The sequence below is a fragment of the Flavobacterium sp. 1 genome, from assembly GCF_002797935.1.
GTDB lineage: Bacteria > Bacteroidota > Bacteroidia > Flavobacteriales > Flavobacteriaceae > Flavobacterium.
On the sequence record NZ_PGER01000001.1, the window covers coordinates 2,652,881 to 2,768,223 of the forward strand.

At 34.5% G+C, this 115,343-nt stretch carries 87 protein-coding genes and 2 pseudogenes; 51 read left to right on the forward strand and 38 right to left on the reverse strand.

Going from position 1 to position 115,343, the window contains the following annotated elements:
* Window positions 1-2: 2 nt before the first annotated feature.
* The 10 genes from CLU83_RS10650 to guaA form a co-directional block, all read right to left on the reverse strand.
* Entirely contained in the window at window positions 3-1,616 is a 1,614-nt protein-coding gene (locus tag CLU83_RS10650; RefSeq protein ID WP_100433704.1) for a S8 family serine peptidase, read from the reverse strand.
* 25 nt (window positions 1,617-1,641) lie between these two features.
* On the reverse strand, window positions 1,642-2,829 hold the full coding sequence (gene mnmA / locus CLU83_RS10655; RefSeq protein ID WP_100431589.1) for a tRNA 2-thiouridine(34) synthase MnmA: 1,188 nt from the start codon (window positions 2,827-2,829) through the stop codon (window positions 1,642-1,644).
* 224 nt (window positions 2,830-3,053) lie between these two features.
* Window positions 3,054-3,770 (reverse strand): toxin-antitoxin system YwqK family antitoxin, encoded by a 717-nt coding sequence (locus CLU83_RS10660; protein WP_100431590.1) that lies wholly within the window; start codon window positions 3,768-3,770, stop codon window positions 3,054-3,056.
* 172 nt (window positions 3,771-3,942) lie between these two features.
* Complete coding sequence (gene yidC, locus CLU83_RS10665; protein ID WP_100431591.1) at window positions 3,943-5,838, reverse strand: membrane protein insertase YidC; 1,896 nt, start codon at window positions 5,836-5,838, stop codon at window positions 3,943-3,945.
* A 111-nt stretch (window positions 5,839-5,949) separates the two neighbouring features.
* Window positions 5,950-7,563: a CTP synthase gene (locus CLU83_RS10670; protein ID WP_100431592.1), complete on the reverse strand. Its 1,614-nt coding sequence runs from the start codon at window positions 7,561-7,563 to the stop codon at window positions 5,950-5,952.
* Between the two features lie 165 nt (window positions 7,564-7,728).
* The gene (locus CLU83_RS10675; RefSeq protein WP_077377026.1) at window positions 7,729-7,959 is read right to left on the reverse strand and encodes a DUF3820 family protein; all 231 of its coding nucleotides are present in this window, start codon (window positions 7,957-7,959) and stop codon (window positions 7,729-7,731) included.
* A gap of 67 nt (window positions 7,960-8,026) precedes the next feature.
* Window positions 8,027-8,428 (reverse strand): OsmC family protein, encoded by a 402-nt coding sequence (locus CLU83_RS10680; protein ID WP_100431593.1) that lies wholly within the window; start codon window positions 8,426-8,428, stop codon window positions 8,027-8,029.
* Window positions 8,429-8,525: 97 nt separating this feature from the next.
* Window positions 8,526-10,472, reverse strand: coding sequence for a LysM peptidoglycan-binding domain-containing protein (locus CLU83_RS10685; RefSeq protein WP_100431594.1), 1,947 nt, complete (start codon window positions 10,470-10,472; stop codon window positions 8,526-8,528).
* A 91-nt stretch (window positions 10,473-10,563) separates the two neighbouring features.
* A complete protein-coding gene (locus CLU83_RS10690; protein ID WP_100431595.1) occupies window positions 10,564-12,447 on the reverse strand; it encodes a LysM domain-containing protein in 1,884 nt (627 codons plus the stop codon).
* Window positions 12,448-12,509: 62 nt separating this feature from the next.
* Window positions 12,510-14,039, reverse strand: coding sequence for a glutamine-hydrolyzing GMP synthase (guaA, locus tag CLU83_RS10695; protein WP_100431596.1), 1,530 nt, complete (start codon window positions 14,037-14,039; stop codon window positions 12,510-12,512).
* A gap of 320 nt (window positions 14,040-14,359) precedes the next feature.
* On the opposite strand from guaA, the gene CLU83_RS10700 reads away from it, so the two are divergent.
* Window positions 14,360-14,893, forward strand: a complete 534-nt coding sequence (locus tag CLU83_RS10700) for a hypothetical protein (protein ID WP_100431597.1) — start codon at window positions 14,360-14,362, stop codon at window positions 14,891-14,893.
* Window positions 14,894-14,907: 14 nt separating this feature from the next.
* Here CLU83_RS10700 and CLU83_RS10705 read toward each other — a convergent pair whose 3' ends face one another.
* On the reverse strand, window positions 14,908-15,588 hold the full coding sequence (locus CLU83_RS10705) for a hypothetical protein (protein WP_100431598.1): 681 nt from the start codon (window positions 15,586-15,588) through the stop codon (window positions 14,908-14,910).
* A 563-nt stretch (window positions 15,589-16,151) separates the two neighbouring features.
* Between CLU83_RS10705 and CLU83_RS10715 the strand changes: the two genes are divergently transcribed.
* The 6 genes from CLU83_RS10715 to CLU83_RS10740 all read left to right on the forward strand — a co-directional run bounded on the left by CLU83_RS10715 (window position 16,152) and on the right by CLU83_RS10740 (window position 21,964).
* On the forward strand, window positions 16,152-16,538 hold the full coding sequence (locus tag CLU83_RS10715; protein ID WP_100431600.1) for a RidA family protein: 387 nt from the start codon (window positions 16,152-16,154) through the stop codon (window positions 16,536-16,538).
* Between the two features lie 55 nt (window positions 16,539-16,593).
* Window positions 16,594-17,850, forward strand: a complete 1,257-nt coding sequence (locus tag CLU83_RS10720; RefSeq protein WP_100431601.1) for a voltage-gated chloride channel family protein — start codon at window positions 16,594-16,596, stop codon at window positions 17,848-17,850.
* 66 nt (window positions 17,851-17,916) lie between these two features.
* Window positions 17,917-18,921, forward strand: a complete 1,005-nt coding sequence (locus CLU83_RS10725; RefSeq protein ID WP_100431602.1) for a bifunctional oligoribonuclease/PAP phosphatase NrnA — start codon at window positions 17,917-17,919, stop codon at window positions 18,919-18,921.
* A gap of 5 nt (window positions 18,922-18,926) precedes the next feature.
* The gene (gene gldI, locus CLU83_RS10730; protein WP_100431603.1) at window positions 18,927-19,568 is read left to right on the forward strand and encodes a gliding motility-associated peptidyl-prolyl isomerase GldI; all 642 of its coding nucleotides are present in this window, start codon (window positions 18,927-18,929) and stop codon (window positions 19,566-19,568) included.
* A 12-nt stretch (window positions 19,569-19,580) separates the two neighbouring features.
* On the forward strand, window positions 19,581-20,705 hold the full coding sequence (locus CLU83_RS10735; RefSeq protein ID WP_100431604.1) for a peptidylprolyl isomerase: 1,125 nt from the start codon (window positions 19,581-19,583) through the stop codon (window positions 20,703-20,705).
* Window positions 20,706-20,767: 62 nt separating this feature from the next.
* Window positions 20,768-21,964, forward strand: coding sequence for a peptidylprolyl isomerase (locus CLU83_RS10740; protein ID WP_100431605.1), 1,197 nt, complete (start codon window positions 20,768-20,770; stop codon window positions 21,962-21,964).
* 78 nt (window positions 21,965-22,042) lie between these two features.
* On the opposite strand, the pseudogene CLU83_RS10745 reads toward CLU83_RS10740, so the two are convergent.
* A pseudogene (locus tag CLU83_RS10745) lies at window positions 22,043-22,479 on the reverse strand (hypothetical protein).
* A 586-nt stretch (window positions 22,480-23,065) separates the two neighbouring features.
* Here CLU83_RS10745 and CLU83_RS10750 point away from each other — a divergent pair.
* Both CLU83_RS10750 and CLU83_RS10755 read left to right on the forward strand, forming a co-directional pair.
* Entirely contained in the window at window positions 23,066-24,280 is a 1,215-nt protein-coding gene (locus CLU83_RS10750; RefSeq protein ID WP_157802070.1) for a tetratricopeptide repeat protein, read from the forward strand.
* Window positions 24,281-24,288: 8 nt separating this feature from the next.
* On the forward strand, window positions 24,289-24,984 hold the full coding sequence (locus CLU83_RS10755) for a sensor histidine kinase KdpD (protein WP_255411040.1): 696 nt from the start codon (window positions 24,289-24,291) through the stop codon (window positions 24,982-24,984).
* A 31-nt stretch (window positions 24,985-25,015) separates the two neighbouring features.
* Here the strand turns inward: CLU83_RS10755 and CLU83_RS10760 are convergent, their stop codons facing one another.
* The 5 genes from CLU83_RS10760 to CLU83_RS10780 form a co-directional block, all read right to left on the reverse strand.
* Window positions 25,016-25,615 (reverse strand): GNAT family N-acetyltransferase, encoded by a 600-nt coding sequence (locus CLU83_RS10760; RefSeq protein ID WP_100431608.1) that lies wholly within the window; start codon window positions 25,613-25,615, stop codon window positions 25,016-25,018.
* 189 nt (window positions 25,616-25,804) lie between these two features.
* A complete protein-coding gene (locus tag CLU83_RS10765; protein ID WP_100431609.1) occupies window positions 25,805-26,161 on the reverse strand; it encodes a hypothetical protein in 357 nt (118 codons plus the stop codon).
* Window positions 26,162-26,247: 86 nt separating this feature from the next.
* Window positions 26,248-27,426, reverse strand: coding sequence for an AIR synthase related protein (locus tag CLU83_RS10770; protein WP_100431610.1), 1,179 nt, complete (start codon window positions 27,424-27,426; stop codon window positions 26,248-26,250).
* A 196-nt stretch (window positions 27,427-27,622) separates the two neighbouring features.
* Window positions 27,623-28,507, reverse strand: coding sequence for an OmpA family protein (locus CLU83_RS10775; protein WP_100431611.1), 885 nt, complete (start codon window positions 28,505-28,507; stop codon window positions 27,623-27,625).
* 80 nt (window positions 28,508-28,587) lie between these two features.
* Complete coding sequence (locus CLU83_RS10780; RefSeq protein WP_100431612.1) at window positions 28,588-29,712, reverse strand: SDR family oxidoreductase; 1,125 nt, start codon at window positions 29,710-29,712, stop codon at window positions 28,588-28,590.
* A 1,191-nt stretch (window positions 29,713-30,903) separates the two neighbouring features.
* Between CLU83_RS10780 and CLU83_RS10785 the strand changes: the two genes are divergently transcribed.
* Window positions 30,904-36,456 (forward strand): T9SS type A sorting domain-containing protein, encoded by a 5,553-nt coding sequence (locus tag CLU83_RS10785; protein WP_157802072.1) that lies wholly within the window; start codon window positions 30,904-30,906, stop codon window positions 36,454-36,456.
* Between the two features lie 172 nt (window positions 36,457-36,628).
* Here CLU83_RS10785 and CLU83_RS10790 read toward each other — a convergent pair whose 3' ends face one another.
* Entirely contained in the window at window positions 36,629-38,818 is a 2,190-nt protein-coding gene (locus CLU83_RS10790) for a glutamine synthetase III (protein WP_100431614.1), read from the reverse strand.
* Between the two features lie 386 nt (window positions 38,819-39,204).
* Here CLU83_RS10790 and CLU83_RS10795 point away from each other — a divergent pair, with 386 nt between their 5' ends.
* The 3 genes from CLU83_RS10795 (at window position 39,205) to CLU83_RS10805 (ending at window position 43,464) form a co-directional block, all read left to right on the forward strand.
* On the forward strand, window positions 39,205-40,218 hold the full coding sequence (locus tag CLU83_RS10795; RefSeq protein ID WP_100431615.1) for a glutamine synthetase beta-grasp domain-containing protein: 1,014 nt from the start codon (window positions 39,205-39,207) through the stop codon (window positions 40,216-40,218).
* 130 nt (window positions 40,219-40,348) lie between these two features.
* On the forward strand, window positions 40,349-41,296 hold the full coding sequence (locus tag CLU83_RS10800; RefSeq protein WP_100431616.1) for a TerC/Alx family metal homeostasis membrane protein: 948 nt from the start codon (window positions 40,349-40,351) through the stop codon (window positions 41,294-41,296).
* Between the two features lie 344 nt (window positions 41,297-41,640).
* Entirely contained in the window at window positions 41,641-43,464 is a 1,824-nt protein-coding gene (locus CLU83_RS10805; protein ID WP_100431617.1) for a T9SS type A sorting domain-containing protein, read from the forward strand.
* 61 nt (window positions 43,465-43,525) lie between these two features.
* On the opposite strand, the gene CLU83_RS10810 is transcribed toward CLU83_RS10805, so the two are convergent.
* The 3 genes from CLU83_RS10810 to CLU83_RS10820 all read right to left on the reverse strand — a co-directional run bounded on the left by CLU83_RS10810 (window position 43,526) and on the right by CLU83_RS10820 (window position 46,063).
* Window positions 43,526-44,047: a hypothetical protein gene (locus CLU83_RS10810; RefSeq protein ID WP_100431618.1), complete on the reverse strand. Its 522-nt coding sequence runs from the start codon at window positions 44,045-44,047 to the stop codon at window positions 43,526-43,528.
* A 163-nt stretch (window positions 44,048-44,210) separates the two neighbouring features.
* The gene (locus tag CLU83_RS10815) at window positions 44,211-45,077 is read right to left on the reverse strand and encodes an alpha/beta hydrolase family protein (RefSeq protein WP_100431619.1); all 867 of its coding nucleotides are present in this window, start codon (window positions 45,075-45,077) and stop codon (window positions 44,211-44,213) included.
* 113 nt (window positions 45,078-45,190) lie between these two features.
* Window positions 45,191-46,063, reverse strand: coding sequence for an AraC family transcriptional regulator (locus CLU83_RS10820; RefSeq protein ID WP_100431620.1), 873 nt, complete (start codon window positions 46,061-46,063; stop codon window positions 45,191-45,193).
* Window positions 46,064-46,253: 190 nt separating this feature from the next.
* On the opposite strand from CLU83_RS10820, the gene CLU83_RS10825 reads away from it, so the two are divergent.
* A complete protein-coding gene (locus CLU83_RS10825; protein ID WP_100431621.1) occupies window positions 46,254-46,625 on the forward strand; it encodes a DUF3244 domain-containing protein in 372 nt (123 codons plus the stop codon).
* Window positions 46,626-46,723: 98 nt separating this feature from the next.
* Here CLU83_RS10825 and CLU83_RS10830 read toward each other — a convergent pair.
* Window positions 46,724-50,190: pseudogene (locus CLU83_RS10830) on the reverse strand (methylmalonyl-CoA mutase family protein).
* 327 nt (window positions 50,191-50,517) lie between these two features.
* Here CLU83_RS10830 and purU point away from each other — a divergent pair.
* Together purU and CLU83_RS10840 are read left to right on the forward strand one after the other, a co-directional pair.
* Window positions 50,518-51,372 carry a formyltetrahydrofolate deformylase gene (purU, locus tag CLU83_RS10835; RefSeq protein ID WP_100431622.1) on the forward strand — a complete coding sequence of 285 codons (855 nt, stop codon included), beginning with the start codon at window positions 50,518-50,520 and terminating at the stop codon, window positions 51,370-51,372.
* A gap of 103 nt (window positions 51,373-51,475) precedes the next feature.
* Window positions 51,476-52,204, forward strand: coding sequence for a DUF4197 domain-containing protein (locus CLU83_RS10840; RefSeq protein ID WP_100431623.1), 729 nt, complete (start codon window positions 51,476-51,478; stop codon window positions 52,202-52,204).
* Between the two features lie 234 nt (window positions 52,205-52,438).
* Here the strand turns inward: CLU83_RS10840 and CLU83_RS10845 are convergent, their stop codons facing one another.
* The 3 genes from CLU83_RS10845 to pyrF form a co-directional block, all read right to left on the reverse strand.
* Window positions 52,439-53,224: an alpha/beta fold hydrolase gene (locus CLU83_RS10845; protein ID WP_100431624.1), complete on the reverse strand. Its 786-nt coding sequence runs from the start codon at window positions 53,222-53,224 to the stop codon at window positions 52,439-52,441.
* 108 nt (window positions 53,225-53,332) lie between these two features.
* Complete coding sequence (locus tag CLU83_RS10850; protein WP_100431625.1) at window positions 53,333-54,127, reverse strand: ABC transporter substrate-binding protein; 795 nt, start codon at window positions 54,125-54,127, stop codon at window positions 53,333-53,335.
* Between the two features lie 53 nt (window positions 54,128-54,180).
* Entirely contained in the window at window positions 54,181-55,038 is an 858-nt protein-coding gene (gene pyrF, locus CLU83_RS10855) for an orotidine-5'-phosphate decarboxylase (protein WP_100431626.1), read from the reverse strand.
* Between the two features lie 180 nt (window positions 55,039-55,218).
* Between pyrF and CLU83_RS10860 the strand changes: the two genes are divergently transcribed.
* From CLU83_RS10860 to CLU83_RS10900, 9 genes are all read left to right on the forward strand, one after another.
* On the forward strand, window positions 55,219-55,404 hold the full coding sequence (locus CLU83_RS10860) for a CsbD family protein (protein WP_100431627.1): 186 nt from the start codon (window positions 55,219-55,221) through the stop codon (window positions 55,402-55,404).
* Between the two features lie 116 nt (window positions 55,405-55,520).
* Complete coding sequence (locus CLU83_RS10865) at window positions 55,521-56,645, forward strand: AI-2E family transporter (protein WP_100431628.1); 1,125 nt, start codon at window positions 55,521-55,523, stop codon at window positions 56,643-56,645.
* A gap of 123 nt (window positions 56,646-56,768) precedes the next feature.
* Window positions 56,769-57,335, forward strand: coding sequence for an AraC family transcriptional regulator (locus tag CLU83_RS10870; protein ID WP_100431629.1), 567 nt, complete (start codon window positions 56,769-56,771; stop codon window positions 57,333-57,335).
* A gap of 5 nt (window positions 57,336-57,340) precedes the next feature.
* Window positions 57,341-57,787, forward strand: coding sequence for a response regulator (locus CLU83_RS10875; protein WP_100431630.1), 447 nt, complete (start codon window positions 57,341-57,343; stop codon window positions 57,785-57,787).
* Between the two features lie 146 nt (window positions 57,788-57,933).
* Window positions 57,934-60,003 (forward strand): PAS domain-containing protein, encoded by a 2,070-nt coding sequence (locus CLU83_RS10880; protein WP_198512283.1) that lies wholly within the window; start codon window positions 57,934-57,936, stop codon window positions 60,001-60,003.
* A gap of 94 nt (window positions 60,004-60,097) precedes the next feature.
* Window positions 60,098-60,649 carry a hypothetical protein gene (locus CLU83_RS10885; RefSeq protein WP_157802074.1) on the forward strand — a complete coding sequence of 184 codons (552 nt, stop codon included), beginning with the start codon at window positions 60,098-60,100 and terminating at the stop codon, window positions 60,647-60,649.
* Window positions 60,650-60,651: 2 nt separating this feature from the next.
* Window positions 60,652-61,629 (forward strand): YihY/virulence factor BrkB family protein, encoded by a 978-nt coding sequence (locus CLU83_RS10890; protein ID WP_100431633.1) that lies wholly within the window; start codon window positions 60,652-60,654, stop codon window positions 61,627-61,629.
* A gap of 175 nt (window positions 61,630-61,804) precedes the next feature.
* Entirely contained in the window at window positions 61,805-62,452 is a 648-nt protein-coding gene (locus CLU83_RS10895; protein ID WP_100431634.1) for a porin family protein, read from the forward strand.
* Between the two features lie 255 nt (window positions 62,453-62,707).
* Window positions 62,708-63,388, forward strand: coding sequence for a DUF6565 domain-containing protein (locus CLU83_RS10900; RefSeq protein WP_100431635.1), 681 nt, complete (start codon window positions 62,708-62,710; stop codon window positions 63,386-63,388).
* A gap of 117 nt (window positions 63,389-63,505) precedes the next feature.
* Here the strand turns inward: CLU83_RS10900 and CLU83_RS22470 are convergent, their stop codons facing one another.
* The 3 genes from CLU83_RS22470 to prfA form a co-directional block, all read right to left on the reverse strand.
* Window positions 63,506-65,389, reverse strand: coding sequence for a DUF5723 family protein (locus CLU83_RS22470; RefSeq protein WP_232727060.1), 1,884 nt, complete (start codon window positions 65,387-65,389; stop codon window positions 63,506-63,508).
* Window positions 65,390-65,403: 14 nt separating this feature from the next.
* Entirely contained in the window at window positions 65,404-65,703 is a 300-nt protein-coding gene (locus tag CLU83_RS22270) for a hypothetical protein (protein WP_198512284.1), read from the reverse strand.
* 118 nt (window positions 65,704-65,821) lie between these two features.
* Window positions 65,822-66,898: a peptide chain release factor 1 gene (gene prfA, locus CLU83_RS10910; protein WP_100431636.1), complete on the reverse strand. Its 1,077-nt coding sequence runs from the start codon at window positions 66,896-66,898 to the stop codon at window positions 65,822-65,824.
* 421 nt (window positions 66,899-67,319) lie between these two features.
* Between prfA and CLU83_RS10915 the strand changes: the two genes are divergently transcribed.
* The 3 genes from CLU83_RS10915 to CLU83_RS10925 all read left to right on the forward strand — a co-directional run bounded on the left by CLU83_RS10915 (window position 67,320) and on the right by CLU83_RS10925 (window position 70,597).
* Entirely contained in the window at window positions 67,320-68,498 is a 1,179-nt protein-coding gene (locus CLU83_RS10915) for an ATP-binding protein (RefSeq protein ID WP_100431637.1), read from the forward strand.
* Between the two features lie 93 nt (window positions 68,499-68,591).
* On the forward strand, window positions 68,592-68,984 hold the full coding sequence (locus CLU83_RS10920; RefSeq protein WP_100431638.1) for a hypothetical protein: 393 nt from the start codon (window positions 68,592-68,594) through the stop codon (window positions 68,982-68,984).
* Between the two features lie 476 nt (window positions 68,985-69,460).
* Window positions 69,461-70,597, forward strand: a complete 1,137-nt coding sequence (locus CLU83_RS10925) for a lipase (RefSeq protein WP_100431639.1) — start codon at window positions 69,461-69,463, stop codon at window positions 70,595-70,597.
* A 308-nt stretch (window positions 70,598-70,905) separates the two neighbouring features.
* On the opposite strand, the gene fabF is transcribed toward CLU83_RS10925, so the two are convergent.
* The 3 genes from fabF to CLU83_RS10940 all read right to left on the reverse strand — a co-directional run bounded on the left by fabF (window position 70,906) and on the right by CLU83_RS10940 (window position 73,259).
* Window positions 70,906-72,144, reverse strand: coding sequence for a beta-ketoacyl-ACP synthase II (gene fabF, locus CLU83_RS10930; protein ID WP_100431640.1), 1,239 nt, complete (start codon window positions 72,142-72,144; stop codon window positions 70,906-70,908).
* Window positions 72,141-72,365, reverse strand: a complete 225-nt coding sequence (locus CLU83_RS10935) for a DUF2798 domain-containing protein (protein WP_100431641.1) — start codon at window positions 72,363-72,365, stop codon at window positions 72,141-72,143. The genes fabF and CLU83_RS10935 overlap by 4 nt, the downstream gene beginning before the upstream one ends.
* Before the next feature lie 300 nt (window positions 72,366-72,665).
* Window positions 72,666-73,259: a TetR/AcrR family transcriptional regulator gene (locus CLU83_RS10940; protein WP_100431642.1), complete on the reverse strand. Its 594-nt coding sequence runs from the start codon at window positions 73,257-73,259 to the stop codon at window positions 72,666-72,668.
* A gap of 1,459 nt (window positions 73,260-74,718) precedes the next feature.
* On the opposite strand from CLU83_RS10940, the gene CLU83_RS10950 reads away from it, so the two are divergent.
* From CLU83_RS10950 to CLU83_RS10965, 4 genes are all read left to right on the forward strand, one after another.
* Entirely contained in the window at window positions 74,719-75,108 is a 390-nt protein-coding gene (locus tag CLU83_RS10950; protein WP_100431644.1) for a helix-turn-helix domain-containing protein, read from the forward strand.
* A gap of 225 nt (window positions 75,109-75,333) precedes the next feature.
* Window positions 75,334-75,657: a metalloregulator ArsR/SmtB family transcription factor gene (locus CLU83_RS10955; protein ID WP_100431645.1), complete on the forward strand. Its 324-nt coding sequence runs from the start codon at window positions 75,334-75,336 to the stop codon at window positions 75,655-75,657.
* Window positions 75,658-75,662: 5 nt separating this feature from the next.
* A complete protein-coding gene (locus CLU83_RS10960) occupies window positions 75,663-76,127 on the forward strand; it encodes an SRPBCC domain-containing protein (protein ID WP_100431646.1) in 465 nt (154 codons plus the stop codon).
* A 6-nt stretch (window positions 76,128-76,133) separates the two neighbouring features.
* Window positions 76,134-76,514, forward strand: coding sequence for a DoxX family protein (locus tag CLU83_RS10965; protein WP_100431647.1), 381 nt, complete (start codon window positions 76,134-76,136; stop codon window positions 76,512-76,514).
* Between the two features lie 103 nt (window positions 76,515-76,617).
* On the opposite strand, the gene CLU83_RS22670 is transcribed toward CLU83_RS10965, so the two are convergent.
* Window positions 76,618-76,794 (reverse strand): LuxR C-terminal-related transcriptional regulator, encoded by a 177-nt coding sequence (locus CLU83_RS22670; RefSeq protein WP_255410952.1) that lies wholly within the window; start codon window positions 76,792-76,794, stop codon window positions 76,618-76,620.
* 572 nt (window positions 76,795-77,366) lie between these two features.
* Between CLU83_RS22670 and CLU83_RS10975 the strand changes: the two genes are divergently transcribed.
* From CLU83_RS10975 to CLU83_RS11040, 13 genes are all read left to right on the forward strand, one after another.
* Entirely contained in the window at window positions 77,367-80,099 is a 2,733-nt protein-coding gene (locus CLU83_RS10975) for a T9SS type A sorting domain-containing protein (protein ID WP_232727064.1), read from the forward strand.
* A 327-nt stretch (window positions 80,100-80,426) separates the two neighbouring features.
* The gene (locus tag CLU83_RS10980) at window positions 80,427-82,721 is read left to right on the forward strand and encodes a type IA DNA topoisomerase (RefSeq protein WP_100431649.1); all 2,295 of its coding nucleotides are present in this window, start codon (window positions 80,427-80,429) and stop codon (window positions 82,719-82,721) included.
* 232 nt (window positions 82,722-82,953) lie between these two features.
* Window positions 82,954-83,751: an AraC family transcriptional regulator gene (locus CLU83_RS10990; protein WP_232727065.1), complete on the forward strand. Its 798-nt coding sequence runs from the start codon at window positions 82,954-82,956 to the stop codon at window positions 83,749-83,751.
* A gap of 28 nt (window positions 83,752-83,779) precedes the next feature.
* Window positions 83,780-84,940: an NAD(P)/FAD-dependent oxidoreductase gene (locus CLU83_RS10995; protein ID WP_100431652.1), complete on the forward strand. Its 1,161-nt coding sequence runs from the start codon at window positions 83,780-83,782 to the stop codon at window positions 84,938-84,940.
* Window positions 84,941-85,155: 215 nt separating this feature from the next.
* Window positions 85,156-85,644 (forward strand): DUF6265 family protein, encoded by a 489-nt coding sequence (locus tag CLU83_RS11000; protein ID WP_100431653.1) that lies wholly within the window; start codon window positions 85,156-85,158, stop codon window positions 85,642-85,644.
* 209 nt (window positions 85,645-85,853) lie between these two features.
* Window positions 85,854-88,223: a TonB-dependent receptor gene (locus CLU83_RS11005; RefSeq protein ID WP_100431654.1), complete on the forward strand. Its 2,370-nt coding sequence runs from the start codon at window positions 85,854-85,856 to the stop codon at window positions 88,221-88,223.
* Window positions 88,224-88,284: 61 nt separating this feature from the next.
* Complete coding sequence (locus CLU83_RS11010) at window positions 88,285-89,427, forward strand: PepSY domain-containing protein (protein WP_100431655.1); 1,143 nt, start codon at window positions 88,285-88,287, stop codon at window positions 89,425-89,427.
* Window positions 89,428-89,654: 227 nt separating this feature from the next.
* On the forward strand, window positions 89,655-91,172 hold the full coding sequence (locus tag CLU83_RS11015; RefSeq protein ID WP_100431656.1) for an ankyrin repeat domain-containing protein: 1,518 nt from the start codon (window positions 89,655-89,657) through the stop codon (window positions 91,170-91,172).
* A gap of 54 nt (window positions 91,173-91,226) precedes the next feature.
* On the forward strand, window positions 91,227-91,709 hold the full coding sequence (locus CLU83_RS11020) for a DUF2271 domain-containing protein (protein WP_100431657.1): 483 nt from the start codon (window positions 91,227-91,229) through the stop codon (window positions 91,707-91,709).
* Window positions 91,710-91,807: 98 nt separating this feature from the next.
* Window positions 91,808-94,003, forward strand: a complete 2,196-nt coding sequence (locus CLU83_RS11025; protein ID WP_100431658.1) for a PepSY domain-containing protein — start codon at window positions 91,808-91,810, stop codon at window positions 94,001-94,003.
* Between the two features lie 157 nt (window positions 94,004-94,160).
* Entirely contained in the window at window positions 94,161-95,156 is a 996-nt protein-coding gene (locus CLU83_RS11030) for an FAD:protein FMN transferase (RefSeq protein ID WP_100431659.1), read from the forward strand.
* 293 nt (window positions 95,157-95,449) lie between these two features.
* Complete coding sequence (locus CLU83_RS11035) at window positions 95,450-97,771, forward strand: TonB-dependent siderophore receptor (RefSeq protein ID WP_100431660.1); 2,322 nt, start codon at window positions 95,450-95,452, stop codon at window positions 97,769-97,771.
* Between the two features lie 157 nt (window positions 97,772-97,928).
* Complete coding sequence (locus CLU83_RS11040; RefSeq protein WP_100431661.1) at window positions 97,929-98,354, forward strand: HIT family protein; 426 nt, start codon at window positions 97,929-97,931, stop codon at window positions 98,352-98,354.
* Between the two features lie 69 nt (window positions 98,355-98,423).
* Here the strand turns inward: CLU83_RS11040 and CLU83_RS11045 are convergent, their stop codons facing one another.
* Entirely contained in the window at window positions 98,424-101,057 is a 2,634-nt protein-coding gene (locus tag CLU83_RS11045; protein WP_100431662.1) for a valine--tRNA ligase, read from the reverse strand.
* Window positions 101,058-101,218: 161 nt separating this feature from the next.
* On the opposite strand from CLU83_RS11045, the gene CLU83_RS11050 reads away from it, so the two are divergent.
* Window positions 101,219-101,608, forward strand: a complete 390-nt coding sequence (locus CLU83_RS11050) for a DUF1573 domain-containing protein (RefSeq protein ID WP_100431663.1) — start codon at window positions 101,219-101,221, stop codon at window positions 101,606-101,608.
* Between the two features lie 47 nt (window positions 101,609-101,655).
* On the opposite strand, the gene CLU83_RS11055 is transcribed toward CLU83_RS11050, so the two are convergent.
* On the reverse strand, window positions 101,656-102,987 hold the full coding sequence (locus CLU83_RS11055) for a PDZ domain-containing protein (protein ID WP_100431664.1): 1,332 nt from the start codon (window positions 102,985-102,987) through the stop codon (window positions 101,656-101,658).
* A 126-nt stretch (window positions 102,988-103,113) separates the two neighbouring features.
* On the opposite strand from CLU83_RS11055, the gene CLU83_RS11060 reads away from it, so the two are divergent.
* The 5 genes from CLU83_RS11060 (at window position 103,114) to lgt (ending at window position 108,096) form a co-directional block, all read left to right on the forward strand.
* Window positions 103,114-104,310, forward strand: coding sequence for a pyridoxal phosphate-dependent aminotransferase (locus tag CLU83_RS11060; RefSeq protein WP_100431665.1), 1,197 nt, complete (start codon window positions 103,114-103,116; stop codon window positions 104,308-104,310).
* 200 nt (window positions 104,311-104,510) lie between these two features.
* Complete coding sequence (folE, locus tag CLU83_RS11065) at window positions 104,511-105,182, forward strand: GTP cyclohydrolase I FolE (RefSeq protein WP_100431666.1); 672 nt, start codon at window positions 104,511-104,513, stop codon at window positions 105,180-105,182.
* A gap of 135 nt (window positions 105,183-105,317) precedes the next feature.
* Window positions 105,318-106,796 carry a cysteine--tRNA ligase gene (gene cysS / locus CLU83_RS11070; protein ID WP_100431667.1) on the forward strand — a complete coding sequence of 493 codons (1,479 nt, stop codon included), beginning with the start codon at window positions 105,318-105,320 and terminating at the stop codon, window positions 106,794-106,796.
* 46 nt (window positions 106,797-106,842) lie between these two features.
* On the forward strand, window positions 106,843-107,091 hold the full coding sequence (gene yidD, locus CLU83_RS11075; RefSeq protein WP_100431668.1) for a membrane protein insertion efficiency factor YidD: 249 nt from the start codon (window positions 106,843-106,845) through the stop codon (window positions 107,089-107,091).
* A gap of 75 nt (window positions 107,092-107,166) precedes the next feature.
* Window positions 107,167-108,096 (forward strand): prolipoprotein diacylglyceryl transferase, encoded by a 930-nt coding sequence (gene lgt / locus CLU83_RS11080; RefSeq protein ID WP_100431669.1) that lies wholly within the window; start codon window positions 107,167-107,169, stop codon window positions 108,094-108,096.
* A gap of 178 nt (window positions 108,097-108,274) precedes the next feature.
* Here the strand turns inward: lgt and CLU83_RS22845 are convergent, their stop codons facing one another.
* The 4 genes from CLU83_RS22845 to gyrB form a co-directional block, all read right to left on the reverse strand.
* On the reverse strand, window positions 108,275-108,406 hold the full coding sequence (locus tag CLU83_RS22845; RefSeq protein WP_369828762.1) for a hypothetical protein: 132 nt from the start codon (window positions 108,404-108,406) through the stop codon (window positions 108,275-108,277).
* Window positions 108,407-108,862: 456 nt separating this feature from the next.
* Complete coding sequence (gene secDF / locus CLU83_RS11090) at window positions 108,863-111,832, reverse strand: protein translocase subunit SecDF (RefSeq protein WP_100431670.1); 2,970 nt, start codon at window positions 111,830-111,832, stop codon at window positions 108,863-108,865.
* 223 nt (window positions 111,833-112,055) lie between these two features.
* Window positions 112,056-112,991, reverse strand: coding sequence for a malate dehydrogenase (locus CLU83_RS11095; protein ID WP_100431671.1), 936 nt, complete (start codon window positions 112,989-112,991; stop codon window positions 112,056-112,058).
* 59 nt (window positions 112,992-113,050) lie between these two features.
* Window positions 113,051-114,994, reverse strand: a complete 1,944-nt coding sequence (gene gyrB, locus CLU83_RS11100; protein WP_100431672.1) for a DNA topoisomerase (ATP-hydrolyzing) subunit B — start codon at window positions 114,992-114,994, stop codon at window positions 113,051-113,053.
* Window positions 114,995-115,343 lie beyond the last annotated feature (349 nt).

Genomic DNA, 115,343 nt, shown 5'->3' on the forward strand with positions numbered 1-115,343 from the left:
AATTATTGCTTGATTAGTTTACCAGAAAACACATTACCTTCCCAATTTATAGTATAAATATACATCCCTATGTTTAATGTTTTTAATGAAATAGTAGGAAGTGATTTGGTAATTGTCTGTTCGAGCATTTTTTGACCCAGTACAGAATAAAGCCGAAAGACACCAGTATCAAAATTATCAGGTAAAGAAACGGTGCTTAAATTGCTGGTTGGATTGGGATATAGAAAAACATTTTTTTGAGAAAAATCTTTCAAAGCTAAACTGTTAGACAAAGCTAAACTGAAATCAGGAATTCCATATCCATATTGAGCATTTGGCACGGTATATTGATCTGCCGATTTTACAATCATTTCTTTAATTTCGGCATTTGTTTTATTGGGAAATGCCTGCCATAAACAAGCCACCATTCCAGCCATTATAGGACTCGAAAAAGAAGTTCCGTTTGCCGTCCCAATATTCCCCGCCGAATCGGATAAAACAACCGATTGACCTTGTGCCATAACATCTGGTTTTATTCTGCCATCAAATGAGGGACCGATTGAACTAAAACTAGTCACTGTCTTCGCAGAAGTTACCGCTCCCACCGTGAGTACGGAAATTCCATCTGCAGGAGCACCAATATGAGGATTTACAGTATCCCCTTCATTCCCAGCAGAAACTGTAACTATCATTCCGCGGGAAAAAGCAATTTCAGCACCGCGGGTAATATAAGCCGTTTTGCCATCCATCTCAGCATAGGTATGATTATAGGAAGCATTATCAAACTCAAAGTATCCTAAAGAGGTATTTATAACATCAACTCCCAAGCTATCCGCTTTCTCAGCCGCTTCAACCCAATAGGACTCTTCAACAGGGTTTTCAGAAGAATCATCTTCTGTTCTGAATAAATAATAAGAAGCGTCTGGCGCAGTTCCAATAAGCTCATTTTCTTTATATCCTCCCATGCAGGAAAGAACCATCGTGCCATGGGAATCTCCTGTATAAAAATCAGTATTCCTGCTTACAAAATCATAACCACCCAATATTTGATTATTGTCGCGGAGTCTTTGAAATGGCTGAGCCGTATTAACGCCTGGAAATCCAGCATCTAGAATTGCAATTATTTTTCCAGAACCCGTATAATTTTGTTGGTGCAGTACATTGCCATGAAGCATTTGGATTTGGTTTGCCGAACTGCCGTAAGCAAAACTAACTTGAGTTTCCAAAACCTTACTAACAGATTTTATTTTAGCAGTAGCGGCTATCCTTGCTGTTGAATTGAGCGTTTTATCAGCAAAATCAACTTTCTCAACAAAAGCAAATGATTTTAAGGAATTAATCACCGTTTGCGTACCTCTAACATGCAAAGCATTCAGCCATTTGGACTTCGCCATAACAGTAATGCCAGAAACAGATTTTATTTGACTGATGAAACTTTTATCGATAGGAATATCTTTAGAATCCAAAGCTATACCTTGTTTGGTATGTCTATCTAATGCTCTTTGAGAAAGCATCAGCAACGGATTATCAAAATAAGATTGTGAATTATTTTTGGTGTTAAAATATACCCAAGCATCTTCCTGAGAAAACCCAGAAAAACATGAAAAAAACAAAATAAAAAGTACTATTTTCTTCATGCTTTGCTGCAATTTTAAACTAAAATTAAGAAATAACCCCAGAACCAATTAATTCATCATTGTGATACCACGCAGCAAATTGCCCTTCGGTAATCGCAGACTGCGGTTCTTCAAATGAAATATACATGCCGTTTTCAAATTGATGCAAAATGGCTTTTTGCAAAGGCTGTCTGTAGCGAATGCGTGCCATTACATCCATCGTTTCTCCATTGGCCAAAGCCAAATCTTCACGAATCCAATGCACTTCTGATTTTTCAATAAACAAAGCTTTTTTGAATAATCCCGGATGCATACTTGATAAGCCAGTATAAATTGTATTGGTTTCAACATCGGTAGCAATAACAAAAAGCGGATCGGTTGTTCCTCCTACATTCAAGCCTTTTCTTTGTCCAACCGTAAAATAATGCGCTCCTTGATGTTTCCCCATAATTTTGCCCATTTTTGGGGTATAAGGTCTTTTCTTAGATGCAAAAAGTAATTGTTCCTCTAATGACAATCCATCCTGCACTTCATCTGAATATACTAAGTCATTTTTATCGATTTGAATAATAATTCCTTCCTTCGGTTGCAGTTTTTGCTGTAAAAATTCAGGCAAACGTACTTTTCCAATAAAGCATAAACCTTGAGAATCTTTCTTTTCGGCGGTAACAAGCTCCATTTCTGCCGCAATTTCACGCACTTCCGGCTTGGTCAATTCCCCAATAGGAAACAGCGCTTTAGCCAATTGTTCCTGTGATAATTGGCATAAAAAATAAGATTGGTCTTTATTATTATCAACTCCAGCAAGAAGTTGGTATACTTTTTCTCCATTCACTTCGATTTCCCCTTTTCGGCAATAATGTCCCGTAGCCACATAATCGGCACCAAGGCTTAAAGCGATTTTCATGAAAACATCAAATTTTATTTCGCGATTACAAAGTACGTCAGGATTTGGAGTTCTTCCTTTTTCGTATTCGCTGAACATATAGTCAACGATTTTTTCCTGATACTGTTCGCTTAAATCAACAGTTTGGAAAGGAATGCCTAATTTTTCAGCAACCAATAAAGCATCATTACTGTCTTCCAGCCAAGGACATTCATTAGAAATGGTTACCGAATCATCGTGCCAATTCTTCATGAAAAGTCCTATTACTTCATATCCCTGCTGCTGCAATAAATAAGCTGCAACACTCGAATCCACACCCCCAGAAAGACCAACAACTACACGTTTCATATACTGAATTATATTATTTCAAAAAAAAATGGAACTAAACCACATCATCTAATTGGCAAAACAGCCAGCTAAAAATTATGATTCTTCATTTTATAAAAATTAAATACTTTAATTTTTTTCAAAAGTACAAATAATATGCCTAGAATAATTACATCAGGATTAATGAAAACAATACCGCTATAAGTCAAACCAATATCAAATCAATCCAGCAGCAATTCACAAAATTAATCTGTTTTCACTTTGTCCCTTTTTAGCTGCGGTTTTTTAGGCTTATCCATATTTTCTTCACTATCCAATTTTCCATTTATAAAAAACTGCCACTTACCTATCTTTTTGCCATTTTTGAACTTCCCTTTTGCAATAACAAAATCATTTGGGTCTTTATAAACTGCCCCGCCTTCGTATTCGTCGTTTTTAAAAAAGCTGTTTTCCAAAACAATTCCCTTCTCAGAATATTTTTTATAAACACCTTCTTTTAATCCGTTTTTATAAATAGTTTCATCAACAATTTTACCGCTAGGATAATACACTGTTCGCGTACCATCCAGTTTTCCGTTTTTATAATTTTCCAAAGTCATAATTGTTTTTGAAGCCTTATGATAGTATTTCCATTGGCCTTCACGCAATTTATTTACTTCTTTTCCCTCACTCACAATATTTTTATTCTGATCATAAAAAACAGTATAGCAGGAATTATCCTTTGCATTGAAAGTTCTTGTCGCTATAATTGACTTTGCTTTTGTATCATCAAAAAAATTAAAGACACCCTTTTCTTTACCGTGTTCAAAAGTTCCTTCGTAGCGCTGTCTCCCCGATTCCTCATAAAATCCTTTCCAAACGCCGTGTTTCTTTCCATTTTCATCTACCGGATTGGAATCAGTTTGTGAAAACACAGCTTGGCAGCATAAAAAAAAGACTAAAATTCTAAAAATAGCTAACATATATTTCTAATTAAATTATCTAAAAAACAATACTATAACTTTAAAAAACCACTAATAGTATGGTCTTCTGTTTATTTCATAAAAGTACAAAACCAGGCATTATAAAATTATACTCTTCATAAAAAACAAAAAGCTCCTATTTTACTAGGAGCTTCTTCAATATTTTTCAAAATTATTTCTTTTTTGCTTTCTGAGCTTCTGCCTGTTCCATAGCTTCCTGCAGACGCTGCTGGAATTTACCTGGCTTTTTCGGCTCTTTTGCTTTATTTTCCTGTATTTGAGCATGGATTTTATCTGAATCTACAATATAATTCTTGATTACAAACATGATTCCAATAGTAATCAAGTTCGAAATAAAGTTATACAAACTCAAACCTGCACCATAACTGTTAAAGAAAATCAACATCATAATTGGCGAAATATAAATCATGTATTTCATCATTTTGGCCATATCCGGCATTCCCTCTTGTTGAGGAGCAGCCATTTGCTGGTCACCAGAAGTCATTTTCATATAAAAGAAAATTGCAATTGCCGCCAAAATTGGGAACAAACTGATATGGTCGCCATATAAAGGAACATGGAAAGGCAATTTATAAACCGAGTCAAATGAAGACAAATCATCTGCCCAAAGGAAACTTTTTTGTCTCAATTCAAAAGCCGACGGGAAAAACTGAAACGAGGCATACATAAACGGAATCTGAATCAGAGCCGGAATACATCCCGCCATAGGATTTACGCCTGCTTTAGAATACAATTTCATTGTTTCCTGCTGTTTTTTCATTGGGTCTTTTTTGTATTTCTCTCCCAATTCTGTAATGTCCGGACGCAATACTTTCATCTTCGCCTGAGACAGGAACGACTTATATGTAATAGGCGACATCGCAATTTTGATAAGAATCGTAAAAATGATAATCGCTATACCATAAGAAATACCTCCAGTTAAAAATCCGAATAACGGAATAAAAATAAACTTATTAATCCAGCCAAAAATACCCCAGCCTAGCGGAATAATTTTCTCCAAATGTTTATCATATGATTTCAGCGTTTGATAATCTGAAGGTCCAAAATACCAATTCATTTTATAATCCACCTCTCCATTAGTAAAGGCTAATGGCATGTTGGCATTAAATTGTTTTACAAAAATAGTATCCACTTTTTCGTCAACTACCAATTTATTTGACTTTAAATCTGCCTTTGCAAAGGGAGTGTTAGTCAATAAGATCGAAGAGAAAAAATGCTGTTTAAAAGCTACATAACTTACTTTCTCTAGTGACTCTTCTTTATTGTTTCCATCATTAACATTACTGAATTTTTCATCACCATGCTCATAATTCAAAAGAGTATAGCGATTTTCGTATGAGATACTTTTCTCTGTTCTAAACGTTTTCATGTTCCACTGCAAATCCATTGGTTTTGCTGTATTCAAAACTTTATTCAAACCTTGGGAACGAACATCAAAACCAACCATATAATCGTTTGGTTTCAAAATGTATTTGTATTCCAAAAACTCATTAGCTCCAGCTTTCAATTTCATCGAAAGAATCTGATCAGCGCCAACTTTAGTCAGCGTAGGTTCAAAATACAGATCTTTTGTATTTAAGACTCTATTGTCATTTGTCTGCAGCTGAATGTTCAAATCGGCATTATTGTCTTTAATCAAAGAAACCAACTGCCCGGATTTTTTTTTGAATTTTTCAAAATTCTTCAAAGTAGCTTCAACTATGTAACCGCCTTTGTTTGCAATTTTTAATAATACATAATCATTTTCGATTGTTGTAATATCATTTTTTGCAGAAGGCAGAGTCGCTGAATAAGCAAAACCTCCCAGTGTTTTTTGCAATTGTGCCAATTGTGTAGAATCTCCAGCAACAACAGCTGCTGTAGGGGCAACAATTTGTTTAGCCGAAACAGCCTTCGCTTGAGCTTCTTTTGCAACCAATTCTTTTTTAGCCTTTTCTGCAGCAAGTTGCGCCTCCGAAGGTTTGTTTTGGTACATCATCCAAAAGAATATACCAACGATTAATAACATACCTATAATCGAGTTAAGGTCTAATTTTTTTTCTTCCATTTTTATTTATTGTTGTTTTTTGTCTTCCTAAATTTGATGAATTAGAAACTGATTCCGTTAGTCATCAAAACATCTTTAATGTTACATTTTGACAAAAATCATTCTTAACTCTTATTTCTTTTTTCCCTTAACAGCAGCAGCTACAAAACTCACAAAAACAGGATGTGGGTTTGCAACCGTACTTTTATATTCCGGATGGTACTGCACGCCGATAAAGAAAGGATGATCCGCTAATTCAACAATCTCTACAAGACCTGTATCTGGATTTACACCCGAAGAAATCAATCCCGCCTTTTGCAGCTGATCCACATATTGACTGTTGTATTCGTAACGGTGACGGTGACGCTCTGAAATAGACGTTTTACCGTAGATTTTGTATGCTAATGAATCTGGTGCGATATCACATTTCCAAGCTCCAAGACGCATTGTTCCTCCTTTGTCTGTAACGTTTTTTTGATCTTCCATCAAATTCACTACAGGGTTTTTGGTCTTATCGTTCATTTCGGTAGAATTCGCATCAGCCAATCCTAATATATTTCTGGAATATTCGATAATAGCCATCTGCATACCCAAACAGATTCCAAAAAACGGAACTTTATTTTCTCTTGCATAACGGATAGTTTCGATTTTTCCTTCGATTCCTCTTTCTCCAAAACCTGGAGCAACAAGGATTGCATCTAAACCTCCTAATTTCTCAGTAATGTTCTCTGAATCTATAAATTCTGAATGAATCGAAATAACATTTACTTTGGTTTCATTCGCAGCACCTGCATGAATGAAAGCCTCCAGAATTGATTTGTAACAATCCTGCATTTCGACATACTTTCCAATCAAACCAATATTTACGGTATGTTTTGGAAATTTCAGTCTGCGTAAAAAAGTATTCCAGTTTTTTAAATCCGGAGCTGCTTTTTTAGGCAGATCCAATTTTTTCAAAGCAACAACATCCAGTCCTTCTTCCAGCATTAAATTTGGCACTTCATAAATTGTAGAAGCATCAATAGACTGAATAACTGCTTCTCTTTTTACATTACAGAATAATGCTAATTTGTTGCGGATTTCATCCGAAATTTCATGTTCCGTTCTGCAAACTAAAATATCTGCTTTGATACCGCTTTCCATCAAAGTTTTAACAGAATGCTGTGTTGGCTTCGTTTTTAATTCTCCGGCTGCGGCCAAATAAGGAACCAAAGTTAAATGAATAACGATTGCATTATTTTCGCCTAAATCCCAAACCAACTGACGAACCGATTCGATGTAAGGCAAAGATTCTATATCCCCGACAGTCCCGCCGATTTCGGTAATAACAATATCAAAATCGCCTGATTTGCCAAGCAGCTGCATTCTTTCCTTAATCTCGTTAGTGATATGAGGCACAACCTGAACCGTTTTACCTAAGAATTCTCCTCGGCGTTCTTTTTCAATTACCGAAAGATAAATTCTTCCTGTAGTTACATTATTCGCTTGAGAAGTAGGCACATTCAGGAAACGCTCGTAATGACCTAAATCTAAATCTGTTTCTGCACCATCATCCGTTACATAGCATTCTCCGTGTTCATAAGGATTTAAGGTTCCCGGATCTACATTGATATATGGATCAAATTTTTGGATTGTTGTCCTATATCCTCTTGCCTGTAACAATTTTGCCAAAGATGCCGCTATAATTCCTTTTCCTAAAGAAGAAGTCACACCACCTGTAACAAAAATATATTTCGTTTGATTCATCTGTTGTTGTTTGTATTGTAGTTGTGTAAAAAACGTGGCAAAAGTACAAATTTAATTGGAATACTAGAGCGTTCCAATATTAGATTTTTAGACTTGCATGATTATTGGCTAATTAGCAAACAACTTTAATTTAACTATCAAAATTCCAATAAATTAACATTCTAATTAAGGTTTTGGGTACTTCTTTTTTATGTTCCGAATTAATTCTTCGAGTCCGTTGAGTTTTAACTCATAAATTAATTTAAGCTGTTCGCCCAGTTCTCCTTTTGGAAAACCTTTATTGCTGTACCAAACAATGTAATACTCCGGAATATCGATAAGAAACCAGCCTTCGTATTTGCCAAAGGGCATTTTTGTGTGGGCTAATTTTATGAGTTGTTTTTGGTTTTGATCCATATTAAAAGTAAAAGAAGCCCAAATAAAGAGCTCCTTTCAGTGAAATTATTAATTACTTCTAAGTTTTTTACTTCCAATTAAAACTAATCCTTTTCTCAATATCCTCATTCAAACTCAGAAAAACAGGACAAGTCATAGCAGCTCTTTCCAGAATCGTTTTATTCTTTTGTTCGGTAACACCGACCATTTCAAATACAATTTCGATAGCACCGATTCGCCTTGGTTCGGCATTCATGATTTTGGTAACTGCTGCAGTTGAACCTTTAAAATCAACATTCATATCTCTTGCTTTGATTCCCATAATCGTCATCATGCAGGTAGCCAAAGCATTGGCAACAGAATCGGTTGGAGAGAAAGCCTCACCTTTTCCGTTATTATCAACAGGAGCGTCGGACAAGATTTCACTGCCCGATTGTATGTGTATGGAAGAAGTTCTTAAATCTCCTAAATAAGTTACTTTTGAAGTCATTTTTTTAAATTATGAGTTATGAATTATAAGTTATGAGCTTTGGAATATCAGTAATTTTCTAAAATCAGAATCTGCTTTCTAATTTCTGCCTTCTGTTTTACTTCGCTTCTTTAACAGTCAAATCGGTGTCGTAATACAAGATGTAAACCCCTTTGTTGACATAACCTCCTTCTTCTTTTTTGTGATACTCAAACTTGCTTTCCACTTGTTCTGTTATCATTGTTTCGGCAGTTTCCTGATAGGTTTTGTCCTGTGACAAACGCATCATAGTATCAAAAGTGATGTCAAAACCACGAATAGCAAAGGTGCTTGGATTAACTTTATTCTTTTTTCTATAGCTCTGCATGAACATTTGAGCTTCGGGAGAATTGTTTTCGCGGGTTGCAGAAGGATACATCAAATGCAGCTTGGTTAAATCTTCGAAACTGATTTCATCGGTATCCAAAGTTTCATTTGGCTCCAGAATAACCAGCTGCACCTGATAAGAAGCCATAACACTGACCATAGCATTTATCGTATATTTTATCATGCCTGTATTACCAGTCTCTAGAATAACATAATTCATTCTGTCTTTGACCAGCTGGCTTTTAAAACCTTCAACATTTAAACCGCCAGTTTCCGACAACGGAGCTATTTTGACTTTTTTTTGATTTTCTAAAATGTATTTTCTGATAGTTTCTCTTTTCTTGTCAATCACAGCAATTATGTTTCCTTGCTTAGCATTCATAAAATCAAACATAACCGATTTCAAAACAGGAACAGGAACAATTGACTGGTATAAATTTGGAGTCGGATTACCCGCATCTTTTGACAATGGAGAAATAACCGGAACATTGCTTTGCTCGAGCAGATTAGCCATTTTTTCTACATTACTCTGATAAAATGGACCAACAACAGCATCGGCACTTGCAAGGTCATTAGCACTAAAAATAGCCGCTGCGTTTGAAGTTGTTTTTGCTTCATTCGAATCAAAAATCTTAACATCCATAGAAACACCAACTTGTTTAGCTGAATCAATCGCCATCAATGCACCTGAATAAAAATCCAAAGTCATATTCAGAAATTTATCATTGTTTAATCTGCTGACATTCGAACTGATTGTATCTCCACCGTTTTTGGCAATATTAAAAGGCAATAGCAATACTAAAGTCTTTTTGTCATTACTGTTTTTCTTAGTCAGAACAACATTCTGTTTCGCAGAATTGGATGCAATCTGGTTTGATTTTGACGGCACTTTTAAAACCATTCCTTCTTGAACACCGCTTGATAAAGCAGGATTCAATTCAATTAATTGCTGTTGTGTCAACCCATACTGTTTAGACAAACTATAGAAAGTTTCTTTGGCTTTTACAGTATAATCAATATAACTGACAGGCTCTGATTTGACAACTGGAATTGGTTTTACAGGCACTGCTTTGGTTTCAGCAACAGCGGTTTTTGAAACTATTTTTGGTCTAGTTCCTTTTATCAGCAGCTCATAGCCTACTGTTAAATTAGTTACAATCTCAGGATTTTTTTGTTCCAATTCTGCAACAGTTATATCATACTTCTTAGCTATTGAAAATTTGGTTTCTTTTGGCAATACGGTATGATAAATCACAGTACTCTTAACCGCCACATTTGTTTTAGGACTGTTTTTGGAAGGAATATTCAAGATTTGACCTACCTGCAAGCCTAATTTTTCAAGATCCGGATTTGCTTTTTTCAAATCTGCATCTGTTACATCGTATTTTTTTTCAATACCAAATAACGTTTCCTTTGCTAATACCTCATGAGTTTTTGGCTGTTGTTTAGCAGCAGATTTTACCGGCTGCTCAGCAATTTTTCCTTTACTTTTTGGAATCAGCAAAACACTATTGGGCTTCAATCCTTTTTGTGCATCGGGATTGAGCTTATAAATATCGTAAGGAGTAATATTAAATTTTTGAGCAATCTGATTTACTGTTTCCCCTTTACCGACGATGTACTTATCAATCTTTTCCTGAGCTGCAATTGAAGTCAGTGAAAAAAATACCGTGCAAATTGTTACAAAAAAATAGTTCATAATAGATAGGGCCATTTATTAATTTTAGTAAAAATACTGTCTTTATAACAGATACTTCCTCTAAAGATTGTTAATTTATTCTTTAATTGAATTACTCAGAAACTACATTTGCAATAAACATTTTTTCAAAAAGAGGTTTCCCTGCCTTTTGAATGCATTCGTATTGAGCCTCTTCTTTAGTAGCTGCTATTTTTGAATACACATAATAGGAAAGCAGATTTATATTATAAAAGAAATTACTTTCTAAAGAACCTGAATCTGACAGTTTCTTGATAAAAGCATCTCTTTGCTTCGCATCCTGAAAGTTTCCTAATACAACATAATAACCAGCTTTCAAATCCTTCACACCTTCTACTTTCTCTATTTTGACTGCCTTAACTTTAGCCGGCTGTTTAGCCAATTCCTTTTTCACCTGTTCCAATGTAAGCGTTTTTGAAACTGCTGCTGTTTTAGTTTTTGCTTGAGTTTCGGATGCTTTATTTTGATAGCTCTTATTTTTTAATTTGGCTAAATTATCATCAAAAGTTCTGGCTTGCTTACTGTAAAAATCAGCTTTACTGATATGCAGTCTCAATTCGGCTTTGCTTTCATTATTCAAAGAATCCAATTTTGTAATCAGCTTTATGTTGTTTAAATCACGAACACGCTGCTGCATTTCCATGGTTCTTAATTCGGCGGGAGTCAATTTCACAGCTTTTGCATTAGCTGGCTGTGTCTTACTGTTTTCCCTAATGCTTTTTTTGTACTCTTGGTTTTCTTCTACAGCAATGCGCTCCGCTTTGTCCATTAAACCTGAATATACTTTTCTGTTTTCAGCCAATTGTTTTTTTAGCTGCAGTGATAATTCATTTGTTTTTTGAATATTTTCGTTAGAAATCTTTTGCAGGCGAATAGATTCATCAAGATCAACTAATTCTGTTTTCTTCAAATCAGTTAAATCTTTACTCATCGTATTTACCAATGAATCTAATTTTACCAAAAGAATTTCCTGTATGTTTTTATTTGCTTCTAAAACCAATTTAAGTTTTTCGGCAGAACCTTCTTTGGTATTATCAATTTCTTTCAGATTAATCAAAAGCCCATTTACCTTGATTACCTTCTGATTGATTTCTTCCTGCAGCACAAGCTTCTGCTTCAAGCTGTTAATCTCTTTTGTATTTGCTTTTGATTTTTCAACTACCACTTGTTTTTCCGCCAAAGCAAGCATCAGCTCTTCATTTTCATTGGTTGGCTTTACTTCCTTTACATTGATAGCTAATTTATTTCCTTCGGTCAATCCGTTTACAATTTCTGGATTTTGGGATTCCAATTGTTCAACAGTAATTCCAAATTGTTTGGCTATAGAATACTTAGTTTCTTTTGGTTTTACCACATAAAAAACAGTTTCTGCATTGATAACTCTTACTCTTCCGTCAAGCGTTTTCTTTTTATTTGGAATCGTAATTTCCTGTCCGATCTGCAGTCCGTTTTTTAGAAGAACTGCATTGGCTTTATCCAAATCTTCAACAGATACATTATAAAGTCTGGCAATACTAAATAATGATTCTTTGGGCTGTACTAAATGAGTATTTTTCGATGATGCGGTTTCAGTTTTAGAATCCTGCGGAATAATCAATTGCTGACCAACCTGCAGTCCATTAACCAATAAATCCGGATTAGCATTTTGAATAACTTCTGCTTTAACATTATATTTTGCAGCCAATCCAAACAGTGTTTCTTTTGGAGCAACAGTATGCGTAATCGAATTTGGAGTTTGGGGGAGTAATTCAGGAACATTCAGTACTTGATTTTCTGAAATTCCGTTTTGTGCTTCTGGATTTAATCTATAAATTTCAGAAGGTGTAGTTTTGTAGTTTTGAGCGATTTGGGGGATTGTTTCGCCTTTCAAAACTGCATGCTTAGCTGTTGATTGCTGTCCAAAAGAGACATTTGATACAAAAGCAACAACCAATAAAAATCTTGAAAATTCTTTCATAAATAAGTAGGTTTAAACAATTAAGTCGTTACAAATGTAACGACTTAATGTTAAAAAAATTACTATTCCCACTCAATTGTTGCAGGTGGTTTTGAACTAATATCGTAAACGACACGATTCACGCCTTTAACTTTATTGATAATATCATTGGATACTTTCATTAAGAATTCATAAGGCAAATGTACCCAGTCAGCAGTCATTCCATCAGTAGATTCTACTGCGCGAAGTGCTACCACTTTTTCATAAGTACGTTCATCGCCCATTACTCCAACGCTGTTTACAGGAAGTAAAATAGCTCCTGCCTGCCAAACTTTATCATACAGTCCCCAAGATTTTAATCCGTCGATAAAAACTTTATCCACATCCTGCAAAATTTGTATTTTCTCTAAAGTAATATCACCTAAAATACGAATAGATAATCCAGGTCCTGGAAAAGGGTGTCTTCCTAATAATTCTGGATCGATTCCTAAAGTTGCTCCTACTCTGCGCACTTCGTCTTTGAAAAGCATACGCAAAGGTTCAACAATCTTCAATTTCATATAATCTGGCAAACCACCTACATTATGGTGTGATTTGATAGTTGCAGATGGTCCTTTTACCGAAACTGATTCAATAACATCAGGATATATAGTTCCTTGAGCTAGCCAAGTAACGTCTTCTATGCGATGTGATTCAACATCAAAGACTTCGATAAATGCGTTACCAATGGCTTTTCTTTTTAATTCTGGATCACTAACTCCGGCTAAGGCATCATAAAAACGCTGAGAAGCATCTACTCCTTTTACGTTCAGTCCCATTCCTTCGTATTGATCTAAAACGCTTTGGAATTCATTTTTGCGAAGCAATCCGTTATTTACGAAAATACAATACAAGTTTTTTCCAATCGCTTTATGCAATAAAACAGCAGCTACTGTTGAATCTACACCTCCTGAGAGACCCAAAACAACTTTGTCGTTTCCGATTTTTTCTTTCATTTCAGCCACGATTTCTTCAACGAAAGCATTTGGCGTGAAATTTTGAGGAACCTCAGCAATTTTTACTAAAAAGTTCTCCAACATTTTTGAACCATCAGTAGAGTGAAAAACTTCTGGATGGTATTGAATAGCATAAGTAGTTTCTCCTTCTATTTTGTAAGCAGCATATTCCACATCATGTGTGCTTGCCAATTTTACTCCGTTAGCAGGCAATGCTTTAATACTATCGCTATGGCTCATCCAAACCTGGCTGTTTTCAGAAACACCCTCAAAGAACGTTTCGTCTTCCTTAATATAGGACAAATTCGCTCTACCATATTCTCTGGTGTTTGAAGCCGCAACTTCACCACCACTAAAATGGGCTAGGTATTGCGCTCCGTAACAAACGGCAAGCATTGGTAGTTTACCTCTAATTTGTGATAAATCCGGATGTGGTGCATCATCTCCTCTAACAGAAAATGGGCTTCCTCCAAGAATTACGGCTTTATAACTTGATAAATCACTCGGAAAATGATTGTAAGGAAAAATTTCGCAGAATATATTTAATTCGCGAACTCTACGCGCAATAAGCTGTGTATATTGCGATCCGAAATCTAAAATAAGTACGTTGTGTTGCATGCGCAAAAATACTTTATATATTCGGAATTGAAAAATGGTATTTTGAAAAATTTCTATTTTATTTTTATCCAATAACTTTCATTCATTTTAGCCCAATGAATTAAATAAATTCAAAAAAATCAGTCAAAAAAACAATAATTATCAAGGTTAAAAGGGTCTTGAAACAAACAGATAATATTCTGTCTTATAATTCTAAAATAAATCGCCGTTTACATTCAGTCGCTTTTTATTTAATACTAATTCTAACATTAGCCCGTTAAAGTAAGTAACAGAACCTCTATGGATGCTGTTAAAAAAGCTCAAATCTTAATTTTTTAAAAATGAAAACAAAAAAAATCACAATTTTAACAATGGCAATTTTATGCCTATTTGCTGTTTCATGCAGTGAAGTGGATAAATTACTGACTTTCACAATTTCTAATGAAACCACATTCAAAATTAATAACGGACTATCAATAAACACACCGTTCGATGTAGCAACTCCAGATGTTACGACCAATTCGTCAGCCGAATTCAAGAATAATAATACTGATGCAGATTTGGTTAAAGATGTAACACTGAAAGAAATAAAACTGAGCATTACAAGCCCTGCAGATAAAACATTCAGTTTTCTAAAATCAGTTCACATGTATATTTCTACAACTGCAGATGACGAAATTGAATTAGCGTTTCTCGATAATATCAATTCATCCGCAAATACAATCAGCCTAACCTGCACATCTCAAAAACTAGATAAATACATTAAAGCTTCCAGTTATAAAATACGAACCAAAGTAATAACAAAAGAAACTGTTACCCAAGATATAGAGGTAAAAGCAAATATGAAATTCAAAGTAACAGCAGATCCTTTTTAAGTAAAAACAGCCAGTTATTCTTTAACAATAATAATAGTAGCTTTAAATCCGGTTCCTAAATTCCATTCACTAGCCGAAATTAAATTCTTTTTATCATCATAAACTTTGAATTCGGCTGTGTTGGGACCTGAATCCCCCTGATTTAATGCTTCAAAATCAATCTTGTTAAATCCTTTTTTCAGCGTGATTTCAAAACCTTTAAAATTACTGTCCAAATACACTTGAGATTGTATAATTACTCCGTTTAGATACACCCGAATCAAATCACCGTCGACATATTGGGCATCCCTGTACATAACTGTGGCTGCATTGGCAGTGGATTTAAAAGTTCCTAAATTTTGATTACGGCGATAAGCCAATCCTTCTTGCCGGTCAGTTCTTTTATTCAGTCTGTCTTTCACTTCATCTCCAGGATTGATAAACTCATTCTTGGGAATCATTGACATTTCACTTTTGGTTTTTACCTTATAATCGTCAACTGGATTCGGAGGCGATTGAATTATATTTGGGCTTTTATAAACATTTGGAGGAATAATTACAGGAACATTTGGATTCGTTGGCGGTATGTCCATCTTTTCTGGTTTGGGTTTGATATTTGCAGGGGGAATCCCTTTAAACTTACCCCCAAACTCTACTTGAGCCTGCGAACAAGTTATAAAACCTATTAGAAAAATAAATAAATATATCTGCCTCATAATATTAAAAAAGTAGGTTTTTTGCCTTAAAACATATTCCAAAAATAAAAAAACAATACTTATAGAATCACAAAACTAACATAATTTATTTTTGCAGAGCTGTTAAGAAATTCTAAATCCTTAAGTTCTGTCATTATTTTTTGAAGCAGAAACACTAGCCATTTTTGGTTATATGGTTCCTGCTCTTCGCTAAATCTTTTTATTTTTAAAGGAAAAATAAAAAGGATATCGCTTCGATCAGGGCTAAAGGGAAACATGATGCTTTTTTGCAATTAATTATACAATTTGATTTTTTTTTACCACTAAGGCATTAAGATTCATTAAGCATTATGTCTAAACAAACTTCATACAAGCTTAGGTTTTTATGTAAGTAATCCGAATAAATTAAAAATATCTCTACGATTTTGTGATAAAAAGCCCAATTCAATCACAATAATACAACTGTCCCAAAAGTGACTCTTTTTTTAATTCTAATTTTTATAAATTCGCGCTTTAATCGAAATTCATCTATAATTTAGAATAACGCATTAAACAGCAATTAACAAACTTAAAAAAACTAAATAATGAAAAGAGAAAACATCTTAACCGGATCGCCTTGGGAAGACAAAATGGGATATTGTCGCGCAGTACGCATCGGAAATATCATCGAAGTATCCGGAACTGTTGCCATAGTAGATGGTGAAAAAGTAAAAGCAGATGATGCTCACGCACAAACTTTAAACATTCTTGAAAGAGTCGAAAAAGTATTGGAAGATCTTAATGTGGGAATGAAAGATGTAATCCGCACTCGAATTTTTACAACAGATGTATCAACATTTGAAGCGGTTGCAACTGCACATGCTACTTTCTTTAAAGACATCAAGCCAACAACAGGATTTTACGGCATTAACCAATTGGTTGCTCCAGAATATTTAGTTGAAATTGAATTTACTGCAATTGCATCGGAATAATTCTAAAAAATACTATAAATTGCAACACTTATTAGCTTAAAAAGTATTGCAGTTAATGGATTTTCAAAAAATAAAACAAATAATGCTTATCACACTCAAATGGTTTTTCATTTGCTGTCTGATAGGCATTTTTTCTGGATCAGCATCAGCCTTGTTTTTAGTCTCATTAGAATTTGTAACCCAAATCAGAATTCAAAATACTTGGATTATTTGGCTCCTGCCCTTTGGAGGATTACTTATTGGATATCTTTACTTTATATCAGATTCCAAAATTACAAAAGGGAACAATCTCCTTTTAGAAGAATACAACAAACCCGAAAAAAGGATTCCTTTTATGATGGCTCCGTTGGTTCTTTTGGGTACATTAATCACTCATCTGTTTGGAGGATCGGCAGGAAGAGAAGGAACAGCAGTACAGATGGGAGGTGCAATCGCTGATGTCTGCTCCTCAATTTTCAAACTCAATCATTCAGAAAAGAGAATCCTAATCATTCTGGGAATCAGTGCTGGTTTTGCATCCGTTTTTGGAACTCCATTAGCTGGAGCAATTTTTGCCTTGGAAATTGTCTTTTTCAGCAGAATTAATTTCAAAAGTGCTGTATTGTCTTTTGCTGTAGCCTACATCGCATATTTTACGGTTGAATTCTGGAAAATAAAGCACACTCATTACAATATTCCTGCAGTTCCCGACATGAATTTTACTGCTTTCTTTTGGATAATTATCGTGAGCATTTTATTTGGATTTACTGCGTTGCTTTTTTCCCGAAGCACCCATTTTTGGGGAAAATTATTTTCGAAAAACATAAAATACCCTCCATTAAGACCTTTCATTGGTGGAACCATTTTGGCAGTTGCTATTTATTTTATTGGCACCACAAAATATATAGGACTGGGAGTTCCCATGATTGTTGAAGCTTTTACTGTTCCTAATGCACCGTTTGATTTTCTTTTAAAAATACTTTTTACAGGTTTTACACTTGGAGCCGGATTTAAAGGTGGTGAAGTTACCCCGCTTTTTTTTGTGGGCGCAACCTTGGGAAGTGCTCTATCCGTTTGTGTTCCTCTGCCAATAGCTTTATTGGCCGGAATGGGATTTGTGGCTGTTTTTTCGGGGGCAACCCACACTCCTATTGCCTGCACTATTATGGGGATGGAGCTTTTTGGAATTAATTGTGGCGTTTATATTGGAATTGCCTGCATCATCGCTTACTTTTTTTCGGGAAATGTCGGGATTTACAAATCGCAAATTGTGAAAGGTCCTAAATCTATTTTGTACCAAAACATTAGAAAAAAAGGATTGAAATACCTCTAACCTATATTTCTTTATAATTTCTTAAAAGTTTTCAACTATTACTTAAAAAATGTAATTTCGCAGACTATGAATATACAAGACATACAAGCGATACAGTTGTTATTATCAACGCCAAAAAAGATTGCCATAATTCCGCATAGAGGTCCAGACGGAGACGCCATGGGTTCAACATTAGCATTATATCATTTTTTGCTAAAAAATAGTCACTATCCAACAGTGATTTCTCCAAATGATTTTCCAGATTTTCTAGCTTGGATGCCAGGCTCTGAAACAGTTAAAATATATGAAAAAGACAAAGAAAACTGCACCAAAATCCTAGAGAATGCAGAACTTATTTTTACTTTAGATTTTAATGCGCTTCACAGAGTGGGCGAAATGGAGCAGGTTTTAGAAAAACTTTCTGCACCGTTTATCATGATCGATCATCATCAAAAACCGGATAATTATGCAGCTTATACCTATTCGGATGTTGCTTTTGGGTCAACCTGTGAAATGATTTATAACTTCATTTCTTTTTTGGATAAAAAACAAGATTTAGACAAAACGATTGCAACCTGCATCTACACTGGAATATTAACAGATTCCGGTTCGTTCCGCTTTCCAAAAACCACAGGAACAACACACAGAATCGTAGCAGAATTAATTGACCTTGGAGTCGAAAACACATTAATTCCTGCTTTATTGTTTGATAATAGTTCTTATAACCGCCTGCAGCTGTTAGGTCGCGCTTTGCAGAATATGAAAGTTATGATGAATCATAAAACGTCATACACTGCATTAACACAAGAGGAATTAAACAGTTTTGATTATATAAAAGGAGATACCGAAGGTATTGTTAATTATGGTTTAAGCATAAAAGGCATTGTATTCACAGCCATTTTTATCGAAAACAAAGAAGAAGGAATTATCAAAATTTCTTTCCGCTCTCAAGGGGATTTCGATGTAAATCAATTTGCCAGAGATCATTTTCAAGGAGGCGGACACAGTAACGCAGCTGGAGGAAAATCGGAAGTTTCTATGGAAGAAACCATCAATAAATTTGAAAGTTTAGTACAAAATTTAAAAATATAGCCCCTATGAATTATTTTAAAGTATTATTAATTGTGTTTTTCTCTGCATTTTTGGCATCAAGCTGCAAACAGCCTCAAGAAGCGAGAAAACCTATTTCGCATTCATCAGGAAGCTTCATGAAACAATCAATTGCTAGAAATAAAAAAATGATAGCAAATGAGGAAGACCAAATTGAAGCTGTGATTAAGAATGACCCGACCAAACAGTACATTGCGTCCAAAAAAGGATATTGGTATTATTATGAGACTAGAAATCTTAATGACACCCTTAATCCAAAGAAAGGAGATATTGCATTATTTGATTATGAAATAAAAGATTTGAATGGAAATATTATTTATTCACAAGAAGAGTTAGAGCCTCAAATCTACAAAGTCGACAAACAGGAAATCATGATGGGATTGAGAGACGGAATCAAATTAATGCGAAAAAAAGAAAAAGTACACTTTCTTTTCACTTCACACATGGGATATGGATATCATGGAGACAATAACAAAATAGGAACTAACCAGCCTTTATTCTGTACTGTAACCCTCAATGATTTCATGCCCGAAGCAGAATATAACAAACAAATACAGCCAATAACAGCAACTGTCCCAAAAGTAAATGCACCCGTAAAATCTAACATAAAAGATACCTTAACAAATTAAAAAGAATTCAGAATGAAAAGAAATGTTTTATTTGTGCTGTTGCTTATTACAGCTTTGATTTCCTGCAACAAAGAACACAACAATTTACCAGATGGTTTATATGCCGAAATTGAGACCAACAAAGGCAGCATCATACTAGAATTAGATTATAAAAAAGCGCCAGTAACTGTTGCTAATTTTATCACATTGGCAGAAGGTGAAAACGAGTTTGTTGTAAATGACACTCTAAAAGGAAAACCATTTTTTAATGGATTAAAATTTCACAGGGTAATTAAAGATTTTATGATACAAACCGGTGATCCTTTAAGAACAGGGTCTGGAGATACTGGCTATAAATTCAAAGATGAGTTTTCTGATTTGAGATTTGATAAAGGAGGAATTTTGGCAATGGCAAATAACGGTCCTGGAACAAACAGCAGTCAATTTTTTATCACCCATTTAGAGACTCCTTGGCTTGATGGAAAGCATACTATTTTTGGACATGTCGTAGATTATAACCTAGAAGTTGTCAATAAAATAGAGCAGGATGATTTTATAAAAAGCATAACCATTATCAGAAATGGTGAAGATGCCAAAAAATTTGATGCCAAAAAAACTTTCTACGATTATTTCAAAATAGAATCAGAAATTCAAAAACAAAAAGTAGCGGCTGAGGCGGCTGCAAAAAAAGAATACGAAATCAAATATAAAGCAGTTTGCGATCAAAAATCAGCTTCATTTACAGCATTAAAAAACAAGGCTGTGAAAACTGCCACAGGACTTCAATATACAATTACTAGAAAAGGCAATGGTAAAAAGCCTGCTGTAGGATCTACCGTTTATATCCATTATGCCGGATTTTTAGAAAACGGTACTTTATTTGATTCCAGTATTGAAAGTGTTTCTCAAACATTTGGTAAATTCGATCCGGCAAGAGCTGCGGCGAAACAATACATTCCAATTCCTTTTCAAATAGGAAAAAAAGACGGTTTAATTCCAGGTTTTATAGAAGGTATCGAAAAAATGGCAATTGGAGACAAAGCTGTAATCTTCATTCCTTCACATCTTGCTTATGGAGAAGCCGGAGCTGGGGATGTAATTCCGCCAAACACCAATATTATTTTCGAAATAGAATTAATGGATAAAATGCCTAATTAAAAAAGATATTGAACTACTAAGAATCTAAGCAACTATTTTTCAACCTATAAATATTCTAAAAAATGAAATCTAAAATCATATTATTACTCTTTTTAGGAGTATTCAATTTACATGCACAAAATACTAAGAATAAAGCTGTATCAAAAAAACCTGTAGCCACAGCAGCAAAACCAGCCGTAGCTGCTGAAGGTATTTTTGCTACAATTGCAACCAATAAAGGAAACATAACTGTTCAGTTATTTTATCAAAAAACACCTGTTACTGCAGCAAACTTTATAAGTCTGGCCGAAGGGAAAAACCCATTCGTAACTGTTGAAAGATTAAAAGGGAAACCTTTTTTTGATGGTTTAAAATTCCATAGGGTAATAAACGATTTCATGATACAGGGAGGAGATCCTGAAGGCAACGGTTCTGGCGGACCTGGTTATGATTTCAAAGATGAGTTTAATGATTCCAAATTTGACAAAGCAGGAATATTAGCTATGGCAAATTCTGGACCGGCAACTAATGGAAGCCAATTTTTCATTACGCATAAAGACACGCCTTGGCTTACAGGAAAACATACTATTTTTGGTCAGGTAACACAAGGAATGGGTATTGTTAACTCCATTGTTCAAGATGATGTTATCACAAAAATTACCATAACCAGAAAAGGAGATTTGGCTAAAAAATTTGATGCTGTAAAAGTATTCTCTGATTATTTTAACAATAAATCAGAAGATCAAAAAAAACAGGCAGCAATAGATGCCGAAAACAAGAAAAAACAAGCAGCTATTGATGCAGAAACCAAAAGAGTATATTTAGAAAAATATGCTCCTGTTATTAAAGCAAAAGTGGCTTATTTTGCAGCTGAAAAAGCCAAAGCTACCACTACTCCATCCGGATTAGCTTATACTGTAGTAACAAAAGGAAACGGCATTAAACCTGCTGACGGATCTACTTTCTACTTCCACTATGCCGGTTATTTTGAAGACGGAACACTTTTTGACAGCAGTTATGAAGAGGTAAGCAAAGCTTATGGAAAGTTTGATGAAAACAGAGCTGCTCAAAACGGCTACAAATCATTTCCATTTACAGCTGGAAAAAAAGAGGGCTTAATCCCGGGATTTTTAGAAGGAATTGCCACCATGTCTTATGGCGAAAAAACTATTCTGTTTATACCCTCCAATCTCGCTTATGGGGAGAGAGGTGCCGGAGGTGTGATTCCGCCAAATGCCTCTTTAATTTTCGAATTGGAAATGTTTGAAAAACAGCAATAAATTTTAACTTCAGCATAAAAAAGCCACGATAAATATCTAATATATCGTGGCTTTTATCTTTTTGAAAAAATCTGAAAATTATTTTTTAAACTTCCATTCAAATTCATCTTTGCTGTTGATTATTGCTCCTATTTCAAATTTGACAACCTCATCAAATTCGGTTTGAAAAATAATCCAATTCTCCTCATTAAAATAATTTTCGAAAGTATCAAACTCTTCTTGAGTAAATTTGGTAATTCCTTTTTGTGCCAGATCTTTTTGACATCACTTATTTTTTTGGCTATTATTTTGTTTCCGAATAATTCTAAATTAGGACTGGAAGCCACTAGATATCCTAATTTCAACTCTTCATCTTTGTAAAAAGTCATACGGATTTTAAGATTATTATAAACAAAAATCACATTATCGTCTTCGTCATTATAATTTTTATTTGGCTTACCATAAATGGCAATAACGTCATTTTGCTTCATTCCGAAAATGAGTTTATCAATACCGCTTTTAAGATTTATTTTCATGCTTTTCTTTTTTTCTTTTGACTGCAAAGGTATCCATTTTTGAGTCAATTCTATTTTTTGCATAAAACAAAATACATTCAAAAAATCATCCTCATTTTATAAAAAAAATCAAAATTGATCGATTTAAGCATAAACACTCGATTGATAGTTAAAAAATATTTTTATTCAAAAACGATAAACTTTACCAACACCGATTTTATTATAATTACTTAATAAAACACACTATAAGAACAAGTATTAATACTACAAATGATGTTGAAAACACACTTTTTACCAATTAAATTATATATTTAATCGATTATTAAGTAGCTTTGGCATAATTACATCTGGATATATATTTTAAAGAAACCTCATAAATAAGTTATTAAAAAATAAGATACTTGAAAACATTTTCCAGATCAAAGTAAAAAACAACAGAAGAAGAACTGACAGCAAGCCCAATTTTGGATTAGAATTTTTCTGTGTAAAGATTTTATAAAAAACATGAAGAAAATTTGGATTGTGAATAAAATGTATAAAGGTTTTTATTTCTCTTTTACACATGTTATTGTTTGAATTAACGTATTTTAAAAAAATTTCATTATTAATGTTTCGAAAGAGTATCTTTTATTTATTTCTTTTTTTAACTATTTGCATCTGTAAAATTCATGCACAAAATGATAGCAATAAAATTATTGATTCATTAAAAACAGTATTAAAACAAGTAAAAAGCAAATCTCAAAAAACGGCTGTATTAATAAAACTTTCCTCCTATTCAGAATATATCGGTCCTGATAAAGCAATCAAATATGCGAAGCAGGGATTAACTTATGCTCAAAAAATAAATGACACCGAAGAGATTGGTTTAGCCTACACCAATTTAGGCATCGCTTATGAAATAAAATCTGATTATCCCCATGCTTTAGAGAATCTTTATAAAGCTCTTGAAATCAGCGAAAAAACGAATGACCTCAAAACACTCACTGCTTTATATAATAATATCGGATTAATTTATATAGACCTTAAAAATTACAAACAAGGTCTTGTTTTTTACAACAAAGCATTAAAATTAAGCTATCAAACAAAAAAAGACAGAAATATTTCTCTTCTTTTAAATAATATAGGAGATGTTTATCTGCAACAAAAAGAATACAAAAAAGCACTGATTTATTTTTACAAAGCCCTTATAATCAACAAAAAAAATGACGAAACCGCAGGCATTGGCATAAATCTTACCAATATTGGCATTTGCTATATCAACATAAAAAATTATGAAAAAGGAATCGAAATGCTGTATAAGTCTATAAACGCTTATAACGACAATTCAAATCTGTATAATACATATAATAATTATGAACTTGGCCGTGCCTATTACTTAATGTCTCAAGATGAAAAGTATGCAAGCAATAAAAATAAATATCTTGAAAAATCCGTTAACCTCCTTGAGAATGTTTTAGAAAAATTCATAAAATACAACTCTTTAAAAGACATCCAAGACACCTATTTTTATCTGTCAAAAGGATATAAAATTAGAGGTAATATTAAATTGGCTTTAGACAGTTTTGAAAAATATTCAACAATAAAAGATTCAATATTTTCAAAAGACAGCGAAAAAAAATTGGCTAATCTTGAATTTCAAAGAGAAATTGATTTAAGAGACAAACAAATAGAGATACAGACTCTTAAAATAAATAGTGATACCCGAAAAGTCTATCTGTTAATTACAACATCTATTTCTGTTGCCATATTATTAGTACTGTTTTTGTATTTATACATTTCCAAAAGAAAAAACAACGAACTGCTTAAAGAAAAAACACAATAATTTCTAATATCAATTTACAAAAAGATAAATTTTATTCCATTATAGCACATGATCTAAGAGGTCCTTTCAGTGGCTTTCTCGGACTGACAGAATTAATGGCCGAGGATATTGATGACATGAGCAATGAAGAAATAAAATTTGCCGCATCTAATATGAGAAGCTCAGCAAAAAATCTTTTCAATCTTTTAGAAAATTTATTAGAGTGGACTCGTATGGAACAAAACTCAGTCCCATTTGAACCAAAGGAATATCCATTGAAATCTGCTGTTTTAGACAGTATCATCACATTCCACAGTATTACCGAGCAAAAAGAAATAACCATTCATACTGAAATCCCAAGCAATCTTGTAATATTTTCAGATAAAAATATGTTCCAGGCTGTAATTCGGAACATTGTTTTGAATGCAATAAAGTTTACGCCAAAGAAAGGAACAATCCACATACATGCATTAGAAAATCCTGAGAATATAACCATCACAATTAAAGATTCAGGAATTGGAATGCACCAGGATTTGATTGATGACTTGTTTAAAATAGACACAAAAAACAACCGAGTTGGAACCGAAAACGAACCAAGCACAGGTTTAGGCCTAATTTTATGCAAAGAGTTTGTTGAAAAACACAAAGGCCAAATTTGGGCCGAAAGCGAGGAAGGAAAAGGAAGTACATTCCATATTAGTTTCCCAAAAAAACAAGATGCATAAGAATATCTATAAAAAACAGCAGTTCAAAATTCTAAAGCTTTTTGATCAAATTTTCTTTAACCCCGCCAAACCATTCCTCTTTTAGAATACTCAATATAATACTGTCACGGCGTACGTCGCTTTGATACGTTGGCATGTTACTGCGCAAAACGCCTTCCACTTTGCATCCAATGCTTTTCATCGCTGCAATACTTCGTTCGTTATTATTATCGGCACGAAATTCCACGCGCTCCATTCCAAGCGTTTCAAAGGCAAAACACAGTAAAAGATATTTGCAGTGCTTATTAAGTCCTGTTCCTCTAAAATCTTTTCCATACCAAGTATAACCCAGCTGCAATGTTTTGAAAGCCAAATTGATATCATAAAAACGAGTGCTGCCGGCATATTTACCTGATTTTTTATCAAATACGATAAAAGGGAATTCCGTTTTATTTTCTCTGGCTTTTATAGCTATCTGAATATAGTTGATGAGGTTTTCTTTTCCATTCGCGGGAACTAAGGAATAGTACCAAGTTTCGGGTTCATTGAGGGAAATATCCAAAAGATTATCAACATCTGTCAAGTCTAAAGGGCGCAGTAAAACGAATTCGTCTTCGAGAATTGTATTTTGGGGAAATTGCGGAGCAGTCATTACTTTTTTAAGCTAATTTATAAAAATGATAAAAAATACAAAAACTTTTCTTTCAAAATATCATTGATGCATTAGCCCGTATTGCTACACCAATTCGCTATCGCTCAGATGAAATAAAAAACCCACAATACAAAATACTATTTTATATTGTGGGTTTGAAACATATAGTTGAATTAGTTTCTAAAAAAACTATTCGTTCATTTCATCATAACGCACTGGAACTTGAGGATCATACAGCGGACATTTGAATTCTTCCAAAGTATCAGCGAGAAGATTCATCGTTTTACCTTCGGTTCCGTAGCAATCAATTTGTATGCTTTGCGGAGTTGTTTTAACGTGAAAAGCACCTTTCCCTTTGGTGTTTTTCCAGCTGTTTTCATCTATTTTTTCCCAACTCGAAAACACACTGTTGATTCTGTTTAAAATAACATCAACAGGAAGTATTTCAAGACCTTCTACTTCTTGTTGCTCTGCCAAAGCTTCATAAACCAAATGATGATTAAGATAGATTCCGTCCTGATATTGCCAAAAGAGTAGTTCGTACATTTTGAAAAAGTTTAATTGTTTAAATCATTTAATCGTATAAATGATTAAACCTTTAAACGATTCAACCAAAAACGATTCAACAACCTTTAATATTCGAAAGTACCGTATTCGCTGGTGATTGTTAATTTCTTAGCATCAGAAGCTTCTACCCTGCCGACAATCTGTGCATTGACATTGAAAGATTTTGAAATATCAATAATATCTTGAGCAATAGCTTCCGGCACATATATTTCCATTCTGTGTCCGCAGTTGAATACTTGATACATTTCTTTCCAATCCGTTTTTGACTGCTCTTGAATCAATTGAAACAAAGGTGGCACTGGAAATAAATTATCTTTTATAATATGCAGATTTTGAACAAAATGCAAAATTTTTGTCTGAGCTCCTCCGCTGCAGTGCACCATTCCGTGCACCTCCTGTGAAGTATATTTATCTAAAATTTTCTTGATGATTGGTGCATACGTTCTTGTTGGAGAAAGCACTAATTGTCCGGCATCGATCGGTGAATTTTCAACAGCATCCGTCAATTGCACCTGCCCTGAATAGATAAGTTCACTTGGAACAGCTGCATCAAAGCTTTCCGGATACTTAGCTGCCAAATATTTTCCGAAAACGTCATGACGTGCCGATGTCAATCCGTTGCTTCCCATTCCGCCATTATAGCTTTTTTCGTAAGTCGCTTGGCCAAAAGAAGCCAACCCAACAATAACATCTCCCGCTTTTATATTGGCATTATCAATTACTTTGGAACGCTTCATCCTTGCCGTTACGGTAGAATCTACGATGATGGTTCTTACAAGATCACCAACATCGGCAGTTTCGCCTCCTGTTGAGTGAATCGTTACACCAAAAGAATCCAATTCTTTTATCAGTTCTTCGGTTCCATTTATAATAGCCGATAAAACTTCGCCTGGAATAACATTTTTGTTTCTGCCAATGGTTGAAGAAAGCAAAATATTATCGGTAGCGCCTACACACAATAAATCATCTATGTTCATGATTAAAGCATCTTGAGCAATACCTTTCCAAACCGAAATATCTCCAGTTTCTTTCCAATACATATAAGCCAACGAGGATTTTGTCCCTGCTCCATCAGCATGCATTATCAGGCAATAATCTTCGTCCTGTGTCAAATAATCAGGAACAATTTTACAAAATGCCTGTGGAAATAAACCTTTGTCAATATTTTTAATAGCGTTATGCACATCTTCTTTGGATGCCGAAACACCACGCTGTGCATATCTTTTTGAAGTATCTGAACTCATTTTCTAGTTGTGTGTATGTGGGCAAAGATAATTTTAATGTGACAATTATACAATTAAATTTCAATGGCAAAAATCAATAGCAATGGAAATATCAATGAAAAAATTAATGGCAATGTCAATTTTGTAAAATCTCAATTCTGAATCTCAATTCTGAATCTTAATTCTTAATTCTCAAATCTTAATTCTTTAATTACTCCTAATTTGCAATAATTTCAATTTCAACGCGGCGGTTTGCTTCTCTTTCGGCTTCGTTTTTTTCAGGCAAAGGATACAATGGTTTTGTACTGGCGAAACCAACAAAAGTCATTCGGCTTTTTTCAATTCCATTAAACTCTAAAAATTTATAAATGGCTTTAGCTCTTTGGGTACTCAAGTCCCGAAAATCTTTTTGCACACAGCAAATATGTCCTTGTATTTGTATTTTTAAATCTGGGACATTTTTCATCACCGTCAGCAATTCATACATTACTGATCTGGATTGGGGCATAATGGCAAAAGTATCAACAAAAAAATTCATATTTTCTAACTTGAGCTTTTCACCAACATTAGCCACACTCACTTTTTTCATAAAAACGGTATCCACTTTTATATTAACCGTTGAACCGTCCGGATTTTCATAAACATAAGTATCCGAGAATTTAATATTTGGTTTTTTCTTCTCTACGACAGCTTCTTTCTTCTCTGCTATTATTTTCTCTTCATTTACAAAATCTTTTGGCTGAATATAATACAAAGTAACTTTTCTGTTTTCAGCTTTAATGGGAGATAAAGAATGTAATTTCCCAAAACTTCTTGTTTTAAAATCCTCCCTGATTTTTACTTTATTTTTAATGATATTGAATACATAATCGATTCTTTTTTTTGCCAAAGTATCATTATACCCAACAGTTCCTTCTTCATCGCAAAAACCGTACGCTCCAACCACTTTAACTTCTGTGTTCGAAAACAGCCATTGGTTTAACTTCAATAATTCTGTCTTTTTCAATACAAATTTATTGCTGTCAAAAAAAAAGGAAACTTGTTCTTGAGCAATGGCAGAAGAAGCTACAAAATACAATAGCAGTGAGATATAAAATTTCATGGTTTGGGGAATTTATTTCCTCAAATTTACGATAAAACTTAATCTGTTTACGGCAACTGAAAATTAAAATAAGAACTAAATTAAACATTCACATCCTTAAAATTGTGCAATTTAGCATATCGAATCAATTGGGTAAAGATTTCATCATTAAATAATGGAATTTCAAGAATAGAATTCAACAGCTTAGTATTAAACTGTTTGGCACTAGACACAAGATAAGGTTTGAGATGTTTACCAATACTCTCGTAATACAATTTCTCAGTAGTGTTTTGATATTCAAACTCTGGAGAATCTGGAATTATTGTATAATTAGAATAACCAACTTCTTTCATAATCAATTTCAATCCCTTCACTAAATTTAAACTATTGTGGCTGACAATATTAAGCTGCTGAATATCATCTCTTCTAAAAACAGATACTATCACTTTGGCTACATAATCGACTGGAATGATATTTAAACCTGACATTTGACCAATTGTAAAACGTACATTTTCCTGCTCGGTTTTTCTTTGAGCCGCAAAATAAAAAAATTTAGCCAACAGATAGAAAACCATATATTTGGAAATAAAATATTTATTCTCGTCTCCCAGCATTTTTCCGCAAATAACACTTGGCCGCAGTATTTGATAAGGTAATCCTAAAGCTTCACATCTTTTGGCAACAAATTTCTCCGAATGAAACTTGGCATTTTCATACGCATTGCGGTGTTTTGGAACAAAATCAAGATTATGAAAATCATTATCCACAATTCCTGAACGCTCACCTGAAGAAAAAGCTGTCCCTATGTAAATGAATTTTTTTATGAAATGATGAAAATTTTCCAAAATGCTTTTGGTAATCTTGGTGTTTTCTTCAAATATTTTTTCTCGATGTTCCTCATCAGTCGATAAATTAACATATCCAGCCGAATGAATAAAATAAGTCCCTTCAAGATTATCTGAAAAAGTTTCCTGCACCAAATCTAAATCGGAATCGACAATCTCAATGTATTCATCTAACTTTTTAAGTCCAATGTCTCTTAAAAATTTAGGTGTATAACTGCTCGAAAGCAATTCATTTATCCTGTCCAAAGCTGTTCTTTTTTTCCTGCTTCTGGAAATCAAGATGAGCTTACCTTCAATTGACTCTTTTATGAACAGCTCAAGAATTTCATACATAATGTAAGACCCCAATACGCCAGTTGCGCCTGTAAGTATTATTTTCATCGTAAGTGTTATTTTTAAGTGATAACAAAAGCCGATTAATTGACTACGATAAAAAAGGGGCAATGGAAATAAAAATTACTGATGATCAATTAATAAAAACAATCTCACATCTAAAAGTTTAGTAAAGTTAAGTCTTTTTTTTCCTCTTAACTATCACTTTTGCCAAAATTTCAACCCAAACATCAATCCTTTATGATATAAAAACCTTTAAAATATTTTGTTTTTAATCAACGCTTTCTGAGATAATTTCAGTTGCATTTTTACCCTTTTAAAAAGTCGTTTTTAAGACAAATCGTTGCTTATTTTTAGCAGAAATATTATTTTCATTAATTATACCTAAAAATATTGATTTTTTTATACTTTTTATAAAAAAAATTAATACGTATTTAGTTGACAATTAGTAAGTTATGTTAATTTTTTAATTTAAAATGCATCTCATAATCGTGTACGCTTATTCGTATTTAGGATGTATTTTATCGATTTTTCTTTAACTTACATCGTTCTTTTTACTATTTATAAGGCATCGTTTTTAAAATTAATTAATTTTACACAGTCACTTTTAAGGTGATTTAGCTGTCCTGAGTAATGGCTAAAATTAAAATAAGCGAATTTGGTTTTACACTTCAGTATTTTATTTTGAAGTTTGTCATTGAGCTGAATATTGTATTTTCTCTAAAGGTACATTTTCAATTTTTTAATCTATTCTAAGCATTTCTTTTTTTATGTTTTTTTTGGAATTAAAAGTTCCCTTTTTTAAACTTATTTTTCTAGTAAAAGAATCTAATTATTGTTCCCCGCAATAAGATGTCTTTTGACTGCCCGACTGTACACTTCATATATGAAGCCGTATTTATTTCCCTAATTAAAAGTTACTGCCTGACAGGTCCGTTTCTTTTACATTTTCCTAACCAAAAATCTTCACTATGAAACAACATTCATTGGTTTCCCGCAAACCCTATTTCTACTGAGTCTTTTCTTATTGATACTATGGTCTAAAACCGTATTGATATGAAAAAAATTATTTTTTTTACGATAAAAAGCATGCAAAAATTTTGCATTTCTTTTTCCTGTTTCCTCAAAACAGGCATTTCAAAATTTAGCTTCACAATTCCTTTAAATCAGCCATTAAAACTATGGCCTATCCATTGGCGTCAAAGCCTTTCCCTGCCTATAGTTTTTTTAGTAATTCTCATGAACAGTTACACTGCTGTACATGCACAAAACATTAAAGGAATTATCCCAGTCGTATCACCTGCTGCAGGAGATGCAATTGATGGAGATTTTTGGGCTCATCAGCCCATAGGAACTAATTTTGAAAAAGTTGGTGATTTGTTTGACGATCGATATAATCCTGGCAGTCCAGCTTATGATCCCAATAATCCAACTAATATGCACAACATCAATCATGGATTGATTGATCCTGTTACAGGTAATGTCGTATACAAACCAAATCCTGTTACAGACCCTCCTACTCCTCAGAGTATTCCCGTGACCTATCAAATAAAAGATCGTTATACAGATGATCTTACGATATTCACGCTTTCCAATAAAATAAACGACAATCCTAACACCTATACATGGGGTCCTGGATCATCTCCAAACAAAAATGAAATCCAAAATTGCGGGGCTCATTTTAGTTATGGTGATCCAGCTATAAAAGGCGGTGTAACAAATGCAACTGGTAACTTTATCAGTCCTTCACCCCCTGGAGGAGTTTCGGGATCAGCAACTGATTTATGGTGTATGTTTGCAGGTGACCGTCAGGTAACCAATGGTAGCAGTTACATCGATTTTGAATTTCTGCAAGCTCCCTTAACTATGACAGGCGCTACTTATGGCCCTCCTGATCCCTTTACAGGTGTAGCTCCAATCACTGGAGGCAGCGGTGTATTTCATACCGCAGCGCCTGATGCAACTGGTGGCCGTACCCCTGGCGACATATTGATTACCATTGAGTTTACCCAAGGTGGTGGTGATGCAAATGTTGTAATTCGACAATGGAAACTAGTTGGTTCAGCTTACGAATATGTTGTTATTCCCAACACAGTTTTTCCTGGATTAATTTTTTGTACCAATAATAATGTAACCACTACAGTTCCATTTGATGCTTTTGGAGTTAATCCTGGTGTATATGCACCAAATCAATGGGCTGAAGGAGCCATAAATCTTACTCAGGTATTGACATACTTAAATAATCCGTGTACTTCAATCAGCACGCTGTTTATTCGAACCAGATCCTCTGGAAGCTCATCTCAATCTGAATTAAAAGATTTCCCTGGAGCACCTATTCAATTGAATTTGGATTTCAGACCAAGCCCACCAACTACAACTGGCGCAACAGTTTGCGGTCCAGGCCCAGTGCAAGTAAATCTTTCAGCCAGTGGCTGTCCTGGAGGAACACTAAAATGGTATGATGCAGCTACAGCTGGCACAAAAGTAAATGAGGGACTCACCTATAGCCCAACCATTTCTGCAACTACCAGTTATTGGGTAAGCTGTACCAGTGCTTCAGGTTGCGAAGGCCCGAGAACTCAAGTTACAGCAACTGTAAATACTGTAAATCCAGGCGTAATAGCTGGAAATCAAACACTCTGTACTCCATTTGACCCTGCAGCATTTACCAATACTACACCGGGAAGCGGTAGCGCAGGAGGCGAGATTACTTATCAATGGCAAATTAGCACAACAGGCTGTGATGGCACTTGGGCAAACATCCAAGGAGCCACATCTGCAACTTATGATGCGGGTGCAGTAGCTGTGATAACTAATTTCCGAAGAGTAGCAACTGCAACACTCAATGGCGTTACTTGTTCTGCAAACAGCAACTGTTTGATAGTAACTCCAAACCCTATAACTCCTGGAGCAATTGCTGGAGACCAAATCGGATGTTCACCATTTGATGCGGCTGCATTTACCAGCACTACACCGGGAAGCTCTACAGGAGCTGGAGTAATCTCTTACCAATGGCAAATTAGCACAACAGGCTGTGACGGCACTTGGGCAAATATCCAAGGAGCGACATCTGCAACTTATGATGCGCCATCGGTAACTGCCATAACTAATTTCCGAAGAGTCGCTACTTCAACGCTCAACGGTGTTGCCTGTTCTGCAAACAGTAATTGTTTGACAGTGACTCCAACCGGAATAGTTCCGGGTGAAATTGCCGGAAGCCAAACTCTTTGTTCTCCTTTTGATCCTGCAGCATTTACCAGTGTTACACCTGGTTCTGACCATGGTACAATTACTTACCAATGGCAAAGCAGTACTAATGGAACAACTTTCACTAACATACTTGGTGCGACATCACCAACTTATGATGCACCTGCCGTGGCCGTTAAAACTTGGTTCCGAAGAGTCGCTTCTTCTGATGTGGGCTGTTCTGGAAACAGTAATGTTTTGGCAGTAACGCCAAACGATATTGCTCCGGGAGCAATCGCTGGTGACCAAACTCTCTGTACTCCTTTTGACCCTGCAGCATTTACCAATACTACACCGGGAAGCACTGCAAACGGAGGCGTAATCTCTTATCAATGGCAATGGAGCACAACTGGATGTGACGGTACTTGGGCAAATATCCAAGGTGCAACATCTGCAACTTATGATGCGGGTGCAGTAGCTATGATTACCAATTTCCGAAGAGTAGCAACTTCAACGCTCAATGGCGTTGCCTGTTCTGCAAACAGCAACTGTTTGACAGTAACTCCAAATGCTATAAGTCCAGGAGCAATCGCTGGAGACCAAATCGGATGTTCCCCATTTGATGCGGCAGCATTTACCAGCACTACACCAGGAAGCTCTACAGGAGCAGGAGTAATCTCTTACCAATGGCAATGGAGTACCAATGGCTGTGACGGCACTTGGGCAAATATCCAAGGAGCAACATCTGCCACTTATGATGCGCCATCGGTATCTGTTACAACTAATTTCCGAAGAGTCGCTACTTCAACGCTCAACGGTGTTGCCTGTTCTGCAAACAGCAATTGTTTGACAGTGACTCCAACCGGAATAGTTCCGGGTGAAATTGCAGGAAGCCAAACTCTTTGTTCTCCTTTTGATCCTGCGGCATTTACCAGTGTTACACCTGGTTCTGACCATGGTACAATTACCTACCAATGGCAAAGCAGCATTGTAAGCGGAGCTACAGGTTTTGCAAACATTAATGGTGCAACATCAGAAACTTATGATGCGCCTGCAGTAGCAGTTAAAACTTGGTTCCGAAGAGTTGCTTCTTCTGATGTGAATTGTGCAGGAAACAGTAATGTTTTGGTAGTAACTCCAAATGACATTGCTCCGGGAGCAATCGCTGGTGACCAAACTCTCTGTACTCCTTTTGATCCTGCAGCATTTACCAATACTACACCGGGAAGCACTGTAAACGGAGGAGTAATCTCTTACCAATGGCAAATGAGCACAACAGGTTGTGACGGCACTTGGGCAAATATCCAAGGCGCGACATCTGCAACTTATGATGCGGGTGCAGTATCCGTGATTACCAATTTCCGAAGAGTAGCAACTTCAACGCTCAATGGCGTTGCCTGTTCTGCAAACAGCAATTGTTTGACAGTGACTCCAAATGCTATAAGTCCGGGAGCAATTGCTGGAGACCAAATCGGATGTTCACCATTTGATGCGGCGGCATTTACCAGCACTACACCGGGAAGCTCTACAGGAGCAGGAGTAATCTCTTACCAATGGCAAATTAGTACAACAGGCTGTGACGGCACTTGGGCAAATATCCAAGGAGCTACATCTGCAACTTATGATGCGCCATCGGTAACTGCCATAACTAATTTCCGCAGAGTCGCTACTTCAACACTCAACGGTGTTGCCTGTTCTGCAAACAGCAATTGTTTGACAGTGACTCCAACTGGAATAGTTCCGGGTGAAATTGCCGGAAGCCAAACTCTTTGTTCTCCTTTCAATCCTGCAGCATTTACCAGTGTTACACCTGGTTCTGACCATGGTACAATTACATACCAATGGCAAAGCAGCATTGTAAGCGGGGCAACAGGTTTTGCGAACATTAATGGTGCAACATCAGAAACTTATGATGCGCCTGCGGTAGCCGTTAAAACTTGGTTCCGAAGAGTCGCTTCTTCTGATGTGAATTGTGCAGGAAACAGTAATGTTTTGGTAGTAACTCCAAACGATATTGCTCCGGGAGCAATCGCTGGTGACCAAACTCTCTGTACTCCTTTTGATCCTGCAGCATTTACCAATACCACACCAGGAAGCACTGCAAATGGAGGAGTAATCTCTTATCAATGGCAATGGAGCACAACTGGCTGTGACGGCACTTGGGCAAATATCCAAGGCGCGACATCTGAAACTTATGATGCAGGTGCAGTAGCTGTGATTACCAATTTCCGAAGAGTAGCAACTTCAACTCTCAATGGCGTTGCCTGTTCTGCAAACAGCAACTGTTTGACAGTGACTCCAAATGCTATAAGTCCAGGAGCAATTGCTGGAGAACAAACTGGTTGTGCACCATTTGATGCTGCAGCCTTTACCAGCACTACACCGGGAAGCTCTACAGGAGCTGGAGTAATCTCTTATCAATGGCAATGGAGTACTAATGGCTGTGATGGAACTTGGGCAAATATCCAAGATGCGACATCTGCAACTTATGATGCGCCAGCAGTATCCGTACCTACTTATTACCGAAGAGTGGCTACTTCAACGCTCAACGGTGTTGCCTGTTCTGCTAACAGTAATTGTTTAACAGTAACTCCAACTGTTTGTTCTAAAGCCCTATGTACCTATACTCAAGGATATTACGGTAACCTTGGAGGTATGTCATGTGCAGGAGGACAACAATACACAACAATAGGACTAATTACAAAAGCCTTAGCTTCTTATGGCGGTACGATGACTATTGGTTTGCCTGGACATTCTGTTTACATTATGAATAATTCTACAGATATAAATGCTCTTATATCCGTAATGCCTGGAGGAGGTGGCAGTAAAGTATTGGCACCATTCAATTATGAAATAAATTCATTACCTCCTAGTTACTTGAAAAATGGAAGAATCAATAATTCATTATTGGCACAAACCATTGCTTTAGGTCTTAACATAGGCATCAACAGTCCACTTGGTGATTTAGAATTGAAAACAGGAACTTTTGCCGTTGCTGAAGCCCAAGGAGGATGTGGTTCTGACATTCCTAAAGCCAGATCATGCTCACCTGGAGGATTCACACCAGTAATCAACGAGTATAAATATTATTCAATTCCAACAAATGTCATAAATGCAATTTCACCTAAAACAGTGCAAGGATTGTTTGCTTTGGCAAATCAAGCTTTGGGTGGCGGAAGCACAAATGGCTTGACATTGAGTCAAATTGCAAGTGCTGTTGATTTAATCAACAATGCTTTTGATGGATGTAGAATATTTGTAGGTTACGGTATTGAACCGCTAGTTTGTGCGGCTCCAATTGATACCTTTATCAGTTCTAGCACAACACAAACTGCCAGAGTAAGTGACACTACTACTTTTACAGCATCTCCGGTTCCTTTCAGAGACCAGATCACAGTAAGCTATAATTTTGATTTTGTTACCGATGTAAAAATTGAGGTATTCAACATATCAGGCGTTGTGGTAGCACAAAACTACGACACTAATGGTTACTTGAGCACATCAGTTCTACTAAACATTCCGTATACAGGTCAAGAGGAAGTTTATATAGTCAAAGTAACTACCAACAGAGGAAGCAGTACTCAAAAAGTAATTTCTTCCAGATAATTTAACCAATTTTATTCTAAAAAGCATCCGCCAAAAACGGGTGCTTTTTTGTGCCTTAAATATTTTTTTTACTTTCAAATAAAAAAGCATCATTTAAAAAAATATTTCAAACACAACAAAAAACAAAAAAGGCTTTCCTAAAAAAGCCTTTTAATTTTATAAACAACAAAAACTACTTAGTTAAAAGTAATTCTCGGTATTTAGTCAAAGTCCATAATTCATTATCAACTAATAACTCCAGTTTATCACAGTGATTTCTAATAATTTCAAAATAAGGCTTTACATTGTTGCAATACATTTCAGCCATTGCTTGTGCATCTGTCAAAGTGTTTGCTTTCTTTCTTTCTTCGGTCATCTCTTCTACTTTAGAATTAATTCCTTCGATATGTCCAGAAATCTCTTTGATCAAAATAATTTGTTCCTTTGCGATTGACTCAAATTCAGAACCAAAAATATCTTTCAAGCCTTTCACATTTTCTATCAGAGTATTTTGATATCTAATGGCAGTAGGAATTACGTGATTTTTAGAAATATCTCCTAATACCCTGCCTTCAATCTGTATTTTTTTGGTGTATTCTTCCAATTCAATTTCATAACGGGCATGCAGTTCAACTTGATTCATAATCCCCATTTCTCCAAATAAATCAACAGCTTGTTTAGAAGCTCTTGCTTTCAAAGCATCGGGAGTAGTTTTAAAATTGCTCAATCCTCTTTTTGCTGCCTCTTTTTGCCAAGCTTCACTATAACCATCTCCTTCAAAAAGTATTTTTTTAGACTGTTTGATATATTCTCTCAATACATTAAAAATAGCATCATCTTTCTTCATGTCTTTAGATTCTATCAAAACATCTACTGCTATTTTAAAATCTTTAAGCTGTTTAGCAACAATAGTATTTAATGTTGTCATTGCATTGGAACAGTTTGCAGACGAACCTACAGCTCTAAATTCAAATTTATTACCTGTAAAAGCAAATGGAGAAGTTCTGTTTCTATCCGTATTATCCAAAAGAACATCTGGGATTTTGCCCACAACATTCAGCTTTAAATCTGTTTTTTCTTCTGGAGATAATTTCCCCGTAGACACGCCTTCTAATTCAGCTAAAACTTTGGTCAGCTGTTCTCCAATAAAGACTGAGATAATTGCCGGAGGCGCTTCATTGGCACCTAATCTATGATCATTGCTGGCAGTAGCGATAGACGCTCTCAATAAAGCTTCATAATCATTTACTGCTTTGATTGTATTGATAAAGAATGTCAAAAACTGCAGATTAGTCATAGGGGTTTTACTTGGACTCAACAAGTTTACTCCAGTATCAGTAGACAATGACCAGTTATTATGTTTTCCTGATCCATTGACACCTTTAAATGGTTTTTCATGAAGCAATACTTTCAAATCATGGCGTTCTGCTACTTTTTGCATAACATCCATCAATAAACAGTTGTGATCTACCGCCAGATTTGCTTCTTCAAAAATAGGAGCAAATTCAAATTGGTTGGGAGCCACTTCGTTATGACGTGTTTTTACAGGTATTCCAAGCAGCATGCATTCCTGTTCCAAATCCCTCATATACGTTAAAGCACGAGTAGGAATAGAACCAAAATAGTGATCATCCAACTGCTGTCCTTTGGCAGAAGTATGTCCTAATAAAGTCCTTCCAGTCATGATAAGATCGGGACGGGAATTAGCCAATGATTTGTCAATCAAAAAATATTCTTGTTCCCAGCCTAATGTTGCTGTTACTTTCTTTACATTTTTGTCAAAATATTTACAAATCTCAGTAGCCGCTTCATCCATAGCCGATAAAGCTCTTAATAATGGGATTTTATTATCTAAAGCTTCGCCTGTATACGAAATAAAAATAGTTGGAATACATAAAGTGGTACCAAATATAAAAGCAGGCGATGTAGGATCCCAGGCAGTATATCCTCGTGCCTCAAATGTATTTCGGATACCGCCATTTGGAAAACTGGATGCATCTGGCTCTTGCTGTACCAATTGGGCACCGCCAAATTTTTCTAATGGATCGCTTCCGTCATACGAAGTTTCAAAAAAAGCATCATGCTTCTCTGCGGTAGTTCCTGTAAGAGGCTGAAACCAGTGAGTATAATGTGTAACTCCTTTGGCCAAAGCCCATTCCTTCATCCCCATAGCAATATAATCAGCCAGCTTTCTATCTATTTTAGTTCCATATTGAACCGCACCTTGCACTGCTTTAAAAGCATCCGAAGTCAAATATTGCTTCATTGCTTTATCATTAAATACATTTGACCCAAAAAGTTCCGATTTTCTTCCAGATTCCTGAAAATCTATTAACTTTCTATTTGAAGCTTCTCTTAAAGCCTGAAAACGAATTGATGACATATCCTATATCTTAAAAATTAATATCCATTTGAATTAAAAACATATACAAATATAAATTATTCTGCTCAACAAATAATTACAGCATTAGCTAATAAATTGAAACCTAAATTTGATCAGATATAATACAAAAAAATTGTTACAACAGCTTAAATTTCAAATTAGAGTAATAAAATTCTTAATTAAAATTTAATGTCAAAAAAACAGACATTACGAATTTAATCATTATACCCCTCTAAAATTACAATTTTCCAATTATACCCCTCCTAAAATGCAGTAATATCAAAAATTAAAAACACCTATATAAAAACCACCCCCCAATTTTATGACATGAGCAATTTATTTTATATTTGCATCAGAAAAAACAAAAAAAAATAAATTATATTATTATGGCTAAAATTAAATTAGAATACCTTTGGTTAGACGGATACGAGCCAACACAAAATTTAAGAAGTAAAACTAAAGTTGAAGAACACGAAAACTTCCAAGGAACTTTAGCAGAAATCGGAAACTGGTCATTTGACGGTTCATCAACTAGACAAGCTGAAGGCGGTTCATCTGACTGTTTATTAGTACCTGTTGCTATCTACCCAGATCCAACTCGTATCAACGGTTACCTAGTAATGACTGAAGTTATGTTTGCTGATGGTACAGCTCACCCATCAAATGGTAGAGCAACTATTGATGATGATGGTGATTTCTGGTTTGGTTTCGAACAAGAATATTTCATCATGGATACTAAAACTTTATTGCCTTTAGGATTCCCTATTGGTGGTTACCCTGCTCCACAAGGAATGTACTACTGTTCTGTAGGTGGAAAAAACACACACGGAAGAAAATTAGTTGAAGAGCATGCCGATTTATGTATTGCTGCTGGACTTAATTTTGAAGGAATCAATCAAGAAGTTGCTTGTGGACAATGGGAATTCCAATTGTTTGCAAAAGGAGCTAAAAAAGCGGGTGACGAAATCTGGGTTGCTAGATACTTATTAGATCGTTTGACTGAAAAATACGGTTACTATATTGAATACCACCCTAAACCACTAGGAGATACTGACTGGAATGGTTCTGGAATGCATGCTAACTTCTCTAACGAAGTTTTAAGAACTTGTGGAGACAAAGCAATTTATGACAAAATATGTGAAGCTTTCCGTCCAGTAGTTGAAGAACATATCGCGGTTTACGGAGCTTATAACGAACAACGTTTGACAGGAAAACACGAAACTGCTTCTATCCATGATTTCTCTTATGGAGTATCCGACAGAGGAGCTTCAATTAGAATTCCATTATATACCGTTCAACATGGTTGGAAAGGATATTTAGAAGACAGAAGACCAGCTTCTAATGGTGATCCATACAAAATTGCTGCAAGAATTATCAAAACTGTTAAATCAGCTTTGTAGTCAAAACCAAAATAAACCAAAAAGTGCCTTTCTAACCGAAGGCACTTTTTTTATATCACTTTTATTCCTACTAATATTTAGCTTGTACAATCCAAAAAAGTATCTTTGCCTAAATATAAACTATCACCTTATGATTGTCTGGATTGTATTTTTATCCGCTATTGTACTATTTCTTGCGCTGGATTTAGGCATATTCAACAAAAAACCACACGTTATAGGTGCTAAAGAAGCCAGTAAATGGACTGCCGCATTTGTAACAATATCTTTCCTTTTTTCGGGAGTGATTTATTGGCTGTACAGCAATAGTTACATCGAAAACCCGGACGGATTAAAACCAATGACTGCTTCAATAAAATACCTTACAGGGTATTTAATTGAATTATCATTAAGCGTGGATAATATATTTATCATTGCCATCATTTTTTCCTCTTTCAAAATACCAAAAAAATACCAGCATCGAGTACTATTTTGGGGGATATTGGGTGCAATTGTTTTTAGAGGTTTAATGATTTATTTTGGTGTAATAATCATCAATAAATTCACTTGGACAACCTATTTATTTGGAGCATTCCTGATTTTCACTGCTGTAAAAATGTTATTTACCAAAGAAGATGAAGAATTCAAACCTAAAAACTCCTTAATTTACAAGTTATTAGGAAAAATAATTCCAATTACCAATCACACGGAAAAAGAAAATTTCTTTCTAAAAATAGACAGCAAAATATTTGCCACGCCTTTGTTTGTAGCACTAATAGTCATCGAAGTAATGGATGTTGTTTTTGCTATGGACAGTGTTCCAGCAATTTTAGCCATTACCTCAGATCCATTTTTAGTATTTAGTTCCAATATTTTTGCAATCCTGGGACTGCGTTCAATGTATTTCTTTTTAGCACACATGCTGGAAAAATTCAGCTATTTAGAATATAGCCTGATTGCTATTTTAACTTTTGTCGGACTAAAAATGCTGCTTAAAGATTTTATAGAAGTTCCAGAATGGGCTTCACTTGGGTTTATTGCTTTATCACTTATTATTGGAGTTATTGTTTCCTTACAAATCAGCAAAAAAGAGAAAGAATAAATTAGTCAATTGATATAATAAAAAATATGACTGTCCGTAACTAATACCAAACAGATAAAATTAGCCACAGATTAAAAAGATTTACACAGATTTTTTCAAAAAGTGTAATGAAATCTGTGAGAATCAGTGTAATCAGTGGCAAAAAAATATACATGCTACTCTTTTCGGACAGTCATAATAAAAAAGGGAAATCGAAATGATTTCCCTTTTTTATTATAATAGGCTTTGAATTTAACATAAAAATCTTATGTTAAATTAGATAATTTTTAGTACAAAACAAAAATATTGTAATATTTTTATTATTTTTACACTATTGATTAATTCATCAAAAAAAAGCAAACATTATGAAAAAAAATTATCTTTATTTAATTCTTTTATTACTTACCAATTTATTAGCAGTAGGACAAAAAGTTACACTAACGCCGACAACGGTAAATGGGGCAAATGTAAGTACCGGACCAATCAATTTGGGCTCTGTTAATAGCTCAACCGTTACATTATCCGTTAAAGTAGCATTAAAAACTGCACCAAGTGATAGCAATCCTGGCTCTATTGATATTTATTATCAAAAAAGCGCCTCATCTCCTGCTATTACACCCACGGGAGGCAACGGTGGAGGGCTACTTTTTTTAGGAAGCACAACAGCAGAAAGAAGTTTTAACATTTCATTAGAATTTTCAAATTTCGATCCTAGTGGTGGTATTATTTATGCAGAGTATAAAACTTATTCTGGTACAATATATAAAAGCGACCCCATTTCTGTTATAAGACAATCAAGCAGTACTGGAGGAGGTGGAATACCTGCCGATGCGCCAAACCCAGCAAACATAGCAAATACTTTATGCTGTAACCAAACAGTAAGACTTGGTGACAAACCAGCTCCAATAGTTGGTTCACAATATGCAAATCCATATGAAAATTATGGTTATGGTATAAACAGCTCATTCAGCATCAACAGTAGCCTACAATTTGATATAGATCATATTAATAAAACCTTAAATTTCGATTATACAACTGAACTTAAAAACATCACAATTACAAGAAGCTTAGGATACAACTCTAGTACTAACTTACCCAATAAAAGCAATACTGTAACAATTACTGTTGTACCGACACCAATACTAAATAACACAATTTACACCAATGAACCAGTAAATTCTAATGGCTTTATTGAATTATCAAATGTGAAAAAATTGAATATTTATGGGAGTAGATCAACAACGGTAAACTTAAAAATTTTAGAAAACCCTTTTTATACTCCCCAACCTAGAGACCCTGGTGCAAACGTAGAGAGCTACAAATGGGAATATACTAAAACAAATACAAATCTCTCTGGTTTTAGAACGTGGAATACTCTAATTAATGAAAATTCTTCAGAATTAAATTTTGAAAATCCTTCTGAAAAATCAAATTCAGAAGACACTTATTATTTAATAAGAAGAATTGCAATCTATAAAAATATAACTAATGCAAGTGAACCAATAAAAGTTTTGATAAGAGGATTACGTAATAACAATACTATTTGCTGTGACCAAACCTTAAAAATAACATCCCTTACTGAATTTGACAGTCCACAAACAATTATTGGCTCTACTCCAATCATTCAAGATTCTAATATTACAGGAACAAATCTCCAAATAACATCTATTTCCTATCAATGGCAAAGTCAGTCAATTGGTCGAAGCACAGCATCTTGGTTAGATATTTCTGGAGCCGTATCAAAAGATTACTTACCAAATTCTATAAAAGTAGTTGAGAATAGTGGGGGACGAAGAGGTCAGGCTAGCTTCTCTCTTGAATCAAATTATAATTATAGAAGAATTACTAAAATCAACTATACAGTTTTCGATAATAAATGGATTAATGGATCACTATCTAGTTACAGTAATGAAGTCTCTCTAACTGGAAGCTCAAATCCAGAAAGCACAAAAATCTATCCAAATCCAACAACTTCAATCCTCAATATTGAGGATAACACCTTAGATATTTCACAAGCTAAAATAAGTATTATTAATATTATGGGCATGGTGGTAAATTCAAATAATTTCTCCATTATAAATCCAAATTTAATAAGCATTAATGTTTCAAATTTAATAACAGGAACTTACATTATCAAAATTGAATATAATGGCATCAATATTGCTCAGAAAACATTTATAAAAAATTAATATTAAATTAGGTATAAAAAAAGGAAATCTCTCGATTTCCTTTTTTTTCATGCCTTCAAAATTATAATTTAATTTCTTGTATTTGACTTTCCTTAATATTCAACTTATTCACAACATCTAAATAATTAGTTTTATTAACAGAAGAAGCAAAATCAGCTGGTAACACAACAATTCTAAAAATTTGATTCAATCGATATTCATCAGGAACAGGATTACTTACATTATAACCCTCAAGAAAGATCTTAACGTAATTTCTTGTAAAATTATAGTTAAAAGTAAAATCTCTAATCCCTGCATCATCATCAAAATAATGTGTCTCTGGTAAAAATTCCCAAAGTGGCACACCATTTACAACAGCATTTAAACGATAGACCAAAACAACATCAGAATCTATTAATTGTTGAGGAAAATTAAAAGTAACACTATAATTAGGACCTATAAAATTATAATAATTATTGGATGTATTTTGATAGACAGTTCCAACACCATTATATCCATCTTGTCCCGGAGGTCCTTCTGGTCCAGTACATCCCTGAAATCCAAACATTCCTATAATCGCCAAAAGTGTAATTATTTTTTTCATCTTATTTATATTTAAAGTTCGTTAAAGGTATTTCAAAAATCAAGCCAAAAAAAACTATTTGTTGAAATTTCATTCAAAAAAATCAATTATACATGCATTAACAATAACTCAAAAAAAGCTTAGAAATTATGCATCGATCAATAAAGTTAGGTTGGGGACATATTTAATTAATCAACACACCATTACTTTTAAAAACTTTACTAAAAAACAATACCTGATACGGCAATGCATTTTCCCAATATTCCCAAGTATGAGCTCCCGGACGCTCCGTGTAATCATGAGGAACTTTACTGTACACTAACCTCCTATGCAGTTCTCTATTAGGCTCTATAAGAAAATCATCAACACCACAATCGATAGTCAGCGCCAGTTTATTGGCTTTAATTTTATCAACCATACCAAGCACTGCATTTTGTGTATATAAATCTTGATTCGTGCTTTGATCGCCAAAAACAGGCTGCATTAATTTTATAACCTGGTCATTTGGTTCCCGACCTAACATTATTCCCATGTCCACAGCGCCGCTCATGCTTCCTGCAGCGCAAAATAATTCGGGATGTTTTGCCGAAAGCGACAAAGCGCCATGACCTCCCATAGAAAGTCCTGCTATGACACGTCCTTTTTTGTCATTAACAGTTCGATAGGTCTTGTCAATCTTTTGGATTACTTCCTGGGTGATATAGGTTTCGAACTGACTCTCTTTATTCACAGGACTGTCAAGATAAAAACTGAATGTTTCCCCTTCCGGCATTACAATTATAATATTATACTGGTCGGCTAAATTTTTGACTGTAGTCTTATTGGGTGTGCTGGATAACCAATCCGAGAAATGTCCGTAAGCTCCATGCAAAAGATACAGTACAGGATAAACAGCTTTTCCTTTGGCATACGAATTTGGCAATACTACTGCAGCCTTATAGGTTTTATTCATTACCACACTAGGAATCTGCAAAGTATCGACTGTTGATGCAAAAGATAAAATGGTATTGCCAAATAAAAACGCAATACACACTATAAGTAACTTTTTCATATTATAATTTTATACTGGTGAATTGTAAATATACAATTTCCAAAAATAAAAACAGAATACTTAACAACATGATAATAAATATGAAACTTGCTCCCTTTGGGCAAAAAATAAAATCACTCCATAAAAGACTTTAATTCCTGCCTGTATTGAGAAGCACTTTTCCCAGTAAAAGCTTTGAAGGATTTATTAAAGTGGCTAAAATTATTAAATCCGCTTTCATAACTGATTTCTGTAATGCTCTTGGTGTTTTCAGATAGGAGTTTTGATGCATGAACCAAACGATAGTCATTTACAAAATTGGTAAATGTTTTATTGGTAATCTTTTTGAAATACCTGCAGAATGATGGAGTTGTCATGCTTACCATATTGGAAACCGTATCGAGCTGAATGGGCTCCTGAAAATGATCTTTCACATAGTTGAAAACAATATTAATTCGGTCATTGTCCTGAACCTGCATTTCCAATGCAAACCCTTCGGCATTCAAAATAGTATATTCATCACTTAGCCCTAGGTCATTCAAAATCCGAATCATTCTTAATAATCGATCAAAATAAGACCGATTTCCCATCTCATCAATAATAGGTGCAATCCTTTTTATGGTTTCTTTACCAAATGCAATTCCTGCCTTTGCTCTCTTAAAAAGCTGTTGAATGTTTTTTAGTTCCGGAACTTTCAAAAAATCGCTTCCTAGAAAATCAGCAGGCAATTGGATAACAATTTCATTTTTATTACCCGTTTGTTCGTTTGTAAATCCACAATGGGGCAAATTACTGCCTATTAGTACCAAATCACCATCTGAATAATATGAAATATGACTTCCTATCTGTCTCTTTCCGGAACCTCCGTTTACAAAAACAAGTTCCATTTCGGGATGATAGTGCCAGAGATCCGCTTTGCAATTCTCATTCTCAACATATTTTGCGAAAGTAAACGAACTGCCAAAAGTAGGGGTAATAATTTCTAATGCCGGGCTTATTTTTTTCATGAGCTGCAATTTTTAAAAAGTACTCAAATTTACCAAAAAACAGTTCTATATTGTCTAAAATTAACATACAACGTTTTCGTAAAGTTAAAATAACATACAAATCAGAAAATCCTGTTGTGTTGTGCAATCGATTATCCTGCTACATTTGTAATAGAAATTTAAACCAATAAATTTTAAAAACAATACAACTATGAAAACAATCTTAAAACTTAGTTTAGCAGTACTAGTTGCAATGACAACAATGAGTACTTATGCAATCAACGGTGATATTTTACTAAACGTAAAAAAAGGCAACGGAAAAGAAATCAGCTTTGCTATAAATCAGCTTCAAAGAGCGAATGTGACTATTACAGACAGATTTCATAACATTATCTATTCTGAAACAGTTACTGGAAAAAACGGTATTTTGAAAACATACAGCTTAGAAGAATTTCCAGAAGGAACATACTTTTTAGAAGTGATAACTAACTCTAAAAAAGTAACTCATGAAATTGTTGTTACAAAAGAAGTATCAACTTTATCAAGAAAATCAATTGAAGACCAAAATATCGTTGCTAACTAAGCAGTTCATTTTTAGTCTTACTGATTCAAAAAACAAAAACAGCTCCAAAATGGAGCTGTTTTTTTGGTTTTAATTTGTTGCAGAAGAATTAATAACATCTACATATTTCTTCTATACTGTCCTCCTACTTCAAACAAAGCTTCAGTTATTTGACCTAAAGAGCAAACTTTTGTAGCCTCCATCAAGTGTTCAAATAAATTATCTCCTTTAATTGCAGCCTCCTGAAGTGTGCCTAAATGTTCTTTTACCAAATCGGCATGACATTGATGCAGATTATCCAGCATTGTAATTTGGTATTGTTTTTCTTCTTCAGTTGCACGAATTACTTCTGCAGGAATTACTGTTGGAGAGCCTTTGGAACTCAAGAACGTATTTACGCCCACAATCGGGAATTCACCAGTATGTTTCAATGTTTCATAATACAGACTTTCCTCCTGGATTTTTGAACGCTGATACATGGTTTCCATTGCGCCAAGCACTCCTCCTCGTTCGGTAATTCGATCAAATTCCTGTAAAACGGCATCTTCAACTAAGTCGGTCAATTCTTCAATTATGAATGAACCCTGAATAGGATTTTCATTTTTGGCAAGACCTAACTCTTTATTGATAATCAACTGAATTGCCATTGCTCTACGCACCGATTCCTCTGTTGGTGTCGTAATCGCTTCGTCATAAGCATTGGTATGCAATGAATTACAGTTGTCATATATTGCATATAAAGCCTGCAGCGTTGTACGAATATCATTGAAATCTATTTCCTGAGCGTGCAATGAACGTCCCGAAGTTTGAATATGGTATTTCAGCATCTGGGCTCTTTCATTGGCGCCGTATTTATTTTTCATGGCTTTCGCCCAAATTTTTCTAGCTACACGGCCTATTACAGCATATTCCGGATCGACACCATTTGAGAAAAAGAATGATAAATTAGGTCCAAAATCGTTGATATCCATTCCACGGCTCAAATAATATTCTACATAAGTGAAACCGTTTGAAAGCGTGAAAGCTAATTGCGTGATTGGATTAGCTCCAGCCTCGGCAATATGATAACCAGAAATTGATACCGAATAAAAGTTTCTGACATTTTGAGCAATAAAATATTCCTGAACGTCTCCCATCAAGCGCAATGCAAATTCAGTTGAGAAAATACAAGTGTTTTGTGCTTGGTCTTCTTTTAGAATATCGGCTTGAACTGTTCCTCTGACTTTTTTGAGTGTTTTGGCTTTTATTTTATCATATACATCCAAAGGCAATACCTGATCTCCCGTAACTCCTAAAAGAAACAATCCTAAACCATTATTTCCTTCAGGCAGATCGCCCTGATAATGCGGGCGTTCTACTCCTTTTTCTTTGTAAATTTTGTTGATTATATCAGTAACCTCATCTTCAAGGTTATTTTCTTGAATATAATGTTCACACTGCTGATCGATAGCCGCATTCATAAAGAATCCAAGCAGCATAGGTGCAGGGCCATTAATGGTCATACTCACAGATGTCATTGCATGAACTAAATCGAATCCTGAATATAGTTTTTTAGCATCATCCAAACAGCAGATTGAAACCCCAGCATTTCCAATTTTACCATAAATATCGGGGCGAATGTGCGGATCATTTCCATACAAAGTTACACTGTCAAAAGCAGTAGAAAGTCTCTTGGCAGGCAATCCTGCACTTACATAATGAAAACGTTTGTTCGTTCTTTCGGGTCCGCCTTCGCCAGCAAACATACGGGACGGATCTTCTCCATCACGCTTAAAAGGATACAAACCAGAAGCAAAAGGAAATTCTCCAGGAACATTTTCCTGTAAACACCAGCGCAAAATATCTCCCCAAGCTTTGTACTTAGGCATCGATACTTTTGGAATTTGAGAATGCGACAGCGACTCTGTATGCGTTGCCATTTTTATTTCTTTGTCTCGAACTTTAAACGTATATACTGGATTTTTATATTGGCTTACTTTTTCATCCCAATTCAAAATCATTTCCCAATTGTAGGGATCCAAATCCATTTTTACTTTATCAAATTGATTTAGCAAAAGATTTAAAAAGATTTTATTATCAGCACCACTTGGTTTTTCAGATTCTAAAGCGCTTGGCAATACCGAAACTTCATCAATTCCAGCTTTGTTAATCACGGGAACTTTTCCGGAAACACTTTCCAATGTTTTAAAAATCCCGTATAATTTTTGAGCTACTTGTTCTTGGTTCAAAGCTGTGGTGTCGTATTTTCTGTTATTTTCTGCAATTTCAGATAAGTAACGCGTTCTATGAGGCGGAATCACATAGATTTTCTCGCTCATTTCACGGGTAATTTCAAAAGTTGATTTCAAATCAGAATCGGTTTTCTCCACTATTTTATCCATGATGGATTTATACAGCGTATTCATCCCCGGATCATTGAATTGGGAAGCAATAGTTCCATAAACCGGCATTTGGTCTGGATTTACATCCCAAAGATTATGATTGCGCTGGTATTGTTTTTTCACATCGCGAATGGCATCCAAAGCCCCACGTTTGTCGAATTTATTCAAGGCAACTAAATCGGCAAAATCGAGCATGTCTATTTTTTCCAATTGGGTTGCTGCACCAAATTCTGGTGTCATTACATATAAAGAAACATCGGAATGATCCATAATTTCCGTATCAGATTGCCCGATACCCGAAGTTTCTAGAATTATAATATCATATTTCGCCGCTTTCAAAACTTCTATAGCTTCGGCTACATATTTTGACAAGGCCAAATTAGATTGGCGTGTTGCCAATGAACGCATATACACTCTAGGATTATTTATCGCATTCATACGAATTCTGTCTCCTAGTAATGCACCTCCAGTTTTTCTTTTAGAAGGATCTACAGAAACTAACCCAATAGTTTTCTCTGGAAAATCGATTAAAAAACGACGCACCAATTCGTCTACCAATGATGATTTTCCTGCACCGCCAGTTCCTGTGATTCCAAGAACAGGAGCCCCCCCGCCCCCGAAGGGGGAGTTGCAGATAATGGCGTGAATACTTTATGAAAATCTTGTGGATTGTTTTCTGCCAATGAAATTAATCGCGCAATGGTGTTTACATCTTTACTTAGTAAATTATTTGCAATCTCAGAAACTCCCCCTTCGGGGGCTGGGGGGCTGAAATCAGAACGTTCAACTAAATCATTGATCATTCCCTGCAGTCCCATCGCACGGCCATCATCTGGAGCATAAATTCTGGTGATTCCGTAGGCTTGCAATTCGGCTATTTCCGATGGCAGGATTACGCCTCCTCCTCCTCCAAAAATCTTGATATGACCTGCTCCTTTTTCTTGAAGCAAATCATACATGTATTTAAAATATTCGTTGTGTCCTCCCTGATAGGAAGTCATGGCAATGGCATTAGCATCTTCCTGAATCGCGGTGTTTACCACTTCCTCAACACTTCTGTCATGACCCAGATGAATTACTTCAACTCCTGTGGACTGAATAATCCTTCTCATTATATTAATTGCTGCATCGTGACCATCAAAGAGAGATGCGGCAGTTACGATTCGGACTTTATTTACGGGTACGTACGGCTTAATTAATTCCATTTTATGAATATGATAATTTAATAGTGCAATTTACATAAATTTTAAAATAAAAATCATTAAAAACAATATAAAACATAAAATATGACAACAATGTTTTTTCCTAAGAAAACAAGGCTGTTTTGATAAAAAATTGGTATTTTCGAGGTCTAGCCCCGATAAAAATGATTTAAGATTTTTGATTAACAATATTTGATTTTTGAAGTTTTAAAACTCGTAAAACCAAAAATATTTAAGTTTAACAGCACAAAATCTAATATCAGAAATCGTTAATCATTATTCAAAAATCCATAGGAATTGCTCCTAATTATTTTAGAAAATTTAAAACAAATGCAAAGAATTACCATACTTATCCATTGTGAAGATAAAAAAGCGATTGTTGCCTCAGTAACAAATTATATAGCTTCGATTGATGGAAATATTATTTACTTAGACCAACATGTTGACGCCGATGAAAATGTGTTTTTTATGCGATTGGAATGTGAATTTAGTAAACTCAATTGGAATATTGAATCTATTAAAAGTCACTTTCAAGACAATCTTGCCACTCCTTTCAATATGACCTGGGCGATGTATCCTCAGGATCAAAAACCAAAAATGGCGCTGTTTATATCAAAATACGATCACTGTCTGTATGACATTTTAGGACGTTACTGCGCTGGTGAACTGCCTCTTGAAATTCCTTTAATCATAAGCAATCACGAAGATTTAAAACCAGTTGCCGAGCGTTTTGACATTCCTTTTTATCATGTCCCTTTTACAAAAGACAGCAAAGAGGAGGGTGAAAAAGCCCAGATTGAATTATTAAAAAAGTTTGATATTGATTTTATAGTTTTGGCCCGCTATATGCAGATTATCACTCCAAATTTAATATCCCTTTACAAAAACAGAATCATCAACATCCATCACTCTTTCCTGCCGGCATTCCCAGGAGCAAAACCGTATCACTCAGCTTTCAAGCGCGGCGTAAAAATTATAGGTGCCACAAGCCATTATGTTACCGAAGAGTTAGACGAAGGACCAATTATCGAGCAAGACATTTCGAGAGTTTCCCACAGCCATTCCATAGAAGATTTTATCATGAAAGGACGCGACTTGGAACGTATCGTACTCGCTAGAGCCATAAAATTACATGCCGAAAGAAAAACGATGGTGTACAATAATAAAACGGTCGTATTTTCTTAATCCTTTTTACAAATAATTTTCGGCAGGAAAACTGCACTCAATAATTAATATTTCAAAGCTAACAGCTGTCTCTATATCAACTGACAGCTAAATTAAAACAAAAATGAAAAAAGCCCTACTCCTACTCTTGATCCTACCAGCAATCAGCAACGCACAATTCAAAGACATTTTAAAAAAAGCGACAGATAAAGTAAATGCTGTTACAAACTCGAACAGCGGTTTAGATATTGCCGCTGGATTAAAAGAAGCGCTGAACAAAGGAGTTACTGAACAAGTTTCCAAACTAACTGCAATGGATGGTTTTTATAAAAATGAAGCGGTAAAAATTCTAATGCCGGAAGAATTAGCAAAACTGGACAAAACTTTGCGAAAAATGGGTATGTCAAAATTGGCCGATGAAGGAATTCTGTCCATGAACAGAGCTGCCGAAGATGCCGTAAAAGAAGCAACGCCAATATTTGTATCAGCTATCAAAAACATGACCATAACCGATGCTAAAGGTATTTTGCTTGGAAATGAAAATGCTGCAACTGTTTATCTGCAGTCGGCTACTACAACTTCATTATATTCCAAATTCAATCCTGTCGTTCAGCAGTCTATTGGTAAAGTTGGTGCTGATGTGATTTGGGCAAAAATTATAAAGCAATACAATACCATACCGTTTGTAACCAAAGTAAACCCTGACCTTACCGATTATGTAACTAAAAAAGCTCTCGATGGTGTTTTTAAAATGATCACTGTTGAAGAAAAAAACATTAGAACTGACATCAATGCCAGAACATCGAATATTTTAAAGAAAGTATTTTCGCTTCAGGATAAAAAGCAGCAATAGAAATCAAGCAGTTAAGAATCGATAAAAAAATAAGAAAATTAATATGTTAAAATTAAATTTGAAAACTTAACTTTTCAGCAATAACTAATAACAGTTCCTTAACAGCAACACATAAACATTATACTGATCTTTGCAATGTAATAAACTGGTTATTTATTATTTTGGTTTTGGTTAGTTATAAAATTGCCTGCATCTATATGGTGCAGGCATTTTTTATTTAGGTTATTTCTTAATTTACTTAGCTGTATGTATAAAAGACAAAACTGCTGTATTGAAAGCATTAGGCTGCTCTACGTTCACCACATGCCCGCAATTTTCGATTACAAATAATTGTGAAGATCTATAATGGCTTTCCACTACTTTGCGCACAGCTGGCAGGAACATATAATCTTCTTCACCCATAACATATAGCGTAGGGATATTTAATTCTACCTGTCGGAACCACTTTAGTACAGGATTTATCTCAGCCGTTAGCTTAAACCATTTTATAAATTCCTTTTGATACAGCTTCTTAGCTTCTGTAATAAAAAGAGACCGGGATTGCTTATGGCTTTTTTTAGGCATTATCACAAAAGCAAAAAACTTATATAAAACCAAATAAGGCAATACATACTTAAAAGCATTTCCCAAACGCATTAAAATTTGAGATCTAAAATTCATTTTTAAAATAGCTCCTCCAAGAATCATGCTCTGTACTCTATCGGGATACATTTCTGCTAATTGCCTAATCAAAATTGTTCCTAATGATATTCCGACAAAATGTGATTTTCCAATTTTCAGATGATCCAAAACTTCAAGTATATCATGGGCTAAAGCCGAAAAAGTATATTTTTGCTTGAATGCCGTTTTCAAAGTTGTTTTGGATTCTCCATGACCTCTCAAATCCAACAGCAAAATGTTATAGCTTTTTTTGAAATCCCTTATTTGTTTAAACCAAATAGACGAGCTTCCTCCGGCACCATGCACAAATGTCACCCATTGCTCGCTATTCTCGTTCTTATATACTGTGTAATTAATCACTTATGTTTTTTTTGTTGGGCAAATATAGTTCTTTTTTAGACTTTTGGATTGCTGTATTTTTAGATTATTAGATTGTTAGGCTATTGATTTGTTAGATTTTTAGACTTTTTAAATACTATTATGCAAATATTTAAAGTAATCCAAAGCCTTTATTAATCGGCTTCCATACCAAGAAAACATTTCTCCGTCAACCAAAATAACTTTAACATTAACGGTGTCTTTCATCATTTCAAATCCATCCTCAGCTTTAAACGGAAACGGTTCTGAAGAGAGCAAAACCAAATCTAAACTTCCATTAATATCCATCTTTTCGAGTTCTATTTCGGGATATCTTTCTTGAGAAGCATACTGATTCTGAAAATGATTCAGTTTTAATAACTCATCTATAAAAGTTCCTGAACCCGCAACCATATAGGGCTTTTTCCAAATAAAATAAGCAGCTTTTTTAACTGGAATATCTTTGATGAAAATTTTAAAATCGCTCAAGGCAAAAGCCAATTTGTCGTTCCATTTTCGGGCTTCGGTTCTTTTATCAAAAAGCTGACCAAAGTCGGTTATCATTTGAAAATTATCCTCTAAAGTTAAAATATCGGTTACCCAAACTGGACAAATCTTCCACAGCTCATCCACTATTTCCTTAGTATTCTCTTCTTTATTACAAATGATAATATCAGGATTCAGTGAACGGATTTTATCGCAATTCACTTTTTTAGTTCCGCCTACTATTTTCTTGGTAGATTTTAGATGATAAGGATGTACGCAAAATTTGGTAATCCCAACTAGACTTTTTTCCAAACCTAAATCATACAGCAATTCGGTTTGGGAAGGTACGAGAGAAACGATTCGCTTAGGAGAAGAATCAAAAGTGTGGATAGTTCCGAGTTGATCTGTAAATTGTTTCATTTTGTTTAAAAAATTAAATTGTTTAACACTCAAAGCGGAACAACTTTAAACTTTTAAACCTTAAACTTTAAACTAACTATTTCCTCCATTTCCTGCTGCATTTTCAAAGCCTCAGCTCTTGCAGCATCAGCAAAATCTGTTCCGTTGGAAGCATAAATAATAGCGCGGGAAGAATTAATCAGTAATCCAACATTGTCATTCATTCCGTATTTGCACACTTCAGAAAGACTTCCGCCTTGAGCGCCAACACCTGGCACCAGCAAGAAACTATCAGGAACAATTTTTCGAACTTCGGTAAAATATTCGGCTTTGGTAGCGCCAATCACATACATTAGATTTTCAGAATTCTTCCAAGTTTTGGATGTTTCCAATACCTGTTTGTACAACTCTTTAGCTCCGCTCCGTTCGGCTTCGCCTCGGGTGCCATTTACCTGCAAAGTCTGGAAATCAAAAGCACCTTCATTAGATGTCAAGGCCAGCATTATGGTATGCTTGTTTTCGAATGCAAGAAAAGGCTCTACTGAATCTTTTCCCATATAAGGAGCAACAGTAACACTGTCAAAATTTAAATCCTCAAAAAAAGCTTTAGCATACATTGATGAAGTATTCCCAATATCTCCTCTTTTGGCATCGGCGATAGTGAAAATTTCCGGATGCTTCTCATTGATGTAATTAATGGTCTTTTGCAATGAAATCCACCCTTTGATTCCGTAAGCTTCAAAGAATGCAATATTAGGCTTATAAGCAATCGCAAGATCATGAGTCGCATCAATGATTGCCTTATTAAACTCAAAAATTGGGTCTTCGGATTCTAATAAATGTTGTGGAATTTTATTCAAATCTACATCTAAACCTACGCATAGAAATGATTTTTTAATTTTAATCTGCTCGCAAAGCTGTTGTGTTGTCATGTCAAATTTAGTTCTGGGGCAAATTTACAAAGTTGAATCTAAAAAACTTGAAATTTTACAACATTCATAAGCAATTGTGTAAGAAGCTTAAAGTTAAACTGACATAAATTTGTAATCAACATCATGGGGATGATTCTATAAACTAATAAAAATAGATTATCAATTTTAAAAGAAAACATTATGAACACTACAGAAATCAAGGGAAATTGGAATGAAATAAAAGGAAAACTAAAGCAAAAGTATGCTGATCTAACCGATGACGATTTATTGTATGAAGAAGGAAAAGAAGATGAACTGTATGGTAAAATTCAAAAAAGAATTGGCAAATCAAAGGATGAAATTACAAAATGGATTGCAGATTTGTAATTAACCCATACTGCTAACAAAACTGAACTGTCTATATTTTTTTACTAATTTCTATTTTTTTAGGGGTTATTAATTTTCTATAGGCAGTTCTTTATGCTAAAAAAACACTTATTATTATGAGCGAAACAACTAAAAAAAATCATATTGCATTGGATTTATTGGCCTTCGTTTTACTTTCATTTATAGCTTATATACTACAGGATTTCTTAATACCCTTGCTTTTCGCCATCATTCTCAGTGTTTTAATTTATCCGATAGTACACTATTTTGAATCCAAATTATACTTTAACCGTATAGTTTCGATTACTATTGCCATAACCTTTTTTGTTATTATGGCATTTGCTGTTTTTACCTTGATGGGTTTTCAGTTTCAGGAAATAGTGGGTAAAAGTGATACCTATTACGAACAGATTGAAAAAAAAATAAATCCTATTCTGGTACAAACCGAAAAATCAACTGGGATTGACCGAAAAGACGTTTTAAATGATGAGCAGTTAGAAATTAAGGAAATAGCAAAACAAAATTCAACTGGAATTATGGATTTCATTGCTACATCGGGAAGCATTTTGGGTGATTTTATTTTAACGCCTTTGTATATGTTTCTGTTTTTGTTATATCGGAATTTTTTGGTCAGTTTTATATACAAAGCCACTGCAAAATCGTGCAGCAGAACAAAAATAAGAAACATTCTAAGTGACTTTTATAAAGTACAGCAAAATTATCTCTTAGGGTTATTGATTGTCATGAGTATCGTAGGAGTTCTTAACAGCTTGGGATTGCTTCTTTTAGGGATTGAACATGCTTTTTTCTTTGGATTCTTAGCTTCTTTACTGCTTCTTATACCTTATATTGGTATCTTAATTGGTTCACTTCTGCCAGCGCTAATCGCTTTGGCAACAAAAGATTCTTATTGGTATTCTATTGGAGTAATAGGTATATTTGGTTTTATACAATTTTTAGAAGGAAATTTTATAACTCCAAAAATTACAGGTTCTAAAGTTTCATTAAATGTTTTTGCTTCAATTTTGTCCCTTATTTTATTCTCGATGTTATGGGGAATTCCAGGAATGATTTTGGCTTTGCCTCTTACGGCTTCACTAAAAGTAATCTTTGACAACTCTGAAAAACTGAAACCAATAGGTTTTTTATTAGGTGGTGTTCAAGAAAAATATTTTAGTAACAAAGCAAAAAACAGGCTGAAAATCTGGAAAAAAATCAGAGCCAAAAACCTCAAAAAATAACTTTTTCAGTACCTTTTTATAATTTCAAAAACCAATTTGCGTTTAAGAATAAAAAAAGTAATCAATAAACAAATACTATTTGGTAATATTTTTACTTACTTTAGTAACTAAATAATTTTGAATATGAGAATTTTTATTAAATTTGATTTCAACAATACCTGTAAAAAAATTCTTGAAGAAAAATTGGATGAATGCCAAATTAAATATAGAATTTTGGGTTTTGGCGAAGTTGAATTTCTGGAAAAAATATCAAGCGAAAAAATGGATCTGTTCAGCAGATCACTGGACAGATATGGCATAGAGATAGTTGAAAATCAAAAAACAATTTTAATACAAAAAATTAAAGACGCAATAGTTGATATGGTTTTTAATGAAGACACTAGCGTAAATGTAAAAAGTTCAGTGTATTTATCAGAGAAACTAAATCATTCTTATGGTTATTTATCCAATATTTTTTCTGAAGTAACCTATACTTCTATTGAAAATTTTATCATTATTCAAAAGATAGAATATACAAAACAATTAATAATCAACAGTCAGCTTTCACTTACCGAAATAGCTTTTAAACTAAATTATTCCAGTGTTGCACATTTAAGTTCACAGTTTAAAAACACAACTGGTATAACTCCTTCAGCCTTTCAAAGAATTATAAATAAACGAAGGGAAATTGCCTCTAAAAATAAAAACTAAAAAACATGCAGCACGATTCTATACTTATAACACTAGCGGATGATGATGAAGACGATAGATTATTTTTTATCGATGCTTTTGAAGAATTAAAAATCAATACCATTGTCAATACAGTAAACAACGGAAGAGAATTATTGATTTTTTTAAATCATCCTGACACAATTTTGCCAAGCATCATATTTTTAGATTTAAATATGCCTATTTTAAATGGAATTGAATGTTTGAAGGAAATAAAATTAAATGACCAATTTAAAGAAATTGTTGTAGCCATATATTCTACTTCATCATCCGATCAGGATATTGAAGATACATTTGTTTTGGGCGCAAATATTTATATTAAAAAACCGAGCAATTTTGACAGTTTGAAAAAAATATTGGCAGAAATTGTTACTATTAATTGGCAATATCACACTAGTGGCTTAAATAAAGATAACTTTTTGCTTAAATTATAATCCACTTATAATTTATGAAATATTATAAACATCAATCATCGATTTATCATAAAATTATTTTTACGGTCAGTTTGTTTATATTGTTTTTCATAAGTGTAATTACTATAAAACATATAAACAACATTTCCAATTCCACAAAACTGCTCATGCACACGTATGAAGTAAATTTAGAATTGGAGCATTTATTTTCCAGTATAAAAGATTCTGAAAACAGCATAAGAGGTTATATAATCTCAAAAGACAATCTTTATCTCGTACTTTACCGAAACGATATAAAGAACATAAACAATTCATTTTCGATTCTTAAAAAACTAACCAAAAACAACACAGAACAGCAAAAAAATTTAGAATCATTATATAGAATAATCAACAAAAGATATGAATATATAGCCCATTCTAATCTAAACAAGAATGTTGATTTCTCAAAAAACTATGATTTTAAAAAAATTTTTAGAGAAAGCAGCAAGCTTTTAATAGACATCCGAATCAAATTGAACGATATGGTTCATAATGAGAAATCTAATCTAAGCCTGCAGAATTCGATATATGACAAGCAAATCTATTTTACACCGATTATAACATTAGGCATATTATTTATAACACTTTTACTGGTGATTTTTACCTATTATCAATCTACAAAAGATATTCACAAACTTCAATCTGCAAATCTCAAATTAAGCAAATCCCAGTTTTTAAGCTATCAGGCAGAAATTTTGTCTGAATTTGGCACTTGGGAGTGGAATTTAAATAATAATAAAATAATTTATTCGGATAATTTATATCGAATATTAGGCTATGAACCTCAGTCTTTTGAAACTAACCAACAGAACATCCTGAAATTTGTACATCCTGAAGATGTTCTAATTGTAAATGATTTGTTTGAAAGAATTGTAAAAGAAGAAGATTTGCCTCATGTTACCTACAGAATTATTAAACCTGATGGGGAAACCCGCATTGTTAGAACCGTTGGGAAATTATTTGAAGATAATCTGGGCAGTAAAACAGTTCTAGGCGTAACAGGAGATGTTACTGATGAGCATAATAAAAATGAATTATTGATAAGCAATTATGAAGATTTAATCAAAGTAAACAGTCAGTTAAAAATATTTGAAGAGTCAAGCAAACAAGCTGAAATTATTGGAAAATACGGCAGCTGGATTCTAAATTTGAACACGTCAGAAATCACCTATTCAGACAACAGATACAGACTGTTAGGACATGAACCCCAAGAGTTTAAAGCAACTATGGAAAATTTATTTGGACATGTCCATCCAGAAGACAAAATGGATGTTGACAAAGCATTTAAAAAAGCTTTAACCACAAAAGAACTGCCATCCATAAACTACCGAGTAATCACTAAAAGCGGGAAAATCAGGCATTTTAGAACTATTGCAAAATCGTTTACTGATTTGAGAGGCATACAAAGCATGATGGGAACCACTCAGGATGTTACCGAAGATTACAATAAAAGCCTGCAGTTAAAGCAGCGTAACAAAGAACTAGAAAAACATGTCAAAGAACTGGATGAATTTAATCAGGTAGCCAGTCACGATTTACAAGAGCCTTTACGAAAAATTCAAACCTTTATTTCGCGTATTAACGAAAAAGAAAACCTGACTGATATTGGTAAAGAATATTTATCAAGAATGGATATAGCTTCCAATAGGATGCGCGTATTAATTGACGATCTGCTGCAATATTCTAAAGCCAACAGATCTGAAAAAAACTTTGTAAAAACGGATTTAAACGAAACATTAACCGACAGTTTAGCTGAATTATCCCAAATCATTGAAGATAAAAAAGCAACAATCAATTATGCGGAACTGCCTACAATTAACGCTATTCCTTTTCAAATGCAGCAGCTTTTCTCCAATCTGTTAAGTAACTCATTGAAATATTCAAAGACTTATGTAACACCAATAATTACTATTGACTGCACTGAAATTACTGCAAAAAAGGAAGAAATTTTAAACGATAACAGTTCAAAAAAATATTATAAAATAAACTTCACTGACAACGGAATAGGTTTTGAACAAGAACAGTCAAAAAAAATATTCCTGCTTTTTAACCGTCTTCACGGCAAGGCTGAATATCATGGAACTGGTGTAGGACTGGCTATTTGCGAAAAAATAGCAGAAAACCACAAAGGTTATATTTTTGCCAGCAGTAAGCTTAATGAAGGTGCTGCATTTACTGTTTACTTTCCTGTTCCATAAGCAGTTTTTTTATATGGAAATAATATAAAGCTGAATATAAATTATATAATTTTTTTAACCCGTTCATCCAGAACTTTGTAACAAAACAAGGGCGATGAATAAGCTGCTTAATCCACCACACCTACTCTACTCTCTATACTTTCCTCTTACAGTCATTTGTACACTGTCCTGCACCCAGCAAGAAAAAGAATATACCGATTCTTTTTATAAAATGGAATATACCAAAGAAGATTCTACAATCGATTTTAATACAGTTGACTGCTTAAATGAATCAAATCAAAAAGCAATAGAACTTTCCAGCATTTCATTAAGATTAACCAAAGATTTAAAAACACTTCATCTGCTTTTGAAAATAAAGAGAGATAACAAAATGATTAATTCTGACTTTAATAAACTGACCAAAAAGAATTTAATAATTATTCCAAAACTTATTTATCATCTAGGTATAAATGATGATTCTATAGTTAAGGAAAAACCCGAGCTGTATGTTCTAAAAAAATTAGAAACTGAAATCATTAATCAAATCTCATCATTAGACAGTATCGAAAAAAACACCCAAAATACAGATTTTAAATTATTTGCAATACACTCAAGGGAAATATTAAAAGACAATAATGATGCATTAAAAACACTTTTAAGCAAATAAAAATGAACCATTATAAACAATATATTACTTCATTGCTAAAAGTTATCAAAAATGCTGTAAACAGTTTTTCGGAACATAAAGTTTTAAAAATGAGTGCCGCATTATCATATACCACTATGTTTTCGATGGGACCGTTACTGCTGGTGATTTTATTTTTATCCGACTTATTTTGGGGAAGAGAAGCAACTGAAGGAACAATTTACAATCAGATCAAAAGCTTTGTAGGACCATCAAGCGCCTTTCAGATTCAGACAATAATTGAAAATTTAAGCCTTTCGGACAAAGGGAATTTGGCGGGATTAATTGGATTTATAACTTTATTGATCGGCGCAACATCTGTTTTTGCCGAAATTCAGGATTCTATCAATACTATTTGGGGAATCAAACCCAAAAAGCAGTCAGGATTTTGGCTGTACATTAAAGCACGGTTGCTTTCCTTTGGCGTTATAGGAAGCTTTGGATTTATATTATTAGTTTCTTTAGGAATTTCGACTATAATGGATACTTTAAGCGACCGGTTTTTATCCCGATTTTCAGACTCGTTGTTCTATCTGATTTATATCATCAATACCTTAATGACATTTATCGTTATTTCACTTTTATTTGGAGCCATTTTTACCATTTTGCCCGATGCCGAAATAAAATGGAAACAAGTCCGTTTAGCCTCTTTTACAACTGCGGTATTATTCATGGCAGGAAAATTTCTGATTTCATTTTATATAGCCAGCTCAAATATTCAAAACATATATGGAACGGCAGGTTCATTTGTTGTCTTAATGATTTGGGTTTACTATTCTTCGGTGATACTTTATTTTGGAGCAGAGTTTGCCAAAAGTTACGCTATACAGTTCTCAAGCGCCATACTTCCGTCAAAATTTTCCGAATTAATTAATACCGTAGATATCGTTGCCGAAGAGCAGACTCTCCAAAAAGCAGACAAAGAACTCAAGCAAATCAAACTGCAAAATACTCAAAATTAAATACTTCCTTATTAATAAATAACACAAATTTTCTTAAATATGAAAGTTTTTTTATTTTATTTGTATGTTATTTTACCTGAATGGAAATTATATAAAACAACAAAAATATAATATAACATAAAATCTTTTATCTAACGCAACTTTGTAATATAGAAATTAATAAAAACTAAAACTTATGAAAAACCAAATTAATTTTTTAGCCACTATTACTTTTATTGGATTATCATTAATCAGTGTTCAGGCACAGACAAATTCTAATGAGCCGCAATTTGGAATGAAAGGAGGAGTAAATTTTTCTAACATTTATAATACCAAAGTCGATGACAACAATATCTTAACAAGCTTTAATGCTGGTATTTACGGTGCATTTCCAATTGCTGATATTATCTCTATTCAACCCGAAATTTTATACAGCCGAAAAGGAGGGGAATTAACATATAACAATGCATTTATCACAGGAAAAACCCAATTTAAATTAAATTATATCGAAGTCCCTGTCCTGCTAAAAGTAAATATAACAAACAATCTGAGTGTTCATGCAGGTCCTTATTTTGCTTACTTAATAGATGCCGAAATAAATAACGATGCAAACGGTAGTGCTATAGACTTTGAAAACGATTATAACAATGATGATTTCAACAAATTTGATGTTGGTATTTCTGCTGGCATCGGATTCGGTTTTGATGCATTCGGAGCTGGTGCCCGTTACAATTATGGTCTTTCAACAATAGGCAAAGAAAGAGACTTTGCTGGTACTTCTTATACCATACCAGACGGAAAAAACAGCAGTTTAAGCTTATATCTGACCTATAAATTAAATTAACAGCCAATCTTAAAAAATAAAAATCACATCTAATTTATTATATGTAATAGCTGTCATTTTTATAATATTCATTTTTATAATATAATGGGTACTGAGGGGCTTTTTTTATAGTAATAGGATAATAATACATCTTTCACTGATAATAGCTATTATCGCTATTTTACTAAGATTAATAAACGGAGGAGGAGTTTAAAATAATTCTCTAATACCAAAAATAGATTCCAAAATTAATTTAATCATTAAAAAATTTATAAAATGAAAAATTTAAAATTAACATTCGCAATAGTAGCAACTGTAATAGCTTTTGCATCATGTAAAGATGAAAAACAGGAAAAAGCACAAAAATCATTGGATGCTTACAGCAGTTATGTCGATTCCTTAAACAATGTCCAACAAGAAAAAGCCATAGATAACTGGGCTATAATAGAAAGTGATTATGCAAGATTGAAATCGGAGGCCGAAATTTCATTGGAAGCTGCAACTGATAAAACAAAACTGCAGGACAGCTTAAAAACTGCATCGCTCAGATATGAAGAATTCAAAACCAATATTTTATCTGAAAAAGAAAAATTAGATAAAAACAACTCAGAAGATGAAAACAACACAAAAACTGTGATTTATAAAACCTTATTCGGTCCTAATTATGTTAATGATGACATGAAATTCAATTGGGTCAACAAAGACAATATACTAAGTGTATATGACAACTTCGTAAGTACAGTGAAAAAAAACAAAGATTCTTATTCTCGTGAAGATTGGGATGAAATCAAAATTGTTTATGAAGCATTAGATTCACGAAAAAACACCGTTGAAAAAGAAGGTTTAACCAGTCATGACAATAATAAAATTGCCGGCCTGAAACTTAAGTTTGCTCCAATGTATACGCTTAATAGAATGGGAGCAAAATCAGATGAAAATGCTGAGGCAAAAAAATAATTTAGAACACACATCATAAAGCTGCAGTCCTATTTTCTACCTGCACTCTTTTGAGAATAGTATCAAAAAAAAATGAGGCCTTCGCAGGCCTCATTTTTATTAATGTATATAACAAAATTATAATTTTCCTTCGTAGACAGTTCCTACGTGAATTACTTCAGTTCTTCTGTTTTGGGCTCTTCCCGCAGCTGTTTTATTGCTGGCAACTGGTTTGGCCGCTCCAAATCCTTTATACGTTAAATTTTCAGGATTAACGCCTTTAGCAACTAATGCATCCATAACTGCTTTGGCTCTCGCTTCAGAAAGTTTTTGATTAGCTATTGCATTTCCTACGTTATCAGTATGCCCTTCAATAGAGAATTTAGCATTTGGATAATTCTTGATAATTTCTTTAATAGCATCCAATCTTCCGTCAGTCTGACCTTTATCGGCTGTTTGCAAAACTGCTTTTCCAGTAACAAAGAACACAGCACTCGCTTGAACTTTAAGTTCTTTTAATGCTTCTTTAGTCACTTCTGGACAGCCTTTATTACTAGCAGGTCCAGCAACAGCAGGACACTCATCTTCTTTATCAAGAACACCGTCTTTATCTGCATCAAGTTCAGGACAGCCGGCATTAGCAACCAATCCTTTCTCAGTAGGGCATTTATCATCTTTATCCAGCACTGAATCGCCATCAGTATCTGGCCAAGGACAACCTTTATTTTCAACCGGCCCTGCAGTGCTTGGACAGGCATCAGCATTATCAAGAACAGTATCTTTATCAGCATCACCCCATGGGCATCCTTTATTTTCAGCAGGCCCTGCAACAGTAGGACATGCATCTTCATTATCTGTAACAGTGTCAGCATCAGTATCAGGCCAAGGACAGCCTTTGTTTTCAATTGGTCCTGCAAGCTTTGGACAAGAATCGTTATTATCTAAAATACCGTCTCCATCCGTATCTTTAAATTTCTTTTGATAAACTGGGATTTTGAAACCAAAATAAACATCTGCCGCTTTTGATTCTTTTGAAAGCACATTGGTAATCAAAGAGCTGGAACCAACAAAAAGCGGTCCAAAACGCAATCCAGTCCCTACCTGCATGCCGCTGTATTCCATATAATTTATTGGCAGTGAGAATGTAAACCATCTCGTTTCATATCGGGGAGTTAAAACCCAAATATTTGCAGTGCTTGATGTATTTAAATTAGATTTATTCGCTAAACTAAGATTCCCATTTAAGTTCAAATAGAATTTCTTGTGCATATTCCAATCAATATCCAAATGCGCTACAGCAGGCAAATTAACATTCTCGTCTTTATAAGTCGTAACCGGATTATTATAAAGATTTAAAAAGTCTTCGATATTGTCAGCATTTTCAACATTCGCTTGGCTGATTGTTTTGTTTAAATCATAAACTTCTCTTTTTACATTTTTATATTTAATGGATCCTAAATCAGTTACAGAGAAGCCAAAACGCAATTTATATTTATTTAAGTCTCTAAAATTATTATCAACTGCTTTAGCATTTTTTAAATCATACGATTCATAATCTGGTCTCCATTCATATATCAAACCAAAATCTGCTCCATACCCCTTTGATTCAGAGTCAAATTTTACATCCTCATCTCCGGTAATATAATCCTGACTGGTTCCTAAAACAAATTCACCCTTAGTGGTAAGTGTGCTGGTCAAAGGATTATTTGTTTTATTAAATTTTGCATTTACATTACTTCCTTTTGCATAAGAATTAACACCTCCAACTAAATATTTAGCAGTAAGACCTCCTTTTAGAAAATGCTGTTTGCTTTGCCATAAAACAGCGGCATAAGACAATCCAACTTCACCCCACGCATGTCCTACAAAATTTGGACTTCCCACAGGAATATCAAAACTAGAAGCGTCATCAATACCGTCTTTCACCTTGTCATATAATTCTCCGTTTATATCAACTAAATTCACAACAGCTCTTGCTCTGGTATAAAGAGCAATAGAATGTTTTGGAGCTATATTAAACATAAATGAAGGTCCCATCACATCAGAAAAAACAAATCCCCCATTATTTTTTTAGGGATTCTGGCTCCGTCTCTATTAACCTCATAAGAATCTTTAGATAAATCGAATAAGCTTAGACCATAAAAATCATTGGTCAAAGTTCCGCTGGCAGAAAACAGATTAATATCCGTTTTAAAACGGGAATCAACAATAGAAGCCGGATTAAAAAGAACTCCTTGAACTCCAGCATAATTATCCGGAATGTACCCCATATAGGATTGGGCATTTGCTTTTACAATTGAAAACAAAACAATTAAAAACAGTAATGATTTTTTCATCTAATAGATTTTAGTTATTATTAATACAATTTTTATTATAAAATTTTATTCAGGCATAAAAAAACACTTAATCGGTTTTATAACCAACTAAGTGTTTGAAATTTAGCGTATTATTTTTTTAGAAAACTTCACTAGCTTCTTTTAATTTCTCCATATTGTTAACTAACTGCAATTCGTCAACAATTTTTTGGATATCACCGTTCATGATATTTCCTAAATCATATAAAGTCAAACCAACTCTATGATCTGTTACACGTCCTTGAGCATAATTGTAAGTTCTAATCTTAGCCGAACGGTCACCTGAACTTACCTGCGAAGTACGTTTGGTAGCATCTTCAGCTTGTTTTTTGGCCAATTCCATTTCGTATAAACGAGAACGCAAAACCGTCAAAGCTTTGTCTTTATTCTTGTGCTGTGATTTTTGATCCTGACACTGCGCCACCAATCCTGTTGGAATGTGCGTCAAACGTACAGCCGATTTCGTAGTATTTACCGATTGTCCTCCAGGTCCTGATGAACAGAAGAAATCCACACGAACATCGTTCATATCAATCTGCACATCAAATTCCTCCGCTTCCGGAAGCACCATAACAGTCGCAGCCGATGTATGCACACGACCTTGCGTTTCCGTTTGCGGTACACGCTGTACACGGTGAACACCTGCTTCAAACTTCAAAGTTCCATAAACATCCTCCCCTGTAACTTCAAAAATAACCTCTTTGAAACCTCCCGAAGTTCCTTCGTTCATATCCACAACCGAAGTTCTCCAACCTTGATTCTCACAATATTTAGTGTACATTCTGAACAAATCACCTGCAAAAATACTCGCTTCATCCCCACCCGTTCCGGCACGAATCTCGACCATCACGTTTTTGGCATCTTCAGGATCTTTTGGGATCAGCATAAACTTGATTTCGTCCTCAAGTTCCGGCAATCTTTCCTTTGCTTCATCCAGCTGCATTTTGGCCATTTCGGTCATATCGGCATCACTGCCGTCAGCAATAATTTCGTTTGCCTCATCTATATTAGCCATCAAAAGCACATACTCATCACGCTTTTCAGCCAAAGCTTTTAAATTTTTATACTCTTGATTCAATTGCACATAACGCTTCTGATCTGAGATTACATCCGGCTGAATGATCAAATCCGAGATCTCATCGAAACGTTGTTTTACTATTTGAAGTCTATCTAACATTTTCTTATTCCTTTTATTGGAGTGCAAAAGTACAAAAAAACTATTCAGTTTACAATTTACCGTAACCAGAGAATAGGATTAAGATAATTTAGGTGAAATTTTAATTTTTTTAGGAGCTGTTTCCTGCTATCCGCTATATCTTTTTATTCGCAAAAAAAGCGAATAAAAAGGATGTCGCTTCTATCAGGGCTAGGGCTTTTTCGGTAAAAAAGAGCATTTACGGCTTTCCGCAAAGTTATTGAAGATAAAAGAGTTAGTTTTGAGAAATAGATTTATCAGTTTATCAATGTTAATTTATATATTTGAGAACAGCAATACTGCTAAAAAGTATGAGTCAAACAAAATTCATATTATACTGCATAGTTAGCCCACCATTTTCTGAAAATACAACAAAAATTGTTTAAATGAAAAATTTAATATTATGAACTTAATTGAATTAAAATCGAAAGTTGAAAATATAATTTCAGAAATTAAAAATAATGGAGTTTTTCCAAAAGAAAATAATTTAATTGATTATAAACTTAAATTAAATATTACTTCTTCAAAATCAAACATTGAGCTTTTTTTAATGAATTTTGCAAAAGACATTCTCTCATTTTCAAATGCTGACGGTGGAATTATATTAATTGGCATAAATGAAGATAGTAGTGGTAATTATTCTGACACAGGTCTTGACAAACCAAATGTTGACCTTTTAACAAATATCGATTTAAATGACGTAACCCAACAATTTGTAAAAATTACGAACGTTGGAGTTTCCTTAGATTTACAAATGTTTCAAGTTGGAGCTAGAAAATTCTTTTACATCATTATAGAAAAAAACAATAACATTCTTGTACCTAGAGATAATTTTCCTGAATACAAAATATTGAATGGTGCAATTTATTACAGAGCTTCCAGTAAAAATGAACACGCTAATATTTCAACTGCAAGTTTCAACCGTTTTATTCAAATGAAAGCAAATGAAAAAAGCAAAGAATTTATGGAAATATGGTCAAAACTTTTACCTGAAATGGTAGATATAAATCCTAGAGAAGTTCTTATTTTGAATCCTATGCAAAATAAAGTTTACGGTTTTAATAGCAAAGATAATGTTCTATCAGGTAGTGACATTGAAATTGATAAAACTCACAATGGAGTGTTTAATATTATTTTAAATGCTATTACTGCAGGAGAAATAGGTAAAATAACAACTAACGAGGGGAAACCTCTTTATAAAATCGTTGGTGAATTTCAAAACAATAGAGATCATATAATTTTAAGTAATCTTGCAAAAGCAGTACAAAATAAAGCAATTTATAAAATAACAACTGCTCAATTGAAAATATTAATAGCGCATTTGAAGTGGGCAAATAGTTCAGAATTTAAAGTTGATGATCCTGATGAAAATTCGATAAATCAAGATTTCAAACAATTTATTTGGATTGAAACTACAGACAGCTTTTCAAAAAAATCTAAAGTTTATTTTTCATCAGAAGCTATTCAAGAATTAGTTAAATCAATAAATAATACTGGATTACACCAAGAAATATTTGGTAAAGAACTAACGATAAAGGAAATCCAAAAAAAGCAGAAAACTGAAAATCTACATATTGCATAAAAAAATAATAGCCCAGATTTTCAAAGCTCCAAAACAAATAAGAAAGGACGTAGCAAAAAACATTAATAAAATATAAACTGACCATAAAAAGATATGCCAAACACAGGAAATTATTACTTAGCAACTCTAAAGAAAACTCATTTAGGTTGGGGTACTCATAGAAAAACTAATTCAAGACCTCAAATTAATAATGAAAGTTATCTCCCAATTCCTTCAAAATATGCCTTATCATTTAATATAACTAATCTTCATTTTACAAAGCAAAGCAACATTTATAAATTTAGCACAAGTGATAACTTTTTAAAGAATGAAGAACTAAAAGCTTCTGGAAACAGAAAAAAAGGGGATATATATGCTAAAAATTTACATGGTTATGGAGATTTAAAACTTCTAGGTAAATGGTTTAAACATATTCAGGCGCAAATTGGCGATCAGATTAAAGTAGAATTTATAAGCCCTACAGAAATTCTTTTAACAAAAATATAATTCTTCAGATTACGAAGTCTCCAGACTTCCAGCTGGCGAAGTCTCCCGACTTCGTCACACACACAAAGCAAACAATACAATTCCACAATCAAAGTCCTTGCGAGGAACGAAGCAATCTCACTATCAAAAGCAAACCCAACAAATCATTGGAACGGATGTAGCAAGTGAGATTGCTTCGTTCCGATAATTATCGGAACGAAGCAAAGACTCAGCGAACGTAGATCCCCACCCCACTTACCCCAACTCCGCAAAGTACTCTTTGAATACGGAGATACTCCGCAAATTCTTATGACTTTTCGCTTTTTTAAAGCTCTAAAAAGCCCTGAACATGATAAAATACTTTTTCTTTGCATGAAGTCTTATCGAGCTCATTAACTTATTTGTGACAACGTTTTAACATCCTGTGTCATCTTTTTAATGATTTTAGATTCTTTGTTATAAACTTGTTTAGAATTACCTCAACACCCAACAAAAAAATGGAAGACACAAAAGAAATGGATGTTCCACAAGTTGCGAATATCCCAAAAAAACAACAAGTTATTGCGGTACTATCTTCATTGTCTAATTGCAATCAGAATAGTTATGAAATTTCAGAAACCGCTTTGCAAGAAAAAGCAACGTCAAGAATAACTACGGCGTTAAAAGATTCAACACTAACCGATTTTATTGGCAAGTGGGAACTGGTTTGGGGACCTTGCTTAAAGAATTCTGTTGTTAGCGATAAAAAAAATAATCCCAAACATGTTGGACAATATGTTACGGACAACACCATGTATGTTGTAAAATCTCAAGATCCAGAAGACCCTACCAAAACCTTATATGTAGTTGCAGTGGCAGGTACTAATGCCATTTCAGATTTTGGATGGGTGGATGAGGATGCAAAAGTAGGAGTAATGGTAGATTGGAATGGTGTCCCAAAGGCTAAAATTTCTAAGGGTAGTTCAGATGGTTTGGGTATATTATTAAAAATGAAAGATAATAAAAACGATTTACTACAATTTTTTAGTACGCTCAACTTGAATGAAAATGTAGAAATAGCAACTTGTGGTCACAGTTTGGGTGGTGCATTGTCTCCGCTATTGGCTTTGAAATTGATTGAGATGAAAGAAATAAATACAATTAATAATCTTACTGTTTCTTGTTATCCTAGTGCAGGGCCTACCTCAGGAAATGCTGCATTGGCTAGATTTGCCGAAAAAAAATTGGCTAACAACTACCATTCTGTAATCAATAATTACGACATAGTTCCTCACGCATGGGAAGTAGCAATGCTTGATAAAATACCAACCATCTATAATAGTGATGCCTATGGAAGATTAGCATTGACAGGAAAGTCACTAGATCTTTTAAGATTCAAAGAAAGTCAAGTGAAATTAATTTTGGCCAACTATACTCGTATTTATGGAAGAACCACACACGAATATACTTTTGATGGAAAACCTAAAGGAGCAAGCGAAGCACCAATGAGTTTGAATATATCCGCTTTATCAGAAGGAAATGATCATTTTTTTTGTCAAGCATCTTATCAACATACAACAGTTTACAATCAGTCTAATGCCCTTGATTTCCCCAAGGAAGTGACTTTGGAAATACAAAAATACATACAACCGTAATTGATTTTGTTCAATGAAAGTTGAAAATTTATTTTGAACTTAAAATAAAAAACCACGAAATAACAGTTATGTTATTTCGTGGTTTTTTTTATTTCCAATAGAGGACAACACAAAATAACTGGGCTATTGAACGATTTTTTAACGAAGAAAAAGGGAGAAAGATCCAGACAAAACAAAGTTCATTTAACTCCAGCTCGGCGAAGTCTTCCGACTTCGCCACACATGGTGAGCAGGCAATACAACTCCGCAATCAAAATCCTTAGGAGAAGAAGAGCCCCACTATCAACAGCACTTAACAAAAAACAAACCTATACTTCCTGAAAAATCAAAGTAGAATTATGTCCGCCAAAGCCAAAAGCATTGCTCATTGCTGTTTGTATATTTTTTTGCAAAGGTTCATTCCTTACGATTTGAATATTTTCAGGAATTTCGGGATCAATATTTTCTATGTTGATGGTGGGCGGAATTGTATTTTCATTGATTGATTTTATAGCCAGAATAGCTTCAATTGCTCCTGCTGCTCCCAATAAATGTCCTGTCATCGATTTGCTGGAGCTTACCCACAAATTTTTCGAACCTTTAAACGTTTTGTTTACGGCTTTCAATTCGGCAATATCTCCAACAGGCGTCGAAGTCGCATGTAAATTCAAATAATCCAATTGCGATATATCCAGTTTTGCTTCTTCCAGAGCCAGCTGCATTGCTTTGGCAGCGCCTAAACCTTCAGGATGAGGTGATGTCATGTGATACGCATCTGCAGTCATTGAAGCGCCGGCTAATTCGGCATAAATTTTGGCTCCGCGTTTTTTGGCGTGTTCATACTCTTCCAAAATCAATGCTCCTGCTCCTTCCCCCATCACAAAACCATCACGGTCTTTATCAAAAGGACGACTGGCTGTGAGCGGATCGTTATTTCTGGCAGACATTGCTTTCATGGCACAAAAACCACCAACCGAAGCCGCAGTAATAGGCGCTTCTGAGCCACCGCTTACAAATATTTTGGCCTTGCCAAGACGGATGTAATTAAAGGCATCCATAATGGCAGTATTAGAAGTCGCACAGGCAGAAACCGTGGTGTAATTAATCCCCTGCAGACCAAATTTCATAGAAATCATTCCAGAAGCCATATTCACAATTAATCGGGGTACAAAAAACGGACTAAACCTTGGAACATAATTGCCCGTTACATAATTTTCAACTTCAGATTCAAAAGTTTCCATTCCGCCTTGCCCGACTCCCCAAATTACACCAATATCGAAAGGATCGATTTTAGAAATATCCAGTCCAGAATCTTCCAATGCCTGTGATGCACTGTACAACGCATATTGCGTAAACAAATCGCTGCGTTTTATTTCGTTTCGATCCAGATATTTTTGGGGTTCAAAATCCTTTATTTCAGCAGCAATTTGTGTACGGAATTTTGAAGCATCAAAACGGGTGATAATCCCCGTACTGCTTTTCCCTTCAAGACTGTTTTTCCAAAAAGATGCCACATCATTTCCCAACGGATTTATGGTTCCTAATCCTGTAATTACAACTCGTTTCATTTCATTATTTTTTTTGGAATTATAAAACTTACCATTTTTTCAACAAATGGCGAAATAATTAAGATGGCAGGAATCACTATTAAATATGCTACTAGCCAAGATTTTAGCCAAACGGCTAAATGTAAATGTGCCCAACCAAGGTTTATCGTTATCAATGTAAAGGAAATAATTCCCGTTGTGACGATTCCCATTATCAATGCAAATGCGATTTTCTCTTTCATGGATTCTATTTTTTAAAATATCTGAATATTATATTACGAAGTCATTTCCTGAACTCTTGTCTAGTTCATTAGTTGAAGTGCTTCTTCTGAAGAGGACAGGTACAAACGATACATATCTTCAGTTTGTCCAATTCTAATTTCAAATTCATTCTGTTCTAGTCCTGCAACAAACTGTTCCGCTGCTACAGCGGGTGAAATACCTGCACTTCCGCCTGAGATTAAAACGGTGTTATTTGTTGTTTTAATTTTTATTGTTTTTTTTTTAAATATACCAATCGGTATGTTTTTGATTAAATTTTTTTATTCTACTATTTCTTCATTAATAATTTTAACGACTCTGTTTAAAGCTAGGTATAAATTATCCGGTTTATTTGCCAATTTGGAAAGCAAAATACCGCCTTCAATTAGCATTATAAATGTATTAGCATAATCCTTTGGATTAATTTCTTTGTTAAACTCTTTTTTTTCAATGCCTAATTCAATAATTTTTGCCACTCTCTCAGCCCAATTCACAAACGAATGCTGTACTGTGGTTTTCATAAAAGGCATTGCATCATCCGCTTCTATCGCTGAATTTAGTAATGGGCATCCCCCTTTTTCAAAAATTGGAGACCAATTATTTCGATAAAAATCAGTAAATGCAATAAGTTGATTGTAAGCCTTATTCTCCGTTGCAATAGCCTCCCCCATTTTCTTTGATAATTCTCCTGAACTGTGCTTGAATACTGCAACAACAACCTCTTCTTTGTTTTTAAAATTCCCATATATACTTCCTTTTGTAAGTCCGGTTGCAGCTGTAATATCAGACAAAGATGTTCCAGCATATCCATTTTTATTAAAAAGGGAGGCTGTTTTTTCTATAATCAGTTGACGTGTTTGTTCTGCTTTTGACATTTTAAAAAGATAATATTATAAATTTATTGGACAAAGATATAAAATAATACCGAACGGTATATTTTTTTTATGAAAAAAAAATATACAACAATCGTACCATGACGATAATGATATCTGCTCAACAGATAAAATACCTCAGCTCTACGAAGTCTCCCGACTTCGTTACACACGCTTAGCAAGGAATACAATTCCACAATTCAATTCCACAATCAAAGTTCCTCACTCTAAAGAAGCGAACAAGACGTTAGCGTGCCTCTTTATCAAAAGTAAATCCAACAAATCCTTGAGTAAATTTTCTAATTGATACAACTTTATTGAGAATTATATTAAAATAAATAGTAATTAACTTTCAAAAAACAATAAAAAATGTATTTTATCGATTATTTATGTATTTTTGTTAATACTCAATACTACTCCAAAAAAAGTTTATTCAAACAAAAAATAGTAATCATTTGATTATCAGACACTTTTTTAAAAAACATTTATTTTGCCTTAATTATGTCAAAAAGTAAAAAACAAAAAGCAATGAATTGATTAAAAACTTAAAAAAACATGCTGTAGGAATTTAAAAACATTGATGCGGTAAAACACTATATAAAATAAAGTTTTTTCTGCATTAATTATAACTCTAAGTTATATTCTACAATTTAAATCACACGAAAACAAAACTATACTCTGTAATATTGCTGGAAGAAGCAGTCTCATAAAATGCATATTATAATATGCTTTAAGGTGCTTTTATATCTTTTTGCATTGTTTTTAGTGTAGTTTCTTTTTACATTTTTTACAATAGGAAATTCTATTTTAAATAAATATTGATTTATATGTTTCTCACATTTGTACACAATAAAGTTCTATTTCACTATGGAACAAAAAAATGGCAGTATTCTTTTAATGAAATTAGCTGCCTGGGTTTAATCAGAAAAAAGACGACTTTTTATCTTGAAGATGGTTCTTTTATTGCGGTTACGGCTTTAGCTTATTATTGCATGCTTTTTTCAGATATAATAGATTTATACTATTTAGTTCCTACAATACTATGTTATACTGTGATTACTATTCTGCGATTTAACAATATAGCTGAATTCGAATACTATGTACTAGTCCAAGATATTTACGGCAAGGAAACCAAAATTAAAATTAAGGCAATTGATAGACAGACAATAAGAAAACAAATAGATATATACTTGAATCAAAAGTTTGAACAATTAGTGCAAAAAAGCATTTAAATAATTAAAATTAGTAAAATGCAGTTTATAAAAATCTCAAACTACGATTTAGCTTTAATAGGTATAGCCATAATATATGGCTTTATCATTACTATCAGAAAAAGTGAATAACATCTTTTATATTTCTTAACTCTAAAAAGAGTTTAACATTGTAAATTAAAACCTATGATAACTATACAACCATTTGGTAATCTGTTACTTTAATTACGCAAGATTCCCTCAAATTAATTATGAAAACTTTTTCTATAAAAAAAAATATTAAAAGCCTAAGAGAGTTGAAAAATTATACTCAAGAATACATGGCAGAACAGCTGGGAATTACACAAGCAGGCTATAGTAAAATAGAAAAAGGAAAAACAGATTTGAGTTACAAGAAATTAGAAGAGATTGCTCGTATTTTAGGAGTTAGCGTCGAAGCAATCATTACATTTGATACACAAAAATATTTCAATAGTTTCAATAATATAAATGGAGATTATAACGGCAGTATCCTTATCAATTCAGATGTCTGCCCAATGATAACAAAACTATATGAAGATAAAATTGAGCTTTTAGAAAAACTCCTCATAAAAACCGATTCAGAATTAGAACAGTATAGAAAAAAATATGGTCCATTATAGCCACCAGCTCAGCAAAGTCTTTCGAGTTCGCCATACACGTTGAGTAAGCAATACAATTCCTCAATCAAAGTCCTTGAGAGGAACGAAGCAGCCTCTCTATCAAAAATAAATCCAACAAAATCATCGAAACGGATATCCCCATATTTCCAACTTCTACAAAATAATTCTCAAAAAATTTGCGTAGCTACTTAACTACACTTATATTTGTAGTCAAATAACTTCACGATGAATTTAAGAAGAGACGTTTTTCAGGCAATTGCCGATCCCACACGCAGAGCAATACTGATGCTGGTAACTACACAATCGATGACAGCGGGAACAATTGCATCCAATTTTGACACGGCAAGACCAACGGTTTCAAAACATCTACAAATTTTAACCGAATGTGACCTGCTCACTGCCGAACAAAGCGGAAGGGAAATCTACTACCATCTGAATGCAAAAAAAATGAAAGAGATAGCCGATTTTATAGAACCTTTCCGAAAAATGTGGGATGACCGATTTAATAAACTGGAAGACATTATGAAAAATTACAAACCAAAAGAATAAACGCCATGGAACTAAAAACAAAAATCAATGCCGTTGACGGCAAGCAGGAATTAGTGATCACAAGAGCATTTGATCTGCCTTTGGAATTACTGTTCAAAGCCTATGCAGAACCCGAAATTGTCGCGCAGTGGATGGGAACAAAAGTGCTGAAACTTGAAAACAAAAATCACGGCAGTTATCAATTTGAAACTACTGATCCTAAAGGAAACAAACATAGCTTTAACGGAACAATCCATGAGTTTATCCTTAACGAAAAAATCACAAGAACATTTGAAATGAGCAATACCCCCTTTGGCGTTCAGCTGGAATTTTTAGAATTTGAAAAAGTGACTGACAGCACCAGCAAACTCACCATGCACGTGGTTTATAAATCAGTCGAAATCAGAGACCAGATTCTAAAACTTCCATTCGCACAAGGAATAAATATGGCGCATAACCGCCTGCAGGAAATCGTAAACCAATTAAAATAATATATCATGACAAAGAAAAACAGAATAATTTATTGGACAGCCACAGCACTTTTGTCTGTTGGCATGTTAGGAAGCGGTATATCACAGTTGCTGCACACCAAAGAAATGAATGAACTTATTGCCCACACTGGCTATCCAATGTACTTTATGAACATTATCGGCGTTTGGAAAATCCTTGGAGTTATCGCTATTTTAATCCCAAAAAACAAACTCTTAAAAGAATGGGCATACGCAGGATTCTTTTTCCTGATGACGGGCGCATTATTTTCGCATTTGGCAATGGGCGATGCCGGGAAAGCTATTTTTGGACCGCTTTTTCAAACCATTTTTATAATTCTGTCTTGGTATTTCAGACCAACTGACAGAAAGTTAACTGCAGTAAATTAACTAAGGAATTCCAAACAAAACCCGCTCCGTATTCTCACGACTTTGCAGAGCGGGTTTATTTAAACTCCCTAAAAAAACTTCTTTAAAGCGGAAATCCAAAAATTTAAATAATCTTATTGTCTATGGCAAAAGAAAGGGCTTCTGCGAAATTTTTAACCTCAAAAATTTCGAAAATTTTTCTTCTGTAATATTTTATGGTATCAGGAGAAACAAACATTTTTTCTGTAATCTGATTTATCGTTGACCCTTGAGTAGTTCCCTCAATCGTGTGCAAAAACACAATCTCTATTGCTATTCTATAATTATTTTAGTTAATGTGATTAGCTAACGCTTGAGCGCTTTGTTCCTCTCAATAAAGCACTGATGGGAATATTCCAGCTAAGTCAAAACCCTTTTATCATGCACCTCCTCAGCAAACAAAGATTTCACTAGTTTTTGATATTTAAAAACAACATTCCAACTTAAAATTTATTTTACAAAATTATCGGCAATTATTATAATAAAAACCCTATACATATATAAAAATCAAAGAATATATTAACAAAAACTACTCATTAACACTAAACAATCGATTACAATTTGTCATTTTTTATGATAAATAAAAAAAGTAATACATCATATAATTAACCTTAAATACGAATAAAACATAATATTTAAGCCTTTTTTTACTATTAATAAAATTTATTAAAAATTATATGACAAATTTTTTAATCAATATAAAATAAATTATATACATTTGTGTAATCGATTGCAAAACAGTTATATACTACAAAAATGCTAATCGTTAACAAAACCAATTAAAAAACCAAAAAACCAAATTATGAAAAACTTTTATTTTACACGATCGCCTTATTGGCCTCGATCCAAATCTGGGCACAGACAGTTACTATTAATGAATCGTCAGGATGGCTAGAATCTGCCTTTGTAAAATGGACTCCCGTTTCTGGAGCTGGCAGCTACAATGTATATTACTCCGGTGGCGGAGAAACCAACAAAAAAATTGACACACAACTTATCCGCAGTTATGGTTCTTATTATCGTGCCGATGTACCTGGTCTCACTGCGGGCTCTTATACTCTTACTGTAAAACCCGTTATTTCAGGAAATGAAGGCACGGGAACCACAACAGGCAATTTAACCGTTGTGGCTCAAGACCGTAATGGTTTTGCTTTTGACAGCGGTCGAATTCCCGGAGGATATAAAGCCAATGGGACTCCAAAAGACAATGCCGTAATTCTTTATGTTACCCAAAATACCAAAAACACAATTTCGATGAATATCACTGGTGCCAGCACAAATCCTTGTGTTGGCTTGCAAAATATTTTATATGCTATTAAAAAGGGACAAGACGCGCGTCCGTTTATCATTCGTTTGATTGGAAATATTACCGATATGTCTGTAATGGAAGGCGGAGATATTGTTATTGAAAATTCAAATAATGCATCATCCTACCTTACTCTGGAAGGCGTTGGCACAGATGCAGTTGCCAATGGCTGGGGTGTTCGTCTTAAATCAGCATCGAATATCGAAGTCAGCAATATCGGAGTTATGAACTGCAACAGTACAGCAGGAGACAATATTGGAATGCAGCAGGACAATGATCATATTTGGGTTCACAATTGCGATTTATTCTATGGTGATGCCGGTAGTGACGCTGACCAAATAAAAGGCGATGGCGCATTAGACAATAAATCATCAACTTATGTAACATTGGCTTACAACCACTTTTGGGATAGTGGAAAAGCCAGTCTTTTAGGCTTAAGCGAAGGAACTACAACCGGTTTATATATTACGTATCACCATAACTGGTTCGATCATTCTGATTCTCGCCACCCAAGGGTTCGTTACTATTCAGCACACATTTATAACAACTATTATGACGGAAATTCTAAATATGGAGCAGGATCAACATTAGGTTCTTCATTATTTATGGAAGGGAATTTTTTCCGCAATTGTAAATACCCTATGCTTACTTCTAAACAAGGCACTGATATATTTTATGATTCTACAGGTACTTTTTCTGGTGAAGCTGGAGGAACAATTAAAGCATTTAATAATACAATGACTGGTCAAACACGCTATGTTCCATACAATGCCACTAATTATCCTGTTGAATTTGACGCTATTGAAACAGCAACCAGAGGTGAAGTTATCAGCAGCAGCATTAAATCGAAACTTGGAGCCAATTCATACAATAACTTTGATACCAATACTGCATTCTATGTTAAAAATTTGGTGATAGATCAGCCTGCAGTTGCCCAAACTAAAGTAGTTCAATACGCAGGACGTGTTTCTGGCGGTGATCTAAAATGGACTTTTGACAATGCCGTAGATGATGCATCATCACTTGTAATTACAGCATTTAAGTCTGCACTTACGAATTATAACACAACATTAGTTTCAGTACAAGGAGAAACTACACCCGCAGGCAGTCAGACACTAACTTCAACTGCCAATAACAATCAAACAGTAACGAGTGGCACTGCGATTGGCTCAATTGTTTTCACCTGGGGTGGAGATGCAACCGATGCAACCGTGACTGGATTACCTGCATCAGGAATTAGTTTTGTAAAAAACACCACAGCCAAAACAATAACTATAACAGGAACTCCAACAGCTACAGTTACTTATTCTATTAGCACAACAGGTACCGCAGGTACTCCTGCAACTGGATCAGGAACCATCACGGTTACGGCATCAGGTACTCAAACACTAACTTCAAGTGCCAACAATAACCAAACAGTAACGAGTGGCACTGCGATTGGCTCAATTGTTTTCACTTGGGGTGGAAATGCAACCGATGCTACTGTGACTGGATTACCTGCATCAGGAATTAGTTTTGTAAAAAACACTACAGCCAAAACAATAACTATCTCAGGAACTCCAACGGCTACTTTATCATATTCCATTAGTACTACCGGTGCAGGAACACCTGCAACTGGATCAGGAACTATAACAGTTACAACGGTTTCTTCCGGTAATGAAATACATAATTTCACAACATCAGGAAAAGTTAGCTCATTCTATACCATCACAGGAAATATGAATTCTACTGACGGATCAGCAACATATAATGGTTTGACATTGACAAAGCGTTTAAAAATAGAGTCAAGCACAACTATAACTTTTACAACAACGGCTGCCTCAACATTAACTTTAGTGTTTGATCCTACTTTTTCTGGAACAATTAAGATTAACAATATATCCTACACTGCTTCGGCAGGAATAGTTAGCGCATCGCTTTCAGCTGGTGCAAATACTATACTCAAAGGATCTGTTGCGAACCTATTTTATATTGAGACTAAATACAATACTACATTACGTACTGCTCAAAAAACTAAAGCAGCACAAAGTACCGAAGCCACAAACTTGGTTTTATATCCAAATCCGGTAACGAACCAATTAAACATAACTCCTTCTAACCAGAAAATAGAAAGCATTATGATTTATAATATGACGGGAACATTAGTTAAAAGTTCAAGCAATACTGAATCTATCGATGTAAGTAACCTTAGTATTGGAAACTATTTGGTAAAAGTGACTACAGATAAAGAGACATTCGTTAAAACGATTGCTAAAAAATAAAACAGAATAAAATCACAAAAACAACCTCTCTTTAAGAAAATTAAGAGAGGTTCTTTTGTTTTAAGCTCCAGCTAGCATTAGCAGAGATAAGCTCTAAACGCTGTTGTGAATATCTTGCTAATACCCCAAAAATATTCTTTGAAAGTTGGGATACCCCACAAAACTATGAGTCTTTGCAAAGCAACTTAATTTACTTTTGTCCCAACAAACAACTCGTTCCTCACTCTACCCCACTTCATTACTTACTCCGTTCACAACTCCCTAAAATTTCTTTTTAATACCAATTTCTAAATTCCTAATTTGCACCTTCAAAATTAGAAGAAAAAAATGAAGGTCTGTATTGCCGAAAAACCAAGTGTAGCACGCGAAATCGCATCCGTTTTGGGAGCCAATACCAAGCATGACGGTTATTACGAAGGCAACGGTTATGCCGTGACCTACACTTTTGGGCATTTATGCACCTTAAAAGAACCCAACGATTACAAACCGCATTGGAAAAGCTGGGATTTGAACAATCTGCCTATGCTCCCGGAAAAATTTGAAACCAAAGTGGTGCAGAATTCGGGGATTCAAAAACAGTTTAGAATTGTAAAAGGTTTATTTGACAAAGCCGAATTGGTCATCAACTGCGGGGATGCCGGGCAAGAAGGAGAACTCATTCAGCGCTGGGTAATGAACGAAGCCCAATACAAAGGCGAAGTACAGCGTTTATGGATTTCGTCCCTAACCACCGAAGCCATCAAAGAGGGTTTTGAAAACCTAAAACCATCTGCCAACTACGATAATTTATACTATGCAGGATTTTCCAGAGCCATTGGCGACTGGTTACTCGGCATGAATGCCACCCGTTTGTACACTGTAAAACATGGCGGGTACAAACAAGTATTGTCTATTGGGCGGGTTCAGACCCCAACCTTAGCCATGGTCGTTGACCGATTTAAAGAGATTGAGAATTTCAAACCACAGCCCTATTGGGAACTGCAGACTTTATACAGAGAGACGCTTTTCAATTATGAGGAAGGACGCTTTTTGAAAAAGGAAGATGGCGAAATTCTAGCCAATAAAGTCAAGGAAAGTGAGTTCGAAATTGTTTCTGTCGAAAAAAAGAACGGCAATGAGTATGCGCCAAAGCTTTTTGACTTAACAGGTTTACAGGTATATTGCAATCAAAAATTTGGTTTCTCGGCAGATGAAACGCTTAAAATTGTCCAAACTTTATACGAACAAAAAGTAGTCACCTATCCCAGAGTCGATACAACATTTCTTCCGAATGATATTTATCCGAAAGTGCCTGGAATTCTGCAAAAACTGACTAATTATGCCGAATTGACGCAGCCTCTTTTAGGTAAAAAGATAAAAAAATCATCCAAAGTTTTCAACGATAAAAAAGTAACAGATCACCACGCTATTATTCCAACTGGAGTACAATCTAATTTGCAATACAATCAGCAGCAGGTTTATGACATAATTGTAAAACGATTTATTGCGGTGTTCTATGACGATTGTTTGGTAGCCAATACCACAGTAATTGGAAAAGCGGCCGATGTACTATTCAAAACCACAGGGAAAGAAATTTTGAAAAAGGGATTTCGCGTTGTTTTTGAAGATCCAAACGCAAAAGAAAAAGAAGCCGATATACTGCCGAGTTTTGTGGTAGGCGAAAAAGGACCGCATGTACCTTCGTTTTTAGAAAAAGAAACCAAACCGCCCAATCAATTTACTGAGGCAACTTTATTGCGCGCCATGGAAACCGCGGGCAAGCAAGTCGATGATGAGGATTTACGCGAATTGATGAAAGAAAATGGTATTGGCCGTCCGTCAACGCGGGCGAATATTATCGAAACGCTTTTCAAACGCCAATACATCGTTCGAAACAAAAAACAGGTTTTGCCAACACCCACTGGAATTCAGCTTATTGATACGATTCAGAATGAATTAATAAAATCAGCTGAACTTACGGGTTCTTGGGAAAAGCAGCTGAAAGATATTGAAAGAGGAACTTTTACCGCTGGTGCATTCATTAAAAACATGAAACACATGGTCGAAGCTTTGGTTACTGAAGTACGAAGCGAAACGACCCGCGCCAATATTTCGCATGCCGGAACTGTTCAAAAACAAGCTACAACAATTGAGAAAAAAAAAGCCGCAGGAATTTTGGCAGAAGTTTGTCCAAAATGCCAAAAAGGAAATCTGATAAAAGGAAGATCAGCTTATGGGTGCAGTGAATATAAATCGGGCTGTGATTTTGTACTGCCTTATGTTTTCGCAGGAAAAAAGATTTCCGAAAGTCAATATTTGCGGTTGGTTCAAAAGGGTTCGACTGTAAACTTGAAAGACTTTAAAACCGATTCTGGTACAGTTGAAGGCTTAATCCGTTTTGAAGAAAATTTCAAACTCAAATTTGAACCGAAGAAAACTGCCGTAAAAACAACTCCTGATACTTTGACTTGCCCGAAATGCAAAAAAGGAACAATTCTGAAAGGTAAAACCGCTTATGGCTGCTCTGATTATAAATTGGGCTGTGATTTTAAAGTCACTTTTGATGCGGTCAGAGAGAAATTGAAAGATCAAAAACCTACCAAAGAACTGGTTTATTCTATTTTGAATGAAAGTGTTTTATAGTTATTGGGTACTATTTTAAGTTAAGAATTTCCTGCTATGCTTTTTCTAAATTCAGTTGTTGAAAAGACGCGAAGATGCAAAAAAACGGTTCAAACTTTGTCCCTTTAGGGCAAACCTTCTCCCGTTCATTACTAAGGAAATAAATCCGAACTTTACTTTGGATTTGAAAAAAACATTAAATTTATCCAAAAGAAAACAGAGTTGACCTATCCAATCCACCAAACAGCGAACTTTGTCCACCATTTTAAAGCGATACACTTCTAAGTCAGAACACATGAACGATGGCTTCTATTACAAATTCATCCTGCCAGACAAGTCGATTGCTGACTTTGTGGAAAATATTGGGATGTTTCATAACCGATCAGACAAGGTAAAAGAAGTAGTTCTAATGCCTGACGGAAGAGTTGATTTATTTTTCCTGAAATCCGACTTAGCACCTTTTCAGATTACGCTAATTGGTTTGGAAACAGTACCGGAACAAAGAATTATTCCGCCACACACTCTTGCCTTTAAAGTCAGCTTTAAACCGCTTGGGGTCGAATATATTTTACAGACTTCTGTTGCCTCTTTTTTAAATAGCGCAAAAATTCTTCCGAAAGACTTTTGGGATATCAATGCCGATGATTTGAAAGATTTTGATGCATTTCAAAAAAAAATAGCTCTAAAAATAAACGAAGTTTTGCCCAACAAAATTGACGAAAGAAAATGCAAACTTTTCGAATTAATTTATGCTTCAAACGGCGAAATAAAAGTAGAAACACTTTCAAAAGAAATAGCTTGGAACAGCAGGCAGATCAACCGTTATTTCAATAAGCAATTTGGACTTTCATTAAACGCATTTTGTAAAATTTTACGCTTCAAGGCCTCCTTACAGCATATTGCCAAAGGCAAGCTGTACCCAGAACTCGACTTCACAGATCAAACACATTTCATCAAAGAGATTAAAAAATTTTCAGGCGTAGTTCCAAGCGAATTATTAAAAAATAAGAATGACCGATTTATACTATTATCCGTCCTGAAAGAACAATAATTTTGTCCCGTACTTAAAATTATACGGAATGTTACTAAAAAATAAACAAGTCGCAATCATAGGCGGCGGTCCCGGCGGACTCACATTAGCAAGACTTTTACAATTGAAAAACGTAAATGTAAAAGTGTATGAAAGAGATTTGAATAAAAATGCACGAGTGCAAGGTTCTCCACTGGATTTGCATGATGAATCGGGTTTGGCAGCCATTCATAAAGCCAATTTATTTGACGAATTTAAAAATAATTTTCTGCCGGGTGCAGATAAAATGCTTATCGTAGACGAAAGCGCAACAATATTTATGAGCGATTACGAGACGAATAGGGATGAGGATTTTGGGAATGAATATTTTCGCCCGGAAATCGACCGCGGTGTCTTACGAAAAATATTGCTCGAGTCCTTACAGCCAGAAACGGTTGAATGGGACAGTCATTTTATTTCGATGGAAGCACAAAACGAAGGCTGGTTATTGCATTTCAAAAACGGCTCAACCGCTTACGCAGATATTGTAATTGGTTCTGATGGCGCCAATTCTAAAATCCGACCGTATATCACCGACATCAAACCATTCTATTCCGGTATAACGATGCTGGAAGGCAATATTTACCAATCCAAAAAAACAACACCAAATATCGATTCCTTGCTAAAGGGCGGAAAAATAATGGCATTTGGAAACACAAAAAATGTATTGCTTGGACAAAAAGGCGGCGGTGATCTTGGTTTTTACGCAAGTTTTAAAGCTGATGAAAACTGGGCTACTAACAGCAGACTGGATTTTGCTGATAAAACACAAATATTGGAATGGTTTAAAAAAGATTATCCCGAATGGAGCTGTATTTGGTACGAACTATTCGAAAATGTTGCAGCGCCTTTTATCCCGCGCCCGATTTATTGTGTACCCTTAAATCAAACTTGGAAATCTTTGCCTAATGCAACAATCATTGGCGATGCCGCACATGTTATGCCCCCTTTTGCTGGAGAAGGCGCCAATATGGCGATGCTTGATGCATTGGAGCTAAATGAATTTCTAACGTCTGATAATTGTAATTCGATACAAGAAGCAATTACTTTGTATGAATTGCAAATGCATGAAAGAGCAACAAAAGCGGCACAGGAATCGCTTGAAAATGGAGAGAAAATGCACTCGAAAGTGGCATTGAAGACAATGCTGGCTTTTTTTGGCGGTCAATAAAAAAGAACAGTAAATACAAATCCACAATCAAAGTACTTGCGAAAAAAAAGCAATCAAGATTAGCTAACTGAGTGTTAGCTAATCTTGCTATTAAAAGCAATTCCAATAAATAGTTGAAGCAGATGTACAGTTGTTTTAAATTAAAACTAAAAAAGAAACACTAATCTATTTTTTCATAAATTAGCATTTCAAAATAACTGAAAATATTTTTACCAATGTTTCAAAAAATAGCTCCAATATTGCTTCTGTTAGTTATTGTTTCCTGCAAAAACTCTGAAGCAAATGAAAAAGACAAAATAAAATCAGCCAACTGGTTATTGGGAAAATGGGAAACCAAAACTGACGACGGTAATCTTTCTGAAAGTTGGAAACGCATAAACGACAGTACTTTTCAAGCAGAATCTTTTTTTATCAAAGAAAAAGACACACTGCATTTTGAAACCATAACATTACAGCAAAAAGGAGAAGAATTATTCTATAATGCTACTGTAAAAGGTCAAAACGAAAACAAAGCCGTTACTTTTAAAATGACTATTGGAACACAAAAACAACTGGTTTTTGAAAACCCAAAACACGATTATCCTCAAAAAATTACCTACACACAAATTAACAAAGACAGCCTTGTCGCATCAATTTATGGTGTTCAACTCGGGAAAATAAGCGCTGAAAAATTCGGAATGAAAAAAGATTCGATAGTCAAATAACAACATTTATCTTACAGAAATAAAACTTTGCTCTAAACAAGCAAAGTTTTATTTATTTCCTAAAACAGCCAAAATCATTGAGTTAAAATATTTATTTATAATTAATCTAAATAAATACAGTTAAATTAAGTATAATTTTTACATTTGCACTATTCTTATTTATTCTAAATAACAACAGTTAGTGTATTAAAAACTTTATATCTTAATCTATGAAATATTTGAATCAACAATTACCCTTATTTAAATTATTCTTATATCTATTTATCCTTTCCACAGCTAGCGCTTTTGCACAAAACAAAGGAAGTCTAAAAGGAACCGTTCAAACCAGTGACAATAAACCTGCAGAAGGAGTTTCGGTTACTGTAAAAGAATTAAACAGAACAACCATCGCCGATAATAACGGTGTTTTTGCTATCAAAAACTTACCAGCTGGCAGCTATACTTTAATAGTGACATTAGTTGGTAACAGTGATGTTCAACAAAACGTAACAATAGTATCTGGTGAAACTGCAAGCGTAAACATCAATCTTTCTTTATCCAATAACGAATTGAACCAAGTGGTCGTTTTGAGTAACAAAAGTGCTTTTAAAACCAACCGTATTTCTTCTTCACTTCGCTTGCAATCCCCTATTATTGAAATCCCTCAAAACATTCAGGTAGTAACAGGAAAACTGATCCAAGACCAACAAATTAACAATATGCTTGAAGGTGTTACCCGCAACGTGAGTGGAGCTACACGTGTAGAGCACTGGGATAATTATGCCAATATTACTATGAGAGGAAGCCAAGTTGCCGCTTTTAGAAATGGTATGAACGTAAGTACTACATGGGGCCCATTGACGGAAGACATGAGTCTAGTAGAACGCATCGAATTTGTAAAAGGCCCCGCAGGATTTATGTTATCAAACGGAAATCCAAGTGGTTTTTATAATGTGGTAACCAAAAAACCAAGCGGAAGAAACAAAGGAGAAGCAAGTTTATCTCTGGGAAGTTATGGTATGTATAGAGGTACATTGGATTTAGACGGTAAATTGACTAAAGACGGAAAACTTTTGTACCGTTTCAATGCAATGGGAGAAAAGAAAGACAGCTACCGCGATTTTGATTTTAATGACCGTTATACTTTTGCACCTGTATTAAAATATTTATTTTCAGACAAAACTTCTGCAACGCTAGAATATACACAACAATTTTCGAAAGTAAATGCAATAGGAAGCAACTATGTTTATGCTAAGCACGGTTACGAAGAATTACCAAGAAGCTTCACAACTTCAGAGAAAGAATTAGATCCTACACAAATGCTGGAAAGAAGTCTTTTGGGTATTTTTGAACATAGCCTAAATGACAAATGGAAAATTACTGCTCAAGGTTCTTACTTAAATTACGAACAAGAAGGAATGTCTTTATGGCCAGCTGGTTTTGATCCTGCAAATGATGCAATACTTAAAAGAACTGGTGGGAACTGGGATATTTTAGGAAAAATATATACTGGACAAGCTTTTGTAAATGGCGAGGCTCAAACTGGATCTGTTTCTCACAAAATATTAGGAGGATTTGACATGAGTGACAAAACCTATTACCATGACTGGTCACAATCTTTCACTTTACCAGATTTAGATATTTATAACCCAGTGCATGGTATACCAGCTTCGCCAACTTTTGACAGAAGTAAAGATATTAAAGACAGAGGCGTAAAATATTATAATAATTACAAAGGCTTTTATGCGCAGGATGAATTAGGATTCTTAGATAATGCACTTCGTTTAACATTGGCTGGAAGATATACTATACTAAAAGCTGGTGATGTATATTCTGGTGGTTCAAAAAACGATAAATTCACGCCGCGTATTGGATTAAGTTATTCTATTGACAAAAATACATCTGCCTATTTTGTGAGAGATGAGTCTTTTACAGAAAACTATGGTACAGATTGGCAAGAAAAAAGTTTTAGTCCTCAAACGGGAACAAATTTAGAATTAGGTTTCAAAAGAGACTGGCTGAACGGAAAATGGAATTCTACGTTTGCTGCCTACCAAATTACCACAGACAATATTCTTACATTAGACTCAGAACATTCTACACCTGCTAAGCAATTTAGCAAAGAAAGTGGTCAGCAAAAGGTAAAAGGTTTTGAAATTGACATTCGAGGAGAAATTTTTAAGAACTTTGATATTGTTGCCAATTATGCTTTCACAGAAGGAAAAACTACCAAAGATACCAACCCAAATATGGTAGGAAATCAAATTCCAGGAAGTTCAAGACATATTCAAAACACTTGGCTAAATTATAAAGTAGATAACGGATTACTGAACGGATTGGGTCTTTCATTAGGATATCAATATCAGGTAGGAAGAGCTCCTTGGTATATTTCACCTGATAACACTACTGCGCTGCCTGACTATTTCCGTTTGGATGGTGGTGTATCATATCAAATAAAAAAAGTATACATAAACCTTATTGTGAACAACTTACTTAACAAGTACTTATATTCTGGAGGATATTACAGCTATACCGATATGTATTACTGGCAAGCTGAAGCAGGTACTAATGCAAGAGTAACTGTAAGTTATAAATTTTAAATTATTTTTTGCACCTTTTAACTAAACTCCTCATTAACCTGAGGAGTTTTATCCTTTTTTAATGAAAAATAATAGCTTAAAAAAACTGATTGGAAAAATTCACTTATGGCTCGGATTGTCTTCTGGCATAATTGTATTTATTATTGCCATTACAGGCTGCCTGTATGCTTTTCAGGAAGAAATACAAAATATCACCGAAGAATACCGTTTTGTCGAAAAACAAAACAAACCTTTTCTCCCTCCATCCCAATTGGAAGAAATTGCAAAAAAAGCACTTCCGGGTAAAGTCTTGCATGCCATCAAATACAATGGAACCGAAAAATCAGCGGAAGCTATATTTTATCATTACGAACCCACATATTATTATATTGTTTACCTAAATCCATATTCGGGCAAAGTAATAGAAACAGCTAATATGGACGAAGGCTTTTTCAGGTTCATCCTCGACGGACACTATTACCTTTGGTTTCCCCCAGAAATTGGACAACCCATTGTAGCCTCGGCAACCTTAATATTCTTGGTACTGCTGCTTTCTGGGCTGTATCTTTGGTATCCAAGAAATAAAAATGCTGTTAAACAGCGCTTTAGATTCAAATGGAAAAAAGAAACAAAATGGAAACGAAAAAACTATGATTTGCATAATATCACTGGTTTTTATCTTCTTTTGATTGCGCTCGTTTTTGCCATTACCGGTTTGGTTTGGGGATTTCAATGGTTTGCCTACTCCTATTACACAGTAACAGGCGGGGAAAAATCATTGATTTACGAAGACCCAGTTTCAACAAAAAAGGCAATTGCTCCAAGCAATTCATTGGATAAAATTTGGGAATTAATGCAAAAAGAATATCCAACGGCAAAATCGATCGAAGTGCATCCGCCAGAAAATGACAGCACCGCCATAGCAGCTAATGCCAATCCGGAAGAAGGAACATTCTGGAAAACCGATTACCGTTATTTTGACCAATACACTTTGGAAGAAAAAGAAGTAAAACACATTTACGGAAAATATAAAAATGCGGCAATTCCAGATAAGTTAATGCGTATGAACTATGATTTACACACTGGAGCAGTATTCGGGCTAGCCGGAAAGATATTTGCTTTTTTAATCAGTTTGCTTATTGCGAGCCTTCCTATATCCGGATTTTATATTTGGTGGGGGCGAAATAGGAAAGAAAAATGCAGCAAATATTATGGTTTAATGTGATTCATTTTAAACCTTTTTATGTTTTTAGAATCTTACAAACAAAACATAAAAATTCCATTTAAATTTTAAATAATGATTGGTATTATACTATTTATTTTTACATTTGCGCTATTTTTATTTATTCTAAATAATCTTTGCTTTTCATACAAAATACGTTTCTTAATTCTTGATTAATTTAAGAATTAACCTATATAGCATGCCGTAAATTAATATATCTTTATAATCTTATGAAAAATATCTTTTTTATTTCGTTAGCCTTATTTACCACATTATTGGTTAGTGCTCAACAAAAAAATACACTTTTAGAACAGTCTTTTTGGAAAACATCACCAGATATAGTAGCTGTTCAAGCTGAAATTGCAAAAGGCAGCAGTCCTTCGGAATTAAATCAAAGATCATTCGATCCAGTGGTTTTAGCCATTAACAATGATGCACCTGCAGCTACCATAAAATTCTTATTGGAACAGCCCGGAAATGAAGTTACCAAAACGACTCACGATAATCGAATTTATTTGCATTGGGCAGCAAGCAAGGGAAATCTGGAAATCATAGAATACTTGATTGCCAAAAAATCTGACGTAAATTTAGAAGACAGCCACAGTGCTTTTCCTATTACTGCAGCAGCGAGCAGCGGCGTAACGAATACAGCTGTTTATGAAGCTTTTTTTAAAGCTGGTGTCGAACCAATGAAAAAATATCAAGACGGTGCAAACCTATTACTTATTGCAATCCCTTATGATAAAGACCTTGCGCTTTCAACTTATTTCACAACCAAAGGAATGTCGCTTAAAGATGTGGACAGCAACGGCAATACTGCTTTCAATTATGTAGCTAAAACAGGTAATATCCCTTTCTTAAAAACACTACTGGAAAAAGGAGTAAAATACACAGACAATGCACTTATTTTTGCCGCACAAGGTTCCCGCAGAGAAACAAATACAATTGAAACCTATAAATACTTGGTGGAAGATTTGAAAATCAAACCTACAGCCACGAGTAAATTTGGAGAAACTGTATTTCATTTTCTAGTTAGCAAACCGAAACAGACTGAAATCATAAACTACTTTTTAGCCAAAGGAGTAAATATTACCAAAGCCGATAACGAAGGAAACACTCCTTTGATGGTAGCTGCGGCATCTAGAGAAACAACTGCAACATTGGAACAAATATTGGTAATTGTAAAAAATATAAATATTCAAAACGGAAATGGAGAATCAGCATTAACAATAGCTGTAAAATCTGGAACTCCTGAAGCTGTTAGCTTACTTTTGGACAAAGGTGCCGATGTAAAAGTGCTTGATAAAGAAGGTAACAACTTAGGTTTTTACTTAATACAATCCTACAAACCGCAAATGGGAATGGGAGGCCGTCCAGAAGGTATAAATACGCAAAAACAAGATCCTTTTGCTGCAAAAATAAAATTGCTTCAAGACAAAGGATTAAACTTGGCAACTGCCCAAAAAGACGGTAACACGCTTTACCATTTGGCTGTAGCCAAAAATGATTTAGCTTTATTAAAAAAATTAGCCGATTTAAACATCGACATCAACTCTAAAAACAAAGATGGATTGACTGCTTTGCACAGAGCGGCAATGGTTGCCAAAAACGATGCTATCTTGAAATACCTGCTTTCTATTGGCGCCAAAAAAGAAATCACCACTGAATTTAAAGAAACCACTTTCGATTTGGCTAAGGAAAATGAGTCATTAGCCAAAAACAAAACAGATTTAGCATTTTTGAAATAACGCTTAAAAGCCAATCACAACTCATAATAAATAATTAACAATTCATAATTCGATATGAAATCAATACTAAAAATAGCTTTTACAGCTGCTTTAATCTGCTTATTATCTTTTCAAGCTACTGCACAAACCAGCAAATATAAGTGCATGCTCCAAATGTCTAACTATGCGGGAGAAGGAGCTTATGTAGTGGTATCGCTTATCAATCCTAAAGGAGAATATGACAAAACGCTCTATGTGATGGGAGATGATAAAAAATGGTACAAAACGCTGAAAGAGTGGCATAAATTTTATTCTCAAAAACCTACCGACATCAGTGCCAAAACAGGCGCATCGGTTACTGGCGGCGACCGCAGCATGACTACTTTAGAAATTGAAGATTCTAAAATTAACAAAGGATACAAATTAAGATTTGAAACAGCTGTAGAAGATCAAAAATATTATGTAACTGATATTGAAGTTCCTTTATCAACAGAAGGAATTGCTGATAAAACCGAAGGAAAAGGATATATTCGTTACGTAAGATTAAACAAAATTTAAATTCTAAACTTTTTATCTGTAAAAATCTGCAAAATCTGCGTGCCACTATTTTTCACATAGATTTTGCAGATTTTTTTTAAATTAAATCAATTACATCAATGACTCTTTCTTTTTGGCGTTATTCACACTTGGCTTTGGCTTTGTTTTCTTCTATATTCATACTGTTGGCATCTGTAACGGGTACTATACTGGCAGTCGATGCCATACAAGAAAAGACAACACCTTATAGAGTAGAAAACTTTGATGCAATAACCCTAGGGGAAACCTTACCTGTACTGCGCAAAACCTATCCCGAAATAACTGAAATAACTGTTGACCACAATCAATTTGTAACTTTAGAAGGAATTGATCAGGATGACAATGATATCAATGCGTATATTGATCCCAGAACCGGAAAAACACTAGGCACTCCCATCAAAAAAAGTGAATTTATCCAATGGATTACTGCGCTCCATCGTTCTTTATTTCTTCATGAAACGGGGCGTTTTATTGTAGGTTTCATTTCGTTCATATTGGTTTTGATTTCCATCTCAGGCTTTGTCCTTATCCTAAAAAGACAAAGAGGGCTTCGCAATTTCTTTTCTAAAGTAATTAAGGAATATTTTGCCCAATATTACCACGTGGTTTTAGGACGATTGGCGCTAATTCCCATTCTGATTATTGCTGTATCGGGAACATATTTGACTTTAGAAAAATTCAATTTTTTTATTCCAAAAACAGATTCAAAAGAAATTACCGAAAATGCATCAACTAAGCCAATCTCGAAAAAAGAAGCTAATACTTCAATATTTAAAAACACGCTTTTGACAGATGTTCAAAAAATTGAATTTCCTTTTTCAGACGATCCCGAGGAATATTATGTCATTACCTTAAAAGACCGAGAAATCGAAGTCAATCAAGTTACAGGTGCTGTCGAAAGTGAAAAACGATTTCCAATGACAACACTCTTATCGGAGTTGAGTCTTGATTTGCACACAGGACGCGCGAGTATGCTGTGGGCTTTTATTATAGGAATTGCCAGTTTGAATATTCTGTTTTTTATCTATTCTGGCTTTGCAATGACCTTAAAACGAAGAGCGAGCCGCATTAAAAACAAACACAAAGCCGAAGAAAGCAAATTCATTTTATTGGTTGGTTCTGAAAATGGCAGTTCGCTTCGATTTGCCAATGCTATTCATAAACAATTGCACGCCCACGGAGAAAAAGTCTTTATTACAGAAATGAATAATTATTCGGTCTACCCAAAAGCGGAGCATCTTATTATTTTTAGCTCAACCCACGGATTGGGTGATCCTCCATCTAATGCGACTAAATTTATATCGCTTATAAACACAATCGAACAACAGCAAAAAATCAACGTTTCAGTAGTAGGTTTTGGATCGACAGCCTATCCAGATTTTTGTGGCTTTGCACGTGAAATTGATACTTTATTAGCAAAACAAAAATGGGCTGAGCCTATCTTAGAATTACAAACCGTAAACGACAAATCGGCTGAAGAATTTGTAAATTGGATAAAATTATGGAGTGCCAAAACTGGAATTCCTCTTTCCACTACTCCATCATTATACAATCACGTTCCAAAAGGATTGCAAAAACTGATGGTATTGGACAAAACTGCCGTTTCTGATGCCGAGCATACATTTATACTCACGCTTCGTGCGAATATGAGAGCCAAATTTGAATCAGGAGATTTATTGGCTATTTATCCAGCAAACGACACTCGAGAACGCCTCTACTCTATCGGAAATCATTCAGGAAACATACAATTGGTGGTCAAATTACATCCTTCTGGATTGGGTTCTGGCTTTTTAAATAATCTTGAAGTTGGTTCAACTATAAAAGCACGAATCATTAAGAACGCTGCTTTTCATTTTCCAAAAAAAGTTTCTAAAGTGGCGCTTATTTCCAATGGAACCGGCATCGCTCCGTTCCTTGGAATGATAGAACAAAACAAGAAAAAAACTGAAATCCATTTGTATTGTGGCTTTAGAACCGAAACTGAAACCGTTTCGGGCTATAAAAAATTTGCCAATGAAATGATGGAAAAACAACAGCTCCAAAGCTTTCATTTGGCTTTATCACGTGAAATGAATCATGATTATGTCATGAATCTCATCAAACGAGATGCTGACTTTCTCATTGATTTACTAACTCATGGAGGAGTTGTAATGATTTGTGGCTCTCTTGCAATGCAAAAAGACGTAGAGTTTGTTCTTGACGAAATTCTTAACCAAACTGCTTTGAATATTTCGGATTATAAAGCCAAAAGACAGGTGCTGACGGATTGTTATTAGTCCTCACCCCAACCCTCTCCAAAGGAGAGGGAGCCAAAACTGGAATAAGAGTATTATTATCGATTTTCCTGCGAGGTCTTTTTTTGACCTTGTAGGTATTTAGTTAAAAACAATACCAGCTGGGTTTTAGAAACCTTGCAGGAATAAAACAAATTTTATGTCAAGGAAATTTCTTTTACTGTGTTTAATCGTTTTCTGTTTTACAGGCAACAGCCAAGTCTTACGCAAAAGAACCACCTTACTTATGGGCGGTCGTTTTGACATTAGCATTGTAGCAAAAGATTCCCTGTCGGCAGAACAAAACATTGATGCTGTTATTGCCGAAATCACCCGAATCGAATATTTAATATCCGATTGGAAACCTACCACACAAGTATCCGAAGTAAACCAAAATGCAGGAATCCGACCGGTAAAAATAGACAAAGAAGTTTTTGAATTAACTCAAAGAGCACTTCATTTTTCAGAAATTACCAATGGCGGTTTTGACATCAGCTTCGCAGCGATGGATCGAATCTGGAAATTTGATGGTTCAATGACCAAAATGCCATCTGCGGAAGCGATTAAAAAATCGGTAGAAAAAGTGGGTTATAGAAATATTATTTTAGACAGCGTAAACTCAACCATTTTCTTGAAACTGAAAGGCATGAAAATTGGTTTTGGTGCTTTGGGAGAAGGCTATGCCACTGATAAATGCCGAGCGATGATGAAAGCCAAAGGCATTGAAGCCGGAATTATAAACGGCTCCGGAGACATGAGCACTTGGGGTAAACAGCCAAACGAAAAAGATTGGAATATTGGCATTACAAATCCCTTTGACACCGATAAACTTATTACTGCAGTTCCTATAAATAATGGTGCAGTTACCACATCTGGAAACTATGAAAAATTCGTCGTTTTTGATGGTAAACGCTATTCTCATATCATCAATCCTGCAACGGGTTATCCAGTTACCGGTTTGTGCAGCGTAACCGTTTTTGGCCCAAATGCAGAAACTGCCAACGGATTGAGCACTTCGTTAATGGTATTAGGAAAAACAGCAGGCCTAAAATTACTCCGCCAATTCCCCGATTACAGCTGTCTAATGATTACTGATAATGGAAAAATAGTAAAATCCAAAAACTTCAAAATCAAGAAGATCAAGTCTCATCTTTAATTTTATCGAAAAGAATCTCCTTTTTTTATAAGTCAAAGCCTTAATTTTTCAGAACGAAAAGGATTATCAAAAAAGGCTTACAACGCAGTCCCTAAAGACTATAATACCTAATTTAAAAGCAAAATATTTCTTTATCGTCTAATTCCACCCAGACAAAATGCACCTAAAAAACTCTATCACAGACAATTAAAAACTTATTAAAATATTATTAATATTTAGTCTAAATAAGTTGTGGTATCAAAAATGAGTTTTTATATTTGCACTGTTATTTTTAATTATTCCAAATAAACGACATGAAATATATTTTACTCCCCCTCACGTTCATTGCATTCTGTTTCAACAGTCAAGCGCAAGATGTGGCAAGTAACACAAACAATTCAAAAGACAATAGTCTTTATTATTTTTCTTCAGACACTATAAAATCTGCTAACGATACTGTTAAAAAAAGAAAAGGAGAAGTCCTTAAAGAAGTTATTGTAACTGGTAATACACATCAAAAACCAGTTTCGGCATTGCGTTCTGGATTAAAACCAATGGATACACCTCAAAGTGTACAGGTAATTGGAGGTGAAGTTATCGAACAGCAACAAGCCACCCGTTTGAGTGACGTTATCAAAAATGCCAATGGAGTTTATGTAGGATCTGCACGTGGCGGTGCTCAAGAATCTTTTTGGTCAAGAGGTTATGATATGTCCGCCAACAATATGTTCAAAAACGGTTTTCGTTACAATGGAGGTTCTATTCCAGATGCAGCATCTTTAGAAAAAGTAGAATTTTTAAAAGGAGGTTCGGCTTTATTATACGGGAACGTTGCTCCAGGAGGAATTTTAAACTTGGTTACCAAAACACCAAAATTTACTGAAGGCGGCCAATTAACTATGCAAATGGGAAGTTATGCTTTTTATAAACCATCTATTGATTTTTATGGACCAATAAACAAATCGATTGCTTATAGATTTAATGCTTCTTACGAAAATTCAAAAAGTTTTAGAGATTTTGTAAAAAACGACCGTATTTACCTTAACCCGTCTTTCTTATTTAAAATTTCAGATAAAACTCAAATTACAGCACAAGGAGATTATTTGAGTGCTGATTGGACTCCTGATTTTGGAACTGGAATTGTCAATGGAACCAAAACTATTTTGGATATTCCGCGTAATATGTATTTTGGAGCTCTTTGGTCAGCAGGAAACACCAAATCATCTAGTGCTTCAGTATTTGTAAATCATGACTTTAATGACAACTGGAAATTAGGTTTCAATAGCTCTTATCAATCCTACCACAGAACACAAAAATCTACTGCACAGTTAAGCACAGTAGCTGCTAATGGAGACTGGAAGCGTGGTTTGACACAAGCTGATGCTGCCGAAAATATATTTGGAGACCAATTGAGTTTACAAGGAACTTTCAATACAGGAAGTATCAAACACCAAATATTTATGGGTGTAGATTATGAAGACTCTAATTCGCCAAGCTATACTTTCGCTTTTTACGACGACAATCTGATTACTAAAACTACAGAAGATAAAACTATCAATCTTTTTAAATATGATTACAGCAAAGAGCTTTCGGATGCACCGTTCAAATCTAGAGCAACTCAATTAGCGACTACAGATACACAGCGTTTTGGAGCATTTGCTCAAGATTTGATTTCAATTAACAAATATATTAAAGTTTTAGCAGGACTACGTTGGTCTTGGCAAGAAAGTGATGTTACAACTTCCAAAGAAGTACTAACACCAAGTGCCGATAAAAAATCTAACACCATAACTACTCCTCTAGAAAATGCAATCCCTGTAACAGGAGCTAAAACGCTTAATAGAGCATTTTCTCCAAAAGCAGGCTTGGTCATCCAACCCAACAAAAATTTGTCTTTATTCGCCAGTTACTCGAACTCGTTTACGCCAAATACAGGAACAACAGTTGACTTACAGCCATTAGACCCCTCTATCATAGACCAATACGAAGCTGGAATCAAAAAAGATTTCTGGAAAGGACTTTTGAGTACTAATGTAACAGTGTATCAAATATCTAACAGTAATTTAGCACAAACGGCAGAATTTAAAGCAGATGGATCTATGAATAGCGATACCTCTATAAAAGTTTTGACTGGTGAAACCAAGAGTAAAGGTATTGAAGTGGATATTACCGCAAGACCAATCGAAGGCCTAAACATTATTGCTGGATATAGTTACAACGATATGCGTTATTCTAAAACATCTGGATTAAACGGAAGTTTTGTTGAAGGAGATCGTGTTGCAAGAACACCGCAAAACACTGCTAATCTAAGCTTTTTCTACAAATTGCCAAGCGGTGTATTAAAAGGACTTTCTTTTGGAGCCATCGGAAATTATATTGGAGACCGTATTGGAGGATGGAATAACCAAAACAGTACTGATCTTACTGCATACCCCGACGGTATTTATTATAGAGAAATCCCATTAGAAGGATATACAACAATCGACGCTTCGGTTGGCTATGATTGGAAAAAAATATCAATTCTATGCAGGTTATCTAACATTACAAATGAATTAAATTATACCGTACACGAAAATTACAGTGTGAACCCAATTGCTCCGCGTCAAGTAATGGTAAGCTTAAAATACAAGCTATAATTATAGAATCTCAAGTTTGGTTTATTTTTTTTTTACAAAACTTTTTCTGTTCCTTTCATCTTTTTGAAACACAGAAAAAGTTTTTAGTTTTAAGAATAAAAAGTACATTTACAATCTTAATTACAAAAATAGCTACTAACAAAACTCAACGTAAAATATGTCATCTCCAGTTTCAGAATGCCTGTATTGCCAAAACAACGATACCTTAAATCAATTAATGATTAAAATAGGCGATTTAAAAGTGTCGCAGCTTTTCCTTTTTAAAGAACAATCATACTCTGGCCGATGTAATGTCGTTTATAAAGATCATGGTGTAGAACTTTATGAATTAAGCGACGAACAGCGCAATTTATTTTTTGAAGATGTAGCCACTGTTGGAAGAGCAATTGCCAAAACTTTTAATCCTACCAAAGTTAATTATGGTGCTTATAGCGATACCCTTTCTCATTTACACGTTCATATCGTTCCTAAATACAAAGAAGGTTACGGTTTTGGAAGTGTTTTTGAAATGAATCCGCAAAAAACATACTTATCGGATGCTGAATATACTGAGGTAATCGAAAAGATCAAATCAAATTTATAAGACACAAAAATCCCAATTCCGAAAAAGTTCAGAATTGGGATTTTATATTTTTAGAAGAAATAATGACTCTTATTTTAATCCAGCCAAGCTCTGCTCAATAGTAGCAATTTTAGCTAATGCATCAGTTTCTTTTTGCCTTTCGTTTGCCAAAACTTTCTCTGGCGCACCGTTTACAAATTTCTCATTTGAAAGTTTATTTTGAACCGATTTCAAAAACCCTTGCGTATATTCTAACTCAGTAGTTAGTTTTGCAATTTCAGCCTCAACATCAATATTTCCAGTAATTGGAATAAAATATTCGTTCGATTTTACACGGAAAGATAATGCTCCATCTACTTTATCCGAAACATATTCTAATGAAGTAATATTTCCTAATTTGGTCACAACCGAATCAAAATAAGTAGAAGCTTTATCATTATTCACCACTTTCAATTCAATCGTATCTTTAAACGGAATATTCTTGTCTTTACGAATCGTTCTGATACCTGAAATCACTTCAATTGAGTTTTCAAAATCAGTAATTAATTTGGCATCAAATGGTTTTAATTCTGGCCAAATCGAAACTATCAAAGCTTCTTCTGTTGTTCTTTCTGCAATATGCTGCCAAATTTCTTCTGTCAAGAAAGGCATAAATGGATGCAATAATTTAAGATTATTTTCTAGCATTTCTATCGCTTTCGCAAAAGTAACGCTGTCAATCGGCTGTTGGTACGCTGGTTTAATCATTTCCAAAAACCACGAACAAAAATCATCCCAAACCAATTTGTAAATTCCCATCAAGGCATCCGAGATTCTGTATTTTTCAAAATTATCTTCAATTTCTAAAAGCGTTTGCTGCAATTTGGCTTCATACCATTCAATTGCTACTTTAGATGATTCTGGTTGCGGTATAGTATCCGAAACTTCCCAGCCTTTTATTAATTTGAAAGCATTCCAGATTTTATTGGTGAATCCTTTTCCTTGATTACACAATTCTTCGTCGAACATAATATCGTTTCCTGCAGAAGCGCTCAAAAGCAATCCCACGCGAACACCATCGGCACCAAATTTTTCAATTAACTCTAATGGTTCTGGTGAATTCCCCAAAGATTTAGACATTTTACGTCTTTGTTTATCACGAACCAAACCAGTCAAATACACATTTGTAAATGGTTTTTCTCCTGCATATTCGTAACCAGCAATAATCATTCTCGCTACCCAGAAAAATAAAATATCTGGACCAGTTACCAAATCATTAGTTGGATAATAGTATTTAAAATCTTCGTTTTCAGGATCCATAATTCCTCCAAAAACAGACATCGGCCATAACCAAGACGAGAACCAAGTATCTAAAGCATCAGCATCTTGTTTAAGGTCAGCAGTTGTTAGTTGGTGGTTTTTTGTTACTTCTTTAGCCAAAACTAAAGCATCTTCAATGTTTTCAGCAACTACAAAATCTTCTTTCCCATCACCATAGAAATAAGCAGGAATTTGCTGTCCCCACCATAATTGGCGAGAGATATTCCAGTCGCGAATATTATTTAACCAATGTGCATACGTATTATTAAAACGTGCTGGATGCAATTTAATGTCACCATCAACCAAAACAGATTGTATCGCCGGTTTTACCAAATCCTCCATTTTCAGGAACCATTGGTCAGATAATCTTGGTTCAATTACCGCTTTGGTTCTTTCAGAAGTTCCCACTTTATTTAAGTGGATTTCGGTTTTAGCCAAAGCGCCACTTTCTTCTAATTCTTTTGCAATCTCGGTACGAACCACAAAACGGTCTTTCCCTTGATAATGCAAACCAAAACTATTCAGCGTAGCATCTTCATTGAAAATATCAACAATTTCTAGATTATGCTTCTCCCCTAACGCTTTGTCATTCATATCATGAGCTGGAGTCACTTTCAAGCAACCCGTTCCAAACTCAATATCTACATATTCATCTTCGATAATTGGAATCACTCGACCGCAAATTGGCACAATGGCGCTCTTTTCTTTCAAATGAGCAAATCGCTCATCATTTGGGTTAATACAAATCGCAGTATCTCCAAAAATAGTTTCAGGACGTGTAGTTGCAACAGTTAAGAAGTCTTCACTACCTTCAATTTTATATTTTAAGAAAAATAATTTCCCGTTTTGTTCTTCATAAATAACTTCTTCGTCAGACAAAGTCGTTTTCGCTTCCGGATCCCAGTTTACCATTCGGTAGCCACGATAAATCAAACCTTTGTTATATAAATCAACAAAAGATTTAATTACAGATGCCGACATATCAGGATCCATTGTAAATTTGGTTCTGTCCCAATCACAAGAACAACCCAATTGTTTCAATTGTTCCAGGATAGTTCCGCCGTATTTATCCGTCCATTCGTAAGCATGCTTTAAAAACTCTTCACGGCTCAAATCCGATTTATTGATTCCTTCCGATTTTAATTTGGCAACCACTTTGGCTTCCGTCGCAATCGATGCGTGATCCGTTCCGGGAACCCAACAAGCGTTGAAACCTTTTAGACGTGCACGACGAATCAAAACATCCTGAATCGTATTGTTCAACATGTGACCCATGTGCAAAACTCCAGTTACGTTTGGAGGAGGAATTACAATGGTGTATGGTGTTCTATGATCTGGTTTCGAATGAAAATAATTATTCTTCATCCAGTAGTCATACCACTTATTTTCGATTGTTTTAGCGTCAAATTGTGCAGGAATTGTCATAAAAAAGCAACTGTTAAAACCAAAATTAAACTTTGGTTTGATTTTTGATATTTATATTGAGGGACAAAAGTAAATAATTAAGCACAGTATAAAAAGCGAAATAAAAAATTGTCCGTTAATTAAAAGATAGTATATTTACTATACCTACTAAAACTAAGAATATGAAAAACATAATGACTTTTATCGTTTTGCTGCTTTCAGGCTACATTAGCTTTGCGCAAAGTGGCCCTAAGATTGAAATACAGCTGTCTAATAATACTATTGATTACGGTCAAGTAAACAAATCTGCTGATAATGGAGTTCGAAACTTTACATTTACCAACAATGGTGATGCCCCATTAAGCATAACAGGGATTCAATCTACAGCCAGTTTTACTATACTGTACAAGCCCGGTGAGCCTATTGCTCCTGGAAAATCAGACCGAATTGAAATAAAATACAATATGGTTCCAGGTCCAATACGCAAAACTATTACACTAGAAACTAATGCTGTAAATTATGATGGTGGCCGGGTTCCTCTCAAAATTAAAGGCGAAGTGCTTACAAACTAAAAACAGCATATAATAACGAAAAAAACGCTTTTTGAAAGCGTTTTTTTTTACAAATCATCAATCAATTGGAAAGAAAACTTAAAAGCTTTACCATTCCTTTCAATTTCCAAATAAAATACTTTATTGTCTTCTGATTTAAACAATTCATTTAGTTTTTGCAATGAATATTGATAAACTGGTGATTTATTAATCGTAATAATTACATCCCCAGTTTGCAATCCGCTTTTAGCTGCAGGCGAATTTTTTCGAATATTCGCAATTTCATAAATTGGTTTGAGCTCAAATTTATATTTAAAATCATTAGTAACATTCTTTCCTTCACTATTAAAAGTAATACTGCCGGACAAAGGCACTGTCTCCATCCTAACCGTTTCTTTTACCCATTGTATTCCATTGTGTTTTATTTCAATACCGCTTTTATTATAACTAAAAGGCTGATAAAAATCTGAATTCTTTTTTAAATAAAGCAATTCATTCTTATAATCGAAAACAGCCGAAAAACGCTTTAAAATTTCACCTCCAACTGATCCTGCCCTATCTTTAACCATACGGACACTTTTTATAGAACTAGAATCAGGGAAAGCTACAATTGGCGATTTAAAAGTATAATTACCAAATGAAAAACTGGTAACTTTAGCTCTTCTCCCTTCGATGTCACCGCTAAAGCCTTTTCCCAAAAAATCTTCAAAATTTTTAGATGGCACCTTAACTTGATCCGACAAATTTTGAAACAGCCATACTGAGTCACTATTCCCAGTATCTATTAACATTTTTACAGGTATTTTTATTTTATCAATATCAGCTATTCCAAACAAATAAGGCTTAAACCTATCAATTGTAATTGTTGTTTTGTCAAATTTTTTTTCTATTTTTTTTCTATTTGCTTCATTATCCTTATAAACAATTACTCTTTTACTGGCATAATCGATTCGGATCAAATTTTTTCTAAAAAAATCATACCCAATAATTCCGTTTACGGGTATTCCAATTTGCGAAGAAAGATTAAAACTCTGGTCAAGGATAACATAAATAAGCTGCCGGGTGGCTTTAATCCCATCTAATTCCAAAATATTATTAGTTGTTTTCAAGCCTTCAATAGCATCTTCGCTTCCCAAACCTTTCAGTGTTATTTTTTCGGAATTAAAAAAATTAACATCTGGATTATCTTCCAAACTAAAAAGAATAGTTTCCTCTACACCTGTGTCCAAAAGAAAGTTCAACTCCACTCCGTTTACTTTTATAGGAATAAAAACTAAATTATTAATCAAGACTATTGGTACTGTAACTTTCTCTATATCTTTTTCAAATACAAAACCTTCCTGAGCAAAAACAGGCATTATTGTTATTAATAAAAGAAAAAATACACATTTTTTTTTCATTTAGTTAAATTTCTATATTATAACCCAATATACAATAATTATCTGCAAAAAACAACAAAATAGACGCAATGTTTAACAGCAATTTCCGAAAATAAATTGCAAATTTGCACCTCAAATTTTACAATCATGCCTGAAATTTCAATCAGAGGTCGAAGAATGCCGGAATCGCCAATCCGAAAATTGGCTCCTTATGCTGACATAGCTAAAAAAAAAGGGCGTAAGGTTTATCATTTAAACATTGGACAGCCCGATATAAAAAGCCCTGAAATTGCTATCAACGCGATAAAAAACATTGATTTAACCATCATCGAATACGGTCCTTCTGCGGGATACGAAAGTTACCGAAAAAAACTAGCCCAATTTTACACCAAGCAAGATGTAAAAGTAGGCTACGAAGATATAATGATAACTACTGGAGGTTCTGAAGCACTTTTGTTTGCTCTTGGAAGTATCATGGATCCAGGGGATGAAGTCATTATTCCCGAACCTTTTTATGCCAATTACAGTGCTTTCTCGGAAGAATCAAGTGCAAAAGTTGTACCCGTAATTTCTAATATCGAAAGCGGATTTACACTTCCAACAATTGAAGAATTTGAAAAAGCAATTACACCAAAGTCAAAAGCAATCTTAATTTGCAACCCAAATAATCCAACAGGATATTTATATTCTGAATCTGAAATTAAACAGCTGGGAGAATTGGTTAAAAAACATGATCTGTTTTTAATAGCAGACGAAGTGTATCGTGAATTCATATATGATGAAAGAGACCATCACTTTTCTGTGATGAACCTACAAGGAATTGAACAAAATGTAATCATGATTGATTCGGTTTCTAAAAGATACAGTATGTGTGGCGCACGTATTGGCTGTATGGTAACTAAAAACAGAGAAGTTATTGCTGCCGCAATGAAATTTGCACAAGCCCGTCTATGCCCTCCAACAATCGAACAAATTGCCTGTGAAGCTGCAATTGACACACCTCAAAGTTATTTTGACGAAGTAATAGTTGAATACAAAGAACGAAGAGATATTTTAATCAGTGAATTAAACAAAATAGAAGGCGTGATCGTAAAGACTCCAAAAGCTTCTTTTTATTGCATAGCTCAATTGCCTATTGATAATGCAGACATTTTTGCACAGTGGCTTCTAGAAAAATATGAACTGAACGGCGAAACGGTAATGATTGCGCCAGCTGCCGGATTTTATTCAACTCCAGGGGTTGGTTTAAATCAGGTTCGTATTGCGTATGTTTTGAAAAAAGAAGATTTAATCAGTGCTGTGCGAATTTTGAAAGAAGCAATTACTGTTTACAATTCAAAATAAAGAAAAAAACACCAAATACCTTATCAATATCAAAAGGCGATAGCAATTTATGTTATTGCCTTTTTTGTTTTGTTATCAAATTACTCAATCTTTTCATCAATTTTTGCAATAATTAAAAGCCAAAACGATAGAAAATGTTTCCTTTTTATTAATTATCTTTACCTCTTAAAAATAGACACTCATAAAAACTGTACCTTTTAATGATAAACAACGAAGAATTTCAAGACGAAATAGGAAACAATCATATTAGTACCAATGCAAAAAATCCAATAAGAAAGGATGCTTTTGCCCTTTCAGATGAAGAAAAGATTGAAAAAATAAAAAAAGATGTTGAAAACATTCTGCTAACGCTAGGAATGGACTTGACTGATGACAGCATGAAAGGAACTCCTAATCGCGTTGCAAAAATGTTTGTAAAAGAAATTTTTGGCGGATTAAATCCTGACAAAAAACCGAAAGCTTCCACTTTTGAGAACAACTACAAATACGGAGAAATGTTAGTTGAAAAAAACATTACACTCTACTCTACCTGCGAACATCATTTATTACCTATCATCGGAAGAGCACATGTTGCTTATATTTCGAGCGGAAGGGTTATTGGCCTTTCAAAAATGAACCGTATTGTAGAACATTATGCCAAAAGACCTCAAGTACAAGAAAGATTAACAATGCAGATTGTTCAAGAATTGCAGCAAGCTCTTGGCACTGAAGATGTGGCTTGCGTGATCGATGCTAAACACCTTTGCGTCAATTCTAGAGGAATCAAAGATATCGAAAGCAGTACGGTAACTTCAGAATTTGGCGGAAAATTCAAAGATGCTCAAATCAAAAGAGAGTTTTTGGATTATATTAAACTGGAAACTAAATTCTAATATTTAGAAAAAATCTCATCATTACCCTAAAGCCCTAGCCCTGATTGCAGTGGAAATCCTTTTTTTATGTCCTTTTTTTGGACATGAAAAAAGATTGAAACGGAAAGCAGGATAAAGCTCCAAAAAATAAATTTTATGTCCTTATATAAAAGTCAGACCTTAAAAATATACAATTCTCTTTCGGGAGAAAAAGAAACATTTACGCCAATTAACGAAGGAAATATTGGGATGTATGTATGCGGACCAACAGTTTACAGCAATGTGCATCTTGGGAATGTGAGAACTTTTATGTCTTTTGACGTAATCTTTAGATACCTATTGCATTTGGATTACAAAGTGCGTTATGTCCGAAACATTACGGATGTCGGGCATATTGTGGACGATGTAGATGAAGGGGAAGATAAAATTGCCAAAAAAGCGCGTTTGGAACAACTAGAACCTATGGAAGTGGTACAACGCTACACTGTAGATTTTCATGATATTTTGAATGCTTTTAACTTTTTGCCTCCTAGTATTGAACCTACGGCAACAGGACATATTATTGAGCAAATCGAAATCATAAAAACAATAATTGATAAAGGAATTGGTTATATAGCCAATGGCTCTGTTTATTTTGATGTGGTTAAATTCAACGAAACCAATCATTACGGAATCTTAAGCGGCCGCAATATTGAAGATATGCTGGCCAATACCCGTGATCTTGACGGACAGTCGGACAAAAGAAATCCACAGGATTTTGCACTTTGGAAAAAAGCCGAACCACAGCATATTATGCGATGGCCTTCACCTTGGAGCGATGGTTTCCCAGGTTGGCACTTAGAATGTACTGCAATGAGCACTAAATATTTGGGCAACCATTTTGATATTCACGGCGGTGGAATGGATTTGAAATTCCCGCATCATGAATGTGAAATTGCCCAAAATGAAGCCTGCACTGGGCACACTCCGGTGAATTACTGGATGCATGCCAATATGCTTACCCTGAACGGTAAAAAAATGGCTAAATCTACTGGAAACAATATTTTACCAGGAGAGATTTTAACTGGAGACAATGCTTTTTTAAGCAAAGCTTTTTCAGCATCAGTAGCACGTTTTTTTATGCTTCAGGCGCATTACAGAAGCATTCTTGATTTCTCTGACGAAGCGATTATTGCTGCCGAAAAAGGATTTAAAAGATTGATGGAAGCGATGGAATCTTTAAAAGGAATTTTGGCAAGTGAGTCGAGTTCATTAGAAATAGATACTTGGAAACAATTATGTTATGATGCGATGAATGATGATTTCAACACTCCAATTCTTATCGCACAGTTATTCGAAGGGGTTCGTTATATAAATTTATTGAAAGAGGAAAAAGAGACATTAAACATTGCCGATTTAAAATCATTTACGACAGTTATGCAAGCTTTTGTATTTGATGTTTTAGGATTGGAAGAAGAAAAAGTCAATGGAAATACAGACAAATTAGAAGGCGTAGTGAATATGCTTATCGGCATGCGCAAACAAGCCAGAGATAATAAAGATTTTGCATTGTCAGATCAAATTCGTGACCAATTAATAGCATTGGGCATTCAATTGAAAGACGGAAAAGAAGGGACTACATTTAGTATTCAGTAAGCAGAAAACAGAAGTCAAATTTAGAATTCAGATAACAACATCTAAAATGTTTTCAAAAATAATAGTTTATCCTTTTATACTACTCGTTCGGTTTTATCAGGGAGCTATCTCCCCTTTTACACCAGCGGCCTGTCGATTTGAGCCAACCTGTTCGAGCTATATGATTCAGGCATTGCAAATTCATGGATTGTTTTATGGAGGCTATTTAGGAATAAAAAGAATTTTGAGCTGTCATCCTTGGGGCGGAAAAGGCTACGATCCTGTTCCTGAAAAAAAATGCAATCATAGTCATTAAAAAGAAAGTTTCTTACCTTTTAATTAACACTATCAATCAAATCAAAATAGTATTTTCACAAAAAAATAAAAATAAATGACACACGCTTTAAACATTGTTTGGAATCCCTCTGAAGGTATTGATTTAGGTTTTTTCATTATTCGCTTTTACAGTTTGATGTTTGTAATTGCTTTTGGATTGGGCTGGTACATCATGAAACATATTTTTGACAGAGAAAATATTGCTATTGACAAATTGGATTCTTTGTTTGTTTGGACCGTGTTAGCTACTTTAATTGGAGCCCGTTTGGGACATGTTTTCTTTTACGATTGGGAATATTACCGCAATAACCTGCCTGAAATAATCCTGCCTTTCCGACTCAGCCCTAAATTTCAATTCACCGGATATCAAGGCCTCGCAAGTCATGGAGCCGCTATTTCGATTATTGTTGCGATGTATTTTTTTAGTAAAAAAGTGCTTAACAAACCTGTTTTATGGATATTGGACAGAGTTGTCGTTCCTGTGGCCAGTGGAGCTATTTTTGTCAGATTGGGAAATTTCTTCAATTCAGAAATTGTGGGTAAAGAAACCACTTCTTCATTTGGAATTCGTTTTGTAAGAGATCAGTTTACTCCACGACAGGCAGTCAATGCGACGCAGCTTTCAACGCCAAAAGAGGCTTACAAAGCTATTGCTACCAATCCTCAATATGCTAATTTACTGGAACAAGTTCCTGCCAAACATCCAGCCCAATTGTACGAAGCTTTCTGCTACATCTTTGTATTTGCGGTATTGTTTTTCCTTTATTGGAAAACGGATGCCCGAAAAAAATCAGGCTTTTTATTCGGTCTGTTCTTAGTATTATTGTTCTCTGTACGTATAGTTGTAGAATCAGTAAAAGAGAGCCAGGGTGGCTTTGAAAGCGATTTAGGAAACATACTATCTACAGGTCAATGGCTGAGTATTCCATTTATTGCTGTGGGATTGTACTTTGTATTTACTGCCAAAAAGACGAGTGAAATATAAATTGAATTTATTGTATTAAAAATAGCCAACGGTTTGATTCCGTTGGCTATTTTTTTAGTTCAAAAACAATTCCTTCAAATGATTTTCATACAATTTCAAATCATTGATAATATCCCATTTTTTTCAATATCATGAAAATCTAAGCTTTCTAAAGGCTTCATTCCTGTAAAAGCATTCATTAATAAAATCCAAATAATGATCCATCGTCAACACTGGTTTCACCAAAGAACTCGTCTGGTAATGTAAAAGCTTCATTCGGAGCATTCCACGAAGACGAAGTGGTTACCATGTATTTCGTTCCATGCAACATCCCTGGGTTGGTGGTAATTCTAGATTTCTTGTGTAAAACAGAACTGGAAAGCGGAAAATAAAACTTTTATAGCAAGGAAAAACTCCTTTAAAGAATAACTCTTCATTTTGCTGACAAAAAACAATTTACACAGACGAAATACAATAAATAAAAAACACCTTTGTGAAAATAATGTAGTTTAGATTATATGCAGCAAATTATCAAACCTAATTTCAATTATCACATTTGTCTTTTAAATAATAGCTAAAAACAAAATACCTCCTTATTCCGATTAAAATGAAAATCCTTATAAGGCTCTTCTTTTCGGACGAGACTATAAGATTGAAATGGAAAGTGGGACAATACCAGCAAAAAATAACAAATCATTCTGCTCCAAAATTAATTAGCTGGACTTTAATGTAAAAAAAAAGATTCATCTTACGTTGAATCTTTTTTAAAATATATAAATACTATTTTCTAGGCTTCTTGGTGTTTAATCTCCACATTTGCTTTTTCTTCTCTAGAAATGGTATCAACCAATACTGGAGTAGCAATAAACAATGAAGAATAAGTACCTATTATAATACCGATAAGCATTGCAAATATAAATCCTCTAATAGATTCTCCTCCAAAAATAAACATGATTAACAATACAAAAATCATGGTCAATGAAGTATTGATTGTTCTAGACATTGTAGAGTTAATAGATTTATTTACAATTTCAGAGAATGAACCTTTTGTTTTACCATCCAAGAACTCACGTACTCTATCATAAACAATTACAGTGTCATTCATTGAGTATCCAATAACTGTCAGGATAGCCGCAATAAAGTGCTGATCAATCTCCATACCGAAAGGCATGTATTTCCAAAGCAATGAATAAACTCCTAATACAAAGATAACGTCATGCGCTACCGCTGCAATAGCACCTAAACTATATTGCCATTTTCTGAAACTGATTACTAAATACAAGCCTACGATAAGCATTGCTCCAAGTACAGCCCAGTAAGCATTTGTCTTAATATCTTCAGCCACTGTTGGACCTACTTTTGATGCTTGGACAACACCTAGTTTTTTACCTTCATACGCATTTATAAATTTATCGTAAGTCATTCCTGAAGCATAATGCTTTTTCAAACTTTCGAATAATTTTTTATTTACATCTTCGTCAGCAGCACTGCCAGTTTCCTGTATCTTATACTTAGTTGTAATTTTTAACTGATTGTCTTCTCCAAATATTTTAACCTCGGCACTACCAAATACAGCAGTTAATTCATCTTTAACCTCTTCAGGTTTCATTGATTTATCGAAACGAACTTGGAAAGTTCTTCCTCCAACAAAATCTACACCTTGATCAAAACCATGAGTTGCAATCGATGCAATACTTACAATAGTTACAACAATAGAGAAAAGATAAGTCCATTTTTTGATCCCTAAGAAATCAAAATGGAAATTTGTGAAGAAATTTTTAGAGAAATTAGTCACAAAATTTAAATCATTTTTACCTGCAATATTTTTATCAATAAAAATTCTGGCAATAAAAATAGAAGTAAACAAAGAAGTAATAATACCGATTAATAAAGTAGTAGCAAATCCTTTGATTGGCCCAGATCCAAAGATGAATAATACAGCACCAGTCAAGATGTGAGTCACGTTCGCATCAACGATAGAACGCATAGCTCCTGTCCAACTATAAGATGCCTTAACCGCTTCATCTAAAGTTTTACCTGCACGTAATTCTTCCTTCGCTCTTTCATATATAATGATATTCGCATCTACAGCAGTACCCATTGTTAAAACGATACCAGCAATACCTGGCAATGTAAGCACAGCACCTAAGCTCGCCAAAATACCAAACATAAATAATAAGTTGACTGCCAAAGCGATATTTGCATACCAGCCTGCTTTACCATAATAAATCAACATCCAAAGAGATACCAAAAGCAATCCAATTACCGCAGAATTAGTACCATTATCAATAGCTTCTTGACCTAAGGACGGTCCTACAACTTCAGATTGAATTATTTCTGCGGCAGCTGGTAATTTACCTGCTCTTAAAACGTTAGCTAAATCTTTAGTTTGCGTAACATCAAAAGAACCTGAAATCTCAGATCTACCTCCAGAAATTGGTCCACTGGAAACACCTGGAGCAGAATACACAATATCATCAAGAACGATAGCAATGTTACTTTTTTGAGTATAAGCTCTTCCTGTTAATTCTTCCCATTCTTTAGCTCCTACATTATTCATCTGCATAGAAACAGCAGGTTTTCCTAATTGATCAAAAGTATCGCTAGCGTCTGTTACAACACCGCCACCCATTGAAGCAACATTATCTCTATTACCTTTTAAAGCATACAATGCAACAACTTCAATGTCTTTCTCTTTTGCATCTTTATTAGTCTCTGGTATTCCCCATACAAATTTTGCATAACGTTGATCACCTGCCAATAAAACTCTGATGTCAGCTCTTTTAAAATAAGAATTGATAACAGCAGTATCTTTTGGAGAGAAAAGACCTAAAACCGGACCACCGCCTTGAGCAACAATTTTGTCAATAATAGGATTATTTCCTTTTTTAGCAGCAGTAGAATCTTTTGCGTCAGTCAATAAAGCACTTAATGAATCTTTTGCAACAGCTTTAGTTTCGACTTTAGCAACTTCAGTTTTTTTCAAAGCCTCGTTAGCAGACATAATGAAATTACCAATTTCTTCAATTTTATAAGTTTCCCAAAACTCTAACTGAGCTGTACTCTGCAATAATTTTTTGATTCTGTCAATATCTTTAGCACCAGGAAGTTCCACAAGGATTTGTCCAGACTCTCCTAATTTTTGGATATTTGGCTGTGTTACGCCAAATTTATCGATACGTTTTCTCAATACTCCAAAAGCACTTTCTACAGACTCATCAACTTTTCTTTTGATTACTTTTTTAACTTGAGCATCTGTCATTTGAAAAGTAACTCCACCATCTCCTTGCAAGCTTCTGTTTGCAAAAATATCTGGTGACGCTAATTTCACTGAACCCTTAGAATTAGCTTCAAAAGCTTCAAAAAATGCATCAATATAAGCTTGATTTCCTTTTTTATTTGCAGTGGCATCCGCCAAAGATTTATTAAAAACTGGATTTTTCGAATTATTTGATAAACCTTTCAAAATGTCTTTAACAGAAATTTGAAGAGTCACATTGATTCCTCCCTCTAAGTCAAGACCTTTATTGATTTGTTTATCTTTTACTTCATTGAATGTAAAATCAGTAAATCCTAAGCTAAACACTTTTTCTTTACCAATTGAATCCAAATATTTTACTTCTTTTTCTGGGTTTCCGCCAGCAAAAGATTTTGCATCACTCTTAACTTTGCTAGAGACAAAAGTGAAAGAAAGTTGGTAAATACTTACCAATGCAAATAGAATTGCGAAAAATTTAATAAGTCCTTTATTCTGCATTATTACTAAAAATTAATTATTTTTTAATTATTTTTGTTTTAAAACCTTATAAAATAAGCCATTACATCTATTTTGAAAAACAAAAAAGAAATGCACGATTTACATCATTTTTTTTAAACCGAGCAAATATATAATTAACGGAAAGATTAACCAATTTATTTATTAATTAAAATGAAAAAAAAGACTGCAAAATTGCAGTCTTCTTTTTTTCCTATGTGAATTATTATGCCAAAACCGATTTCAAATCAGCATTCATGCTTCTTACAGCTTCAGCACTCTTAGCAAAAGCCGCTTTTTCAGCATCATTTAATTTAATATCAACAATTTGTTCAATTCCATTTTTACCTATAATACAAGGTACACCGATACAGATATCGTTTTGCCCGTACTCACCTTCAACAAAAACAGAACAAGCTATCATTTTCTTTTGATTATTCAAAATACTGTCTACCAAATAAGCAACTGAAGCTCCTGGCGCATACCAAGCTGAAGTTCCTAATAACCCTGTAAGTGTTGCTCCGCCAACCATAGTAGCTGCAGCAACTTTATCTAACTCTTCCTGAGATAGAAACTGTGATACAGGAATACCATTATAAGAAGCCAATCTTGTCAAAGGAATCATTGTAGTATCACCATGACCACCGATTACCATTGCAGAAATATCATTTGAAGGTTTATCCAATGCTTTAGACAAATAATATCTAAAACGAGAGCTGTCTAAAGCTCCACCCATACCGATAATTCTGTTTTTTGGCAATCCAGTAGCTTTCAATGTCAAATAAGTCATTGTATCCATTGGATTAGACACAACTACGACAATACAATTTGGCGAATGAGCTAATACATTCTCTGCGACAGTTTTAACAATTCCAGCATTAATTCCAATTAATTCCTCTCTAGTCATTCCCGGTTTTCTAGGAATTCCCGAAGTAATCACAACTACATCACTGTTTGCTGTTTTAGAATAATCATTAGTAACCCCTGAAACATTGGTATTAAAACCAGTATTTGTAGCACATTGCATTATATCCATAGCTTTACCTTCGGCAAAACCTTCTCTGATATCCAATAATACTACTTCACTTGCAATTCCTCTATAAGAAATTGAATCTGCACAGGATGCTCCCACATTCCCTGCTCCTACAATGGTAACTTTCATTTTTATTTGTTTTTTATTAATTTCAAATCAAAAACGAAAAATACAGCTCATTCTAAAAACTACGCATCGATATTAGCGTAAACTGCATTTTTCTCGATAAATTCTCTTCTTGGAGGCACCTCATCACCCATTAACATTGAAAAAACCCTATCCGCTTCAGCAAGACTGTCAATATTTACTTGTCGTAAAGTTCTAAAACTTGGATCCATTGTAGTTTCCCACAATTGCTCCGCATTCATCTCTCCAAGACCTTTATAACGTTGAATTCCTGCACTTCCTCCCATTCTTGCATTCGCCTGATCGCGCTGATCATCATTCCAAGCATATTCTTTTTTATTTCCTTTTTTAACTAAATACAAAGGCGGTGCAGCAATATATACGTGCCCTTCTTCAATTAGCTCTTTCATAAATCGGAAGAAGAATGTCAAAATCAAAGTTGAGATGTGACTGCCATCGACATCGGCATCACACATGATAATCACTTTATGGTAACGCAATTTTGAAATATTCAAAGCTTTACTATCCTCTTCTGTTCCTACAGTCACTCCAAGTGCCGTAAATATATTTCGAATCTCTTCGTTCTCAAAAACCTTGTGATGCATTGCTTTTTCTACATTCAAAATCTTACCACGCAATGGCAAAATAGCTTGAAAAGCACGGTCACGACCCTGTTTTGCCGTTCCGCCTGCCGAATCTCCCTCGACAAGATACACTTCACATTTGGCAGGGTCTTGTTCTGAACAATCGGATAATTTCCCTGGCAATCCACCACCGCCCATTACGGTTTTGCGCTGTACCATTTCACGGGCTTTTTTAGCAGCGTGACGTGCCTGAGCAGCAAGAATAACTTTTTGAACAATAATTCGGGCATCATTTGGATTTTCTTCCAAATAATTTTCAATCATTTCACTCACCGCTTGGCTTACTGGCGAAACAACTTCTCTATTTCCTAATTTAGTTTTAGTCTGCCCCTCAAATTGAGGCTCAGCCACTTTTACCGAAATAATTGCCGTAAGACCTTCACGGAAATCATCTCCGGAAATATCAAACTTTAATTTATCTAACATTCCAGAAGCATCTGCATATTTCTTCAACGATCTTGTAAGACCAGTTCTAAAACCCTGCAGGTGTGTACCTCCTTCATGTGTATTAATATTATTTACATAAGAAAAAATATTTTCAGAGTAGCTTGTGTTATAAATCAAAGCCACTTCAACTGGAATTTCTCCTTTTTCGTTATCCATAGAAATTACGTGTGCAATAATAGGCTCACGGTTTCCGTCTAAATAACGAATGTATTCTTTAAGTCCTTCAGTAGAATAAAACAATTCTGAAAGAAAATTTCCGTCTTTATCTTTTTCTCTTTTATCAGTAAACGTAATTGAAACACCTTTATTCAAAAAAGACAGCTCACGCATACGCGCTGACAAAGTATCATATGAATATTCTATTGTTTGGGTAAAAATGGAAGGATCTGGATAAAAGGTAACAATTGTACCTCTTTTGGTAGTTTCACCAATTTGTTTTACTGGATATAAGGCTTTTCCTTTTTCGTATTCTTGTTCGTAAACTTTTCCGTCACTACTATGAACTGTTGCTCTCAAATGGTTTGACAACGCATTTACAACAGAAACCCCAACACCGTGAAGACCACCAGAAACTTTATAGGAATCTTTATCAAATTTACCTCCAGCACCAATTTTAGTCATTACAACCTCCAATGCAGAAACGCCTTCTTTTTTGTGAATACCGACTGGAATACCACGTCCGTTGTCTTCAACAGATATCGATCCGTCTTCATTGATATCAACCCGTATCGTATCGCAATGACCTCCCATTGCCTCATCGATAGAGTTATCTACTACTTCATAAACTAAATGATGTAACCCTCTTACACCTACATCTCCAATGTACATCGATGGACGCATTCTCACGTGTTCCATTCCTTCTAAAGCTTGGATACTGTCTGCTGAATAATTGTCCTTCTTGATTTCTTCGCTCATATAATTTAATCTAAAAAAAATGTGTTTTTCGTCTAACAGCAAATATATGAAAATGTAATCTATTTAAGGACTTTATTACCATTATAAGCGTTTAAGTTATCAACAAAAGACGCAGATTTCAACAGTAAAAATCAATACCAATGCCAATTTCAATTTCAACGGCAAAAAAGGAAAATTTAAAACTCAAATTCTCAAATTGCTTTCATTGAAATTGAAAACTAATTACACTTTTACATAAGTGTTTTTCTACACATTTAGCTCAGCTTTACCTAAGCCGATTATTGTTTTTTTGGAGCAGAAACATTTGGTTTTTTCAGAAAGCATTGGTCCCGCTATCCATTACAATCTT

Coding starts and splice junctions, on each gene's coding strand:
- CLU83_RS10740 (WP_100431605.1), top strand. CDS start 20,768: ATGAAATCTAAAATCATATTATTACTCTTTTTAGGAGTATTCAATTTA.
- CLU83_RS10900 (WP_100431635.1), top strand. CDS start 62,708: ATGAAAAATTTAAAATTAACATTCGCAATAGTAGCAACTGTAATAGCT.
- CLU83_RS10980 (WP_100431649.1), top strand. CDS start 80,427: ATGAAGGTCTGTATTGCCGAAAAACCAAGTGTAGCACGCGAAATCGCA.
- CLU83_RS10915 (WP_100431637.1), top strand. CDS start 67,320: ATGAACTTAATTGAATTAAAATCGAAAGTTGAAAATATAATTTCAGAA.
- lgt (WP_100431669.1), top strand. CDS start 107,167: ATGACACACGCTTTAAACATTGTTTGGAATCCCTCTGAAGGTATTGAT.
- CLU83_RS22845 (WP_369828762.1), bottom strand. CDS start 108,406: ATGTTGCATGGAACGAAATACATGGTAACCACTTCGTCTTCGTGGAAT.
- CLU83_RS10700 (WP_100431597.1), top strand. CDS start 14,360: ATGAAAACAAAAAAAATCACAATTTTAACAATGGCAATTTTATGCCTA.
- CLU83_RS10875 (WP_100431630.1), top strand. CDS start 57,341: ATGCAGCACGATTCTATACTTATAACACTAGCGGATGATGATGAAGAC.
- CLU83_RS10950 (WP_100431644.1), top strand. CDS start 74,719: ATGAAAACTTTTTCTATAAAAAAAAATATTAAAAGCCTAAGAGAGTTG.
- CLU83_RS10785 (WP_157802072.1), top strand. CDS start 30,904: ATGAACAGTTACACTGCTGTACATGCACAAAACATTAAAGGAATTATC.
- CLU83_RS10800 (WP_100431616.1), top strand. CDS start 40,349: ATGATTGTCTGGATTGTATTTTTATCCGCTATTGTACTATTTCTTGCG.
- CLU83_RS10895 (WP_100431634.1), top strand. CDS start 61,805: ATGAAAAACCAAATTAATTTTTTAGCCACTATTACTTTTATTGGATTA.
- CLU83_RS10715 (WP_100431600.1), top strand. CDS start 16,152: ATGAAAAGAGAAAACATCTTAACCGGATCGCCTTGGGAAGACAAAATG.
- CLU83_RS10650 (WP_100433704.1), bottom strand. CDS start 1,616: ATGAAGAAAATAGTACTTTTTATTTTGTTTTTTTCATGTTTTTCTGGG.
- CLU83_RS10775 (WP_100431611.1), bottom strand. CDS start 28,507: ATGAAATTTTATATCTCACTGCTATTGTATTTTGTAGCTTCTTCTGCC.
- CLU83_RS10795 (WP_100431615.1), top strand. CDS start 39,205: ATGGCTAAAATTAAATTAGAATACCTTTGGTTAGACGGATACGAGCCA.
- CLU83_RS22270 (WP_198512284.1), bottom strand. CDS start 65,703: ATGAAAAAATCATTACTGTTTTTAATTGTTTTGTTTTCAATTGTAAAA.
- CLU83_RS10920 (WP_100431638.1), top strand. CDS start 68,592: ATGCCAAACACAGGAAATTATTACTTAGCAACTCTAAAGAAAACTCAT.
- CLU83_RS10680 (WP_100431593.1), bottom strand. CDS start 8,428: ATGACTTCAAAAGTAACTTATTTAGGAGATTTAAGAACTTCTTCCATA.
- CLU83_RS11045 (WP_100431662.1), bottom strand. CDS start 101,057: ATGACAATTCCTGCACAATTTGACGCTAAAACAATCGAAAATAAGTGG.
- CLU83_RS10725 (WP_100431602.1), top strand. CDS start 17,917: ATGAATATACAAGACATACAAGCGATACAGTTGTTATTATCAACGCCA.
- CLU83_RS10765 (WP_100431609.1), bottom strand. CDS start 26,161: ATGTACGAACTACTCTTTTGGCAATATCAGGACGGAATCTATCTTAAT.
- CLU83_RS11030 (WP_100431659.1), top strand. CDS start 94,161: ATGTCAAGGAAATTTCTTTTACTGTGTTTAATCGTTTTCTGTTTTACA.
- CLU83_RS10965 (WP_100431647.1), top strand. CDS start 76,134: ATGACAAAGAAAAACAGAATAATTTATTGGACAGCCACAGCACTTTTG.
- CLU83_RS10720 (WP_100431601.1), top strand. CDS start 16,594: ATGGATTTTCAAAAAATAAAACAAATAATGCTTATCACACTCAAATGG.
- CLU83_RS22470 (WP_232727060.1), bottom strand. CDS start 65,389: ATGTTTAATATAGCTCCAAAACATTCTATTGCTCTTTATACCAGAGCA.
- CLU83_RS10815 (WP_100431619.1), bottom strand. CDS start 45,077: ATGAAAAAGTTACTTATAGTGTGTATTGCGTTTTTATTTGGCAATACC.
- CLU83_RS10670 (WP_100431592.1), bottom strand. CDS start 7,563: ATGAATCAAACGAAATATATTTTTGTTACAGGTGGTGTGACTTCTTCT.
- CLU83_RS11010 (WP_100431655.1), top strand. CDS start 88,285: ATGAAAAATAATAGCTTAAAAAAACTGATTGGAAAAATTCACTTATGG.
- gyrB (WP_100431672.1), bottom strand. CDS start 114,994: ATGAGCGAAGAAATCAAGAAGGACAATTATTCAGCAGACAGTATCCAA.
- CLU83_RS10805 (WP_100431617.1), top strand. CDS start 41,641: ATGAAAAAAAATTATCTTTATTTAATTCTTTTATTACTTACCAATTTA.
- yidC (WP_100431591.1), bottom strand. CDS start 5,838: ATGGAAGAAAAAAAATTAGACCTTAACTCGATTATAGGTATGTTATTA.
- CLU83_RS10840 (WP_100431623.1), top strand. CDS start 51,476: ATGAAAAAAGCCCTACTCCTACTCTTGATCCTACCAGCAATCAGCAAC.
- CLU83_RS10790 (WP_100431614.1), bottom strand. CDS start 38,818: ATGTCATCAATTCGTTTTCAGGCTTTAAGAGAAGCTTCAAATAGAAAG.
- CLU83_RS10735 (WP_100431604.1), top strand. CDS start 19,581: ATGAAAAGAAATGTTTTATTTGTGCTGTTGCTTATTACAGCTTTGATT.
- CLU83_RS10955 (WP_100431645.1), top strand. CDS start 75,334: ATGAATTTAAGAAGAGACGTTTTTCAGGCAATTGCCGATCCCACACGC.
- fabF (WP_100431640.1), bottom strand. CDS start 72,144: ATGAAACGAGTTGTAATTACAGGATTAGGAACCATAAATCCGTTGGGA.
- CLU83_RS10820 (WP_100431620.1), bottom strand. CDS start 46,063: ATGAAAAAAATAAGCCCGGCATTAGAAATTATTACCCCTACTTTTGGC.
- CLU83_RS10660 (WP_100431590.1), bottom strand. CDS start 3,770: ATGTTAGCTATTTTTAGAATTTTAGTCTTTTTTTTATGCTGCCAAGCT.
- CLU83_RS11040 (WP_100431661.1), top strand. CDS start 97,929: ATGTCATCTCCAGTTTCAGAATGCCTGTATTGCCAAAACAACGATACC.
- CLU83_RS10925 (WP_100431639.1), top strand. CDS start 69,461: ATGGAAGACACAAAAGAAATGGATGTTCCACAAGTTGCGAATATCCCA.
- CLU83_RS11050 (WP_100431663.1), top strand. CDS start 101,219: ATGAAAAACATAATGACTTTTATCGTTTTGCTGCTTTCAGGCTACATT.
- CLU83_RS10825 (WP_100431621.1), top strand. CDS start 46,254: ATGAAAACAATCTTAAAACTTAGTTTAGCAGTACTAGTTGCAATGACA.
- CLU83_RS10940 (WP_100431642.1), bottom strand. CDS start 73,259: ATGTCAAAAGCAGAACAAACACGTCAACTGATTATAGAAAAAACAGCC.
- CLU83_RS10935 (WP_100431641.1), bottom strand. CDS start 72,365: ATGAAAGAGAAAATCGCATTTGCATTGATAATGGGAATCGTCACAACG.
- CLU83_RS10780 (WP_100431612.1), bottom strand. CDS start 29,712: ATGAAAATAATACTTACAGGCGCAACTGGCGTATTGGGGTCTTACATT.
- CLU83_RS10690 (WP_100431595.1), bottom strand. CDS start 12,447: ATGAAAGAATTTTCAAGATTTTTATTGGTTGTTGCTTTTGTATCAAAT.
- CLU83_RS11055 (WP_100431664.1), bottom strand. CDS start 102,987: ATGAAAAAAAAATGTGTATTTTTTCTTTTATTAATAACAATAATGCCT.
- CLU83_RS10890 (WP_100431633.1), top strand. CDS start 60,652: ATGAACCATTATAAACAATATATTACTTCATTGCTAAAAGTTATCAAA.
- guaA (WP_100431596.1), bottom strand. CDS start 14,039: ATGCAACACAACGTACTTATTTTAGATTTCGGATCGCAATATACACAG.
- CLU83_RS11005 (WP_100431654.1), top strand. CDS start 85,854: ATGAAATATTTGAATCAACAATTACCCTTATTTAAATTATTCTTATAT.
- folE (WP_100431666.1), top strand. CDS start 104,511: ATGATAAACAACGAAGAATTTCAAGACGAAATAGGAAACAATCATATT.
- CLU83_RS10705 (WP_100431598.1), bottom strand. CDS start 15,588: ATGAGGCAGATATATTTATTTATTTTTCTAATAGGTTTTATAACTTGT.
- CLU83_RS10960 (WP_100431646.1), top strand. CDS start 75,663: ATGGAACTAAAAACAAAAATCAATGCCGTTGACGGCAAGCAGGAATTA.
- cysS (WP_100431667.1), top strand. CDS start 105,318: ATGTCCTTATATAAAAGTCAGACCTTAAAAATATACAATTCTCTTTCG.
- CLU83_RS10870 (WP_100431629.1), top strand. CDS start 56,769: ATGAGAATTTTTATTAAATTTGATTTCAACAATACCTGTAAAAAAATT.
- CLU83_RS10675 (WP_077377026.1), bottom strand. CDS start 7,959: ATGGATCAAAACCAAAAACAACTCATAAAATTAGCCCACACAAAAATG.
- CLU83_RS10850 (WP_100431625.1), bottom strand. CDS start 54,127: ATGAAACAATTTACAGATCAACTCGGAACTATCCACACTTTTGATTCT.
- CLU83_RS11035 (WP_100431660.1), top strand. CDS start 95,450: ATGAAATATATTTTACTCCCCCTCACGTTCATTGCATTCTGTTTCAAC.
- CLU83_RS11000 (WP_100431653.1), top strand. CDS start 85,156: ATGTTTCAAAAAATAGCTCCAATATTGCTTCTGTTAGTTATTGTTTCC.
- prfA (WP_100431636.1), bottom strand. CDS start 66,898: ATGTTAGATAGACTTCAAATAGTAAAACAACGTTTCGATGAGATCTCG.
- CLU83_RS11020 (WP_100431657.1), top strand. CDS start 91,227: ATGAAATCAATACTAAAAATAGCTTTTACAGCTGCTTTAATCTGCTTA.
- CLU83_RS10810 (WP_100431618.1), bottom strand. CDS start 44,047: ATGAAAAAAATAATTACACTTTTGGCGATTATAGGAATGTTTGGATTT.
- mnmA (WP_100431589.1), bottom strand. CDS start 2,829: ATGAAACGTGTAGTTGTTGGTCTTTCTGGGGGTGTGGATTCGAGTGTT.
- purU (WP_100431622.1), top strand. CDS start 50,518: ATGCAAAGAATTACCATACTTATCCATTGTGAAGATAAAAAAGCGATT.
- gldI (WP_100431603.1), top strand. CDS start 18,927: ATGAATTATTTTAAAGTATTATTAATTGTGTTTTTCTCTGCATTTTTG.
- CLU83_RS10760 (WP_100431608.1), bottom strand. CDS start 25,615: ATGACTGCTCCGCAATTTCCCCAAAATACAATTCTCGAAGACGAATTC.
- CLU83_RS10885 (WP_157802074.1), top strand. CDS start 60,098: ATGAATAAGCTGCTTAATCCACCACACCTACTCTACTCTCTATACTTT.
- CLU83_RS10685 (WP_100431594.1), bottom strand. CDS start 10,472: ATGAACTATTTTTTTGTAACAATTTGCACGGTATTTTTTTCACTGACT.
- CLU83_RS10770 (WP_100431610.1), bottom strand. CDS start 27,426: ATGAGTTCAGATACTTCAAAAAGATATGCACAGCGTGGTGTTTCGGCA.
- CLU83_RS10995 (WP_100431652.1), top strand. CDS start 83,780: ATGTTACTAAAAAATAAACAAGTCGCAATCATAGGCGGCGGTCCCGGC.
- CLU83_RS10750 (WP_157802070.1), top strand. CDS start 23,066: ATGTTTCGAAAGAGTATCTTTTATTTATTTCTTTTTTTAACTATTTGC.
- pyrF (WP_100431626.1), bottom strand. CDS start 55,038: ATGACAACACAACAGCTTTGCGAGCAGATTAAAATTAAAAAATCATTT.
- CLU83_RS10860 (WP_100431627.1), top strand. CDS start 55,219: ATGAACACTACAGAAATCAAGGGAAATTGGAATGAAATAAAAGGAAAA.
- CLU83_RS11025 (WP_100431658.1), top strand. CDS start 91,808: ATGACTCTTTCTTTTTGGCGTTATTCACACTTGGCTTTGGCTTTGTTT.
- CLU83_RS11015 (WP_100431656.1), top strand. CDS start 89,655: ATGAAAAATATCTTTTTTATTTCGTTAGCCTTATTTACCACATTATTG.
- CLU83_RS10865 (WP_100431628.1), top strand. CDS start 55,521: ATGAGCGAAACAACTAAAAAAAATCATATTGCATTGGATTTATTGGCC.
- yidD (WP_100431668.1), top strand. CDS start 106,843: ATGTTTTCAAAAATAATAGTTTATCCTTTTATACTACTCGTTCGGTTT.
- CLU83_RS11060 (WP_100431665.1), top strand. CDS start 103,114: ATGCCTGAAATTTCAATCAGAGGTCGAAGAATGCCGGAATCGCCAATC.
- CLU83_RS10880 (WP_198512283.1), top strand. CDS start 57,934: ATGCACACGTATGAAGTAAATTTAGAATTGGAGCATTTATTTTCCAGT.
- CLU83_RS11095 (WP_100431671.1), bottom strand. CDS start 112,991: ATGAAAGTTACCATTGTAGGAGCAGGGAATGTGGGAGCATCCTGTGCA.
- secDF (WP_100431670.1), bottom strand. CDS start 111,832: ATGCAGAATAAAGGACTTATTAAATTTTTCGCAATTCTATTTGCATTG.